The sequence below is a fragment of the Sphingobacterium sp. 2149 genome (assembly GCF_031455655.1).
Classification (GTDB): domain Bacteria; phylum Bacteroidota; class Bacteroidia; order Sphingobacteriales; family Sphingobacteriaceae; genus Sphingobacterium.
This window is the reverse complement of the sequence record NZ_JAVDTD010000010.1, coordinates 173,015-288,357: the sequence shown is the minus strand read 5'-3', so window position 1 is coordinate 288,357 and position 115,343 is coordinate 173,015. Positions and strand designations below refer to the sequence as shown.

The window sequence follows — 115,343 nt, the reverse complement described above, 5'->3', positions numbered from 1 at the left end:
TATTTTTAAAATTTTTATAAAATTACTATGCTAAAGCAATACACTTTATTCGCTACATTACTGGCGGGTACATCCACTATATATGCCCAATCGAAACTGGAAGGCTATTTATTCAATAAAAACCATGAAGCAGTTCCATCCGGCACACTAACTTTAAAAAACAGCAAGCTTGCGACTACATCTGATACAGCGGGCTACTTCAAGTTGTCTGCTATACCGATGCAAAAAGTAACCTTAAATATATCTGCAGTAGGCTACCGCTCAATCAGCAAGGTTATCTCCCTTGATACGCTAAAGGCTCCGTTACATATTCAATTGGAGGAAGACAACCTCAATTTGGATGAGGTTGTTGTTTCTGCTACACGTTACGGCGTTAAACGAAAGGATGCTCCGGTGGTTGTCAATGTAATAGGCCCCAAATTATTTAATGCGACACAGTCTGTCGCCATGTCTGAAACACTGAATTATCAGCCGGGGGTGCGCGTAGAGAACAATTGTCAGAATTGCGGTTTTTCACAAGTCCGGCTGAATGGTCTCGAAGGTCCCTATTCACAAATATTGATCAATAGCAGAGCCGTATTCTCCGCACTGAATAGCGTATATGGATTAGACCAGATTCCCACCAGTATGATCGATCGTATTGAGGTGGTAAGAAGTGGCGGTTCGGCATTATTTGGAGCCAATGCGATCGCTGGGACAATCAATATTATTACAAAAGATCCGGTAGAAAATGACTGGCAGGTAAAATCAACCAACTCACTCATAGGTGGCAGAAGCTGGGACAATACGGTTGATTTTAACACCTCGACCGTCGCGGAAGACCTCAAGAGAGGTGCGACGTTCTACGGCATGCACCGCAATCGGGAAGCATATGATGCTAATGGAGATGGTTTTTCGGAAATGACCAAACTTCGAAACACTACTTTTGGCACAAAAATATTTTACAAACCGAGTGATCTAGATAAAATAACGGTAGATTTTAGTACAGTGAATGAGTTCCGTCGCGGTGGTGATCAGCTTGATAAAGTACCCCACTTGACGCAAATCACAGAACAACTGGAAACCAGTTCGCTTGTTGGCGGAATCACCTACGATCATTACTCTAGCGATTACAAGCAAAAAATGTCGCTTTACGGCTCTGTACAGAAAACCGTTCGTGACAGCTACTATGGCGGCCTAGGGGGCGGAGCAACACTCGCAGACAGCACATTAGCTGCCAATGCATACGGAAAGACAAATGATATCGCGCTGGTTGCAGGGGGACAGTATACCTACAACTTTGAACGAGATGTATTTACCGCCGGAGTGGAATTCTCGTACAACGATACCCAAGACGACATACCGGGGTACAAACGAACAATTGATCAGCAAAACAGAGGATTAGGCAGTTATGCCCAATACGAATGGAAGCCTTTAAGTAATTTTAAAACCTTGATCGGAGCGCGATACGATTATACCTATGTCGATGGCAAATACAGTCTTGCAGGTATAGACCGAAACTCAGATCAGCGTTTTGGCACCTTTAGCCCACGGCTGACAATCTTGTATGATATCACCAAGGACCTTCAATTTAGAGGGGGCTATGCCCGCGGTTTCCGTGCGCCACAAGCTTTTAACGAGGACATGCATGTCACTTCCATTGGTGGAAATCAAGTATTTGTGTTAATTGGTGAAAATCTAAAAACAGAGTATTCTAATGCGTATACAGGTTCCTTTAGCTACAACAAAAATTTTGGAAATGTACAGACGAGTCTGCTTGTGGAAGGGTTTTATACGGATCTCAATAATCAATTTGTCAATGTCATGGCATCAGAAAAAGACGGATTGATCATCCAGGAGATACAAAACGGTGAGGGTGCCCGGGTATATGGCTCTAATATTGAGATCAATATTGCACCATCATCTTGGTTTTCTATCCAAACCGGTGGGACCATTCAGCGCTCTCGCTATAAAAAAGATCAACTTATCTACGAGGGAAAGGAAGACGGACAGGACATCCTGACCAAGAAATACGTCCGTACACCCAATATTTATGGCTATATGAATAGCAATTTAAAGGCGACCAAACAATTAGCAATCGATCTGACCGGAGTCTACACCGGAAAGATGATTGTTCCTCATATCCAAAACGATGTGATGACCTTGAAAGATGCGCGCGACTTCGTCGAGTTAAATCTGCGGCTGGGCTATACCTTACCCATACATAAAGATTTTAGTATTGAAATTTTCGGCGGTATACAAAACATGTTCAATGCTTTTCAGAAAGACTTTGACAAGGGACCATTGAGGGATTCAGATTATATCTATGGTCCGACTCGTCCACGGACATTTACCTTTGGTTTGCGCATTGGCCATTTTCACTAAAAAAAACAACTGATCTATGAAGCATTTCAGGAAAATATACATTATGTCGATGATGCTATTTTATCCGCTCTGTCACTTTGGACAAGAGCGGATAAATTGGATCAGCTTCGAACAACTTGATTCTTTACTCGCTGTTGAGCCAAGGGAAACACTGCTTTTCATCCATACCGATTGGTGTAGCTACTGCAGAAAAATGGAGCAAGAAATCTTTACAAACAGAGAAATTATTGAATTAATTAACCAGCGTTACTATGCGGTGAAGTACGATGCCGAATCTATCGAAGAGATTGTTTTCGACAATAGCATATGGAAGCCCCTAAGCAGAAAAAAGAAAGTAGGGAAATACCATCCATTAGCAGTACAATTACTGCGGGGCAAACAGCTTGTCTTTCCAAGTATTTTAAGACTGGACCTTGAATTTCATTTAAAAAGCATACGACAAAAATACCTGAATTCAAAAGAGTTATATGCTTTTTTAGAATAATTTAACATTTGATGTAGCGAAGTTTGTCCAGCCTGCGTTTTGAGTTTTATAATTAATACACACTTTAAGAAATTATGAAAAATATCACAAAATTTTTAATGGCGTTTTTGTGTCTTGGTATTCTTTTTACAGCTTGTAATAAAGATAATTTTGATTGGGATGCCTATTACAAACAACAAGAAGAGGCGATAAAAAAAGAAAAAGCAAGACAAGATTCTTTATATAAAGATCAAGCACCTCTTTTGGAAGCTTACGCGAGACAGAAGTGGGGTAACGACGCTAAGCGTTCAGACTCTTTGCTATCAAAAGGTATTTGGTACAAAATCGAATATGCTAAAGAAACCGCTACACCTTATACATATGGTATCACTTTAACAAATAACGGTCCTGCGATTACACCTTTCGCGGCAACTTTCAATTTTCAAGGAGAGTTAATGGATGGAAGAGTTTTTGATAAAAATCCAGTTGGTTCACCAGCTGTTTATACTGATATATACAAAGCCATCAATATATATAATGTAGTATGGATGAGAGCCTTTACGCCTCCTGTAATTAAACAGAATGGAATAGATTATTATCCACACGGATTACTTCCAAAAGGATTACAAAAAGGAGATAAAATTACTTTTATTGCGCCTTCATATTATTCGTTTGATCAAAATGAATATACTAAAGGCAGTGAGAAGGTGACAGTACCTAAGAATACACCAGTTGTGTATACAATTGAATTGTTAACTATTGGAGCTGCTACCTCCAACTAAACAAATAAGCCGTGCATTAAAAAGCCATTTTCTTAATGAGAATGGCTTTTTTTAGCAGTTTGCTAAAAGATAAACTAGATCCTACACTATCCAACATTTTGATATATTTAGTGACAAAGTTACATTCCAAACAACGCAGCTCTAATACAGAAATGTAAATTACTGTATCAAAATGTTAATTATTTAAGCGTAAACCTACAAGGAGAAAAAAATCATATACATTTGCTAGGCCATATTCATAATGAATTGGCCACTTTATTGAAAAACCAACAAATAATACCATGAAAAAATTGTTATCACCATTATTTTTAGGAATCGCAGTAACCGCTTTCCTCATTATTAGCTGTGCCAAAAGTGATGATGCGCCGATTTATGATGCAGCGGCACAATTTAAAACAGACTCCATCACACTTAAAAATTATGTTAGCCAAAAGTATCCAGATGCCCAATACAATAGCGAGACAGGCATTTGGTACGAAATTTTGGCTGAAGGCACAGGAAATTATCAATATAAAATTGTGGATACCTTAAATGCTAAAGTCTTTAAAGTTAAGCCAACGGTAAAGTATACTGGTCGCCTAATAAATGGCAGTATTTTCGACCAAACTGAAACCGATAAAACGGCTAGCTTTGAGCTCCTCACCAATACCGGTTATGATTATCCTTTCGAGAGCACGCTTATACCAGCTTGGACATTCGCCTTTGCTCCTAAAAAAATAGGTGATGTAGATCTCGGAGGACTGACAGAGAAAGGGCTTCAAAAAGGTTCTAAAATTCATATCATGGCGCCTTCTAAATTCTGTTATGGAAACCGAGCAGTAGGGCCAATTCCTGCCAACTCACCCTTGGACTTCGTGATTGAAGTGGTAGACATTAAATAAAAATATTTTAACTAAATCAGTTCTCTTGTATACAATGGTGTTAGAATCTAAAAATCCTAACACCATTCCTAACACCATTGTTAAAAGGTACAAGTTGGTTACAACTTAATCCCTATTTGCCACCGCTAAGAATTAAATCAGAAAAAATGGAAGTAACTGTGCGGATGTAACAAATAGATCTCTTTTAAACACTCATAAATCTAGTTGGGATGGAAATGAATTGGGAGCAAAAACCGCATACGAAATATCTATAATAATAAAAGCTCGAAGTGGGGAACTCCGAGCTTTACCTAACCAATTATTAACCTAAATTATGAAAAGTTCTTTATATATTATTTTTAATATCTTTCGTTGCTTTTGATATATCAAAGGTACTATACATCTGCATTCATGTCAAGAAATTTAACAGCATTTAACGTTGTTAAAATTATGTTAAAACAATTTAGCATAACCTATACCCTTAAAGCTATTCATTCCTCCCCTCCCGATTTGCTTACAGGCGATTGCTGCCTTAAGAAGCGGCCCTATTCGATGCAATTGCCCTAGCTTATTTTATATATACCTTAGAAATACCCCAGTATATTGCCACATCGGTAACACACAGGTTACAAACATCGATTTCTCTTGATTAACTTTCCTTTATTCCAATAAGAGCAAGCTTAGTATCAAAAAAAAGAAATAAATTTGTGAGAAGATCCTCCATAAGTAGGTATCTTATTTTTAGACGATCAATAGCATATGAAAATAGCTTTAGCACAGTTAAATTACCATATCGGTAATTTTGAAGCAAATACTAAAAAAATAATTAGCGCCATCCATCAGGCCAAAGAAGCCGCTGCCGATCTTATTATCTTCGCCGAACTCGCAATTGGCGGATATCCCGCCAAGGACCTGTTAAGAAATAGGGCATTCAAACATCAATGTGATGAAGCTATTCATCAAATCGCTGCACAGTGCCATGATATTGCCTGTATCATCGGAGCACCCGTCAAAAACGGTGATCCTGAAGGTAAAGAACTCTATAATTCTGCTGTATTTATCGAACATGGAATCGTAAAGGATGTTGTTAAAAAAGGTCTTTTGCCTGATTATGATGTATTTGATGAATATCGCTATTTCGAACCTAGTAGAGTTTTCAACTGCATCGAACTGAACGGCGTAAAGATTGCCCTAACAATTTGCGAAGATCTGTGGGACGATGACGAGGGTGGCAATTCGTACGTTGGCGATCCCATGGCAGAACTGAGAAAAGAAAATCCAGACCTACTCATCAACATTGCGGCCTCTCCTTTTTCCTATACGCATTTTGAGGAACGCGTTAAAGTTCTTAGTCAGCAGGTCAAAAAGTCGGGCAGACCGCTGATTTATGTTAATCAAATTGGGGCTCACATGGATATTATATTTGATGGACGCTCCATTGCCTTGAATAATGAAGGTACAACGGTCGCTGAACTAAAAAGCTTTGAAGAGGATCTTCAATTTATAACCTATCATCAACAAAATATAATCTCCACCACAGCCGCTCCGAAGCGCCCTAAATCTGAGATGGAGCTTGTGCATGATGCATTAATCCTGGGCCTTCGTGATTATTTTCAAAAATCTGGTTTTAGAAAGGCAGTTTTAGGCCTGTCGGGCGGACTGGATTCGGCCTTGGTTGCTGCTTTAGCCTGCGAAGCTCTCGGGGCCGATAATGTATTGGCCATACTGATGCCATCGGTTTATTCTTCCGACCATTCGATAAAAGATGCCATGGATCTGGTCAACAACACTGGCTGCAAATACCATATCGTTCCCATCAAAGATATTGCTAATGCATACGAGCATAGCTTGGCCCCTCTTTTTGAGAATCTACAACCCGATACGACTGAGGAAAATATACAGGCACGCGCCCGTGCTGTAATTTTGATGGCCGTTTCCAATAAGTTTGGTCATATCCTGCTCAATACGTCCAATAAAAGTGAGGCTGCTGTAGGATACGGTACGCTCTATGGTGATATGGCAGGTTCCATCTCTGTAATCGGTGATGTTTACAAATCCAAAGCCTATGATTTAGCACGCTATATCAATCGAGAACGGGAAATCATTCCAATCAATACCATTGAAAAAGCACCTTCCGCAGAACTTCGACCAGATCAAAAAGATTCAGACTCCTTACCGGAATATGAACTATTGGATCAAATCCTCTTTGAACTCATCGAAAATGAGAAAGCAGGATCTGAGGTTGTAGCAATGGGCTTTGAACAATCGTTAGTAGAAAGGATATGTAAATTGGTTAATAATGCTGAATTCAAACGATTTCAAGCTCCTCCTATACTGCGGATCAGTCCAAAAGCATTTGGTCCTGGAAGACAGATTCCGCTAGTGGCAAAATATCCTTATTAATTTTACAATTACGATTAAACCATATTTATAGTTTTTTGTCTAAAGTAATAGGTTGTAAAATCAAAAAGGATAATAGCATCCCGGAGGATAAAGAAACAATTGCCATAAAGACCGTCAACTGTAATATTTTTACACTTGAAAGGTATACGATAAGGAATAAAAACAAATTAGTTAAATAAATATAAGTTCAATATAGGCCATGAACCATCATGAGTTGGCCGTTAAATACGGTGATAAAATACTCATGATAGATTCATCACAGTTAATAAACAAACCGAGTGAAACGAGCTCATTTACACCGATGAGATCACACTTATAATAATTACTACGATGAAAAAGATTCTATTATTTTTGGTGCTTTGCGTTGCACTCGCATCATGTTCGTCTTATCAATACAATACCACACGGGTAGAAAAGATGGATTTTACGCCATTTAAGACGTATGCTTGGTTGCCTCCGGTCGACTCGTTATCAAAGTCTTATTTTGACAATGATATCGCTAAAACCAATATCCTGGACGCAGCAAATGCAGCTTTGGAAGCAAAAGGCCTTCAATATTCCAAAGATAACCCTGATTTGCTATTTCGATACATCACGATTGTCAATAATAAGAGTCGCTTGGTCTATGGTGGCGGCGGTTACTACGGCTGGGGTGGACCCTGGGGTTGGTATCGTCCATGGTTTTCACCATATTACTACGGTGGCGGGTATTACCCAGTTGCAAAAGAGCGCTATCGTTATGGTCATCTGATTATCGAAGCTATTGACCGCAAAACAAATGCTGTGATTTGGCAGGCACGCGGATCTGGAGATGTCGATAACCCAGAAAAAGCAATTAATAACATCAGCAAGGTTGCAAAAGGTGTTATTGAACTGTTTCCTGTGAAGACCTTAAAAAAATAAACGAAGTTTATAAATAAAAGAAAAAGACTGGTTGACGCTAATTAACCAGTCTTTTTCTTTTATATACAACTGCCTCTATTACAAAATGACACCTACTATCGGCATACATTTTGGACTGCGCATTCCTTATGTATAATTCCCCCACTACGCGAAGAAATCATTATTATATCCTGGTTCTAAATCGATGATCTAACTTTCAAATAAAATGGAACCTCAACACGGTCTTTGGACTTTTTAATAATCAATTCAGCCGCTAGACGTCCCATCATTTCAAAATCAGTCGATATGGTTGTGATACCATTGAGAATAAATTTCTTCAATGGTGTTTCATTGTAGGAGATTACACCAACGTCAGTTCCGATGACCAATTTTTTCTGTATTACTTTGTTCAGCAGTTTTACAAGATCATCTTCGATAATATTAATGTAGCACGTTCCCTTCTCTACCTTCTCTTCATCGATATCAGAAACTAATTCGTGATCAAAAGCATATTGCTGACAAAATTTATAAAACCCTTTGATAATAGCCTTTGGAAAATCACTGTAGTCCGGAAAGACCAGTTTTAAGCTTTTGTATTTACTCAAAACTTCATTAGCTTCCTCCAGAGCGGAGTAAATATCCTGTTCATAGTTCTCATAAACCGCAGGAAAATCTCCGGGCACATCTTCGATAAACTTACCCAATAACATTAGCTTTTCTGAAGGGATTTTCCGTATAATATCCGGGGCCTTATCCCTACCTTCTTTAAAGTGTGGAAAAAGAACATAATGGTCATAAGTTTTCGTTAGACTCCCTAAAAGTGTATTTAAATACGATAGATCTGAATTATAAACAAACAAATCCAAATTCGCATAGTCACTTAATTCCTTTGCAAAGGAATCATACACAATTTTTTTATGCGCACTGAGTTTATTCAGAAAGATTGCAATCTTAAGTTTCGATTGTACATCTGTTTTATGCACATAATAACCCTTACCGGGGTTCGAAGCAATAATCTCATTTTTCTTAAGGTATCGGTATGCTTTTTCAACCGTATCACGTGATATTTCTAAATAGGCACTTAACTCATTAATGGAAGGCAACATATCATCCCGGACCAATATTTCGTTTTTTACGGCATCAATAATCGTATTCGCCAATTGCAAATACTTTGGAGTAGCAGAGAAATCACTAATTTCTAACGTTTTTAAAAATTGATTTACAGAATTGGTCATTGTTAGATTTTAAGAAATATAAAATTAACGATTTGTTCATAACTTTTTTTAAAAAAACTTAAAAACTACGGTTTTCAAAATTCTTTTGCGATGCAGCCTATGAAAAAAAATCTATTGTCTTCGAATCGTATAAACATCCCCTTATTTTAACAGTGAATTTTTTAGCAATTGAAATCGTTGTATATTGAACCGCTTAAAATGTAAATGAAGTTAATTTAACGGATATTGAACAAACCAATGATTTCTATCCAGCAAATATTGGCGAATCTGGTTCGTTTGGCCTACAGGGTATTTCTGCGCGACGATTTCGGCTAAAATTGTAGGGTCGTTCCAACGATCGGCAATGCGCATCATCGCAAAATAAGCCTTTGCTTCGCCCGCACTTTCCATCAGGGTCTCTTCAACAACTAACTTATCTAATGCCTTCTTATAAGCATCAACTTTTTCTGTCGTTGATAAATCATCTCTGCTAACACCTTCAGGGTGCACGGGTGCGAGATTGACCCGACGTCTAATTCCCCAATTTCTGGCAAGGCTAACATTCATCGCCGCATTGTCAAAAGGATACTTTAAATTGCCTGCGTTTCGTGAAAGATACAACTCTACACCATCATTCAACAATGCCTCCGCCTGATCAAACATGCCCAAGTTATTGAGGGCTTCTATCATAAAAAAGTGTACATCAGCATCTCGGTATATGACAATATGGACATTATTTTTATAGATTTCCGAAGCGCTCTCCCGATCTCTCGAAAATTTGCGGATCACCCATGCTCCGTTCTGTAAAAAGTAGGTGTAATTCTCTCCCCGATATTGATCACCCAAGGTATGCCCATCATATCGAATTTGTTCCTGGTACCGACGCATGGCGGCAGCCGTCGGCTTTAAATAATATAAGGAAGGACTTTGATTCGAGAAAAACTGCATCAAGCGATTTGTCTGGTTTCGTTCAAAATCATAGGGTACAATATTCATCAATACTCTTGTCCGTGTTATTGGATCCCTCGTAAATACCTGAACCCACTCCCCATTATAATCGTCATTACTGACTTTAAACTTATTACTACCATTGTCATAGATAAAGCGAATACCGATATCGACCACTTTTGTATATTGCCTCGTCCACAGATACAGCTCCATTAATAATGGTTCAGGCGATGGACAAATCATATTCCAAGTGAGATCTTGCTGATTAGTAGCCACCCCTGGAAATAAAATATTGCCCCAGTTCGCGACATACTTTCCATCAACACCGTCCACACCTATTTCCATCAATGAGACCAGTTTAGGCAACAGTTCATTTAAAGAAATTACGGGAATGGAAGACAGATTGTCTAAATCGATCTTAGAATCATCGAAATAAGCTACCTTACCGTATAATTTCCCTAGCGTCAAATACGTCCATACTTTAAAACGAATTGTTCCAGATATCAATGCATTATAGTGCTCGTCCTCCAATGCTTTTGGGTTTGCTTTTCGATAAGACCTAATTTTTTCCAAATAAGCATTGGCATTTACAATAAGATCATAATAGGTGCGTGGGTTGGCAAAGCTATTGCCCTTTTTTTCCTTGTAGTTGTACAAATCCCACAAATCTTGGGGTGCATTGGCCGTAGGTTCAAGTAGATCGGTTCGTAAGTCACTTAAAAATACAGTTTGATCGGCCATAGCCTGCATTTTTGCAGCAACTCCCATATAACCTGAATACAGTTCATTGGTTTCTTGACCATAATCTTTTTCCGTCAAAACATCGTTGGTATTCACTTCAAAATATTTGGAACAACTGCTAAGAACCAAGCACACGACGACTATGCTATAGTGTATATAATAACTTTTCATACTTTCTAGAGTTTAAAATTGACGCCTAATTTAAAGGTCCGTGGTAAAGGGATTTTGCCATAGTCTGCACCGGTATATGCCATGCTGTTGCTGTATGCAGTTACAGGATCCAGTCCCAAATATTTGCTCCATGTAAATAAATTTTCAGCAACGATATACCATTCCGAATGCGCAAGAATTTTAAGTCGATGATTCCCAAAACGATAAGACAAAGACAAGTTCTCTAAACGCATATAAGAAGCATCTTCAATCCAGCGGCTAGAAAAGCGTGCGTTCTCCATGGGATCACCATATTGTACCTGTGGGATATCAGTTTGTTGGCCATCGGTCTGCCAACGGCGCAGTGCCGCAATGGATTGATTATTGTAACCTGCGAGATCCTCGAGACTTCTACGTACAGCATTATAAGTCTTGTTGCCCTTGGTAAAACTCAAGAGACCCTGCAATTGAACATTCTTATAACGTAAAGTGAAATATGCGCCCCCAAATAATTTCGGCAAACTATTCCCTAGATCGACCTGATCTTCGGCATCTATAATACCATCGTTATTCACGTCCTCAAAGAAAACATCGCCTGGAGCAAACATTCTATTCTTATAATCGTATAAATTCAATTGCTCGGCCTCTCTAGCGCTAGCGATAACGCCATTGGATTGATATCCATAAAAAGAAAAGGGTGCCTTATCCACCTGATGGATGCGAATAACATCATCTTCCTGCTGTAACAGTATTGGATTCACACTCAACAGCTTTTTTACGGTACTGTTTAATGTGGATAAATTACCGCCCAGCGTGAAGGACCAGTCTGTTTTGTCAACGAAAACAAAATTAGCATCCACTTCCAAACCACGATTGTTGATTTGACTCCCATTTAAAAATATCCTGTCGATTCCCGCTATGGGCGACACAGAAAAACTATTTAAAAGATGACTGGCACGGTTGTAATAATATCCCACGTTCATATTTAAACGTTGATTTAGCCCCGAAAAGATTAAATTACCCTGCATATTTTGGTTATCTTCCCATCTAATTTCATTGCTAGGAATGTTACCCACTACAATTCCAGCAAGTTGTCGATATAATTGGCTACTGTAGTACGATTGTCCAATCTTTGATGAAAAACGGCTGTTACCGGTTTTTGCGTAACCAAATTTTAACACGAGGTTGTTTATCGATTCATTCTCCTTCAGAAAAGACATATTAGAGAGCAGAATTGATAAGTCCGCCGCCGGGAACAGTCCAAACCTTTTGGCATTTTCGCCTGTAACGGAGGTACCGTCAACGCTAAGACTGGCATCTAATTTCAATAAGCGGCGCCAGTTGTAACGGAGGAAACCATACATGTTCATCCAATTCCAGTCTTCATCATATCCCCAAAATTTACGTCCTGCGTTACTGACATAATTCAGTGTACGGTAAAAATCGGAACTTGTATTCCTGCCCGCACCGGCATCATACTCCTGACTATTCAGCAGGCCCTGTATACCGATACCAGCATCCAATTGATCGCTGCCCAACTGCTTCGCATAACTTCCATAAAAATTCCATGAAATATTAGCAGACTGCCCAGCGCCCGATCGCGCCGTATTTAAAGCAATTCCATTCTCTAAAGGCAGAATGGTACCGCTAGACAATCCTGGTACAAAGGTTGTCTGCCGGCTATAATTTGTATAGTACCCCAGCAAAGCATTAAATTGAAGATCTTTAGTCGCTCTATAGCGCAAATTAGCTTGCGCAAAAACATCGTAGACGTCCGATGTAAAATCGCCGGTTTGTAGAAGAGCTAAGGGATTAGAGACGCCAAATTGTCTAACACCATCCAAATCAGTCAATAGGTTGTTGTCTTTATCTTTTGTATAGGGGCTAAGAATCGGCGCTCTATACATCGCGGCCAACATGGGATTGGTGGCTTTTAACATGCCTTGTTCCTGCATTCTTCCGGTGTTATAGGTCAATGCCATAATTGCATTCAAGTCGAATTTCTGTCCTAAAGCAATCGTTGAATTCAAACGCGTGCTGTATCGGGTGTTGTTTGTATTGTCCAATACGCCCTGTTGGTTCAACACGCCAAGCGAGAGATCATATTTTGCAACCGCATCGCCACCTTTGATTCTTAAATGATGATCGGTTACAAAAGCATTTCGATAAATCTGATCTTGCCAATCCGTTTTATTATTGTACAGGTAGTTATAATAATAATTCGGATCATCTTTCAGGAAAGGAAATTGCGCCAGCAGCTCGCCCATATCGTTGTAATTGGTCATCCCAACGGCACCGAGATAGCTCTTGTATTGACTATCATTCAGCACAGGCAGCGTTCTATACTGATGCGCTACTCCAAAATTACCTCGATACTCAATAACCGTTTCCATATCATCGGATGCAGAGGTTTCTAATCTGAGTACTCCATTTGAGCCTAACGAACCGTAACGTGCTGTTTCGGCTCCCTTCAAGAATTGAATACTTTTAATATCATGCAGGTTAAATGGGGCAAAGATACTTCTCGAGTATCCACCAATAATCGGGGAATTATCCATGTCTGGTAAATACGGTACATTATCGACGACAATCAGCGGATTGCTATTTGCTTCAAACGAGCGCACTCCCCTAAAATTCAATGCAGCACCTTCTGAAGGCATTCCACCTTTGTTGGTCGTGCGTAACCCTACAATCTGGCCAGTTAGTACTTGTTCAACGGTGGCTGCGCCCTTAGGATAGTGTTCCGTGGTCAACAACGTCGCATTAGCTGCAGAAAAAGACCCCGAAACTACATTTTCATAATGTTCTCGTCCCTCCGAAATCAACTTTATTTCAATTTGGTTACGCCCCAACACTTCAATACGTGATTCAAAGAATCCGGGACTCCAAATCCGAATAACTGGCGACTCATCTCGTATATTATCGAAAACAAATGTTCCATCCGATTTCGTCTTGGTGGTATGTGTTGAGTTCAAAATACTTACAATAGCCCCCTCTATGGGAGTTTTATCGTACGATTTCACGACCTTTCCCTGAATATTTTGCTGGGCATAACTATGCATGCAGAATAATGAGAATGACAAAGCCATTGACAACTTCCACACATGTTTATTTTTCTTATACATGAGATCTGTAAAATTCATTTGGTTAATAATTATTTACTGTTGGAATCAACGCCCAGTGGTAAGGCTCAATATTTTCTACAGTTCCCTTTCCTAACCCAGCAAATTCAACTTTAATTTTAAAGGACCGGATTTTATCGCCCTCGATCACTACAGGTCCGACCAGTCCTCCCCAACCATTATACTTGGTTCCAGCTACGGTATTTGTCGCGCGATCATAGTTCCACGGCGTCGACGGTTCCACATTTAAAGACTTTGCCACTAACTTATCGTCTACGTAGATATTCACAAATGGATGGTTTTTGGCCAAAAATCCCATATACAGATTATATTCTCCTGGTGGAACTTCCACGACTTTATAACCTGTTGAACCATCTGGCTTCCGCTCTAACATAATCGGAGTAAAATTGATTGATGCAGGCTTATTGTCAGCTATATCTCCCCGTATGAGAAGGGTTCGGTAGGTAAGCTCGATCCCCAATGTAGGAAAACTTACCTTATCCCTGTCCTTTGGTTCTATAGCGGTCACATTGGCGAGGCCAAACAGGTTTGCCTTTTCATTTTCAGGTACATATTCATAATAATGAAACAACTGCTTTATCATTTGAATATGGACATTATTGGGAATTTTTAATTTGGTTACGTTAAAGATTCTACCGTTACTCATGCGTTTATATTGCGGATCTACCAGTTGTATACCTGGCTTCCATAAGCGATTAAAGGCGGACGTCAGATCCTTTGTGCCATAGTCAGTTATAATTTCATTATAAAAAATAGCCTCTTTGATCCATGTATAGGCGATTAAGGAGTCTTCTCTCAAAAACTTCTTTCCAAATTGATTATAGAGACGCTGTAAATCATCAAAACAATTTTTAATAACCTGATTAGCAGGAAGGAACATCGTAACATTTGCAAACTCAGAGCGGATGTTCGCCTTTTCAAATATTGGATTTGTAATGGTAAATACGGAGTCGTATAACGTGTTCCCAGTTGGATCTACCCCTATGGGAACACTATTTGACAAATCAAAAATCGTATCATTCATGGCGAGAACGCTATCTCGAATGATCGAATAGTCATTCCCCAGACCACGGAGATAATCATAAATGCTAACGTCCGGCTTCAGCAACAGATCAATTTCATGCACCACCCCGTTTTTACAAAATTGATTGGCCTTAATCAGTTTGGCGTCACCAACATATGCCTGATTATCCTTCCGTGAAACCATCAGATACTTCCCATTTAAAGTAATTAATTTTAAACCATCTTTAAGTTTTCCACTGTCATATTTGAGGTTATTAATATGATACTTTAAGATCGAGATTTTATCTTCTGTGGATGATTCAAAGGCTGCCATCTGATCATTAGGTACCGCCCATATGGTTAATTCTTGATCGCGGGTCAGCTCCTCAGCAATCCCATATTCTTCCAGTTTTGAGACAAATAGGCTGTATTGTGGTTGAGTTTTAAGATAAGCTAACAAATCTAATTGCGATATGGATTCTTGTTCCTCGTAGTGCTCATTCCAATTCTTTTTACATCCTGTTACTGCAACAAGCATGAACAGGAGAATTCCTACAACGTTTTTCATGTGTGTATAATTAGATCTCATTTATTTGGGTCAATTAATCGGGTCGAACTGGATGTAATCTAACGTCAGCAACTTACCATCCAGTGATAGTATGCGGAGGGTATGGTCTGTTGTTTCCCTAAATTCCACGGTTCCTAAATCCTGCGTCATCATTTTGTCGGAGCTGGTATTGGACATCACCAACCGGGGATACAGCATTTCATTATCCAATACAAAGGCACAAATTCCTGTATTTGAAGCATATTTAGTACTAGGCCACGTCAATTTGACTTTGTATTTTCCCTTTACAATAGTGGGGCTTCGCATCTGAATCCATCCCGATTCGCCCAATTCTACACGTAAATGATCGTAATTCAGCGGACCGGTATACCAAATACCGTCCGCACTCCTGTTGTTACGATAAATCAATACATTTGACTTGGTCTCTGGTTGCGCCCGCCATGTAATACTCGTCAGCTCGTTGGCCACAAAGATTTTATTGTATTGCGCTCCAAGGCTCGGGTTTCTGTATTGGGTAACATTGGCGGCAATATCTGGGTAGTCTGTAAACTCCCAAATAACCTTGACCTGCTCTGGAACGAAAATTGGCATCCAATGGCTAATATCGTGCAATACACCATTTTTGCAGGGGATATTGATTTCATTAAAATGAATAGCACTGCCGACACGTTCATCGGTATTAATAACCAAACCTTCTCCTCCTTCGCTAATTTTTATCAATTCGTATTGGGCCATGGTTTCCAAATTCATTTTTGTCGCGCCAGCGGGGAATTTACCTAAATCGGCAAAAGAGCGCTGCTGCGCCAATAGGTGGTAAGCCATGTAACGGTTAGCAAGATTGCTTGTCGATTTCAGGTCTGATCCTGATGCGCCCAGTTTATTCAATAGCTCTGCTAGCGTATGAATGCCTTCTTTCAGGTAAACAGCATCACTTACCGCAAATGCCGTATATTTGAATCGCTGTTGAATTGGATTTCCATCCGGGTCTGTGCCTGCTGTGTAGACGGTATTTAATCGCACGTCATATCCGGTTGCCACGGCCAGATCATGAAATATGCTATATTTTTGATCCTTCAATCGATCCAATATAGTCGCTGTAAGAGGTTCCAAAACATCGTCTACGCTATGGATAATTCCATTAGTTACCTTAATATCGAAAGCATTAAATCGCGATAGCCCATTCAAATAGATCTGATCCAATCCACCATCTTTGAACTCCACAAAAAGATTATCATCGGTAGCATTTAAATCTGAGATTGCCCCACTTTGAAACTGACCGAGGTCAATTGAAACATTTGGAACAAGATGATAACGCACCAAATAGTTAGCATCGTCTTTTGTCATCTGATCAACCGAAGTCAGATTCACTTTTTTGAGATATCGTTCGACACCATCGTTGACTGGAGCAAAGAGCGTGTATATGGTATTAATATTTAATGTATTGTACAAATCTGCTTTCTCGAGGATTTTGACCCATAGATCATATTTTTCGGGCTGATTTTTAAGGTATGCAGCCATGGGTAAATCTTCATACGCTGAATAGGTACTATTTTCGAAATCATCTTTACAGGAGGAGAGTAGGATTGAAAATAATCCAATAAAAAGCAGCACAAGGTTAGAAAGAGGAATAAGATTCTTTTTCATTTTTGCATTAATTTAGGTTTTCATAATACGGGTTCTGCACAAGCAATTTATTATACTTCAATTCATCGGCATGTATTGGCAAATAGTGCGCATTCTCATTGAGCAATAGGGATCTAATCACAGGTGTTGAGGCTCCTGATACGCCGAGTAATACTTGTTCGATCAAATATTCTTTATATTTATATTGATCTCGTTGCGCCACACGCAATAGATCAAACCAACGTTTTCCTTCTCCCACAAACTCCCGTGCACGCTCATCCATTAATGCTTTCAATATATCCAATTCGGTACTCCCTGCTTCGAGCGGGCGGGAAATTGAGGCCCTTGACCGAATCGTAGTGATCAATTCTACCGCTTGTGGGTAGTAACTTTCTCCTTTCATAATCAATGCTTCGGCCTTCATCAGGTAAATATCCGCCATCCGATAAATGATCCAATTTTGATCACTATAGGGTCTAGGAATCGTTGTATTTCCTTCTGCCCCTAAATATTTCCAAAGCTTGTAGGCAACCGTTTCGTAGGATGCCCCTGCGCCGCGGATATCTTCGGCATTTTCTGTAAATAGCGACACACAATAGTTGGATATGATCCAATTATAGTTGGAGCCAAATATTTCCATCAATTTATTTGTTTGATTCTTGGTATAATCAAATTGGATTTCAAAAATCGCCTCGTTGGAATTTCCGGGATTAAAAATACTGAACCAATTATTCTTATTATTGACTGTTCCCTGCAAGAGCCCGTACTTTCCTGACTGCAATATGGCATTACAGGCGATTATCGCCTCATCATATTTTCCCAGCCAGAGGTAGACATCGGCCAGCAGCGCTTGTATAGCCCATTTTGTGGAACGCCCTTTGGTTTCCCAAACCGTTGGCCAGATCTCCTTGCCGTTGTTTGACGCAACCGTCAGATCCTGCACAATCTGATCAAAGAGCTGAGCTTTGGACGATTTTGACAATTCGTATGCTTGCTGATCGTCCATATAGGGTTCTAGGATCAATGGTGCCTCGCCAAAAGTCCTAACGATGTAGAAATAACTGAGTGCTCGCAAAAAATAAGCCTCCGATAAAAAAGATGCCATAGTCGCTTGATTAAACGCTGGATCTTTTTCAACAACAGCAGGGGCATACTTTATCACCATATTGGCATAATTGATAATCTGATAAAATTCACCCCATTTTGCATAATTGTTTGTCGGCAAAAGCGAGAAGCTTTTTAACCTTAAAAGATCGACATCAACATATCCACCTAAGCTCAGTGTATTTCCCCGGCCTTCGCCCCATACTAGCATTGTTTTAACAGCACCTTGTAATTTTACATAGGCCGCACCTAATACAGCTTCTACTTCAGCTTTATTGGTCCAGTAAGCATCACTGACCTGTTCATTCTGTGGTTTGAGATCAAGCCATTTCTGACAAGATGCCGCTGGCAACAATAGACACAGCATCATTAATTTATAGCATATTTTCATCACTTCCTTTTTTTAAAAGTTTACATTTACCCCCAAGGCAAAGCGTCTTGGACGTGGCGTACTTGCATTATCCTGGCTCAGCATATAAATATTACTTGAGAGGGAGACTTCTGGATCTTGACCAGAATAATCAGTCCACGTAAAGACATCCTGAACCGTCGTAAATATTTCACAGCGGGTCAATCCCCATCTTTCGATTACTTTTTTAGGAAGTGCATATTTGAGAGAGATCATTTTTAACCTAACAAAAGATGCATCCTCCACAAAGCGGTCCGACCCTAAGTAATTGTAACCTTCACCATATAGCGCCCGTGGTATATCTGTAACATCTCCCTCTTGGCGCCACCTTCCAAGTACAGCGGTACTTTGGTTAGCTGTACCATACATATTCTCCGTATTGATCCGTACCTGATTGACTACTTTTTGGCCAAATCTACCGTGCAAAAAAGTACTTAGCGCAAAAGCTTTGTAACGCAGGTTTATCCCGCCCCCCATTGTAAATAAGGGCATTGCATTTCCTAAATAGACAATGTCATATTGATTAATCACACCATTCCCGTCGATATCCTGATATTTGGCATCGCCGGCAAATACCCGCCTGTTGCCATTTACCATATAGACAGGTTGCCCCTGTAGGTCGTACATTACTTTTCCGTCCAGGTCTTTGGCATAGGTGTCTTGTTCGTTCTGATATACACCGAGATAATGGTAGCCGTAAAATGAGCCTACTGGATTGCCTTCGATAATTTTATGCGCATATTTGCCATTACCGAAGTTGTAGTTCTCAAATTGCATGTTATCGGGAAGTACAATAACTTCATTTCTATTACGTGACACATTCAGATTAACAGAGAGACCAAAATCCTTGGAGCGGATTGCCTCAGCATTGAAAATCAATTCCCAGCCTTTATTGGCTAATTTGCCAGAATTGTAGTACCGCATTTTACCAAAACCAGTGGATGAAGGTAATGTCACGTCCTTTTGTAGGAGGTCTGTGGTCACCCGATTATATAACTCACCCGTAAATTGAAGTCTATTTTTAAAGAAAGAGAGATCGACACCAAAATCAGTTTGGGTTATCGTCTCCCATTTAAGATTATCCAATTGAATGGATACTGGTCCCACAGCAGTCATATCAATATAACCTGGCGTGAGCGGCTGAAACGTGCCCAAATAGGTGAAAGCGCCCGAAGGGGCATTTCCACTTTTCCCCCAGCTAAAACGAAGTTTCGCCGTACTGATAAGACCAAGTTTTTTAATAAATTCTTCGTCACCGAGATGCCAGGCAGCGCCAATTGAAGGAAACCCTTTCCAGCGATGTTGTGCCGAGAGACTGGAGTTGGCCTCCCAACGGTATGTACCACTGACGATATAACGATCCTTATATGCGTAATGCAAACTGGAAATCGCACCGATATTCCGTGTTTTAGAATTTCCCGACCCCATATTCACGACGGCGCCGCCGGCGGTTGGATCACTTAAAGATGATGATGCGTTGCCTGATGTCTCACTGGCATAGCTAAACTTTCGTGCTTCATTTGTCTGCAATAAGCCCGTAGCAACAATGCTATGCTCTTTTATCTTTTTATTGAATATAAATTTATTCTCGGTGTTTAGGTATAACTCATCTGACAGCATATCCGATCCCCTATTGAAGAACGGGTCGGTCCAGATAACTCCGGTAACAGCCTGCGGCAAATATTTTCGATTTTTTGTTGACCTGGTATCAAATCCAACTGTACCAATATATTGAAGCGCTGGAATAATAGTATAGATCCCTCGAAAGACGACCCTTGCTTGCTCGCCGACAGTATTATTGATTGATTCATTCACCATCGCTACTGGATTGAACATTTGATTGTCGCCAAATGAACCCTGAAAGTTGATCCTTGGCGTAAAATATTGATCTGTATACTGACCATCCTCTCCGATGACGTAAGGACTCATATTTGGCATTTTTGTCATTGCCATACCTCTTGGCGTACTCACATCTTCACCCGTCCAAAAATTCTTCCGATCACTAATGGAATAGGACATATCAGCATTAACATTAAACTTGTTAGAGAATTTATAATTGAGACTCAACAGTGAATTATAGCGATTCAGTTTGGTTCCTTTTGTCGTTCCCACATCATTTAAAAAACCTAGCGACAGCCTGTAGGTGGCTTTATCTCCTCCGCCACTAATCGAAAGAGAATTATCTTCGAAATGTCCCACTTGGGTCACTTGTTCAAGCCAGTTGGTATTTTGATTATACTCATTAAAATAGACCCATGATGGATCATATTTAATTTCGTTCGTATTATAGAGTAAATTGAGGTATGGTAACGCGGAAGTATAGCCCAGATCATTCACTGAATTCCAAATGGCATCCTGTACCAGTGCGACGTATTGTCCTCCATTTAACATGGGGATTGTTTCTGCTTCGCGCTTAACATCCAATTTGCTGGACAATGCAAATTGGGTTTTACCCTTACGTCCTTTTTTCGTGGTAAAGAGTAAAACGCCGTTTGCGCCTTTAGAGCCCCAAATCGCTGTAGCCGCGGCGTCTTTTAACACTTCGATGGATTCGATATCGTTAGGAGATATATTCACTAGGCCACCAAAATCTTCGTCGTTAGCGGTGGAAAAATTAAAGTCGCTACCTATGGAGGTAGGATAAGGAACACCATCAACAACGATTAAGGGTTCTGAATTACCATTCAACGAGGATGTCCCTCTAATCCGGATAGAGCTTCTTGCACCGGGGTCTGCGCTAGACACGATATCCACATTCGCCAGCCGACCTTGTAGCCCACTTTCAATAGAAGCAAAAGGCAGTGCTTCCAACTCTTTCATGTCAAAGCGTTCTGTCGCCGAAACCTGATTGCGGTAGTTAATTCCCATGCTATTCTTTGTATTGGCCTTCTCTCCTGTAACGACAACCTCGTCAATCATACGATCGTCTTTAACGAGCTTGATGATTACAGTGCTCTGCCCGTTAAATGGAATTTTTGTGGTCTTATAACCTATACAGGCAGCGACAATAGTTAGGCCTTCACCGGCGGGAACTCCAATGGTGAATTGACCTAAATTGTCTGTTGAAGCGCCCATCAAACTCCGATTATCTTTGTTTTCGATATAGACGGAAGCCGCTGCCAAAGGCGCGTTTGGTCCGCTTTGGACAGTACCGGTCAAGACTTTTGCACGCTGCCCATAAGCAGGCAGTACAAAAGCAATCCAGGTAATGATTAAAAATATATTTAGCTTCATGAATTTTAGTTTATGGTAATGAATCAACGCGAATGAAACCATGCTTATGGCTTTAAAAGTTTGTTGATATGATAGACAGCTCCATCATTAAATACTTGTGGCAGATAGTCTACGATTGAAATGTGCGTCCCATCTGAATCTTCCAAACTCAGTCCCGTCCCATAATCCATTAGGGTAATTTGCCGATAAAGGTTATACCCTGTTCTTCGTGTGGTATTCCAGGTTCCCTGAACACCGAAACCGGGGAAAGGATAATCGCCAATAGAATTGTCGGATACGGAAACAAAATAAGATTTAAGATATTCTGCCAAGGCTGTCTTCTCTGTTGGAATCAGGCCCGCAGCTAGGCCCGACAACACTGTGGCATTATCCGGGGCGAACAGAATAAAACGATTGCCAAAAAGAAAGGACAGCGAGCTGCCTGCATCTATCATCCCTGCTTTAGCCAATAACTTCGAAAATTCGGCATATTTATTTAGCGGATTGCTACTTGTTTCAGCGCCAATCAGTGTAAACTTAATAGTCCGCGTTTCACCCAGTAGCGTTTGCGCTACTTCATAACTTTTCCCATTATACCAATTGCCTGCAAGTGGCAACACAGACACAGGCTCGTTGCTATTGTATGTCGTTGTTGAATATAAGTTGCCATTTTTCGTGAAGATATAGTTGTATGGATTCCGGGTGCGGTAAACTTTGGCAGCAGATAAACTTGTGATATCATCATATACAATATGGTCCGAAACAAAAAGTTCCTGTTGCCGTTGCGACATTGCCACCTTAACACCGTCGTTATTTTGAATTTGGACTTCTTCGTCTCCAAATACAAAGGGGTTACCTTCATTCCAGAAGATATAACTATCGCCATAAAGCGTACTTAGTATTTCTTCATCGGAAGGAATCAACAGTGTGTAACGTATATCTTTGCTCGTGAGTGTTTTGAACATACCCGAGTTATGGAGCATATACATGAAAATTTTGTATTTTGGATTGACCAACACGGGGCCAGTCACACTATTAAAAGCTTCCGGAATTAACACTTTATTTAACCCATAGAATGTTCCATTAGAGGCAATCGCTTTATCTCCTACGTCCGACTGAGTATTGAAAACAATAGGAATTCCATCGACTGTTTTGATATCGGGATTCTTACCGATCTCAGCAGGAAAGACTATATTTCCAGCGTATACGTGGTTACGTAGCATCATTGCCAAAGGCAACATATCTACCTCCTTCATCGACGGATAATATGATTTAAAATATTGATTAAAGAAAGTCGACAATGCTTGATTATTGGGCGCAAATACATTAAACGCTTTATAGGAAAGATCGCCAAGATTGGCATAGTCTGGAGTACCTGACTCACCATTATATGACCATTCCGAAGCAATCGCAGGTAAAGCACCATGGTGAACTAAAAATAAGGACTCTCCTGCAGCTGCATAATTCATACTCGCCTGTTCATCATACGTGTAAGTTCGAAAACGGTCGTAAACAGCCAAGAAATCCTTGTAGGCTGTACTATGATCCAATCGTTCATAAACAGTAGGTAAGGGCGCAATTACCTGATCGATCACATACACATAACCATTATCTGCAGGAATATCATATTCCGTAATTCCTGCATTCGAGACATTAAAACCAGTTGTTCCTGACCAGCTATCTGCTCCAAAAAAATATTCATAATTCTGCTTTGCATCAATTCCTTTAGTTTGAAAATGGGTCGCAGAAAGAACTGGAACAAACCTGTCTTTATGATATACTTTTTTGACAATTCCATCGGTTACATCCATTTCTTCACTGATGGAATCTTGACTTCTGCTGCGGTGTTTGTAATACAGTCCTGCAAAAGCTGGTTGCAGATTTTGACTCCCCTGCGGTTGATAATTCATCAGTCTATTTTTATCGTACGAATAATAGATCAGATGGTAACCGATCATTTTTTTTAGTTCGTGGATTGGGATTTGATCTATCGAGGCCAGGTTTCTATCCTTCAGATAGCTTAAAAACACAGGGTCGCTGGGCGCAAAGACAGATACAATTGTTTTGCCATTCAATATTTCTTTAAAACCAGCACGTTCAACCGCTTTTAAAAAAATGGTAAATTCTTTGCGATTGTCCAAAACCTCCCACACATTGCCTTTCAGCCAATCTGGTCTCTCATAGTGCGATACAAGTTCCTTTTTGGAGCAGGAATATGTACAGGCTAAAAAGACACTAATAACATAGATGAATAGTCTTTTCATAAAAATTAAATGTGCCAATTTGTTAATACTGGCATTGGTTTATAATTGGAGTTTGATGATCGGGAACTAAACTATATTTATTTCTGAGCAAGCAGGATCAAATAGGCTTCGAGATTGAGATAACCTTTGAACAACTGCTGAGTACTTAATTGCAGTGCATCCGCACGATTGTTTTTGTCCAGCTTTAACTTTTCCTCCCATTCATCCGGTATTCCATCTCCATCCGAATCCAACGGGATATCTGCGCTCTCATAATAACCTAAACCGCCATTTTCCAGGGGAAGGTCAGATTCCCGATAGGTATAAAATCCCAAAGTTCCTTTACTTTGTAGCTCAGTGACTAAAAAAGCATCTACTTGGTCTCTTTGGGGCAATATGGCACCGACGTTATTGATCAGGTAGGTATAGGCATCTTTGGCACTTAATTTTGGTCTCACAGAGGGATAGGCCGTGTAAACGTCGATGGTTTTAAAATTCTCTGCGGCAATGCCCGGGTACCAGATTTCATTCGCTTCAATGCGTTGCCCGTCCAATATTCCATTTTGATTGTTATCAAAGTAATTACCCGACTGATAGAGGTTAAAGTTGCCGTTTCCTCGCGAGAAGGGAGTTGTTTTGGTCTTGGGTGTTGACGGCCCACCAACAAAATAATTGTTCAATATGGTCACATTAGACTCCCCGGAGGATTCTCCTCCTAGAATATAGGCATCGGCAGATATTGCATGATCCGGATAGGTTGTATTTGCATTCCCAAAGTTATAGACAACATTGTTCACAAATTCGTTGACTCCTTTGACTTTTGGATTTCTAGTTTTGTTACTATGATAAAGGGATCTGATAATCGATATTTTTCCACTAGTCTGTATCAATCCGCCAGCGGAATGATTATGGCGCTGCAGGCCTTGACCAATAATCGAATTTTGAATGGTGATACTATCCGGTTCATTTCCTTTATTATCCCAATTAATAGAAAATACCTCATCTAAGCCCCAAGAGAAAGACATATGATCGAGCATGATATTTTTTCCATTTGCAATACCAGAAGCATCATCATTTTTTCCTGCCCCTGCATTGGCTCCAAGCCTAATGCGAAGAAAACGTGCTATCGTTTCATTTGATCCTGTAAAAGAGACCTTTCTTCCATAGAGTACAATGCCCTGTCCTGGAGCGGTGTGACCTGCAATTGTCGTATGTGCTGCAATGGATACATTCGATTTGAGGTAAACAATCCCAGCAACCTTGAATAAAACGAAACGTCCTGGTTTGCTGACTGCATCCCGAAAAGAGCCTGGTCCGCTGTCATTCAGATTCGTCACAAAGTAGACGCTTGGCGTGATTGCTGCTCTTGCGCCTTTCGCAAAACGGCCGAAGCCCTCTGCTCCAGGGAAAGCTACTAATGCAGAACCGTCTGCTGTGGCATTGTGCGCTATCCATTCAATCCAGTCCAGCTTTGAAATAAGCCCTTCTTTAGCGCAAGAAATAAATATCATAGCCAAAGCGCCAAAAGAAAATAGACACCTTCTTTTCATAATAATGAATTTTCAAGCCAACTCGCGTTAGCTTTTGGGTTTATAATTGTATCATATTGGTTGATTCAATATTACACAATGCAACCGGTTTCATCATCCTGCACTGTACTGCTATATGTCCAAACGACACATTGATACTCAGAGGCTATCGGTGCTTTTCAAAGGGGACACTATCCTTTGGCCATCGTTCTTATTTCCTATATCATCTATTAAGGCATTTTTTTAAATCCTTCTTTTTTTATAACCCATGAACCATCTTTTGGAAATCCAGGAAGATCACCTGTGGACGCATCCCAACCTTCAAGCATCATCGCAACGGTTGTTAACACACCGCCATTGCCGGGCAGATAGATTCTGAGCCGTCCATCTTGGTAATTATGACCATTTTTGAGATAGGTATTGGTTTGGACATTCATAAATAGTGCATCAAGTGCTTTATTGGGAAGATTTAGACGAGCAGCATTCATGGCCGTCATCGGGAAATCCCATCCCCAGGTTTTTTCCCAATGCCATTTCTTCCAAATGACATCCAGCGTATTTTTCATCACATCTTTATTTAGCTTCGCGGATTCAGGAACCATGCCCAATGCACCGAGTACCGCAGGATGGTCTGTCATCCATCGATCGTAAGTATAAGAATCGGGCGCAGTTTCCGTGGCCAGGTAGCAGTTGTCTTTCATTGGTAAGGGAGCTAATTTGTCAATAACTTCATCCCATTTTGCCACCCTTGGTTCTCCCAGACGCTCCTTCCATTGTTGGGCGATACGAAGCGCCCAATCCCAATAAGCAACCTCATAAGTAGGGTTCAGTGTTTCGGAAGCTTTAAATACTTCTTGCGCCGGAATAACTCCCTTTCCGATATTATAGCGACCTGTTACCCGATCATAATGGGCAAAGTCAGCCATAAAATCAGCCGTTGCAAATACCAAGTTCTTGTATTTTTTCAAGACATCCAGGCTCTTTTTGTCACGGTATGCCAATTCGGTCATGTAAATGATATGTGGCTGTTGCCAAACTAAAAAAGCAGCTACAGATGAGGGACTTTCATGGCCATCGTTGTCAGACATTTTAATCCATCGAACGCCTTGATAGCCTTGCCGCTCGGCCAGTGCCCTGGCCTTTTTAAAAGTCCTAAAATAATAGTCTAATGTTTTTTCCATCATGTCTGATCGCCCCCATAATGCAAAATGTACGGCATGCCACCAATGCATTTCCGTGTGCGGCTTTCCATACCAACTATTAAAAGTAAGACCTGTTTCTTGGGGTGGATTGCTTCCACCACACTGTACCTTTGTCAGGTATTGAGAAAGCACCACTCTTCTTTCTAATTCATTGGCTCTGGGATCTGTACTTCCTGCAAAATCAACGGCAGCACCGCTTTCCCAAAAACGCTTCCAGGTATCGGTACTTTCGGCAGCAGCTTCCGTAAACCCATACTCACCTTTGTCAACGTTGTTTGTTTCTGCAAACCCAAATGAAAAATCAAACTCTCCCAGTGTACTAGCGGGTTGGTAAACAAAGTAATGCGAAGCCTTATTTTTTAGGGTTCCTTGGGAGTAATTCAGTTTTGTAACATAACTTGTGCCCTGTAACTGATGATTTATCACTGCACCATTTGACGATTGATTGATGATGGTGGTTTGATGGTTATCCGCCTGATTATAATTAGTCCCTTCATCCAAAAATTTCCCGCTGGGATACGGATACTGTATAAATATTTTAAGCCTTTGCTGTGCGATTAATGGAGAAACAACATGTACAGCAATACGGTCACTTCCTTGATATGCGGCCGTTTTTACGGCAATTGGCTCTCCCTCTATGCGAAATTCACTGGTAATAATACCGGTCCAGAGATTTAATTCCTGCCGAATGCCTTCAATATCCTTGACCGTAGCCCGTTGGCCATTTTTTAGATACAGCTCCAACCCCACGTTCCCTAATTGCAGGCGATGTTTGTTTTCTCTGAAATAGTTTACTGCACCGGCATTACGCGCTGGCTCTTTCAGCTGCACACTATATTTTGCACTCCGGCCTTCGTTGTTAAAGTCGTAAGATTGTAAGGTTTCCTCAAATTTATAGTTCTTAGTATTTGGAAATGCGTCCCAACCCCACTCAGACTGTGTTCCTAAAGAAACTCCGTTTTTGTAATAGATCGGAAAAGATTGCATCCCTGTAGCATCGACCGTATAGGCAAAGGTACCATTCCCCACGGTTAGTGATGCTAAAGTATCCATAGCACGATTGGAGACGTTATGCCTCTTAACGACATTTTCTCGATTAATTTTAGTCCCTTGCTGAGCTAACACCAACATAGGATTTAAGGCACTTATAAGGAAAGTGAAAATAATACTAAACTTCTTTTTCATCTATATTGTATTTTTAGATATACGCTACCCCAGTGCACGATTTCTACTAGAAATTTCGGCGTACATTTTAATATTTCTTAATTTATCTATCGGACTAAAGTGAGACTTATCAGACCGATGACCGCATCGTTTGCTACAGCAATAAGCTCTACGGATTGGAGCGTCTTTTTTACGTTTAGCGGTAAATCCAATAAGGTAGCCGCTCCGCCTTCAATGGCTCTGCTGCTATATCCTTTAATATCGGTGTAATGCTTCCAGGTGCCTCCTTTATACAGCTCGCCCGATTTTAAACTGATTCGATAAGGAATACGATCATCAGGGAGATCAAAAGCATGATTGTCATCTAAATAGTCCTGTTCGATTGGCCACCAGTTTACGGGGTTGATCAGATCAAGGGTATCTGCAGTTCCGTCGCTATATTTCACCTTAATCGTAGCGTTGACAAACTGTGATTGCATGGGATTTGTTGAACCGGAGACCAGAAGATACATTTTGCTGGCCTGACCTGTTAAAGGTATCTTAACGCTTGTGGGATAATTATCCCACTGACTGACAAAGATCACATTTTTGGAATTGTTATTTAGCTGAAACGGAATACCTAGGTAGGACAGATCCCCCTGCATCGCATTTTTCATGATTCCGCTGTCATCTATATTTGCCATAGTCAATGGATAGCACCAATTGCCTATCCCTTGCCAAGGGAGTTGCAACGTCGGACCTTCTGGTCGCGGCGAAAGATATTGCTGTTGAAATATATCTGTCAAACGGGCATTGTAATAATTTGATAAATTTTGTTTCAAAAAACTCGGTTTATCCTTAATCGTCCAATCGGTATAATCTATTTTTTGAAGATAAGTCTTCCCACGCAGATAAAAGTTGTTTGTTCCTTTCGAAAAGATACTACTTGGAAGCCGCAGTTCTTTTGCTTCATTAGATTTTAAATTTAAGGTAGCCTGGAAACTGTTATGCTCAATTTTGAGGTCTTGCGGGTGAACGGAACGATTTTCTACGATTAACCCATAACCTACATGCTTTTTTACAATCGTTGCTTTTAATGGTGGTAATAACCGAATATCAACGGCTTGCCACCAAATCATCTCTCCCTGCTGAAGCTTCACAAAAAAGGTCCCTAACCGCTCATGCTGTACGAAAGAAAATTTTTGCCCTATGCTGTTTACAATAAGACCTTGAGGATCGAAGCTTTCCAACAGTTGGGTATTAGCAGCTAAGGGGACTGACCATTGATCGGTGAATGCTTGCTCTACATTTTTGGTTTCTATTCTTTCGAGTTGACCATCACCAATGATTGAAATATCGAAATCTTTGTCAGGGTCAGATTCAATCACGACATATGGCCTATTAATAGCTGAAGATTTTAGCGACCACTTGGCTTCCTTTCCATTGACCTTCACGGCACGTACCGCTGTAAAATCTACTGGAACTTCCAACGTAAGTTTTACTGGCATTGCATAACGCGTGTTAATTTGAAATGTAATAGTGGTGTTATCTTTTTTATAAGCGTAACTCCATTGCGGCAATTCGATCTGCGCATGATTCCATGTCGCTGGAAAACCAGGCTTAATAAATAATTCATTATCCAATAGACGGGGATGCACGCCAAATAATCCTTCGACTAAGGTACGAGATGCCACACCAATAGGGTCGGCAAAATCACGGTATAATTCGCCTCTAAATGCATCATAATGGGAAAGCTGCTGAAAGTTGGCTGGACTGATCCCATGATACATGCTTTCTATAAGGTTGCTCTTCCAAAGCTGATACGCATCATCCGGCCGTCCGGACTGCCAGTATGCAAGAGCCGTTTGTAAATTCTCGGCTAGAGCAACATTATTGGTGGACCAGGTATAGGGCTGCCATGTCGTCGTAGGCAATGTATATAGGTCATGCTGTTCTTGTCCTTTGACACGAATAGGAATCTTTGGCAAATAATTAGTTACATATTGCAGGTTTTGATAGCTTTCAAAATCATCTAGGATAGCCACATCCGCGGCGTGATAAATGGTCCACAAACCCGGATTTTCGTGTACAAGCTGATTGCCAAGCGCATCCTGAAATTCTGCGAAATATCCCTTTTCTTTTAGCCAAAGTCGGTTTTTTAATGCCTGTTGAATCTTATTAGCTTCCTGTTGATAGGGATTTGCATCTTCACCGATAACCTTTGCGAGTTTGGCCATCATCTGATACGCACGATACATATAAGCGGTCGTATGCGTGACAGCCCCACCAGAATATTGCAATCCATCGCTGGCCCAGATCGCACAATAGGCATCGTACAGGCCATCATTGTCACGATCAAAATTGCGCTTTTCCCAATTGAGATGCCGGGTCAGGATAGGCCACATCTCTTTGATATAAGCGACATCTCCTGTATAATTAAAATGCGATAACAATTGATCGATAAAGACCAAGTTCATATCGTAGTGATGGGGGACAGACTTGTTATTGGGATTGCGGGAAATATAGCCACTGGAAAACATGGAGGTGCCCATTTTCTCCAAATGTCGTGCGAGGTGTAATGCGGTATCCATCACTACGGGGCCGGAGCTTGGTTCCATTACCTGCGAATTGGCGTAGCTCGAAAAGTGTTCTTTCGCCCTATCGTGCCAGCCCAACACATCTGCTGTATAAGCTCCCCGCCAGGCATTCAATCGCATACGCCATGCCACAGCACCATGCAGAAAAGTAGGCGATTCCCAAATACCGTCAGCAGCTACCGACAATGCTGCACCCAAATTATTGATAAAGCGATCCGGTGTATTTATTTTGACCCGACCGGCTAAGGAAGCTCTTTTCTGTTCTGCTTGTTCAAAGATCTTCGCTATGGAGCTTTCAGAAAATTCCGTGGCCGAAAGCTTACCCTTAGCGATTTGAATATAATGTGTTTTTTCAGTCAGATCATATTCTCCCACAAGAATAGGGCTGCCCCTATTTTCCAGGTTCGCCAGATTGGAAAGATCATCCAAAACCTTAGCATCTGACACGCGCAGCTTTGAGAGATCGGAAAAACTACCTTGCATAAACTGCGGCTCATTTTTCTTGTTTTGATACCTGAGCTCAAAACTATTTTTGTGTAGTCTATAGTGGTTACGCTCACAATACGCTGGAAGAAGGTAAAACCCTGATTCAGGATCAGCGCCTATGTCGCCATTTCTACTGAATGTTTGTCCGCTCGCTCCCCCATAGATAGCATACAGCTGTACATCAGATTTAACGTTTTTCGGCTGTAGTTTTACGATCATCCCCTCAGCATTGGCCTGCGCCATGACAGTAATATCAATATAGCCCTTTCCTAATAAAGCATCTTGAATACGATAGTGCATCGCTCCAGGTCGATATCTTGTCTCTATATGATCGGCATCAATCATTTTTTTTCGCAGTTGCTTGTTGCCTAACACAAATTGCAGATTCCCGCCCATTCCTGGCATATATAACGCGAATTCGGGTAGATCTCCTGCTTCAACGCGGGATGCGAGGTTATTACCATAAAGCGCGCGATTAAATCGATATCGCCCATTGACCAGCAGAAAGTCACCCTGATCTTCGGTATAATGTAACGTGCGGTCGTTATCTTGCCAATGCTTGGATTGAGCAAGAGTTTCCTGTAAAAATACGGCAATCGAAAAGCAACAAAAAATCAAACACTTTCGTATCATATCAATAATTATTTCATGCATTAGCGATGCTGAGCTTTCTTTTTTAAGGACAAACATGCTATTTCATGGCCAATGGACTTTAAATTTTCTCGTGACGGATAGGTTATGCTAATCGAAAGACTTGATTTCCTTCCCATTAACAATGACATGCTTTAGTGTTACATGCTTTAGGTAATCTACTTTATAGGCTTCTTTTACACCTTCAATTTTACAATTCACCATTGTAAAATCAGTGACAGGTGAAGATTCATAAGCCGTGGAGAGCACAGCATACTTGCCACCACCTTTTACCTGAAGGTTTTCGACCCAGATATTCCGAATCGTCGGAATATGTTTTCCGGGCTTTTCATAGAACATATTAAAACGCACAGCAGCTTCTTTATACTGTCCCACCTGTGTGTTATAAAAAAACACATTTTCGATAGTACCGCCTCTACTTGAACTGGTTTTTATCCGAAGGGCACGATCTAGATTTGGACTATCCATGACATTGTTAAGCGCGTAGATATTTTTAGCTCCGCCGGCAATCTCGCTACCGATAACGACACCGCCATGTCCATCTTTCATTTCACAATTTTCGATGATATGATTCTCCGCAGGTCGACCAATATTGCGGCCATCTTCGTCTCGTCCAGACTTAATGGCAATACAATCATCGCCGGTATCAAAATAGCAATTCCTGATCCATACATTTTTACTTGCTTCGGGATCACAGCCATCATTATTAGGTCCATGACTCACCACTTTCACTCCTTCAATCAACACATTCTCACATAGGACAGGATTGAGATTCCACATCGGAGAATTAATTAACTTCACGTCAGCAATCCAGACATTTTTGCATAGATAAGGTTGTACAAAATTGGGCCGGAGAAAATTTCCGTCGCCAAATACCCTTTTTTGCGGATCGATCTCGTCGGCCATCTGCTGATGCAAAATTGCACGTGCAGGCTTTTGTTCGCCAGGGCGGCCTTCATGCCAACCATATTTTCTCGCACCGCACCAATACCACCAATGATCATTGTCGGCATTTCCATCCAACAATCCTTTTCCCGTAATGGCAATGTTTTCTTCTTTATACGCATAGATGAATGGGGAAAAATTGACACATTCCATACCTTCCCAACGTGTGAATACCATTGGGTAATCTGCGCTATCTCTACTGAACAGTATCGTTGCGCCTTCACTAACATGAAGATTGACATTGCTTTTCAAATAAATAGCACCGGTCAAGTATACCCCTTTAGGAACCACCACCCGTCCTCCACCTTGCTTATTGCACGTTTCAATTGCTTCTTTAAAAGCTGCTGTATTTTTTGTCTTTCCATCTCCAAGTGCCCCAAAATCGGTGATGGAATAATCTTTATTTCTAAATGAGGGGGCCACAATAATCTTTTTAAGCTGTTCAATTTCTTTTAGGGGCTGCTGGGCACTGCTCCAGGTCGTCTGTTGCGCTTGACCTGCTACGCAGGCAAAAATTGCGAGAATCATACTAAGAATCTTTTTCATTGACTTATAATTGTTTCTGGTTATACTTAAATATATGAGCGGGCACCTCCAGCCCACTGGCATCGATGTTTAAGATACAAGGGCACCATTGTGCTGTTACTTACTCAAAGTCTACAAAACGATGGTATATCTTCACAGGATCTCAAAAACGTATGTTGTTGAAGTACCGGCGGCACCACCCTGTGTGGCTCCAAAAAGGAAACGCGGTTCATCTGTTATTTTATCCATCAGCACCATCGGTCTTTCAAGTCGACCAAAACGTTTCAAGTTTGCTGCTGGAGAAGCTTCATCGATATACGAAGCTAAATTTAAATATGCTACTTGGGGTTCGGACCAATGAATGCCATTGGATGATGTTAAGATCAATCCACATTCGTGATTATGGAACCCCATATCTCTTGCGATTAAAAAATATTTTCCATTTTTCTTCCAAACGAAAGCGTCTTCAAGCTGTGCATTGTTGGGACGGTCAGAAAAATCAATCACCGGATGCTCCGCGATTTTAACGTATGGCCCCAAGGGATGATCTGCTTTCGCCAATCCATACTTTCGATTTCCCCGGACAGAACCTTTATCATGTACGTATTCAGCGGTATTCCAAGATTTATAGTAGAGCCAATATTTACCATCGTCGCCTTGTAAGAAAGCCGGATTTGTCGTACAATGATCATCCCATGCTCCTTGCGGGCCAGGCAACAAAAGAGGATTATCGCTCCGCTTCCAGGGTCCATTAAGGCTTTTGGCGGTTGCCACGCCGATTCTCTTCGTATCGGTCTTGCCATTGGAGTTTCCCATATAAAAAAGATAATAAGTATCTGCTATCTTTTTTATCAGTGGATTGTGGCAGGTTGTACTATCCCAAAATCCTTCCCGAGGTTGTAGAACTACATCCTTATGTTGGAATGTATCATAAGGAGAATCAGCGACTGCGTACGCTATTTCTGAACCTTTGATCCAGCCTCCCATCCCTTTTTCCTTTCGCCAACGTGAATAAAAAAGATGAACCGTACCATCATCCCCCCAGATCGGAGATGAGCACCAAATAAAATAATCCTGTAATTGTAAAGAGCGACCAATCGGTTTCAATGTGAAATAGGACGACGCTATTCCGCCTTTTCGCCCCGATGTAGCTAGAGGGAGCAACGTTGATATCCACAAAAATGCATTTGATTTTAAGAAGAATCTTCTATCCATTTAACACTTCCTTCCCTTGATTTACAATTTGGTTTAATTAGACTCGCAGTGATAGGCGAATCAAGCTGTAAGATAAGAAAACTAGCGAAGGGACCTATCCTGCGCTATCCTGTAACCGAATGCATTTTTACAAAAAAAACCTACCCGTTCAGAACGGGTAGGTTAGGTTGAGTTTGATTTTAAAAATTATCAATATCCGGGATTCTGCATAGCCTGTTTTTCGGCCGGTGTCAATGCAGCACCACTTTCATTGGTGGTTGCATCCAAGAAAGATTGCGGAATTGGCCGATAGTAATGCGTATTCGGACTAAACACTGTATTACCCCGTACATACCCATCATTGAAAGCCTTCCATCTCGATTCCAAGGTTTTGGTGCGTGCCAGATCTTCCCAGCGGTAGAGTTCGCCACACAATTCACGCGTGCGCTCATTCAACAGGAAAGCCATCATTTTCTGCGCATTGCTTGCCGCACCCAATTTTTGGTAGATTGGAGCATCTACTGCTGAGTTATAAATATCAGCGACCGAATTGATCAGCATCTGTGTTTCCGAAGATACCGTTGTTTTAGTCATATCATTATTGGATTCGTAATAAGAGTTCCCTTCCCAGTAGATTGCACCTTCAGCGGAAAAACCACCTCCTTTACCGACCGCATAGGAATTATTCTTATAGGCTTGTCCGCCATCGACATTTTTCGCGCGGTCTTCACCATTTTTATAGCCGGCACGGCTACGTAGTTTATTGATCCACTGTATGGCATTGGCATACTGGCCTTCACCCTTGCGGATATACGCTTCGGCCACCATCAATACGTCTTCTGCCGAACGTGCCATAATCACATCTCGGGTACCGTTGGCTGAGGCGATACTAACCCGATAGCCGTCTCTAAACTTTGAAAGCGCCACATAGCGTGACTGTACACCATAGTAACCGTTATTTCCATGTTTTCCCACCCAGGCTTGCGGTTCTCCTTGAAAATAACGTACAAAGGTATGGGTATTTTGCATCACGCCATTTTTAAGCACCCCTGTTGCATCGCTGGCCACTGCTTTGTAGCGGGTATCACCAGCGTTGTTAACAATGTATTTAATCCCAAGCTCACCACCTTTGAATCGCTTCGCTCCAACAACAGTTCCTTCTGGTCCAAGAGATGCATTAGCGGCAGTCCATACAGGTGCATTCGCGGTATTATTGGCGCCATACATCGTAATAAAGGATTTCCAGAAACGGGAATCATTAACGCGGTCAAAGACATCTAAGGTATAGTTTGTGGTACGTGCATAGGAGAATTCACGATCGCCCGATATGTCTCGACTTGTTCCACCTAAATCCTGATAAACAGCAGGGTAGTAAAGATGGATCTGATTTCCATAACGTCCCCAGGTTGCCTGATCGTCCGAAAACTGTGCCGAAAGAACAACCTCAGAGACTTTTTCATTGGCACTATTCGCCTTTTGATAATCCCATAATTTTACATAGTCATCAACCAGGGGATGTGCCGCCACGACTTCCGTTCCGTATTTGATAACCGCATCCAAATCTTCTGCGATATATTTTGAATTCCAGGAAGCATATAACTCACTCGCGCGAGTCAATCTAGCCTTCGCAACATAATGTGCTGCGGCAGATTTGGTCACCCGTCCAAACTCTGTGGCCGAAGCGGGCAGCAAAGCATAAGCCTGCTCCAGATCCGAAATGGCCTGCGCAAAACAAGCATCCTCTGAAGCTCTTGTGAAATAGGATTCTACTTTTGTCGTTGGGGTCAATTTCAAGGGTACACCACCAAACTGTACAATCAGTTGCAGGTAAAAATATCCGCGCATAAAGTACCCCTCGCCTAAGCGTGTATTATAGTTGGCGTTGGATTTATCGTAATACAGCGGTACATTCTGAATCAGCGTATTAGCCGATTCAATACCGCTATACATATTGTCAAACACCGGCTGAATATTTGCTCCTCCATAGGTTGATTCAGCTGGGTTAAGATCCATACTATAACTATTGAAGCTCGGAGAGGGGTTATTTGCATCCGTAAACTCGTCAACACCTAAATTAAACAGAGCCATGCCCCAGGTATAATTATATTTAAATTTCAGCTTCGAGTAAACTCCTGTCGCCAGATCATCCAACCCTGCCTGTGTTTTAAAATAGTCAGTCGTCGGTGTGGTGATCTGCTCTTCTTTTAAAAAATCTTTACTACAAGCATTTAATCCCAGCAATCCCGCTGATCCAAGCATTAAAGCAATTAATATTTTATAATTTTTCATGAGAATCTTTTTTAATCTTTTTACGGTCTAAAACCCAATGTTTACACCAATTACTGCACCTCGTGTTGTTATTGCTGAGCCAGCTTGTGTCGTGTTATTATTATAACTTGCTAAATCCGGATCCAAGAAATCCACTTTTGAATACAACATTGCCGGGTTCATAATTTGTGCATAGATTTTAAAGTTACTTACCCCCAGCTTCGCTAATTTTGTTTTCGGAAAATTATAGCCCAAACTTACATTCCGCAACTTAATAAATGAGCCATCACGGTAATTCATGGAAGAACTCCACGGATCTGCCGCCTCTCCATTTGATCCTGGTTGGTAATATTCTGCATCTTCATGAACCCCAGGAATAAAATAATCCAATTTACGCATCATAAAACGACCGCCTAAGGTCTCCGCACCAGCATTAATCATTTGCCCCCAACGGGAGAAAATAAAGAAAGATAAATCAAAGTTTTTATAGGTGAATGTATTCATAATACCTGCTGACCATTTCGGACGATAAGAACCTAATATCTGTGAATCATAGTTTCTGTCCACTTTTCCATCAGGCACACCATCCGGACCACTAATATCTTTTACACGAATTTGTCCAGGATTAGCACCATATTTTTTAGCTTCTTCTGCTTCGGAAGTCTTCCAAATACCATCGTAAACTAGATCGTAAGGAACAGAAATTTCCTGACCTACAAACCATTTGTTGCTGATATCACTCGTACGACCGTTTTGCAATTGGATAATTTTACTCCTGTCTTTGGACCAAGTTAAAGTTGTATTCCACTGGAAATTATCCTGTTTGATATTGACAGTATTCAATTGTAAATCAATCCCCCAGCCACCGGTTTTCCCAATATTTGCCCAAGTATTTGGAAATCCTGTTACAGGGTTTAATCCCATCAACATAATTAAATCATTGGTTCGTGTCTTATAGAGATCCAGCGCTCCATTAACGCGGTTATTGAAAAAGCCATAATCTATTCCCATATTATATTGCGTCGTACGTTCCCAACCCAACTCAGGGTTTGCCATGGATTGGGGAGACGCTGCAGAAGGGTCTGATGCAATATAGCCTGGCGTTGAATTCGTTGCACTCCAATTGTAAAAGTTCTGTGTTAATAAGCCTTTAGTTCGATAAGGAGATATTGCCTCGTTTCCTACGATACCAAATCCCATGCGTAATTTTAAAGTATTGATGTAAGATGAATTTTTCATAAAATCCTCTTGATCAATACGCCAAGAAGCAGCTACAGAGGGGAATGAACTCCATTGATGCCCTGGAGCCAATACCGACGATCCATCCCATCGCACAAAAGCAGTTAACATATAACGGTCCTTGTAGCTATAGTTTGCACGAGCCATATAGGATTCCATTTGTCGTTCTGATAAGCCTGTCCCGTAGCTACCGATAAAACCTCCGGAACTAATATTATACCATAGTTCATTTGCACTATACACATCGGTCGCACGCATATCGCTTGTTTCGACATTTTTTTTCGATGAACTCTGTAATAAGGTAATCCCCAAGTGATGATCTGTGCCGAAGTCGCGATCGTAGTAGATCAAATGATCCAAGGTCCAAGCAAGATTTCGAGTTGTCGAAAACCTTACTGCGTTATTTCCGTCACCATTAATTCCTTCAGCCGCATTGGCCAAGCCCGCACGATAATATCTAAACTCCGGCCCAAATTGCACACGATATTTTAAACCTTTTAATGGCTCATAAATCTGTCCAAAATCCAATTGGCTAAAGAAACTACCATTCGCACCAAAAGTCTGCCGTTGATTGGTATTGTATTCCAATTCATTAATTGGATTAATGATATTGATATCACCTGCCGCAGGGTTTCTCAGGTAGTTTCCATTCTCGTCATAGGGTACTGTCCAGGGCAACATTCCTCGTAAAGCGTTGTAGTAATCACCTGCTCCAGTGACCGATTTAGAAAAGTTATAGCCATAATCTTGATCGGAGAAAAATACATTTAGTGAAGCACCCATAGTAAACCACTTCGTCGGAGTCGCTTCAAAACTTACTTTCGAGGTATAGCGATTAAATTTTTGCCCTGGCTGTGTGGCATCTTGCTTTAAATAGCCAAATGAACCATAACCTTTTGAATTCTCGCCACCACCAGAGACGCTTAAGGTATGTTCAGTAGATAAGGCATTTTTACGGCCAGCATCAGCCCAATCGTAATTACCTACTAAGCTTGGATCCCAAACCGTATTATTATTGGTCCAACCTTTCGCGATATTTGCCCAGGAGGCTGCTACAGAGCCCCACTTTGAAAAGTCACTTGTATAACTAGGTGTTGTTGTTCCAAATTTCGCCAAGCGCGCATAATCCAACCATTGTGCAGCATCCATGTATTCTGTGACATCATACATCTTCTCGAATGTCGCTGTACCTGCATAATTTAATTGTAAACGACCTTTTTTGCCTTGCTTAGTCGTCACCAAAACCACACCATTGGCACCACGCGAACCATACACAGCCGTTGCGGAAGCATCTTTTAGAACATCGATGGTTTCTATGTCGCTCGGATTGATATTGTCAATTCCGCCGGCCTGCAATACCATCCCATCAACGACATATAAAGGGTCTTGATCGGCGTTTAACGACCTTACACCCCTGATTTTTATGCTACCAGTTGTTCCCGGCCGTTGATTTGATGTAATATCAACCCCTGCAACCTTACCTTGCATGGCCTGCAATGCATCTTTTACGGGCATTGCCTTAAGTTCTTTTTCGCCCACACTCGCTATCGAACCCGTCACATCTTTCTTTTTCATCGTGCCGTAACCAACCACCACGACTTCGTCCATGACATCGATCTTCTGTACCAGAACTATATTGAAGTTGTTTTGGCTACCAGCAGGAATTTCCTGGGGTTCAAAACCAAGACTTCTGAAGGTCAAAACATCCGAGGGCAATGCACTGATGGCAAATGAACCGTCGACATTGGTCTTTGCCGTCATGGCTTTACCTTTTAACTGTACAGTCACACCTTGAATAGGTGAACCTTTTTCATCTTTTACCTTTCCAGTCCGAGCGGTTTGAGCAAATAAATTTAATGTACACAGCATTGCCGTAAACAGCAAAAAAATGTACTTCTTTACATGATGATCAAACCTAATTGTTAAATAGTTTATCATTAAAGTATTATTTAGGTATTATTTTCTTTTCTCCCTTATTGATCTTCGACCGTAAAAATCGATTTTCATTACAACGAGATAATAAAAAAGTTGTATGATTTTTTATTGCTTAATAGGCATTACTGACTTAAAAATATATTCAGGGTTCCTCTCAGGCTTATAATGTTGGTTAAAAATAAAAGTATGAGTTGTAATAACCATCCTGTTCAATCCTGTCATTGAAGGAAGCTTCCAAAGAAAACGGGGCTGCCCAAGAAGTTTAGATAGCCCCGTTTACATGCGATTCAATGCTCACCTCTACGCAGCAGCATTTTACCGCTACACTCCTGAAAGAATTTGAACCTATTTTTACAAAAAAAACCTACCCGTTCAGAACGGGTAGGTTAGGTTGAGTTTGATTATAAAAATTATTAATAGCCTGGATTCTGTGTATATAAGCCCGGACTATTGTCTAGTTCGGATTGTGGCACTGGATAGAGCACATAATTGACTTGAAAATCTGACATCTGCTTTGCGACATCCCCTTTCGTGATCCAAGCCTTCATGACAGATTCCACATTACCGCTGCGGATAAGATCAAACCAACGCAGCCCTTCACCAACAAATTCCCGTCTCCTTTCGTCCATCAGCTGCGATTTAGTGACATTGGTCAGCTCAGCTGTCAATCCAGCGCGCTTTCGGATTTGATTGACTACCGCATCTACATCCGTTTGAATAGCCCCAGGGGCGCCATTCAATATACACTCCGCCTTTAGCAACAGCAAATCACTATAGCGAAATACAATATAATTAATCGGCCAATCCATTCGATTTGCAGGCACTTTAGTAACATCCACAAATTTCTTAATAAAAGATCTTGTTTCAGCAACATTGCCATAGGTATATCCTTGCTGAATACTGAATGTTCTCCGACTATCGCTTGCATCATACGATTGAAGCAAGTCATCCGATACTGGCCTAATCGTGAGGCCTCCTTGCGTGGCCAGACCGAGTGAATTGAACCAATTGTCAGGCACAAGTACCCAAGGAAATGTAGCCCCAACAACGGGATTAGCACCGCTAGAATATTCAATATTAAAAACCACTTCCTTGTTGCGCTCATTACCATAATCAAAAATGCTATTATAGCTGGTCAGCAAACTAAATTCATTGCTATTGATTACCTCGTTGAACTGCTCCACGGCTTTCGCCCATTCATTGCTGTTTAAACCGGCACCTTCAATACCCAAAGTGGGCCCTGACCGCGTCATGTAAACCAATCCCAGCAACATTTTTGCAGCATATTTATTGACACGACCTTTATCAACAGCCGCATAGGCGCTGGGGGCTGGAAGGGCATTAATAGCCTTATTTAAATCTTCAATAATTAAGGCATATAGCTCCTCCACGTTGCTCCGCCCAATATTCTTAGCTTGACTGGCAGAGACCACCTTGTCAATCAGCGGTACTTTCCCGAAGTATCGAATCAAATCAAAATAAAAAAATGCACGCATAAATCGAGCTTCGCCTTCCATTCTATTACGAAGATTCACATCCGAGATGGCTGTAGCTCCATTCGCCTCAAGTTGTTCTAAATAATTGTTTACACGAAAGATACCGTTAAAATTTGTTTGCCAAGCTTCTATTACATAGGGGTTACTGGCAATTGTTTTATGAAAACTATTGATCCCTTCCCAATCTCGTACCCCACCATCAGAAACGGCGTACAAATTGTCAGATCGTGTCTCCGAAAGATTCATTAAGCGGTCTGGATATCCTCGTGTACTATTATATATAGCATTCAATCCTTGAACAAAATCATTCTTAGTCTTAAAGTACGTATCTGATGTTGCGTTCGAAATGGGCTGCTGGTCCAGATCCATTTTGCAAGATCCCAATAGACCCGCTATCAACAAAAATATACTCAATTTTTTCATTGTTTTAGAAATTTACGTTTAAACCAAATGTTACTGTTTTTGGAATTGCCAGGCCACCATAATCACCCGCTTCGGGATAATCAGCGCTTCCGCTTAGATTTGTATTTGAAGATTCGGGATTTACACCGCCGTCATATTTGTCCTTTCCCCAAAAATTTTCCAATGTCACGAATAAACGGACTAAACTAAGTTTGGACTGACTTCCCAATTTCAGGTCTTTTATATTATAACCAAGAGTGACATTGCGTAGGCGCCAATAATCCGAGGAATACAGCCAATCTGTATTTTTAATCCGCCCAAACGTTGAATAAGCTTTTCCAACACGGCCTTCTCCAGGCTCCTCTTCTGAACGCCATCTATCCCGATAAAAACCAAGTGCATTGTCCGACGATCCTTGGCCCGTACGTCCCAATGCCCTTCCTAATAAGGAATAGATATGACCTCCATTCTGGCCTTGGAACATAAAACTCAGGTCAAAATTTTTATATTTAAAGTTGTTGGTTATCCCCCACACATAGCTAGGGTTTGGATGCCCCACAATCATACGGTCATTCGCATCAATCACACCATCTCCGTTGGCATCCACATACCTTGGATCACCTGCCTTTTGGCTACCATACAATGCCGCCCCAGCATCAATATCCGCCTGACTTAATATTCCATCTTGTTTCACGACATAAATACTATACATTGGCTCACCAATCCGCAAAAGGCTATGTTGGATATCAAACGAAGATGGAATTAAAATTTCTTTTTGCTCCCCATCAAGTTTTGTTACCTTATTGGAATTATGACTGATGTTAAAAGAGGTAGACCACGAAAAATCCGATTTTCTGATTTGATGGGAGGTGATCTCAAAATCCCAGCCTTTACTTTTCACCTCACCAGCATTATCCAAATAGGAAGAAAAACCGGTCGCCAGCATGGAAGGGACATTTAATAATAAATCACTGCTTTTGCGTGTATACCAGTCAAATGAACCGGTGATGCGTGAGCCTAAGAGACCAAAATCCAATCCAATATCATAAGTCCGGGATTTTTCCCATTTTAGGTCCGGATTAATAATATTGCTTGGCGCCTGCCCGGATGCCGAAAGACCATTTAACGAATAATTATAAAATCCCAATAAAGCAATACTGCTGTAATCACCTATATTGTTATTCCCAGATTCACCATAACTTCCGCGTAATTTCAGCTCATTTATAAAGGCCATTGGTTTCATAAAATTCTCCTCTGAAAGACGCCAGCCCATGGATAACGATGGGAACCAACCCCATTTGGTATTGGATCCAAAACGCGATGAGCCGTCCCGTCGAATACTTCCAGACAGTAAATACTTACCATCATAGGCATATTGGACACGCCCAAAATAAGAGAGCAAGACACTTTGTGTTGCACCTGTTGAAGCCACTGTAGCAACTGCGCCGTTCAACGTTGTTATAGAACTATTGGTATACCCCCCCTGCGAGGTGATGGAAGAAGTTTCAAGTTTATCAAAATTATAAGCTTGTCCCAACAGCGCAGTAACATCATGCTTGTCAATATTGAGGTGATAATTTAAGGTGTTTTCGTTCACAAAGGTCTGTTTTCGGTAAACACTATTGGATCCGTAGGTCGCTTGATTCGGATTATTGGTTCGGTTAGCCAAAGTTCCTCCAACTGTGTAAGGCTGAAATCTATTGCTCCGGCTATCGGTTTGATCCAAATTGACCGTAGTCTTAAAATTGAAGTTATCAAGAATATTGTATTGTCCATAAACTGTTCCCAGTAAACGTGAAATTTTGTTTTCCCCGATATAATAATTCAATTTAGCAATGGGATCATTTGTTGAAGTGCTCCAAGGATATTTTTCATTGTCAAAAACGTTTACTGTTCCTGCAGGATGATCCTGAACCGGTGACATCGAATAAATTTGATGCATGATATTATCCTTTCCTTCCACCCCGGGGTCATTTCCTATCGAATAAGTAGGTGCTAGGTTTAAACCGAATGCGAATTTCTTATTCGGTTTCACTTCAACGTTAGCCCTGGCAGTATAGTTTTTATAATCCAATCCTTTCACAATACCCTGCTGATTGAGATAATTCCCAGAGACATAATAATTGACAAATTCTGTCGCTCCCGACGCTGCAACCTGGTAATTTTGAATCACTCCTTTTCGATACGCTTCGTCCTGCCAGTTAACGAGATAAAGTCCGGGATGTCCAGGCTCCAGCCAGCGGTCATCATACATGTAAGCTGTATTATATGTCCCGTCGGCGAGCCCCAGTATCTTCCGTCGTTCCGCATTACTTTGACTTGCCAATCTTCCTGTACCCGAGGCTTCCCATTGCGCATTGATCATCTCCACCGCTCTATCTATCCACTCCTCACCATTTAACATATCCAATTTCTTATAAGCCTCGGAAATACCAATGTATGAATTGAGACTCAGTTTGGCCTGACCGCTCTTTCCACGCTTTGTGGTGATCAGGACAACGCCATTTGCTGCCCGGGATCCGTAAATAGCAGCCGCAGATGCATCTTTTAAAACCTCTACAGATTCAATATCATTGGGGTTCATATTGTCCAAAGGATTTCCCGAGGCATAGTTTCCGGAGCCATTTTGCGAGGCCGTTGACAATGGGAAACCATCAATGACATACAAGGGCTCACTACCAGCAGTAATAGACCCCGACCCCCTGACCTGTACACTTAACCCCTTTCCGGGAACACCCGTAGATTGCTTGACCCGTACGCCAGACATCTGTCCGATCAAGGCTTGATCAACGCGAGCAATAGGCCGTTCATCGAGATTTTCAGCATTAAATTTTGAAACGGGTGCAATAAGATTAGTCCGCTTTTGCGTTCCATAGCCAATGACAACGACTTCGTCAAGAGCTTCTTGCTTGGATATCATGTCTACCTGCAAAAAAGAGCGGTTGGATACGATTAAGGTTTTAGATAGGTATTCTATCGAAGTGAAGGTAACTTTATCCCCCGGCTTGGCCACGATACCAAATTCACCATTTTTATTCGTCGTTCCACTACCTTTGCCGTTCACACGGATAGTCACTCCGCTAATAGGCTGACTTTTATCGTCAACAACTTTTCCTTTCAGCAGTTCTTGAGCATATAATACCTGAGTCAATGCCAACTGGATCATTACCACGGTACCATATCGTAAGCTATTTTTCATGGGTTGAAGTTTAAATTGTTACTTGTGATTTATATTGGTAACAGGAAGTTATAGCATCCCTTTAAACTAACTATCCTGAACTTACAGGTTCGCAGGTATCTCCGTTTATTTTAGAAAGCAAAAAGCCCCATTTAAGGGGCTTTTTATAGTTATACAGGCCTATTAATGTAACAACTTTTTCTCTTTCCATGCGCACGAAAGCTACTGACCACTTTTTATGCTCGCAAAAAATCAATCAGATAAAGACAAGCTCGCACGAACACATCCAATCGTTTCTCATTTAATAACTCCAAATGGTCACTGGCCCAATCAGCCCACTTTCCATGGGCGCCCAGTTACTGGCATCAAAATCTTTATAATTGATATTGACGAAATTGATTTCGTGATAATTACGCCAGGTAACTTTTTTGCGGTCTAGATAGCTCATACGGTTGGCCATTAAGTTGGCGACTTCAATACGAATCTTGTTTTCGCCATTTACCAATAATGGGGTAATATCCTGTTGAAAAGGAATTGACCATAACACACCGGCGTCCTTTCCGTTAATATACACTCTGGCACTTTCCGCAACACGCCCAAGCTTGAGTAGATATGATTTTGACAAGTCTTTATGGATAGAGAATGTTTTCTCGTAGTTTGCTGTACCCGAAAAATTAACAGCATCTTTATCGCCCCATTCGGTCCACGAAGAGAGCTGATCAAGCTTTTTAGCCTTTGGTAAAACAGGTCCTCCGGCAATAAAATTCACTTTCCAGTCGCGGTCCAATTGAGCCACTTGGTGTAACTCATCCTGATAGCGGAAAGGTTCGCTGGCTTGTTGCTCCGAGGCCAAGACAATCCAGGAATAACCCGATGGAATCTGCACCCGTATCTTTCCATCAGATGATGGCAACTGATAGGTCCGCCCAGTCTGGGGATCCAATAAAGAATAATATTTCGCTTGTACATTCAGCGCGATATGGCGATCCACGGTCTGTCCGCTGTGATTGACTAAATAATAATAGGTATCCTTACCGGCAACTCTTCTTGAAAACTTTAGCCCGGTTTGATTAATCCGTTCAGGTAATATCTGTTCGGTTTCCAGGGCTGAATTAATATCTGTAGTCAAATAGATTTTTCCTTTTCCAAATGCTGTATACTGATTAGCCTTATGTTTATCGAACCCTAGTGATGCAATTAATTTATTGAACAGCGTGCGGCGTTGTTCTAATTGGCCGTAGCCAGGCACGGTCAGTGGTAATTTTTGGAAAATAATAGTTGCTCCCTGGTTGGCCATTTCCAGAATTTTCTGCAGGGTCACTTCTGAAAAATAATGACAGGCAGGTATATAAATTGCTCGATACGGGATCGCATCCTTTGATGTTTGTAATTTTCCGTCGTTTACTGTAGTTCCCGCCAAAATTTTATCAGTTGCAAAATCAAAGCTATACCCCCGTTTCTGCAGCTGAACACTTTGTTTATAAAATTGCGTTGGATGTAACCATTCGTCAACATCATGAACCTTTAGTGCCTTATCCATTCCTTTGGCATTATTCCAAATATCATAAATGGGCCAATATACCAGCAGTTCATTGTCGGCCCGGCTGGATTGAAGGATGGATTGCACACGCGTAATATATTGATTCAAACCAGTAAGGTGATCCCAGAACGAGTTTTGCGGAACAAAATTAACGGAAGCATAGAACAACCATCCCGGAAAAGGTACATTTTTCGGCGAATAGGTTGTCCCGTGATAGAATACATGATTCACCCCAGCGAGGAATAGTTGTTCGACTTCAGGTTTCGTTTGTGACAAGGAGGTTTTAAAATGTTCCGTAAGCCATGTGAATGTTTCCGAAGAAGTATATTTTTTACCGTATACATTTGTCGCCGATGTCGCAAATTTTGCCATCATGGGATCCGGGTCCACATTACGGATATCAGCAGTATCCCGTCTTAATCCGGGAATATCGAAACTGCTGGATCCAAAGGTTTCACACTCCGCAATATCGGTATCCGCATACAAGTCAATCAGATTTCCTGGAGATCCATGGGCTTGATTTTTTGAAATCGCACGATAGCGATGGGCAAAATCCGTAAATGGGATCAAGAAATTCTGGGCAAGCAGTGCATTCACAACTTCACGATAATCCGATTTAAGGCCTGCTGTTTTAGCTTCATCCTTACCTTTACCCGCAAAATCTAGCAGGTTATCTTGAAGTTTGTATCCTTTTATCCGTTCGAATGATTGCAAAAACTCATCCGTCCAATTTGCCCCATATACTTCGTAGCTATCGTTAAAAAAAGCACGCACATGCAATGGTTTATCCTGAAAAGCTTCGGTAAATCTATTGAAATAAGATAGGACAGATTGCTGTCCAAGGTGATCGAGCGTATACCCCGCTCCCCCCGGTGCGGCACGTTTGACTTTCTGCCCCGTTCTACCAGAAAATACCGCTAATAGACGAATATCGGCAGGCGCTTCCCATGTTCCAGTTGTCTTTGAAATATAATCATCCAGTTTAATCTCACTATTGTCGGCTCTAAATGCCCGTAAAGCCTGCAGAAAGAAATAATGCTGTTTAGGATCCTTAGGTTTTAGGGGAAACGTGATCCTTTCACCTTTTTTCAGTTCAAATTCATCCAGGATTAATTTGGCAGCGGCATCCTTTTCTTTGATTTGAGGTCCCCCGAATGGCCACCCCGTACCCAAATTAATGTCTACCCCCATTCCCAAGGCATTGGCCTTATCCGTTGTTACACCTAACATATTCATCCATTGTGGTGAAAGAAAGTTCAGGTAGTTGGATTCAAATCCTTTAGCACCATAAATCGGTGTTACCTCGACGCCACCAAATCCGCTTTTGTTAAATAAGGTTAATTCACGTTCGAGATTAGGCCGGTCCACAGCTGAACCCAGCCACCACCAACGTGTCCAAGGTCTCATTTCTTTGGTAACTGCTGGCCATAGATCCTGCGCTATCGTTCGACCGACAGCCAAAAGATTACAGGCAAGCACTAATGATATATAGATTTTCTTCATGTTAAAATTAACCTAATCCATGTGAAACACCTTTTTCAAATTTATCGACACTGGGGAGTGGTCGGGATTTACGTCCATGATATCATGCATATAATCCCACCATTGCTGAACAATAACTTCCTTACCCAGCTCTTGTGACGAATGTCCTGCTAAATACTGAACCGCAAATAAAGTATCCGTCTCCTCATCCAAAAAAATACTATAATCAGACACCCCGTTTTCGCGCAATAAGGTTATTAATTCTGGCCAGATCGCATCATGTCTCCGCTTGTATTCCGCAGACATGCCCGGTTTCAATTTCATTTTAAATGCTATTTTCTCCATTTCGTTTATGTACTGAACTATTTTGTATGATCGCCAAATATTCTTAATTAGCCAATACCTGATGTATGCGGGTACTTATCTTGCCAACATTTTATAGACTTCTGTTCCACCTAATAAGAAACAACCCAAACCGTAATCTTCAAAATCCGGCTGACTTGAAAAACTGACCGGCTGACCATCCTTAGGTTCCTTTCCCGTTCCTTGTAAATAGCCCAAAAAACCAGAAGGGTGTACCGCTTCTGCTGTCATTGCTTTCCACGCCTTTTCTACAACAGGTCGATATATTTTAGCATCTAGGAAACCATTATTGATGCCCCAGGCCATACCATAGACAAACAGTGCAGTGCCTGAAGTTTCACGCCCACCAAAATTAGTCGGATCGTGTAGACTGACATTCCAGAATCCATCCGGTCTTTGAATAGGAACAAGTGCTTCCATCATAGCTTTATAATCCGACATGTACTCGGCACGATGTGCTTCGTTCTCCGGAATCAAAGAGAGTACCCTAACCAAAGCTGCCACAACCCATCCATTGCCGCGTGACCAATAACAATCCTCACCATTCGGCTCCTTGTAAGGAGGAACAAAATCCTTATCGCGCCACCAAAGTTTATCCGCCTTATTATACAGGCCTCCACCTTCTTGCGTTTTTGAATGATGATACATTTTATACATGTAATCAAAGTAAGTTTGATCCTTCGTCATTACCCCCAGTTTAGCATAAATTGGCATGGCCATTTGTATGGCATCAATCCAGGTCCAATCGTCTACTTTTCCAGATTTGATAATGTAATCTATATTAGCTTTAATCTTTTGGATACGCTCAGGCTTAGCTTCAATTTCATAGAGATCCAGGTAGGTCTGCCCACAAGCTTGGTCATCGGCATTTCGAGTTTCCAAACCGTTGCGCATACCCCAGTCATGTTTATTTCCCCAATCCACAGCATAATTGTAGTATTCGTTATTTTTATCAATCTGATAAAGTGCCATGAGCCCTTCGTAATAAACGGCTCGGGTCCAGATATTGCTCGGCCGCCAACGGTTGGTATAGATCGGTTTACCGGTGTCTGTCCATTTGTTCATGAAATAACGATTGGTCAGCTGCAACGACTGAAGTACATCTACAGCGGTTAATTCCTGCTTCTGTTCGACAACTTTCTTCGTCGATGAACATGCTGAAAGGAAAAACGCAATCATCAAAGTGGCCGTATAAATATTAAATAGTTTCATGCTTTGTTTGCTTTATAATTTATTTATCAGGAGAATTTCCCTTTTTTTGTACAAGTTGTTCGTATGGTATCACTCCGACTCTTTTCGCCCAATTTTCATAGACCTGAATCATTTCATGATATATTTTCGGAAAAGTGGTGGACAAGTCTACCGTTTCGCTCCGATCGTTTTCTAAATCATACAGATACCAGCTGTGTTCAGGATAGGAAGACACAAGTTTCCATTTTCCTTTGCGCACAGCTTTGTTGCCCTCATGCTCAAAACAAATTTCCCTATTAACATCCCCATTTTGTGCTGTCCATAGTGGAAGCAAGGACAATCCTTCCATCGGTTGAATCGTATTACCTGCATAGGTTTTAGGATAGCTTGCTCCTGACCATTGTGCTAAGGTTGGCATGATATCGATCAAATGAGCTGGCCTATCAAACTGTTTCCCTCTTGGTAGGAATTTCGGTCCATAAGCGATAAATCCGGTGGCATTCCCACCCTCAAACTCCCAATGCTTGAACTTTTTGAAAGGCGTATTGCTCACTGCAGCACCTTCAACTCCATAAGCTGTAAAAGAGCGTGGGTGACTGGCAGGAAATTCGTTAGCCGCTCTAATTTCTGCCGTAAATCCAGCATTGCTTATCGTTTCATTACTCGCGCCGTTATCAGAGAGAAAGATAAAAACAGTGTTGTCCAATTGCCCCTTCGATCGGAGGAAATCAACCAGTCTGCCAACATTCTGATCCAATTCGTCTACCATCGCCGCGTAGACAGCCATCTTTTCGTCCCATTTGACTTTTTCTTCCCAACTGCAATCATTCCAATTTCGCAATGTTGTATCAATTGGTGACAATTTGGTCGTAGGCGGCAATATCCCTAACTGCTGCTGTTTTTGAAAACGCTTTTCACGAATAGCCTCCCATCCTTCCATATATTTACCCCGATACTTTGCAATATCCTGAGGTTTGGCATGTATAGGCCAGTGGGGAGCCTGAAAAGCGAGGTATAGAAAAAAAGGATTCTCTTTTTTAGTTTCTAAATGCTCACCAATGAAAGTCATTGCATAATCTGTATAGGCATCCGAGCTATAGTAATCTTTTGGCGGAACGATCGCCTCATTGTCCAAGGCTATCGTTAATGTTTGATTGGGGCGATAAGGCCGGTTTTCAAAGTAGCTGTTTGCTCCATCAATTAGCCCATAGTAGCGCTGAAATCCACGCTGCCGGGGCCAATTTTCCTTTTCCTGTCCAACATGCCACTTCCCAGCCATATAGGTTCCATAACCTGCGCTTTTCAATAGTTCGGCCAATGTGACCGAATTTCTGTTCAAATAACCCTGATAGGCTGGAAAAGGACGCTTGTTCATCATATCGCCGACTCCCGCCTGATGCGGATATAATCCGGTCAATAGGGAAGCACGCGATGGACAACAACGCGAAGCATTATAAAAATTAGTCATCTTAATCCCTTCCTTTGCCATTTTATCCAGATTTGGAGTCTGAATTTCAGAACCAAAGCAACCCAAATCGGAATAGCCCATATCATCGGCCAGAATCAACACAATATTGGGCCGTTGCTGTGCATGCACTTTAAGTAGTGTCAACAGAAAAAAGATCGCCACAGGAAAGGTAGATTTCTTCATACTACATAAATTTCTTTAATCCGATTTTGGTTTGTTTTTTCAATTGCTCAGCAACGAGTTTAGCATTCAGCAAAGCACCGGCTTTTATTGTATGGGTCGCATCTTTAGGATCAAAAAATTCCGTTTCTACTTTCTTTTTTCCCAATGTTTCATACTGGGCAATCACGAGATCCTGCAATGGTATAAAGAAAGCACCACTCTGCTGGGCAGCTTCCTCAGCCCATATTGCATAATCCGATTTACGAACCTGATTTCCATCCCAAGCATTGCGTGGAATGGGTGAACAGATAATTGCTATCGCTCCCTTATCCTGAATATTCTTTACAAACCTACGCAAGTAAAAACCATAGCTATAGACTACTTCATGCTGTTTCAGCAATGGATTATACACTTCTTGGTAATCATCACCATTTCCCTTTATCGTTCCTCGAGCGCGTAACGTGTCCACAATGGGACTTGAATCATTATGCCCAAACTGGATAAGTACAAAGTCACCAGGCTGAATGCTATCCAGTACTTTTTGCCAGAGTTTTGGATTATTATAAAATGTTCTTGTGCTTGTTCCCCCGAGTGCACGATTCTTGACATTAATTTTATCGGATTTAAAATACTCCCCTATAAAACTTCCCCAGCCCCACTGTCCGTTCGAGCCATTTCCCTGTCCGTTTTTTACTGTAGAGTCACCAATAATAAACAAGTTCAGTTTGTGCTGCTTTTCCAAAAAAGACATGCTAATTACAGCGAAAAGGACCGCAGCCCAAGGCAGCAATTTCAATTTCATCTTCGTTACTATTTAATATATTGTACTAACTGACTTTTAATCCTACGGAATCCTTCGATAACAGACCATGCATTTTCTCGCGCTCCGTCTTTATTCGTATGTGTATGGTCACCGGGAAAAAAACTGGTTTTTACCAGTTCTGGTCCAAGGCGATCATATTTATCTGCGGTAATACTATTCAGATCCAGAAAAGGAACGCCTTGTTCTTCGGCAATCTGCTTACCCCACAAGCCAAAGTCTTTGTCGGCCCGCTTCACTTTACCTTGATCATCCCATTGGTTGCGCGGAATCATGGATAACAAAATCGGTGTTACCCCCTTTTTCTTTGCTCCAATTACAAAGAGACGCAGGTTTTCACCATAAGTGTGCACGGTTTCCCTCTTCCCATTTCCCCAATCTAAAACAACAGAATCTTTACCGATACCCCTTAGCACACCTCGATAGCCTTGTTTGCTGGTATCAGGTTTACTTCCCTCGTTATGACCAAACTGAATCAATAAAAAATCTCCAGGCTTGAACAAAGAATCAACTTTTCTCCATCTTCCCTCTTTAACAAATGTACGTGTACTCCGACCCGCCATCGCATGATTGTCCACACGGACTCGTGTCGTATCCAGTAATTCAGGAAGCAAGGTACCCCAGCCCCAATATTCCTTATTGCTGTTCTTAACTGTCGAATCACCGATAAGATAAATCGTGGGTCTATTTTGCTGCTTTGCAAAGGATATTAAAACAACCGCTACCAATGCCATCCCTATCCATTTTATTGTATGCTTCATTTGCTAACTTATCTATTTTTTTTAATCAAACAATTCCAATCGTACGCGTCTAAATTTCTATTTTGTGCGGGCAGGCTTCACCAACTGAATATTCGGTTTGACCGGACGATCCATACTTACACCAAGGTAATACCCCGTATGTGGCGGTTGATTATAGGCTACATTCTGCCATGCTATACTCAAGCGATATTGTGGATCATGCATGAGTGTATAAACACGCTTTTCCGTCGGGATCGTTGTTGTATAGATACGCAGATATTGATTATCATCTGAACGTAGGATCAATTCTTCCCGCCAATCACCGAAGATATCCGCGCTCAGGTTGGGCGTACTTTTAGTTCCATTAATCGATGATGCTCCCACCGCCGTAAAGATTCGTTCTGTTTTTCCATTTTTATATTTTTCAATATAGTTGCTGTTTAAAAGTTCACGGCTCAAATCAGCATCCCACCAAATCAGAAAATTGGTCGATCTCGGAGCCGGTCCTACACGATTACCTTTGGTATCGTACATATCTCTAGATCCCAGCCACCACAGATACGCCCCTTTATGATCGGGATCTATATTTGCAGCAACACCGCGAGGAATATCTTGGTCTATTGCACTTTTAAACAAAATTGCCCCGGTTTTGGCATCCAATAAAGCCACACCAGTCCCTTTCCGCCCACCTTTCAGTTCATGGATTCCAAAAATCTCTAGGCCGGGTCTATCCGGATCCAAATCACTGACATGCAAAGCATCACCATGCCCAAGCCCTGTACTATATAGACCTTTTCCATGATCATCAATAACCATCGAACCAAAGACAATTTCATCTTTGCCATCTTGGTCTACATCCGCAACCGTGAGATTGTGATATCCCTGACCAGAATAAGGATCTTTACGAACTTTGCTGTCGAATACCCAACGGCTTATCAGTTTTTTATCTTTAAAATCCCATGCTGCCAAGGCCGTACGTTCGTAATATCCTCTTGTCATGACAACACTCGGGTTTACGCCATCCAAATAGGCTACACAAGCTAAAAATCGATCACTGCGATTGGCATTGGTATCCCCCCATGAACTTAGCTCTCCACGTTGTGGCAGATAATCAACCGTACTCAGGGCTTTTCCCGTCAATCCATCAAATACCGTTAAGTATTCAGGACCTTTCAATATACGACCAACTGTCTGCGAATTTAATACGGTATCACGCCAATCGGCCTGTGCATCACCAATAACATTTCCCAGTCCATCTTTAGTACCGTCGGCCGTTTTACAGACTAACTCCGCACGGCCATCACTATCGAGGTCATAAACCATAAATTGGGTGTAATGTGCCCCTTCACGGATATTTTTACCTAAATTAATTTCCCATAAAAAAGTACCGTCCAGTTTGTATGCTTGCAATATAGGTTCGGAAGTTATGCCATTGTGCGCATTGTCGTGTCCAACACCAGTCTGATGAACAATAAGTTCATACGTCCCATCACCATCCAAATCGCCGACGGAAACATCCCCAGGCATATAGCCTTTAGGAGTGCGTAAAGGAATATCCAAGTATTGCTGTACTTTTTGATCTTTTGGTAAGGTCAGTTTAGCCACTTCTTTCTCTTTTCCTCCAGCGACTATATTGAGAATATACGTTACATCTTGATTCAAATCGATATGATCGTCCACGAAGTTAGTTCCCTTCACTAAAGGTGAAGGGTTCAGTTTTTTCAGCTGACCATTCCTTTCCTTTCTATAAATTGCGAAGGCTGTATCAAAATCGTCAGTACCAAGCAAACGCCAGCTTAAGAAAACAGAATTATCGGTCGTTTTTAGGCCGATCATTCCTCGATCCAAAAACTCCATTTTGCGTTGACCTGAAACAGCAAGAGAACCGATCAGCGCTCCTATTAAAAGAATAAGTTTTGTCTTCATCATCGTAGGCCTAATTCACAAAAACATGCTGGTAAAGCATATTATTGCTTTTTATTGTTAACAGTCACCTGATTCAGGACAAAGTTTTTAACATATTCCTTATGAATCACGGGATCTTTGGCGGCGCGGACATGCAGATTTTGAAATGTAAAATCCGACAGTACATATTGCTCCGAGTTGAGTACATCAAATACGATGTCGCAATCTAGGTCAATATTGCGCAAAACAATATTTCTTGCATACGACATTTTAATATCTTTCTCGCCCTTCAAATCAAAAAATTGGGTCCAAGGTTTAATAAACAACATGCTATTGACATTTCCCTTGATGTTTTCGATCAGAATGTTTTCATATTCCTGGGGTGTATCGGGACGCATTTTTAATTGCAGTAGCTTACGTGCTTTATCTAAGGTATTGTTCCTAAAAATCACATTGTAGCTATGAATAGATTCACTGCCGCAAGTGAGTGCGCTATGACAAAATCCAAAAAAACAATTTTCAATAATAATATTTGAATTGGGGCCGTTGTTAGGATCTTTGTCGGACTTAGGCCCTTTACCGCCTTTTAGTGCAATGGCATCATCGTTAACGGATAAGTAACAATCTTTAATCAATACATTACGGCAGACATCCAAATCGATCGCATCGGAACTAGGTGCTTTCACAGGTTCCTTTGGTGCTGAAATATGTAAACCGATCAATTTGAGATTTTCACATTTATAATAATGCGAGGTCCAAAAAGGTGAATTGATCAAGCGAATGCCTGAAACCTGTACATCCTTGCTGTTGGACACATAAAGTAAACGTGGACGCATCTCGTCCATATTTGTGCATTGTGGATTAAATTGTCTCCTAAGCCAGAAGGATCGCCAGTAGCGTAACCCGTTTCCATCGAGTGTACCTTTACCCGAAATTGTAAATCCATCCACCTGGTCTGCATTGACAAGCGCCAAAAAATACTTCACTGTTTGCCCTTCCATCCGAGTTTCCGCTAGCACAAAATCCGCAATATCATCACTTCCTTTCAGTACAGCGCCTTCTTCGAGGTGTAAATGTGTATTCGGTTTAAAAAATAAGGATCCACTCAGGTAGACACCTTTAGGCACTATGACTACACCTCCACCGCTGGTATAGGCCTTATCAATAGCCTGTTGAATTTTGGCCGTTTGCACGATGGTGCTATCTGACGCAACACCAAAATCTGTGATGAGAAATTTCTTTCCGAGCGTTTCGATCTCAGTCGATTTTACAGTCTCGAACCATGTTGAAATTACCGTTCCGTCCGGAAACTTTCCTTGCGCATGTACATTGGACAAAATCGCAATTGATGTAAGCAGATGTAAAAACCGAAAGAATTTTTTCATAATATTAAGTTTTATTAAGTCTTCTTTTCCCGCTTGTCTACAGCTTAATTAAAACGTGCAGACAATACCGTCAAATTGATCAGCGTATTTAAGGATGCCTAAATAAGTAGCTAGTTTTAAAAGTATCAACATTTTTAACAAGAGCCGTCCTGTAGTATCCTGAACAAGCTCAATTACACAGTCAACACATCTTCATTTTCATTGATAATAAACCCAATAACAAGGATTCAAAGCTATTCGTAATATATTTGTTATAGAATTCCCAACACCAACTCCATACCAACTTAACACCAACTCCTAACTGTAACCACTGTGAGTCCACAGTGAGTCCACGTTGAGTCCACGTTGAGTCCACCTTTTATGGTGCATTCACTATGCTTTTACCTTTTTAACAATCCGCTTGCAGTTAGGAGTTGGTATGGATTTGGTCATAACTTATCCTTAAGACAGCATATCCAAAACCACCTTGCACTGTCCTGCTTGGTAAAATTAGAAGATCAATGGCAATCCCGAACTTCCAATTCAGACCGTACAATTGAAGATGTACATCTAAAAAAACAACATCAACTGCTATTCAAAATAAATACTTCAATGATTTTCCCTACACGAATAGCGATAAAAGTGAATAAAGTACAACCTTTTGGGGTTCAAGAAATCTAAATAAGCATTATTGAAAAGAATACATACTATTAGGGGTACACCATAAAAAAGGGCTTTTCTAAAAAATAGAAAAGCCCTTTTTTATGCATTATTCTTTTAATCTGTCAACACATTAACCTTAGGCATAACAAATTGTGTATTTTCTTTTTCGCCCTTCGGGGTACCAAAGTAAAAATAGAGTGTCCGATTAATCTTTTTATCCATTTGATTAAGCTCACCTGCGGGTCCATTCACCCCAGCATTTCCATTGATTCCCAACGCCAGTTTTGTTCCAATAGGAGGAATAGCATCCAAAAAGGAAATATCCCCCGTCGGCAACTGCGGATAACCTTTGGGACCGGAAATTCCGTAGAACTCGAATAATCGCACAAATAAATCTTCCTGATCTGTTGCAACCAAAAACTTCCCTTGCACTGTATTGAATTGTATCCAACTAACATCCGAGAAGTAGCCTTTAAACTCAGGAAATGTCCATGGCCCAATACCTGCTTTTCCGTCATTATACATTTTTTCCCATGTATTTAGTGTGACACCTTGCATCCTATTCTTCCATACGCGATAAGGGCCATTACCAAGCCATTTGGCCCCAATAATATAGTTTTCAGGAAAATTAAAGCTCACTCCAGCATAGGGTACTGCTTTGCCCATATGATAAGCATAATCAAGTTTTAACCACCCGTCTGGGCGCATCGTCCAACGGATAAAACTTAGGTTACCATCAAACATAAACTCAACAGCTTCATTTTTTCCGTCTTTCCAACGTTTAGCACTTTTCAGCTCCGACTGTCCATCGATAAGCACCGGACCATTATTGAAAGCCAATTTCATGCTATAATCATTGGCCAGATCAACCAATAATCCTGTTTTTTTGGAAATCATAGCTGTTATTCCGTTTGCCTTAAGCATATAATTCGCACTGTCTTCTTTCACTTCAACATCGGTAGAAGATTTCAACGGCAAAATTTCCGCAGTAAGCATTTGATTGGATTTTACACGCCAGGTCCAAGTATAAATTTCCTCCCCATGTGGATCAATCGCAGTCAATATCAGCGCATCATATTGTTTCCAGTCGCTCGGTAAATTCAATTGCAAGTTTCCCTTTTGTGTTGGAGGCAATATAGGACTGTCGACGTGTAGATGTAGTACTGAATCCACACCTGATTCATCCGCATAGGGTTGTTGATAGGTAATCAGTTTACCCTCAAATCGACAGTTTTTCAGATCAGTAAAATGATAACGATTTTCCACCGAAATCGTTCCGTTGAAGTCAACAGGTAATTTCTTCATCGTAATATGTACAGGTGCATAGATCTCCCGAATGGCATAGAAACTGCCCTCCTTTTCGCGATGTGGCCCAAGAATTCCATCAGGGGCATTTACGCGGTTGACATCAATCGCATTATTGAAATCTGTACGCACAATACCTTCATCTGCAAAATCCCAGATAAATCCGCCGGCACCTAATTTGGCATTCCAGTGCAGCTCCCATATATCCGCCAATCCTGCCGCAGCACCTCCATCATCCTGTGCGTGGAGAAATTCGGTTGGCATATAAATATTTGGTCCTTCCAGAATTTTTTTTGTCGAATAAAAATCTTCATAATGGTTACAGTCGATTCCATTGATTGCATTTCCCGGTCTATGATGTGCATGAATGACTGTTCTCGCCGAAAGATCATATTTCTTGTACTCGTCTACAAGTTCTTTATTATGTCCACCTTCATTGCCGTTGCTCCAAAGTATAATGGAAGGATGGTTAGCATCTCGAATAACCATTTCTCGCACCAACTTTTTACCCACAACGGTACTGTATGCTTTTTGCCAGCCAGCCAATTCATCCAAAACATATAAGCCCAATGAATCGCAATATGCCAAAAAAGATCTATCTGGCGGATAATGCGAACAGCGGACCGCATTCATATTCATTTCTTTGATCAATTTAACATCGTTCAGATCCAATTGCGCGTTTACCGACCGTCCGGTTTCGGGCCACCATACATGACGATTAACACCTTTCATCTTTACTTTTACACCATTGACATAAATGCCGTCTCCCTCACGAACTTCAATTGTTCTGAAACCAAAGCGATCTTGATATTGATAATCTTTATTCTTCCCGTTCCATAGGGTGTACGTGACCTGATATAGGTTTGGTGTCTCGGCGGTCCATAATAAAGGGTTTTCAACTTTCATTTCGATCAATTTCACTGAGTCTTTCGCAGTAATTGGAAACTGTTGAATCGCGATCACATTACCCTTCAGATCTTTGATCTCTACCGATAGTTTATTAGCCTTAGAGAGCCCCTCTAAGTGTACATTGCTTCGAAAAGCTCCGTCTGCCTTTGCATCGATAGCCGTCCAGCTGATGTGTTCCTTTGCTGTCGCTTCAAGGTATACGGGCCTATAAATACCGCCTAAAATCCAATAATCCGCAAGGCGCTCCGCATTGTTAACGGATTTATCGGAAGACATTTTTGACACAGTAGCCTCCAATATATTGGCCTTGCCAAAGGTGATCTTGTCGGTAACATCGTATTTAAACTGATAAAAAGCACCCTGATGGATATCTCCGGCTAGCTTCCCGTTGATCTTGACTTCAGTATCGGTCATTGAACCTTCAAAAACAAGGTTTATTTTTTTCCCTTTCCAATTCTTTGGGACAGTAAATTGATGCCGATATAGACCTTTCTCATCATGGAAGGTAAAATTCTTGCCATAAGTCACATAATCCCGTCCATAGTTGTATGCCCCGAAACCTTGTTGTTCCCAATGGCTAGGCACAGCGATCTTATCCCATTTCCCGGCTTTACGCCCCCCCGTCACCCAAAAATCCCAATTAACGGTATGAACGTTGTCAGTTCCCGAAAGATACTGTATTTCTTTCCCAATCTGCGCTGAGGCGATATGTGCCATCATAACGTATATTAAAGCAAAGAGCGTAATTCGAATTTTAAGCATCGGTCTATTCATTTGGGTTAGCAAACTCCTAAAATAAAAAATTCAGGACGCACCAGTGTCCTGAACTTACCTGAATGGTTTCAGATCTAACCCCATACTTTTGGAACAGTACAGCACAGGATGACAAGTTCATTTGGTTTACGTAAACTTGCTGTATTGAATCGGTAGCTTTTCAATTTAATTGGCCTGTACGTATGTTATGATTTAGATGAGATGGTTTAAATCAAAGGAAAGCCTATAGCAAAGCATCATATTTTTTATCATAAATTTAGGATTAATTGGTTATTTTAAAGGTTTTCATTCTCCCCGTTTGAAAACCTTTTTTATTACAATCGCTATAATTAAGATGACAACTTTTATTCTCAACTATCTTTTCAATGATAATAGATTGGATAAAACGGTTGGATTTACCGTAAAAGCTGTTCCATGACGAACGCCTTTAGGAAAGCTCACCAGATCAGAGACATCTTCCCAGTTGATACCATCTTTACTACGAACAGCACCATATTTATGATCGCGGTATTTATCGAAATATACATATATATACTCCCCTACTTGCAGCGGAGCAGGACCCTCAGCCCAATAATTGCCTGTGATCGGTTTAGAGACAGTAGTTGGGAAGCCTTTGGCTAAATTCTTTGTTGCGGTGATTCGGATGTTTTTCTCCGGCGGATTAGAGTTTTCGTTTTTCAGCACCATCATATATTCCTTATTAGCTTGTTGTATAATGGCCGCGTCGATCACACTAAATTCGGGATCAAAAAATAACTTAGTTTTTGAAAAAGTTTTAAAATCTTTCGTCGTAACGCTATACATCCGGTGGTTTAATCCTTTTTCACTAGCACTAGTCGGTACCTCTTTGTGGCGACCAGGAATTGTCGTGGCCCAAATGATATAATATTCTTTCGTCGCATTGTCGTAAAAAAGTTCGGGAGCCCATGCATTTTTTGCATCGGGTTCATCTACCATGACTGGTATTGCTTTTTGTTGGGTCCACTGCTTAAGGTCTTTGGAGGAAGAATATCCGATAATTTTGTCCCACCAACCTGTTGTCCATACCAGATGAAAGGTCCCATCGGGACCCTGACAAATACTGGGGTCGCGCATCAGTCTATCTTTTCCTACTGTTGGTGTTAAGAAGGGTTTTCCCTGATTCAATGGTTCCCATTTCAAACCATCCAAACTATAAGCTAGATGTAATCCATCAGCGCCATTATCTACAAAATACGAAAAAAGGTATACGGGAGATTGCGCCTTAACCAGGTAAGTTAAAAGAACGAATAGGGTAACTAGAAATTGTTTTTTCATTTTTGTCAAATAGAGATGAATAAAAACTAACATATACTTTTCTGCACAACTAGAGGTTTCATAGGAGTTGAATTGGACTATTTTGCACGCGATGGAATTCGAATGATGGTTAAAGAATAAGGTGGCAATTGCTGGTTTTTAAGCTTTTCCACTGGCACGCTCTTTTGTTCGGGCTTCGCTGTTGTACTCTTCAACTCTCCTGTGAGCTGCGCAACAACAGCAGGCTCAGTTTTTAGGTTGAATTTATCTAGTTCCAATTCCATGTTGACGGCAACAGGCAAAACATTGACCATTTTTATAATGATTGATTGATCTTTAGGATCCTTAACAATAGAAAATGCCACGCGCTTCTGTACCTCAACGGCAGCATTAGAATAGCTGGCTTCCACAGGAACATATTCCGTTCCATTATTACGACCGAATAATTGCTGTACATAATAGGATGGCGTTAAATTTACATCGGTATTGTTGAAATAAATAAGATCGGGGCGCCATTGGGTATAGCCATCTTTGGCTAACAGCGGTGCATAGGAAGCCATCTTAACGATATCACCATTTCTTTCCAATGCAGTGAGATATGCGGCTTCGGCTAATGCCACTTCCAAGGTACTTGCACGTCCTTCGATATGAGCGGCATATTCGCCCAAATAAACCTGCGCTTTATTCCGATCGTATTTATCGTAGAAATCTTGATTATGAATAAACCATCCGGGTGTCTGGTAATAGTGTTCGTCCATAATAGGTACGCTTAATTTATCGGCGATTTTCCAGCCCTCAACATAGTCGGTTCCCTCAAAAAATGGCCCCGCCGTTCCAATAACCTGTATATCGGGATATTTTTCACGGATAGCATTGTAAATCATCGTAAAACGCTCCTCAAAAACATTCGATATTAAATCTTCGTTACCCACGCCAATATATTTGAGATGAAATGGTTCTGGATGTCCAGCTGCTGCACGTACCTTTCCCCAGGTGCTATTTTTATCCCCATTGGCCCATTCGATCAGATTGAGCACTTCCTGGATATAGTCATCCATATCTTCCATTGGAATACCACATTGTTGTCCGCCCAATAGATGACCATGAGCGCCCGAATTTTGACAGGGTACCCCAGCCGCCATTACCGGGACAGCATAGGCACCTATATCTTCACAAAATTGAAAATACTCATAATATCCTAAACCAACAGTTTGGTGATATCCCCACATATTGCGTTGCGGCACACGGCTTTCTAAAGGTCCTACAGTATTGGACCAATGGTAGATATTTTCGATACCATCGCCATGTGCTAAACAGCCTCCCGGAAAACGAACAAAACGTGGATTCAAAGCTGCAATAGCCTCGGCTAAATCTTTACGTAATCCATTTTTACGTCCTTTGAAGGTGTTTTGAGGGAATAAGGAAATCAGGTCCAAATCCAATTGTTGTCGATCTGTAAATACAAATTCCAATACGGCATCCTTACAGGTCGCATTGGCTGTCAATACCAATTGATATTTTTTCCAGTTTTTGCTGTCAACAACAAGGGATTTTTCATCAAGGATCTTTCCATCTTGTGTACTTATCCGGATTTTTAGTTGACGCCCTTTACCCGCAGTGCCCCGTCCAAAAAATGAAAGATCATAGCGTTCGTTTTTATGCAGAGCAATCCCATCGTAGCCTATATTTCTTAGTATACCCGCGCCTTGTAACCTCGCATAATGCTTATTATTGGGATGAATGGGATTGATACTGTCGATATGAAATTGTCCCGATCCATCCATACTCCAAGCTGTTTTCTCGTTCCAATTTTTGTCATGCCCTTGTTTATCGCTCAATTTATATTCAAAATCTCTATTTTGAATCAATTCCGCATAGAGACCTCCGTCTGCTGCATAATTAATATCTTCAAAAAATACACCTACCAACATATCGCTGATGGACTTGCTTTGTCCGATCTTTGGGGTTAACTTAACATCCAAGGGTTTTAAGCCTGCAAAGCGTACATCATCGTCAACACTTCGTTCGGACCATTGCTTTTGCTTAAGCAGAGCAAGATCATAGTGTTTAATCAATTCTTTAATTATAGACCATGTAACTTTCAGCTTCGTTCCACGTAAACTTTCGCCATTAATGGAAATAATCTCACGGTCCAACAAACTGTTTTTTACAAGCGAAACCATTGATTTATCCAAATCATTTAATTCGACATAATAGTCTTGCCTGCCCCAATTAAAAAAATCAGTTGTAAAAGTATAGGCATATGGCCCATTATTTTCAGGACTTAATTGCCACGCACAGGACCACCCCCCGCCATTTCGAGGAAACAACACCGGATTTATCATCCGTTTTTCTGATCCCCAACGCCCATAATCTGATTTAACAAATGCGAGTTCTGTTCCAATAGCGTCCCATTGTTTACCGTCCAAACTCCAGGCATATAATAACCCTTCTCTACCAGCATTCTTATCTTTTGCATAAGCAAAGAGATAGGCTGAATCCGGTTCAGAAATCGTGCTGCTATAGGCGTATGCGGGCGTACTGAAAATCCAAAACAGACAAAAAAAGCAAATTGCTTTTGCAAGAAAAAAAGAGCAGGCTCTTAATGTGAAAATAGCTCGTTCCATTGGTTATAATTAATCAGAAATAATTATAAATGTAAATATTACATTTATAAAACACAAGCTCCATATTCAAATTAATAAAGAGTCATCGATATGTTACGATCACATTCAATTCTCGCTAAAGAAGATCAATACAAAACTAATTGCCATCTGGCTTTATAACACTATTGATCAAACTTGGAGGCCAATACCAAGTCTTAAAATCATCGGGGTGGTATGGATCAAACCCGTTAAAATCTACCATATTACCGGACATAACAAGCTTATTTTCTTTAATTCCCATTAATACCATTTTTGCAATCTCATAAGCACCATACGGGTTAAAATGGGTATTATCAGCCAATGCATTTTCCTGATTTGGGAAAGTAGAAGCGGGATAGTGAACAAATGCTTTCTTGGAACCTTCAACGCCCAATGCTTCATAAAATATACTGGTCTTGTTATTAAGGTCGATCAAAGGGACTTGAAGTTCTGCCGCAACTTTACGTGCAGCATCTGGAAAGTCTCCTAAAGTATGAACTAAATTTCCCTGTTGATCAAATAAACGTCGTGCTGTCGAAGTGAGAATAACGGGAATACCACCCTTTGCTCTAAATTCATTGACAAAATAACGCAATCGTTCACTGTAACCTTTATATGCTCCAGCAGCTTCTCCCTTTTGCTTTTGATCATTGTGCCCAAATTCGATAAATAGATAATCTCCCTTTTTGGCTACAGATAAAATTTTCTCCAATCTTCTTGAGGATAAAAACGAACTTAATGCTAACCCAGATTCGGCATGATTAGCAATAGCAACGCCTGCATCAAAAAAGCGGGGAATCATCTGTCCCCAAGAAGCCCATGGCTCATCTTCTTGATTCACGACCGTAGAATTTCCTGCTAAAAAGACCGTTGTGACATTGCTCATCGCTTCAATGCGAATAGCCGAAATACAATTCGTTTGCTGAAACTCCAAAGTCAACTTATCATCCCAGTCTAACTTTTGCTGCTCCCGGGGCTTCTTCAATTCCACCCTTCCGCCTGATGAGATCTTGGGATCTTTGAGATGTACGATGAACGTTTTCTGTACGCATTTATTTGGCACTACTTCCTGATTTTCTATTTGTAAGCGACGCGATTCTGACCGCACCGTGCTTTGGTAGGGTTTATCGCTTAAGCCATCGTAACTAATCGTAATTTTATAATTCCCTTCAGGAACTTTCACAGAAAAGTAGAATGGTTTATCGCTAAAAAGATGTTTACTCTTTCGATCGATTCTTACATTTTTTTCTGTAAAAAATTCAAAGCCATACCCTTTGGCCTCCGTATACGGGAGGGCTTCCTTTAGCGCAACTACAGCCCGCTGTTTTTTAGTATCACCAAAGCTAAATTCCTTCACAATCTGTTCGGCGAACAAGCCCCGGCAGAACAGGACAAAAAAAACAACCGTTGCAACTTTCTTCATCTTTAAATTTTATAATTTGGAATCTCAAATTTAATTTTCCCAGTTCTTCCTGCTCGCCAACTGTTCAGGACTTTACTCCCCGTTTGGAATCCCTTTTTAATATTGTTAAAGTGGCGATAAACTCTTACTGGTTATTTGCTCATACGCTAGAAAATAAAAAGTAGGCCAGACAACAAAGTGCCTGACCTTTCACGATAACCAATAAAAAAAAACTAGATTCTTATTTGCACAAACTACCTTTTATATATGCGTTTGCTGTTTGGCCCTAAAATAGCGCAACTCGATCATGTCATTTGGCATAGCCTGCGTATTCCAATGCTCATGAATGACCAAGGCAGCTCCTAGTGCCGTAGCCTGTGCCATTGACGCTCCAAAAACCTCACTATTTGGAAAAGCTTGGGCCAATAGCGTCATGTATATTATATTTTTACTAAATCCGCCATCAACGAATATGCGTTGAACACCGTTGTTCTGTAACACCAAAGAGGTTGCTTTGATCTGTGCTTTTACCAAATGCATCATAAAAACATGATAAGCTTCGGTATAATCATTAAAATGGCTCAAATCAATGGATGAAAAAGCCGACAGCTCATCCGATATATCTAACGCTTGATATTTTTCTATAATATTCCATTGCAGCCCAATTTGCTTGAACTTGCCCGTTGAAACCTGAAAGAAATTTGCAATACGTTTGACTTGTTCTTCATGTTCATAACCCGCAAATAGGCGTGACGCTTTAACTGGTTTACCGGTGTAAGTCATATATTGTAAGCAGTCTTCATTCAGCTCTTCTTTAGTCAACGGTTGTTCGTTAAATGGATTGAATGAAATGCACCAGGTACCCGTTGAAATCAACACAAAAGGTTCATGAAAATTCAACAAGTATGGGATGAGAGCCGAAGAACTATCATGCAGCCCACTGCCTACAAGATAACCACTGCCAGGAAATGTTGCCCTGAACAATTGGTCACCCTGCACAATAGGTGCCATTTTTTGAATAATGCCTGTATCAAGCACCCAGTGATGGTAATTATTTTGGTTAAAATCCCAAAGTGCGGTATGACAACCTATACTTGTCATATCAGAATATGCTTGCCCTGAAATCAAATAACTCAGGTATTGCGGAAGATGCAATGCCCATTTCACCTCCTTATATATTGCCGGCTTTAATTTAAATATACGATAGATCTGCAATCCAGAATTTAGACTTCCCAAACTCGGAGACGAGGTTTCCAACGCTAAGGTATCTTTGCCGCCATACTGTGCATAAAAAGAATCCAACAATTTCTTTGGATATTCTTTCAAGTAGTTATATAATGGCGTTAAAGGCCGACCATCTTTATCAATATAGACGAAACTTGCGCCATAGGACGTAAAATTAATCGCTTTAATTTCAAACTCGCCTTTTCGAAATACCTCGTGCAAGGAATCGAAAACGGACAAACGTAAACTCTCCAGGTTTTCGCAACTATCACCATCTTCATCAGTAGTTTCTAAAAAACGGGCAGACCTTTCGAAAACAATCTGATACTGCTCATTAAAGAGAAATAACTTTTTGTTGGTCTTTCCAACGTCGAATATGGCGACTACTGGTATTGGTTTTCCCCTCATTCCTTTTCCCTCGTTACAAACCGGTAGCGACGGAATTCTTTCCGCGTTCTTCGATAAGTTTGGCCCGTAAATTTTCTTCATTAAATAATTGAACGGGATTCAGCGCCGCTCCACTTCTACGTCTTGCTTCTGCAACAAGCGGTCTGACATCGGTACGGAATGCATCCTGCAGGATTTCCTGTGCCTTCACGATATCGTTTGCTTGCTGCGCCTGTTTCAATGCCTTTCGATCGACCAACAATGCTTGAGCATAAGCAATCTTAATGGCCTCCACAGACTGTAAAAGGTCTACCAGTGGATCTTTCAGATTATGCGAGGCATCAATCATCCATCCCAATCCGCTGGCATGATCAATACCTTTCACATCCATACCATCGATCAGTTCATTAAAGATCAAGAAGAGTTGATATGGCTTGATACTACCTGCTGTCAGGTCATCATCTGCATACTTACTATCATTGAAATGGAATCCACCTAATTTGCCTTCCATCAACAATAAAGAGACAATTTGTTCAATGTTTGCATTTGGCAGATGGTGTCCCAAATCAACCAGTGTATACGCTTTGGAGCCTAACTTATTGGCCAACAGCAGGGATTGCCCCCAATCGCCAATCGTCATGGAGTAGAAATGGGGTTCAAATGCTTTGTACTCAACAAAAAGTTTCCAGTCTTCGGGTAGATGTTTATATATTTCTTGTAGGCTTGATAAGGTATTTTGAAAAGCCTCTCTAAAATTCAATTGTCCTGGGAAAGATGATCCGTCAGCCAACCAAACTGTTAAGGCTTTAGAACCGACAGCTTTACCATAATTGATAACTTCGATGTTATGATCTACTGCTTGCTGACGAACTCTTGGATCGACATGATGTAATGAACCAAATTTATAACTATGCTCCTGACCTGATTGATCTTGAAACGTATTGGAGTTTACTGCGTCAAATCCGATTTCTAGGGAAGATGCCAATGCTTTAATTTTTTCTGCATCTGATGGAATATCCCAGGGAATATGCATCGAAATTGCTCCACTCGATTTGTTGAGCGCATGCAGCAAGCCAACATCCTCTAGCTTTTGCTCTAAAGTACCGGGTTCACCTGCGCCAGAAAAACGACCAAAACGCGTTCCACCTGTACCTAATGCCCAGCTTGGTATGGCAATTTGAAATTTTTGAAGTTTATTCAGCATTTCATCTAACTGTGGAATATCTGCCGACACGTAGTCAAATGCCCTTTTATGCTTATCTAATAATTGGTTATTGTGCTGATCTATAATTTTCTTATCCAGAATCATAATTTAATGGTTATTGTGTAAAAATGTGAGGTGTCGCGTCCATATTTCCCTTTCTGAACGCGACACCTAAGATATAAAAATTAGCGTACAAACGCCATTGCAACACCTCCGTCAACGTTTAAAACATTCCCTGTAGATTTGCTCAACAGTCCACCCACAAAGGCGAAACAAGCGTTCGCAATATCCTCCGGAAGAATGATCTGATTCAATAAAGTTCGCTTTGCATAATAGGCCGGCAATTCGGCTACCGTGATACCATAAGCCTTAGCACGACCTTCGGCCCATCCGCCGGCCCAAATATTACTGTCTGAAATAACGGCGTCCGGGTTAACCACGTTCACGCGTACGCCTGCCGGACCTAATTCGGCAGCACATAAACGGCTTAAATGCAATTGTGCGCCTTTTGCACTTCCATATCCTGTATTATTTGGACCACTGACCAAGGCATTTTTACTGACAATATTGATGATATCACCGCCGATTGCTTGGCCTTTTAATAATGAAGTCACTCCTTGAGTAACAAGGAATTGACCTTTTACCAGTACGTTATATAATAAGTCCCAATCGTTCTCCGTATGATCTTCGATTGTTTTCGAAATCGATAATCCGGCGTTGTTGACCACAATATCAATACCACCAAATGCTAGCGTAGCATCTTTCAAAGCATCTTTGATCGAATTCGCATTGGTTACGTCGAGGCTCGTAGCGATGACTGCATCTTTTCCAAACTCGGCTACAAACTCGGCTTTGCTTGACTCCAAACGTTCTGTGTTGATATCATTTAACACGATAACAGCCCCCTCTTGTGCCATCTTTTTTGCAATCGCTTTACCGATACCACCCCCACTTCCAGTGACCAAAGCAATTTTCCCTGACAGAGCTTTTGGCTTTGGCATACGCTGAAGCTTGGCTTCTTCCAATAACCAATATTCAATATCGAATGCTTCCTGACGGGGCAAAGCGGTGTACTCACTCACTGCTTCTGCTCCTTTCATAACATTGATTGCATTGGTATAGAACTCTGCTGCTACGCGTGCTGTCTGTTTGTCTTTCGCAAATGCGAACATTCCTACTCCAGGGTATAGAACAATTACCGGATTTTTATCCCGCACTGCTGGGCTATTTTCATGTTTGCAGTTTTCATAATATTGCGCGTACATCTCACGGTATTCGTCAAATAAGGGCGTTAACTTTGCTTTTAACTCCTCCACGTTGTCTAAATCTTGTGATTTATCCAAATTCAATACCAATGGCTGAATTTTCGTTCTTAAAAAGTGATCCGGGCAGCTGGTACCAAGCGGAGCCAAACGTTCTAAATCATTTGAATTGATAAATTCCAATACGCGCTCATCATCTGTAAAATGCCCGATCATGTGGCGCTCACTGGAACAAAAACCTCTTAAAACAGGAGCGAGTTTGGCTGCTTGTGCATTTCTTTCTTCCTTGCTGAGACTAGTTACTTGCTGCCCCCCGAATACAGGCGCTTTTTTACCATAGTTTTGCTCAAGATATTCCGCACAAGCTTCGATGACGTCCAAGGAATTGATATAACAGTTATAAGCCGTATCTCCCCAAGTAAATAAGCCATGTGAGCCCAACATAATACCGCGGATACCTGGGTTTTCTTCTAAACAAGCACGCAACTGCAAACCTAGGTCAAACCCTGGGCGTTGCCACTCCACCCATCCTATAGTTCCATTAAACAATTCTTGGGTTATTTTCTTTCCATCTTTTGCCGCAGCAATCGCAATTGCAGCGTCTGGATGGAGGTGATCTATATGTTTAAACGGCAGAAACCCATGTAAAGGTGTATCGATAGAAGGGGCTTTTGATGCTAAATCATAGATACAATGGTTAAATAACTCAACCATTTCATCTTCATGTTCAAGACCACGATAGACATTTTCCAAATTGCGAAGACGTTGTAAATAAAGCGCTGCCAGACCTGACTTTTTCAACGTTCCGATATCTCCACCAGACCCTTTAATCCACATCACCTCTACTTCTTCTCCCGTCAAGTGATCTTTTTCCACTACTTTACAAGATGTATTCCCTCCACCATAATTTGTAATTCTTAAATCTGCACCTAGAATATTTGAACGATATAATAACAAAGCTACTTCATCACCCCTTAGTGCCTGAGCTTTCTCATCGTCCCATAAATAATTGACATGTTTGTACGTTTTCACTGCTTCTATATTTAAATATTAATTTTCTAATGTCTTCGCAAACCCTACAATGCAAATAGAGATGATAATGGTTAGAATTCCTCCTATGATTGAACGATACGTCGAACGATCGACACCTTTCCATTCCTTGAGCACTACGCCCCATGCATTGGAAATAAGAATGATAAAGGCCATGTGTAGGATCCAAGAGCTAGCGCCGTTTCCAAGACGGCTTTCTCCCATACCGTAAAAGAAAAACTGTAAATACCAGGTGGTTCCTGCTAAAGCACATAAAAGGAAATTCTTGCCTCTCGGTGCTTTTGATTTCGTATAATCCGAAAACGTTTTGTTTTTAATCAACAAATAAAGGCACCATAGGAAGTTTGTTGTAAACCCACCCCAAAGTATCACAATGTAGGTGACATTATTCTGGTAAAGAAATTCGCCTTGGTTTGGATTAACAGACTTCCACAATGTATTTGCCACATCGGCCATGGGTTTTCCGGCTTCAATCCCGAAATTGAAACAAGCACTTAGTATCCCTGAAACAATAGCTACTACAATTCCTAAACCAAAATTATAATCGGATTTGCTCGCTGTGGATAGGGAGGTTATATGTTTCTCTTTAGAAACACCTGCCTTACCACATAGATATACACCAAGCACACAGACTAAAAGACCAAGGAGAATACAAATACCGGATTGGGTTGTAAAAAAATAATCTATGCCATGCTTGCCTTCTGCTTTATTAAAAAAATAATAAATGCTGGGCATTAAAGAACCAAACACCATACTCAGGCCCAAAATAATACTGCTACCCAGGGATACTCCAAGATAGCGTACACCAAGACCATAAGTTAAACCGCCGATGCCCCAAAGCAAACCAAACAAAAATGTGTAACCTAATATCGTGTTATTCGCACTTTTAATAATCTCAATAAAATTGGGTATCGTCAACATCGCCGCTATGGGCGGAACAATAATCCACGAAAAAAGTCCGCCTAGAATCCACATGGATTCCCAGGACCATCCTTTTACTTTCTTGTACGGCACATAAAAACTTCCAGAAGCGAATCCGCCTATGAAATGAAATATAACTCCGAAAACTGCATTCATATAAACGTTATTTAGGTTCTTAGCAACTAAGATAATTCTTTGGTTTTTCAGAACTGTTATGCACTGTTATGAACGACCCGATTTTGTATAAAAAAAAACAAAAGGGGCTATCCAATCTTCTTGGATAGCCCCTTTATTAATATTTTAGACATCGTGTGTATTGACCTAGGAGTCAAGGCATCAAACGTCTATTTTCTTATTTTTCAGCGCTCGATTTAATGGTTACAATGGGTTAATACGCGATGTTGTTTCGCTAACAATTTCGAAGCGGCTATTGCAATAGGTTGATAATTGCCGCTTCTCTTTCTTTTGGAAAAACTTTTAGCTCCAATAATTTACCGTCCTTTAATCTTCCTTCAACGGTAGTCTGCCCCGGCGCATGTAGTTTAAAATCCACATTCCAATCTTTGGGCCAAGCTGGAAAAAGATAAATTTTATCATCTGTTACCTGCAAAAGCATTTCCTGCAAGCCGATCATGCCCGAACCACCCCAGTTATGATCCGGAACCCAATCAAAACCTGGCCCCCAAAAGGTGGGGAATCGCCGTTCTGCATTTTTTAGTTTCGAGAGGGTCAATTGCTTCGCTTCGTCGGTCAACCCAAGGCGTGCAGCAAAGATATTATGCTGCTTCCAGCCAACATAGCTTTTGAATTTAAGCACATCGGGATCATAGGTGTACGTATTGAGGGCAATATCGATATCTGCTTTACCGATACCATAAATTCCCCAAGGATATACAGGATAGAGCTGCGGGGATTCGGTATTGTTGATCCGGGCCCATAGCTGCGCTGGAGCCAGCATTTTTTTGCCCCCGAGTTCACGCTGTGGCAAAGGTGGGATTCTGGTTAAAAACCCCTGAAAATAACCACGCGACTCAGCGTTGATATACCCCTCAGGCAATGCCAGCAATCCTTTGGTTACCTGCTGTAAAGCAGCAATTGTACTTGCCGAATTATAGGCCATTTTATAGGTTTCCGCAGAAGAGCCAGGATATAGTACAAGATGACCTGCATCATCCAATACCTTGCTACCCCGTTGCCGAGCCCGGTATTGATAATGCTCATCAAAAAAACGCAGACAACTTTCTATCAACGGAATATAAGTCTGAATATCGGACTTATTATAACGTTCTGTTTCCAGTATCATCATGCAGAACTCCAGCACCGTATCCCACTCGTATTCCAGCCAGGCATTATATTCGAGGCCCTTATCAAAATCTTTGGGCCGTTTCCAATTGTATTCAGCGGGATTGGGTAAACCAAAATTTTCGATCTGTTCTGTAAAACTGGCACCAGCGTGCCCCCAATAAAATTTGGATCGCCATTCGGCATTCTTCAAAAGGCGTTGATAAAACTTAAACTGCGCCGGCATTAGATCAAAATCACCGCTCTTCAATAATGGCCAATACACTAAGCGCTGATTTTGTGCGGTATGGGTACCTCCACCCCAATTCCGAAAATCCGGTGTGAACGTAAACGTACTATCGATCGTGACAGGATCGTAGGTAAATAAACCGCCATTAAATTTTGTTGGATAATCTCCGTAAGCATTACAAGCTAGCATAAATCGAAACAACTGATAGTTTCGGCCGACTTGCCAAGCTTCATTATGGGGATCTTTTAAGCCAGGCTGGATAACGATATGACTTCTATCCCAAAAAGATTTCCACCAGGATTCCGTCGCCCGTTTGAGCGACACAAAGCTAGGTTTGGGCGTAGCCAGATCTTCCAGTTCCGCTTTCCAGTACTTTAGGTCTGCTTGCTGTCCTACGTGAAGCGTAACTTGAAGTGCATGATTGGTTTTTGCGGCTTTACTTTTGAGTACCCAAGCTTGGTATGGTGTATTCATATAGGTTCCGGCACGCTCACCGGCGTATACAAAATCTTCTCCTTTTAAAAGTCCCCCTGAAATTAGGCTTTTCAGGGGATTATATAATGAATCTTTGATTGTTGTCAAGCCTTGTTGGTCTACGACAAGATCAAATGCAGTGGTATCTTGATTTTGATGATAAAAAATAACATGGTTTGCTGTCGCGGCAATCTGATCTTTAGGCGTCACTACCGGTTTTGGAGGTGCCCATTTCCAAGAGTTTGCATTGTTTTCCTTTTTCTTTGGAAAAAGATCCTGAAAGCGCCAGTTTTCGTAAGCCGCTTCCACCTTAACCTTCCGGTTGCTGTTCACTTCAAGATGGACATTAGGATTGAAAACATCCACCCAAACCAATATTTCAGCCTTCACTCCTCTGTTCTCCCCTTTCAGAACAATGTGTCCCTTTTCCAACTGCAATTCCTGTTGAAATTTTCCGTCCAAAAACGGGTTGGGATAGAGACGAAGTCGAATACGGCCAAGCTTCAACAGGGTATTGTTCTCGTCAAATGCCCCGGTCTTCCCTAAATACACAAGTAGTTCACCGTTCTCCATCCAAACGTTCAATCCAATATCTCCACCTCCTACAGGCATGGATTCAGATGAATTCTTGCTTTGCCTGGACCAAGTTACATTGTAGTCCTTCCAGTTGAACTCTTGCGCCCAGGCTGGATTTAAGAAGGTTGCTACTAGTAATATAATGCCTATAATACGTTTTTCAATCATCATTTCTATTTACCAATCATCTGTACGGAAAGAGCTTAAGGGCAAGCCATTGGCTCCAAACACCTCTCCGACAACGAAATCTTTAAAACCATAACGCACAGCCACCGGCTCCTCAACTTTGAGCGACGCGACAATAATGGTCTTTCCTTTCAAAACAGCCTCTGCAGGATAAAAAACCTGATCTTTACCCGCAATTTCAAAAGTCTTTATTTCTTTACCATATGCTGTTAGCCCCAATGGTGCATCCTTAAAAGAAAGTATCGCTGTACTGCCTTTAATTTCCAACGTTTCATATAGGGGGCTTTTGAGATTTAACGTCTCAAAACCATAGCTATCGTGCAGTGCTAGGTAGGCCAATCGTTCGCCACTTTGCTGTTTATGTGATGGGTGGATGCAATTCTGTTCGCCCAAATCCAAGGTGACGGCCATTGCAGAATACGGAATTTTATCCAAAGATTTACGTTGTGCATCGCGTAGATAGGCCGAATTGTATTTTCCCCCAACATGATAAGGCGGCAATGAAGCATAATCAAATGGTGCAATTTGCATAAAATAAAACGGAAGTTTATTATTTCCCCATAACGCACGGAATTTTTCAACCATCCGGGGGAATAGCACTTCATATTGCTCTGGACGATCGTAGTTAGATTCTCCTTGGTACCAAATCATGCCACGGATACCGTATCCTGCAATAGGATGGATCATACCATTGTACAACATGGTCGGAATACGGTTTTTATCTTTCAGGCCCTCTTCTTCTTTGGGGATCTGCAGACCTTTCTGATCTGCCAACCAGGATGCCTCCATCCAGGCTTCAATAGTTGAACCACCATAGCTGCTATGAATCAAACCAACAGGCACCCCTAAAGTTTTGCGCAATTGCCGTCCGAAATAGTAGGCCGTTGCACTAAAACCGACCACGGATTGCGGTTCAGCTTTCTTCCAAACACTTGGTTTACTGTGAGCTGCGGGCTGAATCTGTGGATTGCGAGGCACGGTATAGATACGCAGTTGATCGTCTTTGGAATCCATCATCGTTTCGGTACTACCGAGGATCGGTTGCCCTGGATAGCCTTTTAAAGGCATTTCCATGTTCGACTGGCCCGAACATAACCAAACTTCACCAATTAAAATATCATGGAGTTCAATGCTATTCTTTTCTGAGACCTTGATCTGATAAGAACCGCCTGCTACAGGTGTTTGTACTACAATTTTCCATTGGCCAAGTTTATCTGCTTTCGCTTGATATTTCTGTCCATTCCAGGAGGTCTGTACGGTTATTGTTGCCTGCGGTTCTGCCCAGCCCCAAAAAGGTACTTTGCTTTGTTGCTGCAGCACCATTCCATCGGTGAAGAGCGCCGATAAACGGACTTCTGCCTGGCTCTCCAATTGTGCCAATAGGAATACGATCATAAAAAAATAAGTTTTCATCTTCATACGATTTATCCCATTAAAATACTGGCATCCAAACGCTCATATCACCAAATGCACGGTTTCCCCAAGCAAAATAGGGTACCAGACGCACAGGGATAGTTTCAGGCTTTCCATCGGAAGTTTTACGGTATAGTGAATTCCATTTCGTGCTATTTGTACGATAGGCTTTTCCTTCCAACAAGACAATATCCTGCCCTAAGATATTTTCATTTTTCGGCACAAACTGTTCACCCTGTTTCATTTTCAGATCAAAGATATTGACATCCGCAGCCACATCCTGCTTCTCTAGGCAATACACGATCGGTCCACGCATGACTGCAACCTGGTTACGCGTTTCCTCAACCAGTGGATTTGACTCCATCAGAGCAACCTCCATCGGCAGTTTGACGGTAACGCGATCACCTTTCTTCCACAATCCAGCTAATATGGCATAGCCTTTCTCCATCGGTGCTTCGATTTTCGTTTCGTTTTTCCATATTTCAACCTTCCCAGCCCAACCCGGCACCCGGAGTTTCAGGGTATAACTGGAAGGAAATTCTTTTAGGATAAAGGTGGCGGATCCTTCCCATGGATAGCCGGATTCTTGTATGATATTGATTTTTTTGCCTTGATATGTTGTATTTAATTCATTTCCACCATACAAGTTGACTGCTACGGCATCTGTTGCTAATCCGTAAGCATAGTTGGCTACTTCTGCTATCGTACGAACAATATTAGGTGGACAGCAGTTAGACAGTGCAATATAAGGAACACGCTTTTTAGACCAGCGCTGCTGGAATGGAAGATCGGAGGAGTAACTCAATGGATTAGTATACAAAAATTTGTCGCCATCTAAACTAATCCCTGACAGTACACTATTATAGAGTGCCAGCTCCAATACATCGATGTATTTTGCATCGCCCGTGAAATTCGCCATGCGCCAATTCCACAACATATTACCAATATTTGCACAGCTCTCATTGTGCGCAGTTAAGTTGGGCAATTGATAATCCCGCCCAAATGCCTGATGGATTTTCTGTACCTCACTGGGATTATAGGAAGTTCCGTCAGGTGAGGTACCATCATACAGCGATCCCAGACCGCCTGTAATGTACATCTTGTGCTTCGTGACATCGTCCCAAATTTCAAAAAGGCGGTTGCTCAACGTTGTATCTGCAATTTCGGCGCATAAATCTGCTACACCTGCATAAAGATAGCTCGCCCGTACGGCATGTCCCGTAGCTTTATGTTGCTGACGGAACGGAATGCGATCTTGGTTATCATCCGTTCCATCTTCGATTTCACCTTTAATATCAATTAAATGCTTGGCTAATTCTAAATATTTTGGGTCTTTGGTCGTCCGATAAAGCTCGACGGTTCCCATATAATGGGAGGGACAGATTGCATTTCGGGCTAAAGTTGGATTGGACTTTTTATAAAACCCATACAGATAATCCGCTGCCTTTATTGCAATATCCAATAGTTCCCGTTGTCCCGTTGTCCGGTAATGTATGCATCCGGCCGTCATTAAATGTCCAATATTATAAGACTCAAAGCTCAAACGATCTTGAAACTCAATATTTTGTCCCGATCGCTGCTGGTCAATTGTCGCCTTGGTATAAATATAGCCATCGGCACGTTGCGCTTTGCGGATCACGGGAATAACTTCGTCCAGCATGCGAAGCAGTTTTTTATCTTTTGTCTGGGCATATAGTGCACAGACTGCTTCCAATGTTTTGTAGAAGTCGCCGTCATGAAAAGATGGTCCGCTATGCTCACCCTTTTCCAATCCCGCGGCGATTTCAAAATTACGATAAGCATGGCTAATGGAGGCATCGGTATAAACGTGCCAGAGTTGCGGTACCATCTGCTCATAACACGATTTGGTACGATCCGCCCAAAAGCCTTTCGTCCATTTCACGTCGCCCATATCAACTGCGTTTTGAACAGCATGGGGACTCGACCCCGTATTGGTAATAGACCTTTCCTGGGCCTGGACTTGACAGGCCGTCGCGAAGAAGAGCCCCAGGATCATTAGTTTGTGCTTCGTATTCATGATTTCTTTATTTTGCATCTAACCACAGTAAGTCAACTTTCCCTTGTAATCCGGAAGGTAATAAGCCTTTGAGGAACTTGTCTGACGCTGTTGCCTGTATTTTCTTTTCTACTGTTGTATTCTCTTTTTCATAAAGGAAACGGTTCCCCCATGTATTATAGACCTTGACCTGTACTTTATTATCACCTTGCCGGATAAAATCAGTTACATCGATCTGATAAGGTTTGGTCCAGACAACCCCAGCATATTGTCCATTGACAAAAATTTCTGCCATAGATTCAATGGCCGAAAATTGTAAATGAGCGCGTTGCTTTTCAGCTATTTTTTGGATATGAATGGTCGTTTGATAACTTCCTGATCCAGCATGATATTTAATGTCATCGTCTGCACTGGCTGTCCAAAACTGAGGCTCTTGCTGTTTAATTGCTTGCTTGCCGGATAACCCATCAGCCGTAAATGACCAGGGTCCTGTCAAAGCTGTTTTTCCGGAGTATTGATAGGTCGGTATATCTATTTTTTTATCGCTGGTCAATACAAAGCCAGATTGATACGCATCAAACGAAAGTTCGATAACGGTCCTATCGTTGATCACTTTAAACGGTAAAACCGCTAGTTTGTCGCTTACAGGATCGTAACGGTAGGCATATTTTTCTTTTGTCCGTAAAGATAAAGTTGCCTTTTGTGCTAAACTATCTTGATTGGCTACAAAAAACAAATCACCACCATCGAAACGGCGATGGTTCCAAGAAATATGTGGATTGTGCCCTTCGTTAATCAGCACATCGGGAGCAATATTTAGCGGCTTAAAATCTTTCGCTTCATAGTGGCCAACAAGCACACGGCCTTTGCCGATCTGCTTCGTTTGTAATGTTGTATTTGTGAATGGCTCTAGCCCAGTGAATAACTCATCAAGCAAAATGCGATACTGTTGTACTTTGTCATCGGTCAGTTTGCCCCGCCATGTCTGTGGAATATCTTGGAAGAGCACCGTAGCCCCTTGATTGACAAGACTCCTGATGCGTTCTAGCGTACGAAGGGAATATTGGCTACCATTCGGATTTAATGCTGTTTCTCCAGGCATCACAAGTAAAGCATAAGCAATATGATTCGCAAAAATCACCTTACCGTCCTGTACGCTAGTCTGATTCCAAAGCGCATCGGGATTGAAGGAATCGTAGGCATAGCCGCGTAGTGGATCGACCCAATCTTCGGGTCTATACATATTGGCTCCTGTAGTCACACCTGCAACTTTTTGTAAGGGTAGGCCGACATTGGCCAACAAAGAATCTGTACGATGAACACGGGCTTCACCAATAATACCGGGTAAGACATCGATCAAAGCACTTGGGAGTACAGACCTTCTTGGAATCTCCTCCCCAATAAACACAGCTACATCTCGTACCGGTACTCCATATTGCAGTAGCTGCTGTGAGCGGATCGCATAATTAACCCACTCTTTACCAGGTTTCCACCACGTTTGATCGCGCTGAAAATAGGTTCCGATACCGTCCATGGTCATACCAGGTTTACGGTCCATCCAGGGATTATGCACGTACACATGGTAGACCAGATTGTTGATGCCCAAGGCGTAATTTCGGTCCTGAAGACTTTTCAGAAGCCGCGGATGTTCATCCCATTGTGCACGGATCTGGGTAAAAGCCTCCGACATGGTAACGCGCTTACCATAAATATGGCTTCCCGAAATAGCATCCAAGATGTCCGCAGGTTTATCGTGCGAAGGACTTCTGAACCAAAATTCACCCATTGGACGGTCGGTTGAAGCAAAATGTGCCAAACCATCACCGACCATCACAGGAGCAGTCGCTTCTGCTGTAAATTCAACACCGTATTCATCCGCTTTTCGACGTAATGTCGCATAGCCATTCTCTTGTAACAGTTCGCTGATGGTCTGTCTGTAATCTTGCAAAAAGGCTTCGGAATCTTCCACACTATTCACAAAACAACCTGCTAAAACCGGGAGATAGTTAGTCAGGTCATAGCCCCGGCGTTTTAAAAACTCATCCGGAAAACTACGGGTCCAGTTTTGACTACCACATTCCCAAGAATCAATATGAAATACCGTGAGAACTTCTTTAGACAAGTGTGGATCTACATGCTTTTTGGCTGCTCCAAACCACTGATCAAATTGAAAAGCGACAGTAGCTGCGTCCAACTTATCACATTCGAGGCCCTTTCCTGCACCAGCAGTTTCATTTTTATGGCCAGTAGAGGTGTGTCCCACCCGTAATATTTTCCACCTTCCTGCAGGTAATGTCAGGTCGACACGACCCGCTTGATCCGGCTTAGGCAAACGGATAAGCTGTTGCTGTCCAATAATAGCTCCTGGCATAACAGCGCTTGGGTCGGACTTTTTGCCAACACGCCATATTTCACCTGTCTTGCCTTCGATCTGATGAACCTGCGCTTCTTCAAACAGACTGATACCATTCAATTTTAGGGAAGGCTTCCATTTACCAGAATCAAGGTCTTCGGCTCCGGGCTCACTTCCTGTGGGATCGTATACGAAGCGAAAATATTTCGCTTCGGTGTAGGGAATCAGATGTGTTACACCATTATCCCAATCCAACCAGCCCATTCTTGGGGATTCTAATTGTGTAATCTTCCGAAAATTTAAGCCATCATCGCTGGCCCAAACTTGCAGACGATTTGCTTGGTAATTGGATGCTGTCCATTCAATTTTCAATGAATTGCAAGGGAAGGGCCGCTCAAAAGCATATTGGATCCATCCTCCTGCAGCTGCTGCAAAATTTTGTTTGTTGCCTCTTTCAGCCAATCGTTTTAGATCTTCGCCATAGCTATTGGTTACCTGTACCAGCTCCGTAAAGCTCTTTCGCGGCGAGTGGGTCAGTGGCATCGCAAATAAAGCGATATCTTCGTAATAGCCTTGTTGCGTTTGGGGTTGTGGCAACTGAATACCACGTGATCGCCCGCCCTTGCTATTGACTACGGTATCTGCATAAACCAATTTTTGCATCGATTTTTCTGGACTAATCCATGGTCCACCGGCGGTCGCAAATCCATCATTAGGTAACAAAGCAATCTTTAATCCATATTTTTTTGCCTCGGCAACGATGTATCCAAACATATCCCACCATTCAGGTGTCAAAGACTCTGTTGGCGGATTGAAAAGCGGCGGATCAGTTTTCCCCTTAATAGGGGCCAAATATGCTCCTTTTATGTTGTTATCCGCCATCGCTTTCAAATCTGCTGCAATGCCTTCCTTGGAATAGCTGGCATGCATAAAGTACCAAAATACCCAAGGTTTTGCTTGTTCAAACGAATGTTGATCCAACGGAACTAATTCCGTTGGAATACCTTTAATCTGCGCATTGCTGCTCAAACAGCCCAAAAGAAGACTTGTTCCTAATAGCAACTTAATCCTCGTCATATCTTATCTTGTTCTTTAAAGCTATCCAAAAAGGTTGGGCAGCCTATTTCTTTCATTTTTGAATTTATCTCCCTTATCGCGTCATTTCAACTAGTCGACACCTACAGGGTTTAACTTTACTTACTGGATAGCTTCCTGCTAATCTTCATTTATTTAATTAGATTTTACGAAATCCTCGATCGATTGTTTCAAATCTGTCGGAATCAAATAAAAGGAATAATTATAGTCTTGTGCTGGAATTTGATATTTTTCAAAAGGTTGCGACACATCTGTCCAAGTATCATTTCCACCGACCCCCATCTGTTTTAAATCGACATTTAAGGTAATCTTATCTTCTTTTTTCAATTTAAACCAGTGTTTTGCTTCGACAATCGCTTTTTGTGAATAAGGCCATGCACTTATATACAGCGGCTGTTTGCCGACAACCAAAAGACCTGTATTTTTATTTTGGAGGTGCATCCAACGAACATCCATCCGATTTCCATTCTCCTGCGGATAAAGGTAGTGCTCCATAAATTGATCGATATTCATGTGATAAACACCAAGGTCAAAACCATAAGCACGATCAGGATAATTCTCCATCGGCCCTAAGCCATAGTATTGGATGTCTTCAAATGTCGGATTGATACCCATTTGGAGCCCAACTTTTGGGATATTAGGTAATCCAGCCTTCACCTGCAACTGGTAGTTTACTGACACAATACCTGGATTTTTCACCGTATAGATCACTTTTACCTGTGCAGAATCAGCTGCAAGGGCATACAGTGTCTGTATTTCATACCCTTGATCTTTTTCCTGCGCGTTTACCGACACTACTTTTGGTGTGCCATACCAGTATTTTAGTTTTTTCTCCGGTTTCCAGCCCCGGCGGTCATTGTCCGTAGCCGGCCGCGTAAAGTTTGGGCGAATGGCATCTTTGATTATTTCCTGTCCCTTGTAATTAAACGAAGTCAAACTTCCAGTCGATTTGTCAAAGCTAACCTGAAAGTTTTTGCCTGCGATCTGATACTTATCGGCAGTTTCTGTTTTGATCAATTGACCTCCTTTGTATGATAAAGGTCGTAGGACATTGGGTTGTTCCTGCAAGCGTACTTGCGATGAAGAGACTACAAATCCTGCTGGTCCCCATGCTGTCGCTTCCCGTAAACGAAATTGAATATCGAGCTGATATTCGTGATCTGCGGCACGCTTGAAAGGTAAATATTTGGCAAAGCTTACCTGTGCAGAATCGCCTGCGGCCAGATTCATGGCCGATATCGGCACTTCTTTTACCAGCAGCCCATTTCTGCGGAATAATAAGACAGCATCATAATGATTTAGGTTGAGCACCGTTGATCTATTTTTGACTTGTACCGTGGCCTTTTCTAGATCAACCAAAGTGACCTCTGCAGGCTGATAGATGCGCTTATTTTCGTACATCGCCGCTTTTGGACGTCCCCAAGCGTCGGTAATGCCATTCAAGCTAAAAGCGCCATTATGCACCTTTTCACCAAAATCGCCACCATAAGCCAGCACTTTACCATAAACGGAATCTTTGCGAATCAAGGCCTGATCCTTATAGTCCCAGATAAAACCACCGATCAAACGGGGATGTGTACGAAAGATATCCCAGAAATCACGAATGTTACCGGTCGAATTGCCCATGGAATGGGTATATTCAACAAAGAGAATAGGCCGATTATCGCCATTATTTTGATTTAGTAAGAGCGCGGGGGTGAAAATGCCCGGATAAAACCGCGACACGATATCGACATAATATTGATCCTTTACATTTTGAATCCGATGCGCGTGATCGTTGGATTTTGGATAACGAGAATCTGAAGGGTCAATATAGCCCGGCAACTGATGGCTCCCCATAGCTGGTTCGTAATGTACAGGACGTGTGATGTCGAAATCATGGATCCAGGCAGCCATCGCGGCTGTATTCGGACCTCTTCCAGATTCATTTCCCAACGACCAGATGATAATGGAAGGATGATTCTTGTCCCGTTCCACCATGCGTGTGACACGTTCCTGAAGTGCCGCCAGCCAGGAGGGATCGTTCATGAGTTTTCCACCAAGTCCATGGGTCTCCATATTAGCTTCATCCATCACCATAATACCATAACGGTCACAGAGCTCATAGATATAGGGATCATTCGGATAATGAGAAGTCCGGATCGCATTAAAATTAAATTGTTTGATTTGGCGAATATCCGCTTCCATATCTTCCCGTGTCAGTGCCTTCCCGCGTTCAGGATGGTGATCATGACGGTTGACACCATAGAGGTAGGTCGTTTTACCATTGATCAGAAGTTTGCTATCGTTTGGAGAGAAAGCGATGCTCCGAAATCCTACTTGACAGGTCTTCGCTTCGAGCAAACGATTTTCTTTGTCGTAAAGCGTCAGTACCAAACGGTAGAGATTAGGTTCTTCCGGGGACCATTTCTTTGGATTTTTGAGCGTTGTTTCCATTAGTCCAAACTTCACATTGTCCAATCTCGGATAGATTTCATCAACGATAGCCGAAGCATCTTTTTCTAATGGTTTGTCGAGAATAGGTTTACTATTACTATCATATAGTTGTGCTTTTAGCGTAAAACCGTTGATGCTGTCGCCTGAAAAATTATCGACTTTTGGACGAATGGAGAATTTGGCATCTTGATAATCAGCATCTAAAGTTGCCTGCCAATGAAAATCAGCAATACGCACTTTTGGCTCGGCCATCAAAAACACCTCGCGGTGAATACCGCTCATGCGCCAATGATCCTGATCTTCTAGATAGGAAGCATCGCTCCAACGCAAGACTTGGATAGAGATGCGATTTTTACCTTTTTTAAGATAGGGTGTGGCATTAAATTCAGATGGCAAGCAGGAGTCTTCCGCATAACCTACGTATTTGTCATTAATCCACAACTGATAGGCAGAGATAACCCCTCCAAAATGTAAGGTAATATTCATTCCATCCCAAGATTCGGGCAATTCGAATGTCTTTTGATACGACCCTACACCATTATAATCTTTGGGAATGCGCGGCGGATCAATTGGGCTAAATGGATAGACTGCCGAACGGTAAATGGGGATATCATAACCTTTCATCTCCCAATTGGAAGGAACCTGGATTTTGTCCCATCCGCTGACCTCGGATAAATGAAAATCTTGCGGTGCATCGGCCGGTTTAAAGGCAAATTTAAAATTCCATTCGCCATTCAAAAAAAGCATCCGTTTGTTTGTTTCTCTTTCATTCTTCATGGCTTCTTCAATCGTGGCATAAGAATATCCTGTCGCACGTGAAGGGTCTCTATTGATGGAAGTAATCATCGGATTTTCCCAAGGCGCGGCAATCTGACCATTCGGCACCGGTGGGATGACCGCCGGTTTACCGTCAACCGTTTGTGCCTGTACTGAAATCGCAGACATCGAAAGCAACAGGGCAACACTCAGCTTGGATACGACTATTTTTTTATATAACCTAGTATTTGTAATCGACTTCATATGCTATTCCTTTTTCCAAAACGAGTTCATAGTCGTTTCCTGAGATATGTTTTACTTGACCTTGTTTCACGCGTGGAACAACCTTGCTCCGCAGTTTTAATGTCCCTGTTCCAACAGGTGATTTTACCTTGATCTTGTTTTTCGACACGTAAAGTTCAATCTCACCCTTTGGTGTTGGTATTTTTCCTTCCATCCATTCCAGCGATGCCAGATAGGGTTTGATTTCATACTGTGCATAGCCTGCCGCTGTAGGCTGCACACCGAGATAGTACTTGCCCAGCAGATAGATCGGACTTGCTCCCCACGAATGACAGAGACTCTTACCGAAATCCCTTCCATACATCGCATAATGCTCGGCTCCTTTTTTCGCTGGATTAAATTCTTCCCAGAAGGTCGTCGCACCAAGTTTTAGCATACCACCCCAATAGTCTTTCATTTCTTTCATTACATAGTCCTTTTCACCAAGTTCACACAAAGCTTCAAGTTCGTAGTAACGCATATAAGGGGTGGTAATCTGTTGTACTTGATCATTTAACAAGACATTAGCCTTCACGCCTGCCTGTTGCTGTTTGTTCAGATAATTAAAAAAAATCGCAAACATATTGCTGTAGCGTGTCACGTTATCGGTTTGCTTACCATCAATACGACTATGTGCAAAGGCTTTTTTCTGATCGTTCCAATAATAGGCAAATAGCTTATCTTTGAGTTGTTGAGCTTCTTGTTGATAGTGTTGGTTGTCTTTCGGCTCGCCAACCAAATCGGCACACATCGCCATGGTTTCGAGACTGCGGCACAGCAATAATTGTTCAAAGCTCACTTCCCCTTGCTTGCTGAGACCTTCGGCCCAGTCAATAAATACCCAATCGCCAGCTAAACCTTTCATCAAACCATCGCTATTTCTTCTATTCAAACAAAACTGCATCAGACTTTTCATACGTGGATAGATGCCTGCTATAAATTCCTTATCACCGGTATAACGGTAATAATCTGCGATACTCAAAAACCAATAGAAGGTATAATCCATAATGGTGTTGATATGGCTGATTGTAGGCTCTTTACCCCGTAAGGCTAAAATCGTTCTCTTGACGGCTTCGGAATCAAAACCCAAATAGTAATTCATGGCATACGATTGATAGGCGTCACCGCTCCAGATCCATCGATCACGTTTGATACCATCAATAAAAAACTCACGTGTGGTTAGTTCCATGGTATATTTGGCAACATCCCATATCTTGTTTAATTCATTATCGGAACTACGAAAGAACCCGCGATCAGCCACTGGTAAGTATTCATATTCCATGGATATTTGATCAAACTTTACTGATCCTTCGGGTTCTAAATAAACAAAGCGGAAAGCTTTGGATAGATCAAGAGTACTATCCTGTGGCTGTTGATTATGTATCTCAAGAAGATCAATGGTCTCGCTGGTTTTCGTCGAAAGTGCTTCCTCTCGGGATTCGCCATAATAGATGTTCAATCGGCCTGTGCCCACCAGTTTATGCAGGGTGAGAAAACCAAATGTATTCTTTCCAAAATCGACCAAGATACCTTGACCGTGTTTTTCTTGCGAAAGTGCTTGCTGTGGCTTAACGGGCAATTTAAACGTGGATGGTCGAACTGTTGGTCCGTTAAAGTTCCATTTACCGGCCTTCACATAGCTTGTTCCAGATTGATCAGACGCTTTACCTGTCTCATCAATCCATTCCTTATCTTCATAGGTTGCGTTCCAATCGCTATCTGTCGTTACGTTTTTTCCTGCAACATACAGTGCGGGAACATTCCCCTGATTGTAAACTTTAATATTAATTTTTTGCTTTCCTTTTTGAAGCATCACTTTAGTAGGTGCACCGGGAAGCATTTTTCCATTGATCTTGACATTATATTTACCTTCGGCATAAATACTGATTTCTTCATCAGCAGGCAAATCAAATTCTTTACTGAACTCGACAAGAACATAGTGACTATCCATCTTCCAAAACGGAGGAAAGAAGGTTCCTCTGTCCGTACGACGATTTTGCATGTTGTTGCTCAACCACACTTCATAATCTCCAGGATACCAGATCCAGGTACTTACCTGTTGTGCAAATGCTGTCGTTGTTGCAATTAAACAACCTATAATTAAAATAATTTTATTCATATTCGAATCATTGTTAATCAATTCACTAACACCAAAACCAACGTTAACTTCGGCGGTATATGTGTTTTTCACTAGTAAAACACGCGCTATATTTTTTTCAATTGCTCACTAAAATACACGGTGAGACACAACTTAGGCTTTTGCCGGTTTATATCCTTTCAGTGCAAACCATAGAATTACGAGATAACAGACCAAAGGTACACTATAACCAATCTGCGTATTATCATGCAGCGCATCAATAATATTTCCGGTCACAAAGGGAAATACGGCTCCACCAACAATTGACATAATCAACCAGGAAGAGGCTTGTTTCGTCTCGTTTCCGAGTCCAGCAATACCCAAAGAAAAAATTGTAGGAAACATAATTGACATAAAGAAACCAAGTCCACCTAGCGCATACAAGATGACCATACCTGTACCCGAAATGGCTACAGTTGCCAATATAGCGCAACAAACAGCATAAATAGCCAATAAACGCTGCGCGGTCGTATAACGCAACAACAGGGTACCGACGAAACGTCCGCCCATAAAGAGCAAACCATATACACCTAGGAAATATCCCGCAGTTTTCTCATCGACACCTGCTCCCTGCTGTGCCATACGAATAAAAAAACTGGTTACACAAACCTGTGCTCCAACATAGAAAAACTGCGCGATCACAGAAAAACTCAAATGCTTGTGTCGAAGTACAGCAAATAAGCCAGTCTTTTTCTCTTTATCTCCTTCGGCTTTCTCACCTTGTATTTCAGGCAGTTTTATAAATAAAAAGATGAGCGCTACAACAACTAGGATTAATCCTAATATCAAATAAGGCATTTTTACGGAAGACGCTTCATGGAGCAGATACGCTAACCGATTGCTCTCTGTCATAGCCGCCAGTTCCGTTTCTGAATAGCTCGTACCCGACAAAATAAAGGTCGTACCTATCACTGGTGCCACCACTGCTGCCAACCCATTAAAAGAGGCCGCCAAATTAAGGCGGTGGGTTGCCGCTTCGGGCTTGCCCAAAACTGCAGCATAGGGATTAGCCGCTGTTTCTAATAAAGCTAGTCCACAACCAATAATAAATAAAGCCAGTAAAAAGAGCTCATACATCCGGTGATCTGCCGCAGGGAGAAATAAAAATGCGCCGACGGAAAAAGTCAGCAGCCCGAGAATAATAGACAACTTATATCCCCACCTGCGTAATATATAACCTGCGGGTAGAGCCATAATGAAGTAAGCGAAGAATACGGATGTATCAACCAGTGCCGATTGGCTGTTATTCAACTGACAGGCTTTTTTCAAATGCGGGATCAGCACACCATTTAAATTATGGGCCATACCCCATAAAAAAAACAGGCTGACAATCAGAATAAACGGAAGGAGATAGCCCTTACTAGACGATGCCTCTGTTAGCTTGATTGATGATTTTGTACCAATTTCCATGTGATGATAGGTTAAATTGAAACTTCCTTGCGTTTTGCTAGCAGGATATGCTCTGCGACCAACACCACTTCACCATGTTGATTGATAATTTCAACATGCTCCACTACAGTACCGAATTCAGGCTTTTTTGCATCGGATTTTTCACAAATAGTCACCTCAGCGTGGATGGTATCGCCAATAAACACAGGCTTGACAAAACGAAGGCGATCGTAGCCTTTGGAAAATGCTTCCGGATTAATAACTGATGCCGTCAGTCCGATACCAATCGCAAAGATCATTGTTCCGTGCGCGATGCGCTGTCCAAAAGGTTGGGTCTTGCACCATTCCGCATCGAGATGATGTGGAAAAAAGTCGCCTGTATGTCCAGCATGAACAACAAAATCTGTTTCGGTAATCGTACGGCCCAATGTCGTCCGTTTGTCGTTTAATATATAGTCTTCAAAAAAAATCGATTCAAAATGCATATTTCTTATTTTATGTTTATAACCTCTAGTTCCTACTCGCTGATCTCCAATTTTTATTTTCTAGTCTCTACGATAGGTACACCGCCCTGAGCACTGCTTTTATAAGCAGCCTCCACGACGGCCATGGTCTCGATAACATCCTCCACCGCCGCCGGTAACACAGCAATTTCGCCCAGTTTAAAGCGCATCAAGCTACCCATGCTACCGATAAAGGCATCGGGGAACCAAGTCCCTTCGATCGGGAATTGTACCCACTGCGGCTTACTACCGTCGGTCGGTTTGATGCAATATTCAAATACATCGGGCACGCCGTGCGGATAATCCATCAATAAGCCCATCGTCGCTTTGATCGCTCCTTTAGTCCCTTCCCATTTGATGTAACTTTCTTCGTTGTGCGGTCCAAATTCATGGTCGTGATTGGTATTAACCACCGCGTGCATAGTATCCCCATAATCAAATAACAAGGTTGTCCGGCTCGAAGATAGCTCTTTGGCTGGATGCTTCAAGGTCTTGGCATAAACCGATGCCGGTGTACCCCAAAAAGAACGGATCAGGTCTATATAATGCACGCTATGGTACAGTATTTCCAAACGCGGATGCACCATCACGTGTGGAAAAAGCTGCCAAGGGGTATGCACGGCTACGCGCACCTCCATATCGTAGAGTTCGCCGATGTAGCCCTGATCGATCAGCCAACGAGCCGCATTGACAAAAGGCGCCTGACGCAACTGACAGTTGATCGCAGCCACCAAACCCTTGCGCTGGCAGACCTCCAAGATTGCCTGGCTATCGGCATAGTAATCGCCCATCGGCTTTTGGATCAATACCGCTGCTCCATCGGGCAAAGTCTCTAAGGTTTCGATATAGATATCCGGCATAGTCGTCATATCATACACCGCATTTTCGGGTGCTTGCGCGACGGCATCCGCCACCGTATCGTACACATTCGGAATACCGAAATCCTGTGCCAATGCTTCTGCTTTCGCCCTTGTACGATTGACAATACCATGCACATGAAAGCCGGCCTTACGATAAGCCGGGAGATGTGCATCTTTCACTATACCGCCTGCGCCTATTATAATAATGGGCAAAGACGTTTGGGGTAATATGGTTTTATATTGAATATCTATCCTATCCATGTATTTAGTTTTTTCTGTGCTTTAGTCAATAATGAAAGACTACTCTCCTCGGAATTAATCGCTGCTATGACGGTCTCATCAATGATATGTGCAATCTGCGGCCAGTTGGCCAAGCGCGGTAATGTACGTGCAGTATCATGCAATTCAGCCAATTTATTATAAAAGGGTATCATCTGATTGATTTCGGAATCATACCAGGTGGAGTAACGACAGCCAACGCCACCTTCGAGGGTGAGATTTTTATCTGACTGGCGGCCTACGGCAAAGCGGATAAAATCATAAGCCAACTGCTTATGACGGCTACCTTCTGGGATTGCATACAACCAATACACATTTAATGAAGGAGACATTCCCCCTTCTGCTGAAGGAATGGCTGCTACATCTACCTTACCTTGCACTGCCGACGCCGCATCAATTTGTGCCCAGGATGCAAATCCAAACCAATTGACCATCATGGCTACTTCTCCCCGCGCAAAGGCGGCACCGGCCTGCACGGATTCATAATTGGCCGATTCGGGGTGCAATCCCCTACTCTCTTTAAATAACCCTCTATAAAAATCCAATGCTTCTACAGCCAATGGCTGATCCAGCTTAACAGGTATCTCTCCTTGCTGCAAATCGCCTCCACGGGACCAAAGTTGAATACAGAAATCGAATACTGCATTGTGTCCATCCGGATAACCGGCAAACACAGTTCCGTACAGGTTATCTTCCGGACGGGTAAAAAATGTGGCAACGGTTAAAAAATCAGTCCAGGTTGTTGGAACAGCCAAAGGCTTTCCGTAAAGCGCGTGAAAACGGCTCTGCTCCTGTGGGTCATCGAACAGATCTTTCCGGAAGACCATGCATTCAGGACCATCATGAAAAGGCAAACCAAACACCTGTCCATCAAAACGTTGTAAAGCCTGTAAACTTTCGGACCATGCACACCCCACTTCTTCGGGTGGATATTGATCAAGCATAAGATCGAGATTAGCTAAACCTTTCGTTTCGTAAGCACGTGCGATCCAATCGGTATTGATATGGACAATATCCCAGTCACCATTATAAAGGCCTTGGTTCTCAAAGAAGGCTGCTGTCAATTCCTCTAAATCTAATGGAACAAACTCTATCTCCATATCCGATGGATATAGCTCCTGATAAGCCGCCCAACATTTCTCCATGGCACGCTCAAAGGGGTCGAATTTCCGGACAGCAAAACGTAACTTATCCATACAGTTCCTCCAGTATTTTAGCGGTGTGCTCACCTAATTTGGGCGAACCTTTTGTCGCAGTCAAACGCTCGCCATCGATACGAATCGGACAACGGGTGGTCTCATAATGGAAGCCGTCGCCCATCGTTACTTCCTGTAGCATGTCTAGCACTTTAAAAGCATCGTGCTCGGTCAAACGGCGCCAATCCAATACATCGGCACACCAGATGTCTGCTGCTTCCAGTATTGCTAACCAATGCGCCGTAGATGCTGTTGCCAAGTGTTCCGTTAATATCGCTTTAATGGTATCTCTTTCGCGGAAAGCCTGTTCACCGTCCGCGAAGCCTTCCAGCGCTGTGCAATCTAATAATTTGGTAAGAAAAGGAATAGAGCCCATAGCAAGTGCCAGAAAACCATCTTGGGTACGATAAACGCCATATGGCGCAGCCAAATATGCATGTGCATTGCTCACCTCGCTACGTTGGGGTAACAATTTACCATCACGAAAATAGGTTGTGACAGCCTCAAATTGTATATCTACAGCAGAATCCAACATGCTAACATGCACGTGTGCCCCCATTTGGTGTATCGCACGACGATACAGGCAAGCCAAGACGGCACTACATAGATTCGAGCCGGCAAACATGTCCACAATGGAAAGTCCCATGGCCACTGGACCATTATTTGCGTCGCCGCTCAACCAGGTCATTCCGGTAAGTGATTGCAATAATAAATCCTGTCCAGGTCGTTTCACCCAAGGTCCTTCTTTTCCATACCCTGAAATTTCTCCATAGATCACCGTCGGATTGATCTCTCGGACACTTGCATAGTCAAAGCCCAAACGTTCCATGACACCTGGACGAAAATTGTGCAGCACCACATCTGCCCGCGCGATTAAATCACGTATGATCTGTTTGTGGGATTCACTTTTTAAGTCCAACACCAGACTTTCTTTATTCCGATTAATCGCATGAAACACCGTTGAAGTACCATTGAGTATGGTATCCGAGGTATATAATTGCCTGCAAATATCACCCGTCTCTGGTTTTTCTATTTTTATCACCCGCGCACCTAAGTCGGCTAGCCGTAAACTTGCTAATGGGCCGGATAAAAATTGACTAAAGTCGACTACGGTATAGCCTGCTAATGGTAACATATTAATTTTCTAAATAATCGTGAACAATTGATGCGGTATGCTGGCCCACTTTTGGTGCAGGTTTGTCCGCATATAAACGCTTTCCATCAATCTGGTAAACACTACGGGTGGTGGTTAGCGCGGTACCGTCTTGTAAACTGACTTCCTGCAACATCCCTGTCTCCTTAAAACCTTGCTCCTCAAAAAAACGATGGTAATCGTTGACTGCACCACACCAGATCCCTTCCGATTCCAAACGGGATACCCATTCGCTAGTGGTCTTCTGGCACAATACTGTAGCAAAGGCCTCCAATATTTCATCACGTCGCGAAAACCAGGTTGAAGCATCTTGATAAGGCTCACTAGACAGACCTATTGTTTCTGCAATATGTCCCACATTGCCCATAGCCAAAGCTAGATAACCATCTAGTGTCTTATAAAGTCCATAGGGTGCACTTAAATAAGCATGGCCTGCGCCTCGAACAGCCGAGCGCTGTGGCAACTTACGTCCATCATTGACATGTGTGGTCAGCATTTCAAACTGCATATCCAACACAGATTCAAGCAAACTGACTTCAACAAGAGCGCCCTGTTGGGTACGGGCACGTTTCAACAATGCCGCCAATATACCTTGTGTCAGATGTGTCGCGCAATACATATCGACCACAGCCAATCCAAAAGGTACTGGTCCATCCTGCGCACAGCCTGATAGCCAAGAAAGTCCCGACAGCGACTGCACCAGCAAATCCTGACCCGGTTTTTTGGACCATGGCCCTTCATTACCGTAGCCCGTTACTGTGGCATAGATCATCTTTGGATTGATTTTCCGTACGCTCTCATAATCCAAACCGATCTTTTCCATCACCCCCGGACGGAAGTTATGTGTCATTACATCCGCCTGACGGATTAATTTCTTAATATTTTCCAGATCATTTTCGTCTTTCAAATTGGCCGCATACGATTCTTTATTTCTATTAATGGTATGAAACACCAGGCTGCTCTCATCTACAAAAATATTTTTAATCGCAATCTGTCGTCCGCCTTCTCCGGCGCCAGGACGCTCGATTTTGACAACTCGGGCACCGAGATCAGCCAACCGCAGGCCAGCGGTTGGCCCGGCCATAAATTGTGAAAACTCGAGAACTAAAAGTCCTTCCAGTGGTTTATTATCCATTGTCTTCTTTGTCCACTAATGATTCCCGATACATCTTGTTCATCTTTTCTAATACGGCAACTTCATCCCCGCCCTGTCTGAGATAGTCAACTACAATATCACCGGCGTGATCCTGAAAATACAGATGACCATCATAACGCGGGCGCAGATAGGCACGCTCCAATGTAGGCAGGGTATTTTTAAAATAGCCGTCCGTATAGGCGTTGACTTGCTCATTTTCCCAAGCACCTAAATGTCCCGGTTGACCACCATTTTCGACATATAATGTTGCCTGAATTTCTGGTGACGCAACAAATTGGGCGTAATCCATACCCACAGCAATATGTTTGCTCTGAGAGGATACTGCTAATCCCGCACCACCCAGTGTGCTAATCATTGGAGTACCGTTTAACGACACTAAATCATGAAAATGCAATACTTTACGGGCATACCCAGTTCGCGCATAATTGGAATAACCATACGCAAATGGACAATAGGCAATTTCATCCCGCTGCGTCATTTCTTCGAACACTTTGAAGGGATTTTTCTCATAAAATCCAGCATCCAATTCATCCGCAAGTGATTTAAATAATTTTAAGACCTGTACCCCGACGGCTTCGCTGATTACTTTTTCGTCGTTTTGGCAAGGTTCTTCACCCAAAGAACAACAAAGACCATAAAAGTTCATCAAAGAATCAATCGGCAACAGTGAAAATCCAACCCGTCCTGCTTTAGCTAAGGCCAAGACTTCTTCGAAGGTACGCGGGAGCGGCACACGTAGCGAACGTAAAATATCTGGGCGACTTGCAGCCACTGGTGTCGCCGCATCTGTAGCCAAGGCCCATTGCTTGCCTAGAAAGTTGTAGCTTTCATAAGACTTCCCAACACTATTCGCCTGTTGACCGGCCAAAAACTCCATGGACAGATAATCATCAAATGGAGCCAGCATCCCCTTAGAAGCGGCATGTCCCGTCCACGGATGATCGATCACCAACAGGTCATATTCCTTGGCTAAATCCGTTACCGACTTATCAGCGAATTCCTGCAAAGTACGTTTTGTCCAAACAATCTCTACTTCCGGATGTAATTCTTCATAACGTTGTGCCGTTGCAACCATTGGCACAAAACCTCGCGAATGCCCCCAGGTAATCCCCTTTAACCGGATTTTCTCTGTCATTGTATTTATGTATTATTTTATGTAGTCTTGTTGAGATCCTTATCAACCATTTGATTACCAAACATCAAGTTATTCCAATCTCCAAAAACAGTAAAACATAACATTGTAGTTGTAGCTATTTTTATCCTATTCTTCTTGATGATCCAGGCAAGATAATATAGCATAAGCAGCGCAATACTGTAATCTAATGTTGGAATTAAATATGTTTATAATCTTTTTCCCTTCTAATGCTTCTTCGCAATGAAAAAAGCGGTTTATAATATTCAAATATAAATACAATATTCGAATATAAAAATTTAACCTGTTTTTTTGGATCGCTAAAAACGCCTCTTCAAATACTTTTTTTATCTTTATCCCAATCATTTGTTAGCAAAATATTTTATGACATTAAATAGCTCCGATAAATATAAAGCGCCAGCACTCGAAAAGGGATTGCAGATCCTGGAATTTCTGGCCTTGCAACCAACGGCGCAATCACAATCCGAGATCGCCCTTGGCTTAAATCGAAGTCCCAATGAGATCTATCGGATGCTTGCATCGCTGGAGTCCAATGGCTATATTCATCGTGATCAGATTTCATCCAAATATTCGCTTTCCCTGAAGTTATACTATCTATCGCATCGCCACTCTTTTGTAGAGAAATTACGGGCCACCTCATTATTGCCAATGCAAGAGAGCTCCAATGAAATTAAGGATCCATGTCATCTCTGTGTGATCTACGATAACCAAGTCATGGTAATTTCCTACGCCAAAGGATCATCCCCCATCAGCATCGTAGTTGAAGAAGGAAAGCTGTACAATACTTCACAAACGGCTTCTGGCAAGCTTCTTTTAAGTTTTTCAGATGCTGAAAAAAGAAAATCCATTTTAGGAGCTGATCCCTATTACAAAAGCTTGAAGAAAACAGAGCGTCAACAGTTTGACAGCGATTTGGAAGATATTAGAATGAAAGGATTTTATGAGATGCCCAGTGCTTACGCAGAGGGCATCATCGATATTTCCGTCCCTATAGGAACCAACGAAACAGGTATAATCGCCTGCCTCACTGTTTCAAAACTCATCCGACGTCAAACTGAGCATACTGTATCCACGGAGGACATTGTAACAAGCCTAGAAAAATGCCGATCACAAATTGAATCCAATCTCGGATTAAGGTGAAAAAGTCATTTCAACACCGTGTACAACAATAGCATTACGACAAATAAAATTGTCCAAGCGATCTTAACCCGGTTACTTGGCTTGTCCATCTTGATATCGACCATATGCTGATGTGCTAATTCGTAAGCTGATTTTGGAAGGAGCAACGATACACCAATTCCAATAAGCAGCAATAGAACAAACAAACTGAATGAAAGCATCAAGTAATGCGGCCAAAAAGTATAGACATCTTTAGGAAATATCCAAAGATAACATATTCCTGTGCCCAAACTTAGTAGCGCTCCTAAGGTTAAAATGGTATTAATAGCTGCTCGATTAGTCCGTTTCCATAACACAGCCATCAGGAAAGCGACCGCTAAAGGGGGCGCGATAAATCCAAGGATAGATTGGAACACATCAAAAAGATTAAGTCCTTTAATTTGATCGATCGCCAGTGCGACGAAAACCGAAGTTAAACAGCCCACAATCACCGTATATCGGCCTATCTGCGTAATCTGCTGATTGTTTGCTTTTGGTCGAATATACTTGAGGTAAATGTCCATGGTGAACACCGTACTCAAGGAATTAAGCGACGAACCAATGGTGCCCACCAATACAGCAATTAACACCACGATTACCAATCCATTCAGGCCTGTAGGAAACAGGTTAGTCACCATCGTCATATAAGCAAGAGATGGGTCTTTAAGTCCCGGAAATAAAACCGAACAGATGATACCGGTGAGGATAAACAACGGCAAAGAAAGTATCTTGAGCCAAGCGATAAAGTTAATTCCTAGTTGCCCCTGTTCGAGATTCTTGGCTCCCAAAACTGATTGTACCATGGCTTGATCCGTACAGAAAAAAGCGATCGCTGCCACTGGATATCCTAAGGCGATGGCGTACCAGGGGTAATCTGGATCACTCGCAGGTCTGATCAATGACCAATAGCTAGTCGGAGTCTGCTGTGCCAAAGCACTTAACCCTCCGATTTTGGACAATCCCAGAAAAGTTAAAAAGGCCGACACGGCGATCAGCAAGATCATCTGAAAGATATTGATTTTAGCAACTGTCTTTAATCCACCCGTATACGCAAACAGACCAGCTAGGGAGACTAAAACAGTAACCGATTGCCACATTGGAATACCTAAAATCTGCCGCACTAAAAATCCGCCAGCAAATAGTCCCAACGACAACCATGAAATAAGCATTTTTACCAATGAATACCAAGCCAGAATAGTCTGCGTATTTGGACCGAACCGCTTGCCCATAAACTCGGGTAAGGTACGTACTCCAGTAGCAATATAGCGGGGTGCGAACACCACCGCTAACAAAAATAAATAGATAAAAGCATACCAATCAAAATTGACTGCGACGATACCTGTTGTATAACCTACTGTAGCGAATGCGAGCAGCATGGATGGTCCGACGTTAGTCGCCCACATATTGAAGCCAATACTGTACCAGCTTAAGGATTTGCTGGCTAGGAAGTGTTCTGCCCCTTCTACCTTTTTACGGGATGACAAGAGGCCGATTGTCAGTAATGCTAACAAATAGGCTACGACGATGCAATAGTCGTAAATGGTTAACTTGTCTAAGATACTGTTCATCTTCCTAAGCTCAAGTCGACACCATATCTTTCCAGCAGTTCCTTTGGACGGACAGGCTTTCCTGTTGTCAATGATTCATCCATAGCTTGCAATAAAGCTATTGTCCCGATACCTTCTTTCATATCTGGATAGGCTTCCTCTCCAGTACGTATGGCTTTTGCAAAATGCTCTAGGTAATTTTGATACTCACCAGCGTGATGGCTTTTTCCTTCAAAACGGAAATAGTGTTTTAGTTTATGCTCCCAAGTCAACATGCGCTCTTCACCGGTTTTATCTGTGATCGCATAACGAAGGTCCATATAGTCAGCCTGGCTCGCCCCTTCTGTCCCTCTTAGAATACAGCTCATTTCGCTATCTCGTGTGACAGGCTGTACAGGACCCGTATACGCCCCGCTCACACGGGCGACCCGGCCATCTTCGGCTTTAAAAATAAAATGCATCGTATCAACATTTTGAAGCCCACCTTTTTTCCCATTAGCACTCAACATGCCATAGCCCATCACCTCTTCAATATTGGGGAGGTACCAGCGGATGAAATCAACTGGATGGCTCAATCCTCCATAAAGCCATTTGAAAGAAGACTGCAAAGACCAAGGTTTATCCAAAAACCAGCGGTGATCAGCGTGATAATAACCTTCGATCGTAATTAAGTCACCAATAAGTCCAGCGTCAAAATCTTCTCTTTGCTTTTTTACCGGTTCAAAAAAACGGGAACTCTGTCCGACAAAAACACGTTTATTTTTCTGAGTTGCGCGTTCCAATAAAGCGTTGGCATCAGCAAGATTATCGATAAAAGGTTTGGTACAGATGACGTGTTTGTCATGTGCCAATGCTAGCTCGATGTGCTTCGCATGTAGATGATCCGGAGTATATATGGCAATGGCTTCAATATTCTCGTCATCCAGCATGGCCTGATAGTCATTGGTATAAGCATGAAAGTCAAACTCTTTCATCCGCTTGCGTCCAAGCTCTTCATTCAGATCGCAAATCTTGACCAATTCGATGTGAGGGCTTTGCAATGCGGCTGACATCGTACTGCGCCCCTCACCTAATCCTAAAATCCCTAATTTTAACTGCTGTATATTTTCCATTTTACTGTTTATAAAAAATCCATGTTTCATTTTTTCGTGTTCCGGGAATACCTTCCTGATAGGAACTCATGAGCTTGTTCCACTCCACAACTCGTGGATTATCCTTGGTTGTCAACAGATCAATTGTTTTAAAATCCTGTCCTTTTGGAAAAGAAATATATAACATCAGCTGACGCCCATTGCGATAGACGAGCACTTCGTCAAATCCAGCGTTACAGAAACCTGCCGCAACCTCGGGCCATTCTTTAAATTGTGTTTTATGTGCGTTGTAATAGGCCTCCTGTTCTTTCTTATCATCGATCAATTGGGCGGTCAGTAGCACAAAATCGGTATCAATCTCTTTTTTACCAGCACAGCGGCTTCGGTCAAAGTCGTAGAACAGATCGGTAAACAATTTGTATTCAACCTCAGGATAATGAGCAATCCACGCACTCGCTAATTTTTTACCAATCTCATCACTGGTCATCACTAGCGTATAATCGTTCCATCGATATATCTGTTCAGCACCCACTCCTTCTTTTGCCAAAAATCCTTTGATTGCTTGTGTTGTCAATTTCTGTTGCGGATCATAGATCTGGAAAAAAACAGGTTTGGTAAAAGGAATATAGGCGTTGAAAGATGCATTTTTAGGAATTGATCGTTTTTCAGACAACAAATAGGTATAACGCAGACCGATGCCTGCTTCGTCTTTGACCCAGGCATCCGCATCGGGGCCATTTTTTATCCACTCAACACTCTGCCCATTGGCATTTTGCAATATTTTATTAGATGGGAACCAGTTGTTACTCACATTCATATAGGCAGAACCCTCATCGGTATAGAGATAAAACCAATGCTCAGGAATATGCGCATAAGGTGACACATAGATGCTATCGATATAATTTTCCTGAATTTTTGTTCCGGGTTGTGCCGATAAGGTGTAAATACCAGCTACATCATACATGTATTTACCATAACGTGTGATCTTATTTTTTAAAACACGATTATTTCGCATGGCATTGACTGTAGGTGTCCAGCCCCAGCCCAAGCTGATTCCTGTGTACGGAAGATCCAGCAATTCATTGTTCGTAATAGCTACATTGCGGACAAATCCGGCGCCAATCCCCACCGTTCCCCAATCCTCATTTCCAATATCTTGGATTAGATTGTTACTGACGACAACACCATCGGTCAAGATACGCTCGTTGTTGGGCTGAAAAGGCAAATGTGCTTCCATTTGTTCGTCTGAGAACTGACCGAGCAATATTCCGGATCCGCCAATATCCTGAAATAGATTTCCATTTAAACTATCTTTTAAATTGCCGGCCCGATAGTCTATGCCTGTCGCAGCCAAATGAGCAAAACGGCAGGCAGAAATTTTCGTAAACGCGGTATGACTAAGTAGGACCGCAGCTTGCGGCCGACCCAACCAAGCCTGATTTTCCAGCCCAGCTTTATCAACAGTCCCCGGCTTAGCTAATTTATACGCATCCAAAAAATACATACCTGCCTGTAAAGCAACATGACCGTAATAATGAGGTCTTAACCAGGCACTATGCTGAAATTTCAACCCTTCGATATACACATGGCTAACAGGCGTCTCTAATGTACCTTGCATTGTCAGAATTGTCTCCAGGTAAGGAGCAACAACATCTAACTGGTCTAAATTTTCATCAGGCCTTTTGTAATAATATACTTTATGATTTTCTTCATCCAAAAACCATTCTCCCGGCTGATCCAAAAATTCAAGCGCATTCACCAAGCGAAATGCAGAGTTGCCGTGTTCTTTGGATAGCCATGGCTTTGGCCAAGGATGTTCGTTCTGGATTTTCCCTTCCGGTTCATGAAAAAATAGTGTGATACTATCTTTTGTAACAATCGTCTCACGAATACGAAGCTGTGCTATTGCCCACCATTGATGTATAAAAAATTCCATTCCAGCTTTATAGTGAAATTTTTCAGGAAATACGTTAGGAATAATAGCAGCCTGCTTCTTAAAATCCCAATTAATGATCCTTGGTAAATGAGCATCATCATGACTTTCTGCACGGATCGCCTTACGTGAGCCAACCCACAATTGGCGGAAAGAAAGGTATTTGCCACCGACCTGGGGGGCATTTGCCACCATAACATATTTGGCAATAGCAGGATCCAATCGCTTGTCATTTTTTACGGGCTGCCAACCTTCAATAGTAACTCCTCCGGACAATATAGCCTCTCTGCCCACTGATTTTATCCATGTGGGACTTTGGACAGTTCCACTATCTTCAGGTCGGATAAAAATTGTTTGGGAAGGCACATATTGTCCGTCTTGAATCCAGATTGTGATGCCATGATGCATACGCGGATCGTTTAATCGTCGCCATTCCCTAGCCTCACGCAGGGCATCCTCCAAACATGAAAATGGAGCTCCCCGTGTGCCATCCCGTTGTTCCTTCTTGCTTTGTTTACCCACATAGATCTCTCCTCCCTGAGCTGAGAATGCAGCTAGCGAAAAAAATATAAAGACCCATATGAGAATTGTCTGCTTCATCTGTAAATAATTTTAAAATATCATACTACTTCGTTTCACCTTGGCTTATGGCCTCATAACAATGCTATCAATAGCCATTGTTCTGAAGAAATTCGCCGGGGTTGCTAATGGCGTCCATCTGTCCCTGTGGAATTGGCCGAAGGCCGTGTACACCATCCTTAAAATATTGTCCGACATCAGGATTGACCGCCATCAAATAAGACCGGTTCAATTTACCCAAGCGTTTCAGGTCATACCAACGTGTATACTCGCCGCACAGTTCACGAGCACGCTCATCAAGTATAAACTGGGCAGTGATATCTCCAGCAGTAATCTGCTTGGCCCCGACCCGGTCGCGTAGTACATTGATGTAGTTAGCGGCTGTTCCATTTGCACCGTTCAAGTGAAAGGAAGCTTCGGCAGCAATGAGATACACCTCTCCCAGACGCATAACAGTAGTATAAGCGTCGCTGGTAAAATTGTTAGCCTTGGGACTGATTAACGAACCTGAATTAAATTTTACCAAAGATGGATAGAAACTAATAAATGGGTTGTCCACCTGTCCAGGCTGCTGATTTATCCGTGTATATTTCATTTTCACTTTGTGGTCAGCACCGTATAGATCTTCTAGGTCTAGCCAAATATATTTTTTTTGAAATTGTATCTTTTTTTCTTCGGCATAACCAGTCTCTCCCTCACGGGCAACTTTAAGCGCTAGAGCTCCTTTCGGGAGATTAGTTCCGACAGCGACAGTATTTGCATCACGATCGAACTGCACAATAGCATCTCTGCTCCAATTGTAATCAGCATTGGAAAGCCACTGCGTCTGGAAAGAAATCGCATATCTTGGATCTAAGGTATTATCATCATTTTTAAATACATCAAGCAGGTATTTAGTCGGCATAAATGTTCCTCCGGACCACCGCCCAATTTCGGTTTGAAATCCAGCGGACTGTATCGCTCCAAATGTTGTCGGCGTACAATAGAACCGTTTAAAATCATTGTTGTGATCGTATACGTTGGTGGATCCATACTCCTGGGAATAAGGAATCTGGTAAAGTGCTTCGGTGTTTTTCTTATTATTTACCGCATTAAAATTGTCTAGAAAGGAGGCATATAGACGCACATTATAACTCGCTTGATTATCAATCAATTTTTTTGCCGTCTGCAATGCTTCCTCTAGATATTGATTGGTATTATATTCTTTTGTCTGCAAACAAACCTTGGCCAATAGACCCAATGCAGCTTTCTGACTTGGTCGCCCGGCTTCTGTCCGCCCTACAGGCAAGTGCTCTGCCGCAAATCTCAGATCGGGCAGGATACATTTTTCATAAATTTCCAACACAGGTGTACGTATAACGGCAGTATTGGCTGTAGTTGTCTCCGTGAGATTGAGCGGACAAGAACCAAACTGTTCGACCAGATGAAAATAATACAATGCTCTCAGAAAATAAGCTTGGGCAACTTTTTCCAGTTTTTCCTGCTCACTAGAAAAATCTTTGACCTGATCTACCCTACCGATGACGATGTTGCAGTAATTGATGGCATCATAAGCACCATTCCAGTAGTCTTTAGCCATGTCTATGGACATCGAGCCACCGGAAGCATATTTTAAATAATTTTGGTTGTTATTTGAATTGAGATCGGAAGTCCATAAATCTGTTCCTCCTTCGGTAACAAGTAAGAAATTTCTGCCATAGAAATAACGTGGCAGATCAAAATAGCAGCTATTAATCAGTTTATCGAAACCGGCCTTATTTTCAGCAACCTTATCCACGGTGACCCCGGATGGATTATATTCATCAAGACCACAGGAATTTAGAAAAAGGCCAGCACATAACAGTATATTAAAATAGTTGATTTTCATAACATATTGGCATTAAAAAGTAACATTCAATCCGACAACAAACTGCTTGGTCAAAGGAAAATTATCCGAACCGTTGGATTCGGGATCCTGATACTTTAACAAGTTGCTTTTCGTAAAGATGAACGGATTGTTAGCGGTTGCATAAAAACGGAAACGTTCCATGGAAAGCCGCTTAATAAATGATTTCGGCAAACTATAGCCCAAGGTGATATTTCGCACCTTAAAATAGGATCCATCCACGTATTTCAACGCATCAAACCCGATATAGCCACTGGTCGAGGAATGTAATCCTGGCCTTGGCAAATAAGCGCCTGGATTTTCTGGTGTCCAATAATCGATATCGTCGGGGCTATTTCCGACACCGGTTGTTGGATCATAACGTGTGATCAAATTATTGGACAGCATCTGTCCCCATCTTGCTGTTAAAAAGACCGAAAGGTCCCAGTTTTGATACTTGAAGTTATTCTGAAATCCACCGGTCCATTTCGGAACCGCAGATCCCAAAATACGTTTATCTTTCGCTCCATAGGCATGCTTACCATCTTCATTGACCGTACCATCGGTGGATAACTTGATATCACCGGGTTTGGAATTGAATAAGGCTGCCTGCTCCGCTTCACTTTCCTGCCAGATACCGAGGTATTGATAATCAAAAAACGTTCTGATCGGCTGATTTAGAAATAGGTTATTTGAAATCAGGTCTTTTCCCCCCGGTAGTGAGGTCACACGTTCTTTATTCGCCGCAAAAGTCAATGTTGAATTCCAGACAAAACGATCCCCCTGAATATTTTTTGTATTTAATGCGAGTTCAAAGCCCCTATTGTTTGTTGCACCAATATTCTGCCACATCTTGAAAGGGGCACCCCAGGAGCCGCCCAATGAAGCTGGCATATCCCTGAGAAAGAGCAGGTCCTTCGTTTCAGTATTATACCAATCAATGGTCAGGTTGGCTCGTTGGTTCAAAAATTGCGCATCGAGCCCAATATTGGTCGTATACGACTTCTCCCAGCCCAGGTCCCTATTCGCCAGTTGTTGATTCAGAATAAAGGCCGGGCCGAGCGTACTTTCACCAAAACCTACCGGCTTAGGTGCATTATATCCCCCCGCTTGCGTACCGTAAGCTCCTACACCACCAGAATTACCGGTGATACCATAACCAGCGCGTAGCTTTAACTCCGATATTTTGCTTTTCAATGGCGCAAAGAACTGCTCGTCACTCAGGCGCCAGGCAAAAGCTCCTGCTGGAAATACATCCCATTTGTTGCCTTCGGATAATCGAGACACACCATCCCAACGGCTGGAAATGGATAGCAAGTACCGTCCTTGATAGTTATAGTTGATCCGACCTACATAAGACATTGACTGTGAACCAATATAAGAAGAGCGGATTACAGACGTTGTGGCCGCACTCAGGTTGTGGAAAGAATAGGAGTCGAGGTCGAATCCCGATCCGCCCGCATAGGCCTGCTCTGCTTGGTTTTTTGACCATGATGTGACTCCAGTCAGCGCAAAATGATGATCTTCACGTAGGTTAAATTCATAATTCAGTATATTTTCCCAACGGTAGTTGTAATTTCTGTCATTGATGATAACGGCTGCAGGCAATTTGAAGCCAGCCTCCGGATTTGCAATTGACTGCGAGCCAAAATATCTTCCCGTCCGTTGAGAGCCAATCGTCGCACCAAAAATTGAACGGAAGGAAAATCCTTTGACCGGCGTAAAATCAAGATAGGCATTGCCCGCAAAATAATTATTCAGGATATTATTTTTATACTGATCCTTGATCTGATCGGATAAAGGGTTGGTGACTCCGTCCACTGGAATATGATTGATATTACCATCAGCATCAAAAGCATCCCCGAGGGGCAAAAAGGTGAGGCTGTTGCCGAATACATTTTGTGCAGCCTGGTTATTATCCTTATACGTATACTGTAAATTCGTACCTACTTTAAACAGGTCAGAGAGTTTATGATCTATATTTGCTCTTACTGCGTACTTTTTACTATTATCATTTTTGATAAGGCCTTCTTCATCGTTATAGTTGAGGGACAAAAAAGCTTTTGTTTTTTCATTCCCCCCGTTCACTGAAAAGCTATAGTTCTGCTGGATTCCGTCTTTTAAGACCAGGTCCACCCAGTCTACCCATTTGCCATTTTCATAAGCCTCCAGCTGTGCAGGATTTTTAAAAATATTATTGGCAAATTCCGGATAGTTACCATGCTCACCCCGATAGGCTTCCCTTTTCAGTTTCATATAATCGTCTCCCAACAATCCATGGGGATATTTGGGGAATCCATTATAACCAAAATAGGAATCAAAATTTACGATCGCTTTACCGGATTTACCCTGTTTTGTTGTAATGATAATTACACCATTTGACCCTGCAGAACCATAGATTGCCGTCGATGAGGCATCTTTCAGAATGTCTATGGATTCGATATCACTGGGATTTAAACTCGTAAAATCCCCTGGAATACCATCTATAATATAGAGCGGATTATTATCACCACTGAAAGACCTGTTGCCCCTTAAGCTCGCACCGACATTGGCACCAGCACGTCCGGATGATTTGGTGATATCCAGACCGGAGACTTTTCCCTGAAGGGCATCCATCACATTGGCTGTTGGCGTCATCATAATCTCTTCGGATTTAACGGAAGCTACGGCGCCGGTTAGATCCCGACGTTTGGCCGTTCCATAACCGATGACCACGACTTCTTCTAGTGCTTGATCATCTTTTCTTAATACAACATTGGCACTATTCCCAACTCTTACTGTTAATAAACTTTCCGAATAGCCCACGGAAGTGATTTTGATGGTGCCACTATCCCCTGTTATTTTAAGTGTAAATTCTCCCCTCGCATTGGAAGAGGTAGACTGCGTCGAGTTGACCAAGGCTATAGTAGCACCAACAATAGGATTTCCCTGCTCATCTGTAACTCTACCCTTAATTTCATTTCCTTGATTTACCGTGACTTTATGAAGCGTATTGGCATGTAACGCAGCATTGGAAATCGATGGACTTCCGAGTATGAAACAGCTGCAAAAGAGCATCAATATCGGATACTTTGAACTAGCAGCAGCAGCTCCTAAGGTCATTTTTCCGATATTAATCTTGTTTTTATTCATAATTGAGTTATTAGATTTAATTTGTTTAAATGGTTATTATTTTATGTTTGTTTAGCTGTCTATCCTTTAAGAGTATCTAGCTATACTTAGATTGTAATTTGTTGATCCCCCAAAACCGAACGGATAATTATGGTGCAAGGCGTATCCGCTATTTTTTGAATAATTCCTAATGCTTTTCCTTTAAATGTTTTTCTGTTGGGACGATGCAGCCCTCTTAGATCGGCTTGAAACCCATTGTCAGTCCCGAGTACTTTTGCATCTCCCTTTACAATGAACTCAATTTCTTGATCATTGTGCAACACGGACTGTCCTGCTTGGTCCACCAATTCCGCAGTCACAAAATAAAGGTCTCGGGATTCCCCTGTGGCATATTTTTCATGTTCTAAGGAGACTTTTACCCGCTTAGCTTCTCCCGCTGTACGCATACTTGCTTCCTGAACAATCTTACCATCTCGCTTTTTAACAACTTTCAGTTCCCCCTTTTCAAAAGGCACCTTCCAGCTGGCGTGCAGACGATCTGCTGTTTTGGCTGAAGTTCCCAGACTTTTGCCGTTCAGGAACAACTCGACATCGTCAGCTTTATTATAATAAGCCCATACGTCCACAGTATCACCTGTTTTCCAGTTCCAATGCGGTAAAAGATGAAGGACATCCTGGTTTGTCCATTCAGACTGATACATGTAGTACACATCTTTGGGAATACCGGCAAGATCGACAATACCATAATAAGAGCTCCTTGCAGGATAAGGGTAAGGAACAGGTTCGCCAAGATAATCAAAACCGGTCCAGACAAATGTTCCAGCCAAAAAAGGACGATTCTTGACCGCTAGCCAAGCTTTCTCATGGCTTGTACCCCAATAGGCAGCAACATTATCATAGGCCGAAACTGTAAAATCGGGATTACCGTTAACGACATATTTGTCCTTTGATGATGCTGGCCAGAACTGAATCGTATCTTGCAATTTGTCATACACCCCTCTAGTTTGTAAGGCAGAAACAGTTTCTGATGCCAACAGCGGTATATTTTTGAATTCTACAGGTAATTTATCATAATCTTCATGTTTGTAATTGAAGCCCAGTACATCCAAAGCCTCTGCCTGTGCGATAAAGTTCTTGACATAATTATTTTCGGTCAAGGCAGCAGTAACGGGGCGTGTGGGATCCAAGGATTTTACTAATTTCGCCATCTCTTGCGTTAAGGCAATACCCGTGGAATCAAATTGTTCTCGGATTTCATTTCCGATGCTCCATAGGATAACCGAAGCATGATTACGATCTCGACGCACCCATGCTTCAATATCCTTGAGATGTTCCGTAGGAAAGTCAATGTGGTAGTCGAACTTGTTTTTTCGCTTTTTCCACATGTCAAATGCTTCATTATAAACCAAAATTCCCATTTCGTCGCAGAGATCGAGTAACTCTTCTGCGGGTGGATTGTGTGCGGTTCGAATGGCATTTGTACCCATTTCTTTCATCATGACAAGCTGTCTTTTCGCAGCAGACTTATTAAAAGCGGCTCCTAAAGCACCCAAATCATGATGCATACATACTCCTAAAATTTTCAAGGCCTCGCCGTTTAAGTAGAAGCCAGTTTTCGCATCAAAGCGAATTGTCCGGAATCCGATTCTCTTTTCAATTTGATCTTCGACTGTATTATTTTTAGTTAAAAGAGTGAGTTGCACACGATATAAATTTGGCGACGCTAGGCTCCACAATTGTGGCTTTTCCACTTGAAGCGATGCATCAATATATCCATCTTTCTCAACCCCTGTTTTTTTCAATAGTAAATTGCCTTTGGGATCCCATACTGTAATTTGATATTTATTCCCTGCAACTCCATTAGATCGCGCCGACTTATTCAATTTAGAAAGTACTTTCAACTCCCCCAATTCACCATGTGTCTCGGGCGTAGTGATAAAAGTCTCTTGTTCATCGAGCTGTACTGCACCCGTCTTGATTAGATAAACATCGCGGTAGATTCCGGAACCTGAATACCACCTGGAGTTTGGCTGTTTGCTATTGTCCACACGGACAGCAATCCGATTGGACTGATTTCCAAACTTAAGGTGCGGCGTAAGATCCAGTGTAAAGGAAAGGTAACCATTGGGCTTTTTTCCCAAATAAACCCCATTGATCCAAATTTCCGCGTAGCGATATATTCCACCAAAGTAGAGTTGTATGCTTTTACCCTGATCTGCTGCCGGCAACTTAAACTCCTTACTATACCAGCCAATTCCGCCAGGCAATGCTCCCCCTGCATTACCTGCTGGGTAACTAGCATCAAAATCAGCTTTGATACTCCAATCATGAGGCAATTCAACCGATTCCCAAGCTTGGGTATCTCCGTCGTTCAAGCGATAGCCCAGCTGATCCTGCAACGTAAAATTCCAATTGTCATTAAAGCTGATTTTTGAACGTCCTTGTCCGTATACAAGCTGAAGTTGAAATAAAAAGAGAATAGAAATAAAATAATATAAATTCATAAGTAAATGGTTATTTATAAGCACTGCTTTCATTGCAGTCAATGATGGCTTCGTGCTTGCGTCTTTATTCGTTAGTCTATATTGAGGTATTTAAACTTCCTTCGGGTTTATCCATTAGGAATAGTTTTTTGAAAAGTGACCTAGGCCTGAGGGGCTATTCTTGCTCATGGCTTAAGTCTTTAAAACGCACCGTACTTCTACCTAAATCTTTCGAAGTTGCCAAGGCGATACCGCGGTTACCTTTGCCGTCCACTGCACAATAAAAATGATAAACAACACCCTCCGCTTTCAATACAAATGATTTGTGCGCATATTGCTGATCAAAACTTTCACTTGATTCAATCAGATTTGCACCATCCCAATCTGTCCAGTGGATTAGATCCTTGGATGCCGCAAATCGATTGAATGCCCCTTTACGGTCTTTCCAGAAAGCGCCAAAATAAAACATGACCCAAGTATTTTGGATCCGCTGAATCATAGGGTCTCCCGTAATTCCTACCGGATGGTGAACCACAGGGTTCGGCTGGAACCTCTTCCAGTTTTCCATATCATCTGACACAGCCATACCAATACGTTCATACCATCGCGTTGCTTTATTATTGGGTAATGAATCGCCTACGGCATTGTAATACATGACGAAGCGATGGCCCGTCTGTTTATCAGGATCTTCAATCACATAGCTTTTGAATAGCTTATGCCGATTTTCCCACCAGGAAACATCCGGATCCGTACTGGTCAACACGGGCTTAGACAACCGTTGCCATTCCACAGGTTGTGTTGCTTTTTTAGTTGTATAAGCCATTCCAATCGCCAGCGGCTCAGGTTCGTAACCAGCTGTGGAACCACCGAAATAGGACATCCAGTATTTTCCAGCGTAGCTGTTGAGCTTATACTTCCCGCCCCATTTTGTATCCACCAAGGCATTATATCCTGCTCGCTGCTTAGCATCCCAGCTGCCATCTGGTGCCACGGAGAGTTGTTTCCCCAAGGTCTTCCAGTTCAAAAGATCCGAGCTCTGCGCCAGCCAGGTCTCATAACCACTTCCATCAAACACAATATACGTCATATACCAATATTTCCCCTCCTTATAAATGGTCGGACAATCCATCAATTCGCCTTTATGCGCAGGTACTAAAACAAGTCCATACTTATAGGGGGTCTTTACTTCTTCATAAATTTTTGTCATTTCCGCACTGGAAACTGCCGGAGTCTGAGCCTTTAATTTAGGACCGGCCAAAGCAATGGATAGCAATAGCATTAATCTTTTCATCTGTCTACTCTTTTTCTTCGTTAGTACAATCTGAACTATTTACGTTGTTGTCTAATGGTATTTCAATGGGTTTATAATTGGCTAAAATAATCACGATATCAGCTTTCACTGAGTAATTGTATATTTTCCTGAGCCGAATTTGAATTCAACATGGTCTTCTTTTACATTGACAGTTTGGGCCTCCATGGCTCTTCCATTGACCTGATAAGTTCCCTTTGGCAAAACCAATGTACATTGGCTATTGACAGGTATCTCTACTTGATAATTTCCTTTAGATTGTTCTCGGTTAAAATAAATTTTTCCATATGGACTTCTAAAATTTATCTCACAGTCTTTCAGTGCATCCAGCATTTTGGGCTCGATTCGAAAGTGTTTAAATGCGGTCGATCCTGCATCTTGCTGTATTCCGCCCAAACCGGTATGAAACCACTCCATCAGGTGGCCAAGCATAAAATGATTATTGGAGACGTTTGGAAGACCCGCCCAAGACTCGGTCAGTGCCGTGGCACCTTTTCGCAGCTGATAACCATATCCGGGCCGGTCATCACGATGGTGCATGGCATAAATCAGATCATCACGGTTGTTGGAGTGTAACACCTGTAGCAGGTAACGATGACCGATATCTCCCGCCGTCAACGCCGTATCATTTTGGCAAACCGTTGTTGTTAGTTTTTCAAAAACTGCCTGTTGGGCCTCCTGAGGTACCAGTCCAACATACAGTGGCATGGCCAGCGCTGTCTGACTACCGGAGCCATAGCTATGTTCCTGAGGTCGATAAAATTGTTGATTGAAGGCACTGAAAACGGCCTGCTGTAACGTCTCAAATTTTTCGGCATCTTCTTTTTGTCCAAGTAGCATAGCGATGTCTACCATGAGTTTCAAGTCATAGTAATAGATTGCCGTAGCCGTAATCCCGGGAGTAGTCAGCTGGGAAACACCGGGACGCTCCGGTCCCAAATCATACCAGTCACCCAAACCCTGTGTTAAAATATGTCCCTTCGCTTTTGTGCCCAAATAATCGATATAACGGGTCATCATGGCATAATTATCGGCAAGAAAAGACTTGTTTCCATACCAGCGATAGGCATACCAGCCCAAGATAATCGAGCTGCTTCCCCACTCGGGTGAGTCCCTAAACATATCACCGCCCCAGTCAAACTGTACATATTCGGGCGCTATTTCAGGAACTAGACCATCCTTTGTCTGAGATTGCCGCATGTCCCGCAGCGACTTGGCAAACAGGCGTTCAGCATCAAAGTTAAATTGTACCGACGGCCCCATTAAATGTAACTGCTCCAGCCAGCCCAATTTTTCGCGGTGTGGACAATCGGTAAAGACACTGAGCATATTACTCTTAATAGCCCAATTGATCAATCCATGGATCTGATTAAATAGCGTATCGGAGCTTTGAAAGCTTCCTACCTGCGCTGTACTATTCCGGATATGGGCCAACTGTATCGCATCCATCCGAACCGCTTTGCTACCGGCAGGATGTAACTGAACTTCAGCATAGCGAAATCCATAATACGTAAAACGTGGCTGCCAGGATACCGTCCCATCTTTTGCAAAAATATATTGGTAATAATAGGGGCTTCCCGAATGCTTTTGACTAGGGCGTCCATCCGTAGTCAGCAATTCGGCCGGATACACCCGTACGGTATCTCCCGCTTGTCCGGTCATTTGCATAGTGACAATGCCCGACGCATTCTGTCCAAAATCATAGGTGATCCGTTTCCCCCCATCAGCCTGCTGTAATTCAACGGGCGCGAAGCGCTGCATAATTTTTACCGGATCAATATCCTGAGCCCGTAGATGTGGCCCATCCGTTATGCGCGCTTGCTGCCAGTTCCTGTCATCGTAAACAGGGGCTGACCAATGATCAGGTAAAATCCGTGCATCGTAATCCTCGCCCCCATACATGCTGGAAAAAGTAATGGGTGACCGGTGTGTTTTCCAGCCTGCATCACTAACGATGATTTCTTGCCTCCCGTCCGTATAGGTATTGACGATCTTAAGTTTGAGCTTTGGCAGACCAAAAGCAACTTTATGTTTTTGAAATCGGCCTTTAATTGGTGGAATATAATAAAACCCATTTCCTAATAGGGCAGCAATTGTATTCTTTCCCTGTTGCCAGGCTTGGGTAAGATCATAAACCACATAATAGGCTTCTTTGTCATATTTTGTCCAACCCGGCTGTAGCACTGCATCATCTACCCGCTTGCCATTCAATAGCAACTCGTAATGTCCCAGGCCTGCCACATAAGCAATCGAAGAACTGATCTTCTTTTTCACCTGAACTGATTTCCGGAAAACCGGAAGGTCATAACTTTTATCCAGGCGGAGCTTGCTGGAGCTTAGTGGCAGTGGATTGACCAATGAATCCGGTAATATATCTTTTGCAATCCACTTTGCATTGCCCCAATCTTGGGCTTGCAATAACCCTGTGTGGAACCGTTGCACCGCACTTGTGGCTATCTCCTTTTTATTATCACGAACGTGTATTCTGATGTAATAACTTGTACCTGTAGCTAAAGGATTTCCCTGGTATAACAAATTTAGGGATTGCTCTGTCGCTACCCATTGGGAATCCCAAAGCAAATCCTGCTTCGCAAAACGAGTGCTTTTACTGACCTCGATACGATAAGCCTGTTGTTGCACATCAAATTTATCGCTGTGCAATTGCCAGCTAAATGAAGGCTTTACTGTATTTATACCCAATGGGTTTTCGCGTCCTTCTATCAGAACACGCGTTACTGATAACTTAGCCATACCAACTAGGGGCATAGCTAGCAATAACAGGAAAATGCTTCCTAAAACGACTCCCTGTTTTACAATATTCTTCATTCTTTTTCTTTTTTCCCCTACTGTATTCATAACCAACTATTAGGGCGATTCCGTGATGACACGTACGCGATCTTGTATCAGCCCCAAAACATTGGTTGTTGAGATACTGGTATCTTTACACACAAAAACACTATTTTTAATCTTGATATTTTTAGCATCTTTAATCGACAGATATCGGTCTCCACGTCCAAAAACACGATCAATAGATACGTTTTCCAAAACAGACTCAGGAATACCTTCGATCTTAATACAATTTTTAGCCGCATCAATATATATATCCTTTATTTGGATATCCGAGAAACGTGGTGTCAGAGCGTTCTTTTGAACTTCGAAATCACGGCTAGCCTGATTGCCCACATGTTGGGCTTGTCCCAGCATATCCCAGCGTAAAGCTGATTCCACATTCTGCATCCGGATACGCTCAAAGTGAATATCAGATCCGCCACCACCGCGCGGCCTTCTGGTCTTAAAACGGATGCCAACATTGGTTTTTCCAAACAAACAATCATGGACATACACCTGCTTGGCCATACCCGCCGTCTCGCTACCGATTGTAAATCCACCATGACCTTTTTCGGAAAAACAATAGCGGACAACTATATTTTCCGAAGGTCTATTTACCCGTAGTCCGTCGAACCCACGTCCTGCTTTCACGGCAATACAATCGTCTCCAGTATTTAGGGTGCAGTACTCCACAAGCACGCGGTTGCATGATTCAATATCGATCCCATCCCCACGTGGTATACCCATAGAATGGATGCGAACTCCACGGATTACGACATCCTCACAATAAGTGGGCACGATATTCCAAAAAGCAGTACGCTCGAGCGATACACCTTCAATCCAGACACTTTTGCAGTTAATAGGCGCAATGAGTGCCGGTGGGAAGATGAAATCTGCGGTCTTTCCATCGTAGATCCGCTGCTCAACAGGCGTATTACTATCGACAATATTTTCAATGACGTCATGCGTCATGGTTTTATTCCGGACGCTGCCTTCACCGGGGCCAATAATTCTACCTGATCCCGTGATGGCAATGTTTTCTGCCCCATTGGCATAAATACAAGCCCCCAAGCTATATAATTCTACTCCTTCGTTCCGTGTAAACACCACAGGCAGAAAATCATTGATTTCATGCTTAAATTCCAAAACGGAACCTTCATCCAATTTTAGATTAATATAGGACTTTAGCGTAATCCGTCCTGTATAGTGATGTCCTTTCAGTACTAACGTACCTCCCCCCTGTGCCGCAAGCTGATCGAGCTTAGCCTGTATATTTTCAGCAGGCCCTGCAGTATCATGTCGCATCGGAAATGTCGGCCGCTGGACCTTCCATGCCGTAAAAGGGGATTGTACCTTCTCTGGCTCAAGAGGCATCTCTCCCGCTCCTATCTGATCGGCACGTAACAGGGTCTTATCCAGTTGCTTTTTAACCGAAAGACTTCGACATCCCTGCATGCCCATTACTACCACTACAAGCGATATTATCCAGTTTAATTTCATTGAAACACCTGTTTTACGTAACGTGTATTTGCACCAAAATTTTCTTTGACGGCACGTGGTGATAGATTAGCGTCACGGGATCGCTCGATCACGAGCCAACCGCGCCAGCCCATACGGTCCAAGGTTCGTTTTACCAAAGGCATATGCAGTCGTTTGTTATTTTCGAGCCATACACCATCTTCATCCGTACAATGAATCTGACAGATCCGCTTCTTTCCTAAAATAGTCAGCTCCTGAATCAGATCACGCCCTTCTTTCAACGGATTGGAAAAATTAAAATAGATCTGGATATGTTTGGACCCAATTTCCTTTAAAAGATCAACCTCAGCTTTTGCATCCAATGCTGTTTCAATCCCGATGATCACACCGGCTTTTTTTGCCATCTCACCTACTATACGAAGACGCTCCACAATAGCAGGTCGCAGTTCGGGATATTTAACCAAGTCGCACGTCACGCCCAAAGGCAAGAAAGCGACTTTAACCCCCATATTCTGGCAAGCTTCCAAACAATCCCCTACCATCTGCTGATAAGTCGGCCGCGTAGCAAAAGACTGTGCATAAAAGCCGGTCATGGCCAACGAACAGATCGTTATTCCGGTTTCCTTTGCTTTGTCAAGAAAAGCCTTCCGTTGTGCTGGATCGCCCAACTTACTGTCAAAAGTAATTCGGTTGCCCAATCCGCCCATATCTACCTCCAACCCGTCTGCTCCTATTTCTTTTGCCAGGTCAAATGCACTTAGCTTCTGCCGCTTTAAGATCATCAGATCGATTACAGCGACATTGTAACGTCGCTTAGGTGCAGCAAAGGCAGCAGAAGGCAGGGCTGCTATGGCAATTAAAGCCAAGGTATCGCGTATAAATTTTTTTCGGTTCATCATAGTTCAATCTGATATGATTTTAACAATGCTTTCAACTGTCCCATCCCACGAATCGCGTTCTTTGGTAAGTTTTCCTCCTTCTTTCCAAAACTGTATAATAACTCCTCCGGCTCAATCTGAATACCGGTTTCCACGATGATATCGGCAGCTTTAGCTTGATCTAAATGAAAATGGTCGAGCAGGAATTTGTAGAGTGCCTGCCTTTTGTTATAGCCAAAATCATGACCTTCATCCGGAAAATGTGCATGTTGCACCTGATTTTGCTGGCCATAATAACCATAGATATGCTGCAGATATGGAAAATCGTTAGTAGCGGTCTCCTTCGTCCAATCCTGTCCATCGGAGATGATCAGTTGTGGTTTGGGCGCTGTCATCGCAGCCAGTTCAACATTATTGGTCCCGCCACAGACAAAATGTACGGGGATTCCACTTTCACAGGGACATCCACCAAAGAAATAAGAAGACATTGCCACGACAGGAGCGACCAACGTGAAGCGATCGTCTAAAGCAGCCATTAAAATACTGTGGCTACCCCCACCCGATCCGCCACTGATTCCTATTCGGCTTCGATCGACATTAGGCAAGCTCATTACATATTCCATAATTCGTGCTGCTCCCCAGGTCTGCATCAACATGGCTTCGCTGCTGCGATGATCTGTCGAAGCAAACTGCAATAGGGATTCTCCCCAGGCAAATAAGTCATAGCTTACTGTCATACATCCTAGTCGAGCTAAGGTGATAAATCTCTTTTGCGCATCCGAACGATACCGCTGATTTGGCCAATGGCCATCAGGAGATAACATCACAGGGATATTTTTCTTTTGCTTGAGCGGCGAATAGATACTGCCATTGATATATACTCCCGGGATAATTTCTAAGGCAAAATTCTGAACTTGGTAATCCGCATAGCGACGTGCCTTGCCCAAACGGATCGGTTGATTCGGTATACTTTTCAGCTTATCCCAGTACATCGCTTTTCTCACCGCAACACGCAATTGATCTTTTCTCTTCTCCCAACTTGCCTGATCCGTATATTTTTTGGACAATAGGTTCAGAAAATCCCACCCTTCCTGTGGTTTCCAGCGGTAATACTCGTATAATTTTAATTTATAAGTATTAGGTTTTGCTTCCTCCTGCAGTTTAAAACCCAAGGGATAC

General features: G+C 42.1%; 64 protein-coding genes (1 of these 64 cut by a window edge). 7 read left to right on the top strand and 57 right to left on the bottom strand.

The annotated features are described in order from the left end of the window. Window positions 1-27 precede the first annotated feature (27 nt). The 6 genes from J2X77_RS16060 to J2X77_RS16035 all read left to right on the top strand — a co-directional run bounded on the left by J2X77_RS16060 (window position 28) and on the right by J2X77_RS16035 (window position 7,775). On the top strand, window positions 28-2,364 hold the full coding sequence (locus tag J2X77_RS16060) for a TonB-dependent receptor domain-containing protein (RefSeq protein ID WP_209578261.1): 2,337 nt from the start codon (window positions 28-30) through the stop codon (window positions 2,362-2,364). A 16-nt stretch (window positions 2,365-2,380) separates the two neighbouring features. Beyond that, window positions 2,381-2,848, top strand: a complete 468-nt coding sequence (locus J2X77_RS16055) for a thioredoxin family protein (RefSeq protein ID WP_209578260.1) — start codon at window positions 2,381-2,383, stop codon at window positions 2,846-2,848. Between the two features lie 74 nt (window positions 2,849-2,922). Further along, on the top strand, window positions 2,923-3,609 hold the full coding sequence (locus J2X77_RS16050; protein WP_209578259.1) for a hypothetical protein: 687 nt from the start codon (window positions 2,923-2,925) through the stop codon (window positions 3,607-3,609). Window positions 3,610-3,890: 281 nt separating this feature from the next. Beyond that, a complete protein-coding gene (locus tag J2X77_RS16045) occupies window positions 3,891-4,490 on the top strand; it encodes an FKBP-type peptidyl-prolyl cis-trans isomerase (RefSeq protein ID WP_310081577.1) in 600 nt (199 codons plus the stop codon). A gap of 738 nt (window positions 4,491-5,228) precedes the next feature. Beyond that, window positions 5,229-6,872: an NAD+ synthase gene (locus J2X77_RS16040; protein ID WP_310081575.1), complete on the top strand. Its 1,644-nt coding sequence runs from the start codon at window positions 5,229-5,231 to the stop codon at window positions 6,870-6,872. Between the two features lie 330 nt (window positions 6,873-7,202). Next, window positions 7,203-7,775 (top strand): DUF4136 domain-containing protein, encoded by a 573-nt coding sequence (locus J2X77_RS16035; protein WP_209578256.1) that lies wholly within the window; start codon window positions 7,203-7,205, stop codon window positions 7,773-7,775. 176 nt (window positions 7,776-7,951) lie between these two features. On the opposite strand, the gene J2X77_RS16030 is transcribed toward J2X77_RS16035, so the two are convergent. The 46 genes from J2X77_RS16030 to J2X77_RS15805 form a co-directional block, all read right to left on the bottom strand. Further along, window positions 7,952-8,989: a GntR family transcriptional regulator gene (locus tag J2X77_RS16030; RefSeq protein ID WP_209578255.1), complete on the bottom strand. Its 1,038-nt coding sequence runs from the start codon at window positions 8,987-8,989 to the stop codon at window positions 7,952-7,954. 210 nt (window positions 8,990-9,199) lie between these two features. Further along, window positions 9,200-10,828 (bottom strand): RagB/SusD family nutrient uptake outer membrane protein, encoded by a 1,629-nt coding sequence (locus J2X77_RS16025; protein WP_310081571.1) that lies wholly within the window; start codon window positions 10,826-10,828, stop codon window positions 9,200-9,202. Window positions 10,829-10,833: 5 nt separating this feature from the next. Continuing rightward, window positions 10,834-13,950, bottom strand: coding sequence for a SusC/RagA family TonB-linked outer membrane protein (locus J2X77_RS16020; RefSeq protein ID WP_310081570.1), 3,117 nt, complete (start codon window positions 13,948-13,950; stop codon window positions 10,834-10,836). A gap of 4 nt (window positions 13,951-13,954) precedes the next feature. Next, complete coding sequence (locus J2X77_RS16015) at window positions 13,955-15,520, bottom strand: fasciclin domain-containing protein (protein WP_310081568.1); 1,566 nt, start codon at window positions 15,518-15,520, stop codon at window positions 13,955-13,957. Window positions 15,521-15,550: 30 nt separating this feature from the next. Further along, window positions 15,551-17,164: a fasciclin domain-containing protein gene (locus tag J2X77_RS16010; protein ID WP_310081566.1), complete on the bottom strand. Its 1,614-nt coding sequence runs from the start codon at window positions 17,162-17,164 to the stop codon at window positions 15,551-15,553. Between the two features lie 7 nt (window positions 17,165-17,171). Continuing rightward, a complete protein-coding gene (locus J2X77_RS16005; RefSeq protein WP_310081564.1) occupies window positions 17,172-18,638 on the bottom strand; it encodes a RagB/SusD family nutrient uptake outer membrane protein in 1,467 nt (488 codons plus the stop codon). Window positions 18,639-18,650: 12 nt separating this feature from the next. Further along, window positions 18,651-21,890, bottom strand: coding sequence for a SusC/RagA family TonB-linked outer membrane protein (locus J2X77_RS16000; RefSeq protein WP_209578249.1), 3,240 nt, complete (start codon window positions 21,888-21,890; stop codon window positions 18,651-18,653). Window positions 21,891-21,934: 44 nt separating this feature from the next. Further along, window positions 21,935-24,133 (bottom strand): fasciclin domain-containing protein, encoded by a 2,199-nt coding sequence (locus J2X77_RS15995; RefSeq protein WP_310081562.1) that lies wholly within the window; start codon window positions 24,131-24,133, stop codon window positions 21,935-21,937. Window positions 24,134-24,210: 77 nt separating this feature from the next. After that, window positions 24,211-25,662 (bottom strand): hypothetical protein, encoded by a 1,452-nt coding sequence (locus J2X77_RS15990; RefSeq protein ID WP_293882840.1) that lies wholly within the window; start codon window positions 25,660-25,662, stop codon window positions 24,211-24,213. Between the two features lie 209 nt (window positions 25,663-25,871). Next, window positions 25,872-28,028, bottom strand: coding sequence for a hypothetical protein (locus J2X77_RS15985; protein WP_310081559.1), 2,157 nt, complete (start codon window positions 28,026-28,028; stop codon window positions 25,872-25,874). 86 nt (window positions 28,029-28,114) lie between these two features. Then, on the bottom strand, window positions 28,115-31,702 hold the full coding sequence (locus tag J2X77_RS15980; RefSeq protein WP_293936619.1) for a DUF4450 domain-containing protein: 3,588 nt from the start codon (window positions 31,700-31,702) through the stop codon (window positions 28,115-28,117). Window positions 31,703-31,810: 108 nt separating this feature from the next. Then, on the bottom strand, window positions 31,811-33,211 hold the full coding sequence (locus J2X77_RS15975; protein ID WP_293936616.1) for a glycoside hydrolase family 28 protein: 1,401 nt from the start codon (window positions 33,209-33,211) through the stop codon (window positions 31,811-31,813). 132 nt (window positions 33,212-33,343) lie between these two features. Continuing rightward, window positions 33,344-34,405: a glycoside hydrolase family protein gene (locus J2X77_RS15970; protein ID WP_209578244.1), complete on the bottom strand. Its 1,062-nt coding sequence runs from the start codon at window positions 34,403-34,405 to the stop codon at window positions 33,344-33,346. A 189-nt stretch (window positions 34,406-34,594) separates the two neighbouring features. Beyond that, window positions 34,595-36,673 (bottom strand): RagB/SusD family nutrient uptake outer membrane protein, encoded by a 2,079-nt coding sequence (locus J2X77_RS15965; RefSeq protein ID WP_310081556.1) that lies wholly within the window; start codon window positions 36,671-36,673, stop codon window positions 34,595-34,597. A gap of 27 nt (window positions 36,674-36,700) precedes the next feature. Then, complete coding sequence (locus J2X77_RS15960) at window positions 36,701-39,829, bottom strand: TonB-dependent receptor (RefSeq protein ID WP_293936609.1); 3,129 nt, start codon at window positions 39,827-39,829, stop codon at window positions 36,701-36,703. 410 nt (window positions 39,830-40,239) lie between these two features. Then, window positions 40,240-41,745 (bottom strand): RagB/SusD family nutrient uptake outer membrane protein, encoded by a 1,506-nt coding sequence (locus tag J2X77_RS15955; RefSeq protein WP_310081554.1) that lies wholly within the window; start codon window positions 41,743-41,745, stop codon window positions 40,240-40,242. A 4-nt stretch (window positions 41,746-41,749) separates the two neighbouring features. After that, entirely contained in the window at window positions 41,750-44,923 is a 3,174-nt protein-coding gene (locus tag J2X77_RS15950; RefSeq protein WP_209578240.1) for a TonB-dependent receptor, read from the bottom strand. Between the two features lie 280 nt (window positions 44,924-45,203). Then, a complete protein-coding gene (locus J2X77_RS15945) occupies window positions 45,204-47,945 on the bottom strand; it encodes a glycosyl hydrolase (protein WP_209578239.1) in 2,742 nt (913 codons plus the stop codon). 12 nt (window positions 47,946-47,957) lie between these two features. Then, a complete protein-coding gene (rhaM, locus tag J2X77_RS15940; protein ID WP_209578238.1) occupies window positions 47,958-48,269 on the bottom strand; it encodes an L-rhamnose mutarotase in 312 nt (103 codons plus the stop codon). A 75-nt stretch (window positions 48,270-48,344) separates the two neighbouring features. Next, window positions 48,345-49,499 carry a glycoside hydrolase family 88 protein gene (locus J2X77_RS15935; RefSeq protein ID WP_209578237.1) on the bottom strand — a complete coding sequence of 385 codons (1,155 nt, stop codon included), beginning with the start codon at window positions 49,497-49,499 and terminating at the stop codon, window positions 48,345-48,347. 19 nt (window positions 49,500-49,518) lie between these two features. After that, entirely contained in the window at window positions 49,519-51,129 is a 1,611-nt protein-coding gene (locus J2X77_RS15930; protein ID WP_209578236.1) for an arylsulfatase, read from the bottom strand. A gap of 1 nt (window position 51,130) precedes the next feature. Continuing rightward, window positions 51,131-51,910, bottom strand: coding sequence for a rhamnogalacturonan acetylesterase (locus tag J2X77_RS15925; protein ID WP_209578235.1), 780 nt, complete (start codon window positions 51,908-51,910; stop codon window positions 51,131-51,133). A gap of 8 nt (window positions 51,911-51,918) precedes the next feature. Continuing rightward, on the bottom strand, window positions 51,919-52,689 hold the full coding sequence (locus J2X77_RS15920) for a rhamnogalacturonan acetylesterase (RefSeq protein WP_209578234.1): 771 nt from the start codon (window positions 52,687-52,689) through the stop codon (window positions 51,919-51,921). 57 nt (window positions 52,690-52,746) lie between these two features. Next, window positions 52,747-54,597, bottom strand: a complete 1,851-nt coding sequence (locus J2X77_RS15915; protein ID WP_209578233.1) for a rhamnogalacturonan lyase — start codon at window positions 54,595-54,597, stop codon at window positions 52,747-52,749. Between the two features lie 38 nt (window positions 54,598-54,635). Continuing rightward, window positions 54,636-55,958 (bottom strand): glycoside hydrolase family 28 protein, encoded by a 1,323-nt coding sequence (locus tag J2X77_RS15910; RefSeq protein WP_293882880.1) that lies wholly within the window; start codon window positions 55,956-55,958, stop codon window positions 54,636-54,638. Between the two features lie 756 nt (window positions 55,959-56,714). Next, on the bottom strand, window positions 56,715-59,534 hold the full coding sequence (locus J2X77_RS15905) for a glycoside hydrolase family 2 TIM barrel-domain containing protein (RefSeq protein ID WP_310081550.1): 2,820 nt from the start codon (window positions 59,532-59,534) through the stop codon (window positions 56,715-56,717). Window positions 59,535-59,942: 408 nt separating this feature from the next. After that, window positions 59,943-60,884 carry a glycoside hydrolase family 43 protein gene (locus J2X77_RS15900; protein WP_209578230.1) on the bottom strand — a complete coding sequence of 314 codons (942 nt, stop codon included), beginning with the start codon at window positions 60,882-60,884 and terminating at the stop codon, window positions 59,943-59,945. Window positions 60,885-60,961: 77 nt separating this feature from the next. Continuing rightward, the gene (locus tag J2X77_RS15895; protein WP_310081548.1) at window positions 60,962-63,490 is read right to left on the bottom strand and encodes an alpha-L-arabinofuranosidase C-terminal domain-containing protein; all 2,529 of its coding nucleotides are present in this window, start codon (window positions 63,488-63,490) and stop codon (window positions 60,962-60,964) included. A 136-nt stretch (window positions 63,491-63,626) separates the two neighbouring features. After that, the gene (locus J2X77_RS15890) at window positions 63,627-64,931 is read right to left on the bottom strand and encodes a rhamnogalacturonan acetylesterase (protein ID WP_209578228.1); all 1,305 of its coding nucleotides are present in this window, start codon (window positions 64,929-64,931) and stop codon (window positions 63,627-63,629) included. A 240-nt stretch (window positions 64,932-65,171) separates the two neighbouring features. Next, the gene (locus J2X77_RS15885) at window positions 65,172-66,542 is read right to left on the bottom strand and encodes an FGGY family carbohydrate kinase (RefSeq protein WP_209578276.1); all 1,371 of its coding nucleotides are present in this window, start codon (window positions 66,540-66,542) and stop codon (window positions 65,172-65,174) included. Window positions 66,543-66,555: 13 nt separating this feature from the next. Next, entirely contained in the window at window positions 66,556-67,830 is a 1,275-nt protein-coding gene (locus tag J2X77_RS15880; protein WP_209578227.1) for a TIM barrel protein, read from the bottom strand. An 80-nt stretch (window positions 67,831-67,910) separates the two neighbouring features. Then, on the bottom strand, window positions 67,911-70,019 hold the full coding sequence (locus J2X77_RS15875; RefSeq protein ID WP_209578226.1) for a bifunctional aldolase/short-chain dehydrogenase: 2,109 nt from the start codon (window positions 70,017-70,019) through the stop codon (window positions 67,911-67,913). Between the two features lie 18 nt (window positions 70,020-70,037). Next, complete coding sequence (gene rhaT / locus J2X77_RS15870) at window positions 70,038-71,114, bottom strand: L-rhamnose/proton symporter RhaT (RefSeq protein ID WP_209578225.1); 1,077 nt, start codon at window positions 71,112-71,114, stop codon at window positions 70,038-70,040. 271 nt (window positions 71,115-71,385) lie between these two features. Continuing rightward, window positions 71,386-73,710: a DUF5703 domain-containing protein gene (locus J2X77_RS15865; RefSeq protein WP_209578224.1), complete on the bottom strand. Its 2,325-nt coding sequence runs from the start codon at window positions 73,708-73,710 to the stop codon at window positions 71,386-71,388. Between the two features lie 6 nt (window positions 73,711-73,716). Then, window positions 73,717-75,138 carry a sialate O-acetylesterase gene (locus tag J2X77_RS15860; RefSeq protein WP_310081543.1) on the bottom strand — a complete coding sequence of 474 codons (1,422 nt, stop codon included), beginning with the start codon at window positions 75,136-75,138 and terminating at the stop codon, window positions 73,717-73,719. Window positions 75,139-75,157: 19 nt separating this feature from the next. After that, a complete protein-coding gene (locus J2X77_RS15855) occupies window positions 75,158-77,176 on the bottom strand; it encodes a beta-L-arabinofuranosidase domain-containing protein (RefSeq protein ID WP_209578222.1) in 2,019 nt (672 codons plus the stop codon). Window positions 77,177-77,183: 7 nt separating this feature from the next. Then, complete coding sequence (locus J2X77_RS15850; protein WP_209578221.1) at window positions 77,184-80,585, bottom strand: glycosyl hydrolase; 3,402 nt, start codon at window positions 80,583-80,585, stop codon at window positions 77,184-77,186. Window positions 80,586-80,738: 153 nt separating this feature from the next. Then, a complete protein-coding gene (locus J2X77_RS15845; RefSeq protein ID WP_310081541.1) occupies window positions 80,739-84,059 on the bottom strand; it encodes a glycoside hydrolase family 2 TIM barrel-domain containing protein in 3,321 nt (1,106 codons plus the stop codon). Continuing rightward, window positions 84,037-86,196, bottom strand: a complete 2,160-nt coding sequence (locus J2X77_RS15840) for a trehalase family glycosidase (RefSeq protein ID WP_209578274.1) — start codon at window positions 86,194-86,196, stop codon at window positions 84,037-84,039. Before J2X77_RS15840 ends, J2X77_RS15845 begins: the two co-directional genes overlap by 23 nt. Window positions 86,197-86,328: 132 nt before the next feature. Then, entirely contained in the window at window positions 86,329-87,624 is a 1,296-nt protein-coding gene (gene fucP, locus J2X77_RS15835; RefSeq protein ID WP_209578220.1) for an L-fucose:H+ symporter permease, read from the bottom strand. An 11-nt stretch (window positions 87,625-87,635) separates the two neighbouring features. After that, window positions 87,636-88,088 carry a MaoC/PaaZ C-terminal domain-containing protein gene (locus J2X77_RS15830; RefSeq protein WP_209578219.1) on the bottom strand — a complete coding sequence of 151 codons (453 nt, stop codon included), beginning with the start codon at window positions 88,086-88,088 and terminating at the stop codon, window positions 87,636-87,638. Window positions 88,089-88,141: 53 nt separating this feature from the next. Further along, window positions 88,142-89,227: a Gfo/Idh/MocA family protein gene (locus tag J2X77_RS15825; RefSeq protein WP_209578218.1), complete on the bottom strand. Its 1,086-nt coding sequence runs from the start codon at window positions 89,225-89,227 to the stop codon at window positions 88,142-88,144. Then, on the bottom strand, window positions 89,215-90,441 hold the full coding sequence (locus tag J2X77_RS15820; RefSeq protein WP_209578217.1) for an extracellular solute-binding protein: 1,227 nt from the start codon (window positions 90,439-90,441) through the stop codon (window positions 89,215-89,217). Before J2X77_RS15820 ends, J2X77_RS15825 begins: the two co-directional genes overlap by 13 nt. Then, window positions 90,434-91,576, bottom strand: coding sequence for a CaiB/BaiF CoA-transferase family protein (locus tag J2X77_RS15815; RefSeq protein WP_209578216.1), 1,143 nt, complete (start codon window positions 91,574-91,576; stop codon window positions 90,434-90,436). The genes J2X77_RS15820 and J2X77_RS15815 overlap by 8 nt, the downstream gene beginning before the upstream one ends. 1 nt (window position 91,577) lies before the next feature. Next, window positions 91,578-92,729: a CaiB/BaiF CoA-transferase family protein gene (locus J2X77_RS15810; protein WP_209578215.1), complete on the bottom strand. Its 1,152-nt coding sequence runs from the start codon at window positions 92,727-92,729 to the stop codon at window positions 91,578-91,580. After that, window positions 92,722-93,885, bottom strand: a complete 1,164-nt coding sequence (locus J2X77_RS15805) for an extracellular solute-binding protein (RefSeq protein ID WP_209578214.1) — start codon at window positions 93,883-93,885, stop codon at window positions 92,722-92,724. The genes J2X77_RS15810 and J2X77_RS15805 overlap by 8 nt, the downstream gene beginning before the upstream one ends. Window positions 93,886-94,266: 381 nt before the next feature. On the opposite strand from J2X77_RS15805, the gene J2X77_RS15800 reads away from it, so the two are divergent. Continuing rightward, window positions 94,267-95,043 (top strand): IclR family transcriptional regulator, encoded by a 777-nt coding sequence (locus J2X77_RS15800; RefSeq protein WP_209578213.1) that lies wholly within the window; start codon window positions 94,267-94,269, stop codon window positions 95,041-95,043. 5 nt (window positions 95,044-95,048) lie between these two features. Here J2X77_RS15800 and J2X77_RS15795 read toward each other — a convergent pair whose 3' ends face one another. From J2X77_RS15795 to J2X77_RS15745, 11 genes are all read right to left on the bottom strand, one after another. Beyond that, window positions 95,049-96,629: a sodium:solute symporter family transporter gene (locus tag J2X77_RS15795; protein WP_209578212.1), complete on the bottom strand. Its 1,581-nt coding sequence runs from the start codon at window positions 96,627-96,629 to the stop codon at window positions 95,049-95,051. Beyond that, window positions 96,626-97,720, bottom strand: a complete 1,095-nt coding sequence (locus tag J2X77_RS15790) for a Gfo/Idh/MocA family protein (RefSeq protein ID WP_293889410.1) — start codon at window positions 97,718-97,720, stop codon at window positions 96,626-96,628. Before J2X77_RS15790 ends, J2X77_RS15795 begins: the two co-directional genes overlap by 4 nt. A gap of 1 nt (window position 97,721) precedes the next feature. Continuing rightward, window positions 97,722-100,232 (bottom strand): L-rhamnose mutarotase, encoded by a 2,511-nt coding sequence (locus J2X77_RS15785; protein ID WP_310081534.1) that lies wholly within the window; start codon window positions 100,230-100,232, stop codon window positions 97,722-97,724. Window positions 100,233-100,299: 67 nt separating this feature from the next. Next, a complete protein-coding gene (locus J2X77_RS15780) occupies window positions 100,300-102,078 on the bottom strand; it encodes a RagB/SusD family nutrient uptake outer membrane protein (protein WP_310081533.1) in 1,779 nt (592 codons plus the stop codon). A 12-nt stretch (window positions 102,079-102,090) separates the two neighbouring features. After that, entirely contained in the window at window positions 102,091-105,207 is a 3,117-nt protein-coding gene (locus tag J2X77_RS15775; RefSeq protein WP_310081531.1) for a TonB-dependent receptor, read from the bottom strand. A gap of 86 nt (window positions 105,208-105,293) precedes the next feature. Beyond that, window positions 105,294-107,690: a glycoside hydrolase family 2 TIM barrel-domain containing protein gene (locus J2X77_RS15770; protein WP_209578207.1), complete on the bottom strand. Its 2,397-nt coding sequence runs from the start codon at window positions 107,688-107,690 to the stop codon at window positions 105,294-105,296. A 154-nt stretch (window positions 107,691-107,844) separates the two neighbouring features. Beyond that, a complete protein-coding gene (locus J2X77_RS15765; RefSeq protein ID WP_209578206.1) occupies window positions 107,845-108,960 on the bottom strand; it encodes a glycosylase in 1,116 nt (371 codons plus the stop codon). Between the two features lie 105 nt (window positions 108,961-109,065). Further along, on the bottom strand, window positions 109,066-111,804 hold the full coding sequence (locus tag J2X77_RS15760; protein WP_209578205.1) for a family 78 glycoside hydrolase catalytic domain: 2,739 nt from the start codon (window positions 111,802-111,804) through the stop codon (window positions 109,066-109,068). 39 nt (window positions 111,805-111,843) lie between these two features. Further along, on the bottom strand, window positions 111,844-113,307 hold the full coding sequence (locus tag J2X77_RS15755; protein WP_310081529.1) for a glycosyl hydrolase family 28 protein: 1,464 nt from the start codon (window positions 113,305-113,307) through the stop codon (window positions 111,844-111,846). Further along, window positions 113,304-114,185 carry a sugar phosphate isomerase/epimerase gene (locus J2X77_RS15750; protein WP_209578203.1) on the bottom strand — a complete coding sequence of 294 codons (882 nt, stop codon included), beginning with the start codon at window positions 114,183-114,185 and terminating at the stop codon, window positions 113,304-113,306. Before J2X77_RS15750 ends, J2X77_RS15755 begins: the two co-directional genes overlap by 4 nt. Then, a protein-coding gene (locus tag J2X77_RS15745; RefSeq protein WP_209578202.1) for an acetylxylan esterase crosses the window boundary here: on the bottom strand, window positions 114,182-115,343 show its 3' portion. 251 nt of this gene lie beyond the right edge of the window; only the last 1,162 of its 1,413 coding nucleotides appear in the window; the start codon falls outside the window, past its right edge; its stop codon occupies window positions 114,182-114,184. Before J2X77_RS15745 ends, J2X77_RS15750 begins: the two co-directional genes overlap by 4 nt.

Excerpts from the sequence above, each read along its gene's own strand:
- J2X77_RS16060 (WP_209578261.1), top strand. The coding sequence starts at position 28 with ATGCTAAAGCAATACACTTTATTCGCTACATTACTGGCGGGTACATCC.
- J2X77_RS16055 (WP_209578260.1), top strand. The coding sequence starts at position 2,381 with ATGAAGCATTTCAGGAAAATATACATTATGTCGATGATGCTATTTTAT.
- J2X77_RS16050 (WP_209578259.1), top strand. The coding sequence starts at position 2,923 with ATGAAAAATATCACAAAATTTTTAATGGCGTTTTTGTGTCTTGGTATT.
- J2X77_RS16045 (WP_310081577.1), top strand. The coding sequence starts at position 3,891 with ATGAAAAAATTGTTATCACCATTATTTTTAGGAATCGCAGTAACCGCT.
- J2X77_RS16040 (WP_310081575.1), top strand. The coding sequence starts at position 5,229 with ATGAAAATAGCTTTAGCACAGTTAAATTACCATATCGGTAATTTTGAA.
- J2X77_RS16035 (WP_209578256.1), top strand. The coding sequence starts at position 7,203 with ATGAAAAAGATTCTATTATTTTTGGTGCTTTGCGTTGCACTCGCATCA.
- J2X77_RS16030 (WP_209578255.1), bottom strand. The coding sequence starts at position 8,989 with ATGACCAATTCTGTAAATCAATTTTTAAAAACGTTAGAAATTAGTGAT.
- J2X77_RS16025 (WP_310081571.1), bottom strand. The coding sequence starts at position 10,828 with ATGAAAAGTTATTATATACACTATAGCATAGTCGTCGTGTGCTTGGTT.
- J2X77_RS16020 (WP_310081570.1), bottom strand. The coding sequence starts at position 13,950 with ATGAATTTTACAGATCTCATGTATAAGAAAAATAAACATGTGTGGAAG.
- J2X77_RS16015 (WP_310081568.1), bottom strand. The coding sequence starts at position 15,520 with ATGAAAAACGTTGTAGGAATTCTCCTGTTCATGCTTGTTGCAGTAACA.
- J2X77_RS16010 (WP_310081566.1), bottom strand. The coding sequence starts at position 17,164 with ATGAAAAAGAATCTTATTCCTCTTTCTAACCTTGTGCTGCTTTTTATT.
- J2X77_RS16005 (WP_310081564.1), bottom strand. The coding sequence starts at position 18,638 with ATGAAAATATGCTATAAATTAATGATGCTGTGTCTATTGTTGCCAGCG.
- J2X77_RS16000 (WP_209578249.1), bottom strand. The coding sequence starts at position 21,890 with ATGAAGCTAAATATATTTTTAATCATTACCTGGATTGCTTTTGTACTG.
- J2X77_RS15995 (WP_310081562.1), bottom strand. The coding sequence starts at position 24,133 with ATGAAAAGACTATTCATCTATGTTATTAGTGTCTTTTTAGCCTGTACA.
- J2X77_RS15990 (WP_293882840.1), bottom strand. The coding sequence starts at position 25,662 with ATGAAAAGAAGGTGTCTATTTTCTTTTGGCGCTTTGGCTATGATATTT.
- J2X77_RS15985 (WP_310081559.1), bottom strand. The coding sequence starts at position 28,028 with ATGAAAAAGAAGTTTAGTATTATTTTCACTTTCCTTATAAGTGCCTTA.
- J2X77_RS15980 (WP_293936619.1), bottom strand. The coding sequence starts at position 31,702 with ATGATACGAAAGTGTTTGATTTTTTGTTGCTTTTCGATTGCCGTATTT.
- J2X77_RS15975 (WP_293936616.1), bottom strand. The coding sequence starts at position 33,211 with ATGAAAAAGATTCTTAGTATGATTCTCGCAATTTTTGCCTGCGTAGCA.
- J2X77_RS15970 (WP_209578244.1), bottom strand. The coding sequence starts at position 34,405 with ATGGATAGAAGATTCTTCTTAAAATCAAATGCATTTTTGTGGATATCA.
- J2X77_RS15965 (WP_310081556.1), bottom strand. The coding sequence starts at position 36,673 with ATGAAAAATTATAAAATATTAATTGCTTTAATGCTTGGATCAGCGGGA.
- J2X77_RS15960 (WP_293936609.1), bottom strand. The coding sequence starts at position 39,829 with ATGATAAACTATTTAACAATTAGGTTTGATCATCATGTAAAGAAGTAC.
- J2X77_RS15955 (WP_310081554.1), bottom strand. The coding sequence starts at position 41,745 with ATGAAAAAATTGAGTATATTTTTGTTGATAGCGGGTCTATTGGGATCT.
- J2X77_RS15950 (WP_209578240.1), bottom strand. The coding sequence starts at position 44,923 with ATGAAAAATAGCTTACGATATGGTACCGTGGTAATGATCCAGTTGGCA.
- J2X77_RS15945 (WP_209578239.1), bottom strand. The coding sequence starts at position 47,945 with ATGAAGAAAATCTATATATCATTAGTGCTTGCCTGTAATCTTTTGGCT.
- rhaM (WP_209578238.1), bottom strand. The coding sequence starts at position 48,269 with ATGGAGAAAATAGCATTTAAAATGAAATTGAAACCGGGCATGTCTGCG.
- J2X77_RS15935 (WP_209578237.1), bottom strand. The coding sequence starts at position 49,499 with ATGAAACTATTTAATATTTATACGGCCACTTTGATGATTGCGTTTTTC.
- J2X77_RS15930 (WP_209578236.1), bottom strand. The coding sequence starts at position 51,129 with ATGAAGAAATCTACCTTTCCTGTGGCGATCTTTTTTCTGTTGACACTA.
- J2X77_RS15925 (WP_209578235.1), bottom strand. The coding sequence starts at position 51,910 with ATGAAATTGAAATTGCTGCCTTGGGCTGCGGTCCTTTTCGCTGTAATT.
- J2X77_RS15920 (WP_209578234.1), bottom strand. The coding sequence starts at position 52,689 with ATGAAGCATACAATAAAATGGATAGGGATGGCATTGGTAGCGGTTGTT.
- J2X77_RS15915 (WP_209578233.1), bottom strand. The coding sequence starts at position 54,597 with ATGATGAAGACAAAACTTATTCTTTTAATAGGAGCGCTGATCGGTTCT.
- J2X77_RS15910 (WP_293882880.1), bottom strand. The coding sequence starts at position 55,958 with ATGAAAAAATTCTTTCGGTTTTTACATCTGCTTACATCAATTGCGATT.
- J2X77_RS15905 (WP_310081550.1), bottom strand. The coding sequence starts at position 59,534 with ATGATGGCACATATCGCCTCAGCGCAGATTGGGAAAGAAATACAGTAT.
- J2X77_RS15900 (WP_209578230.1), bottom strand. The coding sequence starts at position 60,884 with ATGAAAAAACAATTTCTAGTTACCCTATTCGTTCTTTTAACTTACCTG.
- J2X77_RS15895 (WP_310081548.1), bottom strand. The coding sequence starts at position 63,490 with ATGGAACGAGCTATTTTCACATTAAGAGCCTGCTCTTTTTTTCTTGCA.
- J2X77_RS15890 (WP_209578228.1), bottom strand. The coding sequence starts at position 64,931 with ATGAAGAAAGTTGCAACGGTTGTTTTTTTTGTCCTGTTCTGCCGGGGC.
- J2X77_RS15885 (WP_209578276.1), bottom strand. The coding sequence starts at position 66,542 with ATGAGGGGAAAACCAATACCAGTAGTCGCCATATTCGACGTTGGAAAG.
- J2X77_RS15880 (WP_209578227.1), bottom strand. The coding sequence starts at position 67,830 with ATGATTCTGGATAAGAAAATTATAGATCAGCACAATAACCAATTATTA.
- rhaT (WP_209578225.1), bottom strand. The coding sequence starts at position 71,114 with ATGAATGCAGTTTTCGGAGTTATATTTCATTTCATAGGCGGATTCGCT.
- J2X77_RS15865 (WP_209578224.1), bottom strand. The coding sequence starts at position 73,710 with ATGATGATTGAAAAACGTATTATAGGCATTATATTACTAGTAGCAACC.
- J2X77_RS15860 (WP_310081543.1), bottom strand. The coding sequence starts at position 75,138 with ATGAAAACTTATTTTTTTATGATCGTATTCCTATTGGCACAATTGGAG.
- J2X77_RS15855 (WP_209578222.1), bottom strand. The coding sequence starts at position 77,176 with ATGAATACGAAGCACAAACTAATGATCCTGGGGCTCTTCTTCGCGACG.
- J2X77_RS15850 (WP_209578221.1), bottom strand. The coding sequence starts at position 80,585 with ATGACGAGGATTAAGTTGCTATTAGGAACAAGTCTTCTTTTGGGCTGT.
- J2X77_RS15845 (WP_310081541.1), bottom strand. The coding sequence starts at position 84,059 with ATGAAGTCGATTACAAATACTAGGTTATATAAAAAAATAGTCGTATCC.
- J2X77_RS15840 (WP_209578274.1), bottom strand. The coding sequence starts at position 86,196 with ATGAATAAAATTATTTTAATTATAGGTTGTTTAATTGCAACAACGACA.
- fucP (WP_209578220.1), bottom strand. The coding sequence starts at position 87,624 with ATGGAAATTGGTACAAAATCATCAATCAAGCTAACAGAGGCATCGTCT.
- J2X77_RS15830 (WP_209578219.1), bottom strand. The coding sequence starts at position 88,088 with ATGCATTTTGAATCGATTTTTTTTGAAGACTATATATTAAACGACAAA.
- J2X77_RS15825 (WP_209578218.1), bottom strand. The coding sequence starts at position 89,227 with ATGGATAGGATAGATATTCAATATAAAACCATATTACCCCAAACGTCT.
- J2X77_RS15820 (WP_209578217.1), bottom strand. The coding sequence starts at position 90,441 with ATGGATAAGTTACGTTTTGCTGTCCGGAAATTCGACCCCTTTGAGCGT.
- J2X77_RS15815 (WP_209578216.1), bottom strand. The coding sequence starts at position 91,576 with ATGTTACCATTAGCAGGCTATACCGTAGTCGACTTTAGTCAATTTTTA.
- J2X77_RS15810 (WP_209578215.1), bottom strand. The coding sequence starts at position 92,729 with ATGGATAATAAACCACTGGAAGGACTTTTAGTTCTCGAGTTTTCACAA.
- J2X77_RS15805 (WP_209578214.1), bottom strand. The coding sequence starts at position 93,885 with ATGACAGAGAAAATCCGGTTAAAGGGGATTACCTGGGGGCATTCGCGA.
- J2X77_RS15800 (WP_209578213.1), top strand. The coding sequence starts at position 94,267 with ATGACATTAAATAGCTCCGATAAATATAAAGCGCCAGCACTCGAAAAG.
- J2X77_RS15795 (WP_209578212.1), bottom strand. The coding sequence starts at position 96,629 with ATGAACAGTATCTTAGACAAGTTAACCATTTACGACTATTGCATCGTC.
- J2X77_RS15790 (WP_293889410.1), bottom strand. The coding sequence starts at position 97,720 with ATGGAAAATATACAGCAGTTAAAATTAGGGATTTTAGGATTAGGTGAG.
- J2X77_RS15785 (WP_310081534.1), bottom strand. The coding sequence starts at position 100,232 with ATGAAGCAGACAATTCTCATATGGGTCTTTATATTTTTTTCGCTAGCT.
- J2X77_RS15780 (WP_310081533.1), bottom strand. The coding sequence starts at position 102,078 with ATGAAAATCAACTATTTTAATATACTGTTATGTGCTGGCCTTTTTCTA.
- J2X77_RS15775 (WP_310081531.1), bottom strand. The coding sequence starts at position 105,207 with ATGAATAAAAACAAGATTAATATCGGAAAAATGACCTTAGGAGCTGCT.
- J2X77_RS15770 (WP_209578207.1), bottom strand. The coding sequence starts at position 107,690 with ATGAATTTATATTATTTTATTTCTATTCTCTTTTTATTTCAACTTCAG.
- J2X77_RS15765 (WP_209578206.1), bottom strand. The coding sequence starts at position 108,960 with ATGAAAAGATTAATGCTATTGCTATCCATTGCTTTGGCCGGTCCTAAA.
- J2X77_RS15760 (WP_209578205.1), bottom strand. The coding sequence starts at position 111,804 with ATGAAGAATATTGTAAAACAGGGAGTCGTTTTAGGAAGCATTTTCCTG.
- J2X77_RS15755 (WP_310081529.1), bottom strand. The coding sequence starts at position 113,307 with ATGAAATTAAACTGGATAATATCGCTTGTAGTGGTAGTAATGGGCATG.
- J2X77_RS15750 (WP_209578203.1), bottom strand. The coding sequence starts at position 114,185 with ATGATGAACCGAAAAAAATTTATACGCGATACCTTGGCTTTAATTGCC.